The 115343-nt window shown below is 40.0% G+C and carries 94 protein-coding genes (1 of these 94 only partly in view); 48 read left to right on the top strand and 46 right to left on the bottom strand.

Annotation, left to right across the window (positions count from 1 at the left end; genetic code table 11):
* Both ABJD64_RS11000 and ABJD64_RS10995 read left to right on the top strand, forming a co-directional pair.
* A protein-coding gene (locus tag ABJD64_RS11000) for a hypothetical protein (RefSeq protein WP_348195102.1) crosses the window boundary here: on the top strand, nucleotides 1-1483 show its 3' portion. The gene continues 1556 nt to the left of window position 1, outside the view; only the last 1483 of its 3039 coding nucleotides appear in the window; its start codon lies beyond the left edge, outside the window; the stop codon is at nucleotides 1481-1483.
* A 128-nt stretch (nucleotides 1484-1611) separates the two neighbouring features.
* Nucleotides 1612-2139 (top strand): TlpA disulfide reductase family protein, encoded by a 528-nt coding sequence (locus tag ABJD64_RS10995; protein WP_348178661.1) that lies wholly within the window; start codon nucleotides 1612-1614, stop codon nucleotides 2137-2139.
* A 15-nt stretch (nucleotides 2140-2154) separates the two neighbouring features.
* Here ABJD64_RS10995 and ABJD64_RS10990 read toward each other — a convergent pair whose 3' ends face one another.
* Both ABJD64_RS10990 and ABJD64_RS10985 read right to left on the bottom strand, forming a co-directional pair.
* Nucleotides 2155-2454: a hypothetical protein gene (locus ABJD64_RS10990; protein WP_348178659.1), complete on the bottom strand. Its 300-nt coding sequence runs from the start codon at nucleotides 2452-2454 to the stop codon at nucleotides 2155-2157.
* Nucleotides 2455-2537: 83 nt separating this feature from the next.
* Nucleotides 2538-5684 (bottom strand): AsmA-like C-terminal region-containing protein, encoded by a 3147-nt coding sequence (locus ABJD64_RS10985; RefSeq protein ID WP_348178657.1) that lies wholly within the window; start codon nucleotides 5682-5684, stop codon nucleotides 2538-2540.
* A gap of 317 nt (nucleotides 5685-6001) precedes the next feature.
* Between ABJD64_RS10985 and ABJD64_RS10980 the strand changes: the two genes are divergently transcribed.
* A complete protein-coding gene (locus ABJD64_RS10980; RefSeq protein ID WP_348178655.1) occupies nucleotides 6002-6853 on the top strand; it encodes a peptidoglycan DD-metalloendopeptidase family protein in 852 nt (283 codons plus the stop codon).
* A gap of 8 nt (nucleotides 6854-6861) precedes the next feature.
* Here ABJD64_RS10980 and ABJD64_RS10975 read toward each other — a convergent pair whose 3' ends face one another.
* The 13 genes from ABJD64_RS10975 to ABJD64_RS10915 all read right to left on the bottom strand — a co-directional run bounded on the left by ABJD64_RS10975 (nucleotide 6862) and on the right by ABJD64_RS10915 (nucleotide 19340).
* Nucleotides 6862-7560 (bottom strand): sulfite exporter TauE/SafE family protein, encoded by a 699-nt coding sequence (locus ABJD64_RS10975; RefSeq protein WP_348178653.1) that lies wholly within the window; start codon nucleotides 7558-7560, stop codon nucleotides 6862-6864.
* The gene (locus ABJD64_RS10970) at nucleotides 7560-7994 is read right to left on the bottom strand and encodes a FixH family protein (protein WP_348178651.1); all 435 of its coding nucleotides are present in this window, start codon (nucleotides 7992-7994) and stop codon (nucleotides 7560-7562) included. The genes ABJD64_RS10975 and ABJD64_RS10970 overlap by 1 nt, the downstream gene beginning before the upstream one ends.
* Nucleotides 7991-9406 (bottom strand): cytochrome c oxidase accessory protein CcoG, encoded by a 1416-nt coding sequence (ccoG, locus tag ABJD64_RS10965; protein ID WP_348178649.1) that lies wholly within the window; start codon nucleotides 9404-9406, stop codon nucleotides 7991-7993. The genes ABJD64_RS10970 and ccoG overlap by 4 nt, the downstream gene beginning before the upstream one ends.
* 4 nt (nucleotides 9407-9410) lie before the next feature.
* The gene (locus tag ABJD64_RS10960) at nucleotides 9411-10304 is read right to left on the bottom strand and encodes a cbb3-type cytochrome c oxidase N-terminal domain-containing protein (protein ID WP_348178647.1); all 894 of its coding nucleotides are present in this window, start codon (nucleotides 10302-10304) and stop codon (nucleotides 9411-9413) included.
* A gap of 4 nt (nucleotides 10305-10308) precedes the next feature.
* Nucleotides 10309-10482: a cytochrome C oxidase Cbb3 gene (locus tag ABJD64_RS10955; protein ID WP_348178645.1), complete on the bottom strand. Its 174-nt coding sequence runs from the start codon at nucleotides 10480-10482 to the stop codon at nucleotides 10309-10311.
* Nucleotides 10483-10493: 11 nt separating this feature from the next.
* Nucleotides 10494-12611: a cytochrome-c oxidase, cbb3-type subunit I gene (ccoN, locus tag ABJD64_RS10950; RefSeq protein WP_348178643.1), complete on the bottom strand. Its 2118-nt coding sequence runs from the start codon at nucleotides 12609-12611 to the stop codon at nucleotides 10494-10496.
* Between the two features lie 173 nt (nucleotides 12612-12784).
* Entirely contained in the window at nucleotides 12785-12952 is a 168-nt protein-coding gene (locus ABJD64_RS10945) for a PLD nuclease N-terminal domain-containing protein (protein WP_348178641.1), read from the bottom strand.
* A 3-nt stretch (nucleotides 12953-12955) separates the two neighbouring features.
* Nucleotides 12956-13798: a universal stress protein gene (locus tag ABJD64_RS10940; protein ID WP_348178639.1), complete on the bottom strand. Its 843-nt coding sequence runs from the start codon at nucleotides 13796-13798 to the stop codon at nucleotides 12956-12958.
* 6 nt (nucleotides 13799-13804) lie between these two features.
* Nucleotides 13805-14647: a universal stress protein gene (locus tag ABJD64_RS10935; protein WP_348178637.1), complete on the bottom strand. Its 843-nt coding sequence runs from the start codon at nucleotides 14645-14647 to the stop codon at nucleotides 13805-13807.
* 102 nt (nucleotides 14648-14749) lie between these two features.
* On the bottom strand, nucleotides 14750-16108 hold the full coding sequence (gene hemN / locus ABJD64_RS10930; RefSeq protein ID WP_348178635.1) for an oxygen-independent coproporphyrinogen III oxidase: 1359 nt from the start codon (nucleotides 16106-16108) through the stop codon (nucleotides 14750-14752).
* A gap of 80 nt (nucleotides 16109-16188) precedes the next feature.
* Nucleotides 16189-16365 carry a cbb3-type cytochrome oxidase assembly protein CcoS gene (gene ccoS, locus ABJD64_RS10925; RefSeq protein WP_348178633.1) on the bottom strand — a complete coding sequence of 59 codons (177 nt, stop codon included), beginning with the start codon at nucleotides 16363-16365 and terminating at the stop codon, nucleotides 16189-16191.
* Nucleotides 16365-18752, bottom strand: coding sequence for a heavy metal translocating P-type ATPase metal-binding domain-containing protein (locus tag ABJD64_RS10920; RefSeq protein WP_348178631.1), 2388 nt, complete (start codon nucleotides 18750-18752; stop codon nucleotides 16365-16367). The genes ccoS and ABJD64_RS10920 overlap by 1 nt, the downstream gene beginning before the upstream one ends.
* A 33-nt stretch (nucleotides 18753-18785) precedes the next feature.
* Nucleotides 18786-19340 carry a universal stress protein gene (locus ABJD64_RS10915; RefSeq protein WP_348178629.1) on the bottom strand — a complete coding sequence of 185 codons (555 nt, stop codon included), beginning with the start codon at nucleotides 19338-19340 and terminating at the stop codon, nucleotides 18786-18788.
* A 137-nt stretch (nucleotides 19341-19477) separates the two neighbouring features.
* Here ABJD64_RS10915 and ABJD64_RS10910 point away from each other — a divergent pair, with 137 nt between their 5' ends.
* From ABJD64_RS10910 to ABJD64_RS10890, 5 genes are all read left to right on the top strand, one after another.
* Nucleotides 19478-20740 carry a PAS domain-containing sensor histidine kinase gene (locus tag ABJD64_RS10910; protein WP_348178627.1) on the top strand — a complete coding sequence of 421 codons (1263 nt, stop codon included), beginning with the start codon at nucleotides 19478-19480 and terminating at the stop codon, nucleotides 20738-20740.
* Nucleotides 20733-21791 carry a response regulator gene (locus ABJD64_RS10905; protein WP_348178625.1) on the top strand — a complete coding sequence of 353 codons (1059 nt, stop codon included), beginning with the start codon at nucleotides 20733-20735 and terminating at the stop codon, nucleotides 21789-21791. The genes ABJD64_RS10910 and ABJD64_RS10905 overlap by 8 nt, the downstream gene beginning before the upstream one ends.
* 13 nt (nucleotides 21792-21804) lie before the next feature.
* Nucleotides 21805-22131, top strand: a complete 327-nt coding sequence (locus ABJD64_RS10900; protein WP_348178623.1) for a TraR/DksA C4-type zinc finger protein — start codon at nucleotides 21805-21807, stop codon at nucleotides 22129-22131.
* 26 nt (nucleotides 22132-22157) lie between these two features.
* Nucleotides 22158-22607 (top strand): thioredoxin-dependent thiol peroxidase, encoded by a 450-nt coding sequence (bcp, locus tag ABJD64_RS10895; protein WP_348178621.1) that lies wholly within the window; start codon nucleotides 22158-22160, stop codon nucleotides 22605-22607.
* A gap of 231 nt (nucleotides 22608-22838) precedes the next feature.
* Nucleotides 22839-34100, top strand: a complete 11262-nt coding sequence (locus ABJD64_RS10890; RefSeq protein WP_348178620.1) for a T9SS type A sorting domain-containing protein — start codon at nucleotides 22839-22841, stop codon at nucleotides 34098-34100.
* A gap of 78 nt (nucleotides 34101-34178) precedes the next feature.
* Here ABJD64_RS10890 and ABJD64_RS10885 read toward each other — a convergent pair whose 3' ends face one another.
* A complete protein-coding gene (locus ABJD64_RS10885; RefSeq protein WP_348178618.1) occupies nucleotides 34179-34682 on the bottom strand; it encodes an FKBP-type peptidyl-prolyl cis-trans isomerase in 504 nt (167 codons plus the stop codon).
* A 74-nt stretch (nucleotides 34683-34756) separates the two neighbouring features.
* On the opposite strand from ABJD64_RS10885, the gene ABJD64_RS10880 reads away from it, so the two are divergent.
* The 3 genes from ABJD64_RS10880 to ABJD64_RS10870 all read left to right on the top strand — a co-directional run bounded on the left by ABJD64_RS10880 (nucleotide 34757) and on the right by ABJD64_RS10870 (nucleotide 38166).
* Nucleotides 34757-35332, top strand: a complete 576-nt coding sequence (locus ABJD64_RS10880; RefSeq protein WP_348178616.1) for a DUF4202 domain-containing protein — start codon at nucleotides 34757-34759, stop codon at nucleotides 35330-35332.
* A gap of 126 nt (nucleotides 35333-35458) precedes the next feature.
* The gene (locus tag ABJD64_RS10875; protein WP_348178614.1) at nucleotides 35459-36628 is read left to right on the top strand and encodes a mechanosensitive ion channel; all 1170 of its coding nucleotides are present in this window, start codon (nucleotides 35459-35461) and stop codon (nucleotides 36626-36628) included.
* A gap of 236 nt (nucleotides 36629-36864) precedes the next feature.
* A complete protein-coding gene (locus ABJD64_RS10870; protein WP_348178612.1) occupies nucleotides 36865-38166 on the top strand; it encodes a M20/M25/M40 family metallo-hydrolase in 1302 nt (433 codons plus the stop codon).
* Between the two features lie 14 nt (nucleotides 38167-38180).
* On the opposite strand, the gene ABJD64_RS10865 is transcribed toward ABJD64_RS10870, so the two are convergent.
* From ABJD64_RS10865 to ABJD64_RS10855, 3 genes are read right to left on the bottom strand one after another with little or no spacing between them, the layout of a single operon-like run.
* The gene (locus ABJD64_RS10865; RefSeq protein ID WP_348178610.1) at nucleotides 38181-39077 is read right to left on the bottom strand and encodes a 3-hydroxyacyl-CoA dehydrogenase; all 897 of its coding nucleotides are present in this window, start codon (nucleotides 39075-39077) and stop codon (nucleotides 38181-38183) included.
* Complete coding sequence (locus ABJD64_RS10860) at nucleotides 39074-40156, bottom strand: phosphotransferase family protein (RefSeq protein ID WP_348178608.1); 1083 nt, start codon at nucleotides 40154-40156, stop codon at nucleotides 39074-39076. The genes ABJD64_RS10865 and ABJD64_RS10860 overlap by 4 nt, the downstream gene beginning before the upstream one ends.
* Before the next feature lie 4 nt (nucleotides 40157-40160).
* Nucleotides 40161-41372: an acyl-CoA dehydrogenase family protein gene (locus ABJD64_RS10855; protein WP_348178606.1), complete on the bottom strand. Its 1212-nt coding sequence runs from the start codon at nucleotides 41370-41372 to the stop codon at nucleotides 40161-40163.
* Between the two features lie 338 nt (nucleotides 41373-41710).
* Here ABJD64_RS10855 and ABJD64_RS10850 point away from each other — a divergent pair, with 338 nt between their 5' ends.
* The 3 genes from ABJD64_RS10850 to ABJD64_RS10840 all read left to right on the top strand — a co-directional run bounded on the left by ABJD64_RS10850 (nucleotide 41711) and on the right by ABJD64_RS10840 (nucleotide 44882).
* The gene (locus tag ABJD64_RS10850; RefSeq protein WP_348179489.1) at nucleotides 41711-42526 is read left to right on the top strand and encodes a 2,3,4,5-tetrahydropyridine-2,6-dicarboxylate N-succinyltransferase; all 816 of its coding nucleotides are present in this window, start codon (nucleotides 41711-41713) and stop codon (nucleotides 42524-42526) included.
* A 43-nt stretch (nucleotides 42527-42569) separates the two neighbouring features.
* A complete protein-coding gene (locus tag ABJD64_RS10845) occupies nucleotides 42570-43439 on the top strand; it encodes an alpha/beta hydrolase (RefSeq protein WP_348178604.1) in 870 nt (289 codons plus the stop codon).
* Between the two features lie 390 nt (nucleotides 43440-43829).
* Nucleotides 43830-44882 carry an alpha/beta hydrolase-fold protein gene (locus tag ABJD64_RS10840; RefSeq protein ID WP_348178602.1) on the top strand — a complete coding sequence of 351 codons (1053 nt, stop codon included), beginning with the start codon at nucleotides 43830-43832 and terminating at the stop codon, nucleotides 44880-44882.
* Nucleotides 44883-44889: 7 nt separating this feature from the next.
* On the opposite strand, the gene xseB is transcribed toward ABJD64_RS10840, so the two are convergent.
* From xseB to ABJD64_RS10820, 4 genes are all read right to left on the bottom strand, one after another.
* Nucleotides 44890-45087 (bottom strand): exodeoxyribonuclease VII small subunit, encoded by a 198-nt coding sequence (gene xseB, locus ABJD64_RS10835; protein WP_348178600.1) that lies wholly within the window; start codon nucleotides 45085-45087, stop codon nucleotides 44890-44892.
* On the bottom strand, nucleotides 45084-46313 hold the full coding sequence (xseA, locus tag ABJD64_RS10830; protein ID WP_348178598.1) for an exodeoxyribonuclease VII large subunit: 1230 nt from the start codon (nucleotides 46311-46313) through the stop codon (nucleotides 45084-45086). Before xseA ends, xseB begins: the two co-directional genes overlap by 4 nt.
* A 122-nt stretch (nucleotides 46314-46435) precedes the next feature.
* Nucleotides 46436-47146, bottom strand: coding sequence for a LytTR family DNA-binding domain-containing protein (locus tag ABJD64_RS10825; RefSeq protein WP_348178596.1), 711 nt, complete (start codon nucleotides 47144-47146; stop codon nucleotides 46436-46438).
* Nucleotides 47136-48197 carry a histidine kinase gene (locus tag ABJD64_RS10820; RefSeq protein WP_348178594.1) on the bottom strand — a complete coding sequence of 354 codons (1062 nt, stop codon included), beginning with the start codon at nucleotides 48195-48197 and terminating at the stop codon, nucleotides 47136-47138. Before ABJD64_RS10820 ends, ABJD64_RS10825 begins: the two co-directional genes overlap by 11 nt.
* A gap of 303 nt (nucleotides 48198-48500) precedes the next feature.
* Here ABJD64_RS10820 and ABJD64_RS10815 point away from each other — a divergent pair, with 303 nt between their 5' ends.
* The 7 genes from ABJD64_RS10815 (at nucleotide 48501) to ABJD64_RS10785 (ending at nucleotide 61958) form a co-directional block, all read left to right on the top strand.
* The gene (locus ABJD64_RS10815; RefSeq protein WP_348178592.1) at nucleotides 48501-51614 is read left to right on the top strand and encodes a SusC/RagA family TonB-linked outer membrane protein; all 3114 of its coding nucleotides are present in this window, start codon (nucleotides 48501-48503) and stop codon (nucleotides 51612-51614) included.
* Nucleotides 51615-51633: 19 nt separating this feature from the next.
* Nucleotides 51634-53211 (top strand): SusD/RagB family nutrient-binding outer membrane lipoprotein, encoded by a 1578-nt coding sequence (locus ABJD64_RS10810; RefSeq protein ID WP_348178590.1) that lies wholly within the window; start codon nucleotides 51634-51636, stop codon nucleotides 53209-53211.
* Between the two features lie 78 nt (nucleotides 53212-53289).
* Entirely contained in the window at nucleotides 53290-56592 is a 3303-nt protein-coding gene (locus tag ABJD64_RS10805; RefSeq protein ID WP_348178588.1) for a VCBS repeat-containing protein, read from the top strand.
* A 310-nt stretch (nucleotides 56593-56902) separates the two neighbouring features.
* Nucleotides 56903-58867 (top strand): glucosamine-6-phosphate deaminase, encoded by a 1965-nt coding sequence (nagB, locus tag ABJD64_RS10800; protein WP_348178586.1) that lies wholly within the window; start codon nucleotides 56903-56905, stop codon nucleotides 58865-58867.
* A gap of 56 nt (nucleotides 58868-58923) precedes the next feature.
* Nucleotides 58924-60015, top strand: coding sequence for a DUF5009 domain-containing protein (locus ABJD64_RS10795; RefSeq protein WP_348178584.1), 1092 nt, complete (start codon nucleotides 58924-58926; stop codon nucleotides 60013-60015).
* Nucleotides 60016-60123: 108 nt separating this feature from the next.
* Nucleotides 60124-60981 (top strand): N-acetylglucosamine kinase, encoded by an 858-nt coding sequence (locus ABJD64_RS10790; protein WP_348178582.1) that lies wholly within the window; start codon nucleotides 60124-60126, stop codon nucleotides 60979-60981.
* On the top strand, nucleotides 60981-61958 hold the full coding sequence (locus tag ABJD64_RS10785; protein ID WP_348178580.1) for an ROK family protein: 978 nt from the start codon (nucleotides 60981-60983) through the stop codon (nucleotides 61956-61958). The genes ABJD64_RS10790 and ABJD64_RS10785 overlap by 1 nt, the downstream gene beginning before the upstream one ends.
* A 47-nt stretch (nucleotides 61959-62005) precedes the next feature.
* On the opposite strand, the gene ABJD64_RS10780 is transcribed toward ABJD64_RS10785, so the two are convergent.
* Genes ABJD64_RS10780 through ABJD64_RS10765 form a run of 4 tightly spaced genes read right to left on the bottom strand, consistent with a single transcriptional unit; the run spans nucleotide 62006 to nucleotide 64761 of the window.
* Entirely contained in the window at nucleotides 62006-63085 is a 1080-nt protein-coding gene (locus ABJD64_RS10780) for a hypothetical protein (RefSeq protein ID WP_348178578.1), read from the bottom strand.
* Nucleotides 63086-63095: 10 nt separating this feature from the next.
* A complete protein-coding gene (locus ABJD64_RS10775; RefSeq protein ID WP_348178576.1) occupies nucleotides 63096-63593 on the bottom strand; it encodes a hypothetical protein in 498 nt (165 codons plus the stop codon).
* Nucleotides 63594-63634: 41 nt separating this feature from the next.
* A complete protein-coding gene (locus ABJD64_RS10770; protein WP_348178574.1) occupies nucleotides 63635-64180 on the bottom strand; it encodes a hypothetical protein in 546 nt (181 codons plus the stop codon).
* A gap of 41 nt (nucleotides 64181-64221) precedes the next feature.
* The gene (locus tag ABJD64_RS10765) at nucleotides 64222-64761 is read right to left on the bottom strand and encodes a sigma-70 family RNA polymerase sigma factor (RefSeq protein ID WP_348178572.1); all 540 of its coding nucleotides are present in this window, start codon (nucleotides 64759-64761) and stop codon (nucleotides 64222-64224) included.
* 203 nt (nucleotides 64762-64964) lie between these two features.
* Here ABJD64_RS10765 and ABJD64_RS10760 point away from each other — a divergent pair, with 203 nt between their 5' ends.
* From ABJD64_RS10760 to lepB, 7 genes are all read left to right on the top strand, one after another.
* Nucleotides 64965-66599: a CTP synthase gene (locus ABJD64_RS10760; protein WP_348178570.1), complete on the top strand. Its 1635-nt coding sequence runs from the start codon at nucleotides 64965-64967 to the stop codon at nucleotides 66597-66599.
* Between the two features lie 4 nt (nucleotides 66600-66603).
* Complete coding sequence (gene yidC, locus ABJD64_RS10755; protein WP_348178568.1) at nucleotides 66604-68439, top strand: membrane protein insertase YidC; 1836 nt, start codon at nucleotides 66604-66606, stop codon at nucleotides 68437-68439.
* A gap of 188 nt (nucleotides 68440-68627) precedes the next feature.
* Entirely contained in the window at nucleotides 68628-69410 is a 783-nt protein-coding gene (locus ABJD64_RS10750; RefSeq protein ID WP_348178566.1) for an AAA family ATPase, read from the top strand.
* Nucleotides 69411-69433: 23 nt separating this feature from the next.
* Nucleotides 69434-70351, top strand: a complete 918-nt coding sequence (locus ABJD64_RS10745; protein ID WP_348178564.1) for a ParB/RepB/Spo0J family partition protein — start codon at nucleotides 69434-69436, stop codon at nucleotides 70349-70351.
* A 7-nt stretch (nucleotides 70352-70358) separates the two neighbouring features.
* A complete protein-coding gene (locus ABJD64_RS10740; protein WP_348178562.1) occupies nucleotides 70359-70955 on the top strand; it encodes a DUF5683 domain-containing protein in 597 nt (198 codons plus the stop codon).
* A gap of 57 nt (nucleotides 70956-71012) precedes the next feature.
* Complete coding sequence (gene dapB / locus ABJD64_RS10735) at nucleotides 71013-71726, top strand: 4-hydroxy-tetrahydrodipicolinate reductase (protein WP_348178560.1); 714 nt, start codon at nucleotides 71013-71015, stop codon at nucleotides 71724-71726.
* Between the two features lie 41 nt (nucleotides 71727-71767).
* Nucleotides 71768-72862 carry a signal peptidase I gene (lepB, locus tag ABJD64_RS10730; protein WP_348178558.1) on the top strand — a complete coding sequence of 365 codons (1095 nt, stop codon included), beginning with the start codon at nucleotides 71768-71770 and terminating at the stop codon, nucleotides 72860-72862.
* Between the two features lie 85 nt (nucleotides 72863-72947).
* Here lepB and ung read toward each other — a convergent pair whose 3' ends face one another.
* Nucleotides 72948-73610: a uracil-DNA glycosylase gene (gene ung / locus ABJD64_RS10725; RefSeq protein ID WP_348178556.1), complete on the bottom strand. Its 663-nt coding sequence runs from the start codon at nucleotides 73608-73610 to the stop codon at nucleotides 72948-72950.
* Nucleotides 73611-73690: 80 nt separating this feature from the next.
* On the opposite strand from ung, the gene apaG reads away from it, so the two are divergent.
* From apaG to ABJD64_RS10710, 3 genes are all read left to right on the top strand, one after another.
* Nucleotides 73691-74077, top strand: coding sequence for a Co2+/Mg2+ efflux protein ApaG (gene apaG, locus ABJD64_RS10720; protein ID WP_084370606.1), 387 nt, complete (start codon nucleotides 73691-73693; stop codon nucleotides 74075-74077).
* A 16-nt stretch (nucleotides 74078-74093) separates the two neighbouring features.
* Nucleotides 74094-74882 (top strand): class I SAM-dependent methyltransferase, encoded by a 789-nt coding sequence (locus tag ABJD64_RS10715; RefSeq protein WP_348178553.1) that lies wholly within the window; start codon nucleotides 74094-74096, stop codon nucleotides 74880-74882.
* A gap of 78 nt (nucleotides 74883-74960) precedes the next feature.
* Entirely contained in the window at nucleotides 74961-75890 is a 930-nt protein-coding gene (locus ABJD64_RS10710; protein ID WP_348178551.1) for a chromosome segregation protein SMC, read from the top strand.
* A gap of 1 nt (nucleotide 75891) precedes the next feature.
* On the opposite strand, the gene ABJD64_RS10705 is transcribed toward ABJD64_RS10710, so the two are convergent.
* Nucleotides 75892-76317: a DoxX family protein gene (locus ABJD64_RS10705; protein ID WP_348178549.1), complete on the bottom strand. Its 426-nt coding sequence runs from the start codon at nucleotides 76315-76317 to the stop codon at nucleotides 75892-75894.
* Nucleotides 76318-76443: 126 nt separating this feature from the next.
* Here ABJD64_RS10705 and ABJD64_RS10700 point away from each other — a divergent pair, with 126 nt between their 5' ends.
* Complete coding sequence (locus ABJD64_RS10700) at nucleotides 76444-76905, top strand: MarR family transcriptional regulator (RefSeq protein ID WP_348178547.1); 462 nt, start codon at nucleotides 76444-76446, stop codon at nucleotides 76903-76905.
* Nucleotides 76906-76918: 13 nt separating this feature from the next.
* Here ABJD64_RS10700 and ABJD64_RS10695 read toward each other — a convergent pair whose 3' ends face one another.
* The 3 genes from ABJD64_RS10695 to serA all read right to left on the bottom strand — a co-directional run bounded on the left by ABJD64_RS10695 (nucleotide 76919) and on the right by serA (nucleotide 81199).
* A complete protein-coding gene (locus ABJD64_RS10695; protein ID WP_348178545.1) occupies nucleotides 76919-77842 on the bottom strand; it encodes a universal stress protein in 924 nt (307 codons plus the stop codon).
* 71 nt (nucleotides 77843-77913) lie between these two features.
* On the bottom strand, nucleotides 77914-78996 hold the full coding sequence (locus ABJD64_RS10690) for an aminotransferase class V-fold PLP-dependent enzyme (protein WP_348178543.1): 1083 nt from the start codon (nucleotides 78994-78996) through the stop codon (nucleotides 77914-77916).
* 304 nt (nucleotides 78997-79300) lie between these two features.
* Entirely contained in the window at nucleotides 79301-81199 is a 1899-nt protein-coding gene (gene serA / locus ABJD64_RS10685; protein ID WP_348178541.1) for a phosphoglycerate dehydrogenase, read from the bottom strand.
* A gap of 463 nt (nucleotides 81200-81662) precedes the next feature.
* On the opposite strand from serA, the gene ABJD64_RS10680 reads away from it, so the two are divergent.
* Together ABJD64_RS10680 and ABJD64_RS10675 are read left to right on the top strand one after the other, a co-directional pair.
* Nucleotides 81663-82919 (top strand): sodium:proton antiporter, encoded by a 1257-nt coding sequence (locus tag ABJD64_RS10680; RefSeq protein WP_348178539.1) that lies wholly within the window; start codon nucleotides 81663-81665, stop codon nucleotides 82917-82919.
* Between the two features lie 39 nt (nucleotides 82920-82958).
* Nucleotides 82959-83594 (top strand): GPP34 family phosphoprotein, encoded by a 636-nt coding sequence (locus tag ABJD64_RS10675; protein ID WP_348178537.1) that lies wholly within the window; start codon nucleotides 82959-82961, stop codon nucleotides 83592-83594.
* 36 nt (nucleotides 83595-83630) lie between these two features.
* On the opposite strand, the gene ABJD64_RS10670 is transcribed toward ABJD64_RS10675, so the two are convergent.
* The 3 genes from ABJD64_RS10670 to ABJD64_RS10660 all read right to left on the bottom strand — a co-directional run bounded on the left by ABJD64_RS10670 (nucleotide 83631) and on the right by ABJD64_RS10660 (nucleotide 88380).
* Entirely contained in the window at nucleotides 83631-84053 is a 423-nt protein-coding gene (locus ABJD64_RS10670; protein WP_348178535.1) for a hypothetical protein, read from the bottom strand.
* Between the two features lies 1 nt (nucleotide 84054).
* Nucleotides 84055-85137 carry a potassium channel family protein gene (locus ABJD64_RS10665; protein WP_348178533.1) on the bottom strand — a complete coding sequence of 361 codons (1083 nt, stop codon included), beginning with the start codon at nucleotides 85135-85137 and terminating at the stop codon, nucleotides 84055-84057.
* A 288-nt stretch (nucleotides 85138-85425) separates the two neighbouring features.
* Nucleotides 85426-88380, bottom strand: a complete 2955-nt coding sequence (locus ABJD64_RS10660) for a response regulator (RefSeq protein WP_348178531.1) — start codon at nucleotides 88378-88380, stop codon at nucleotides 85426-85428.
* A 316-nt stretch (nucleotides 88381-88696) separates the two neighbouring features.
* Here ABJD64_RS10660 and ABJD64_RS10655 point away from each other — a divergent pair, with 316 nt between their 5' ends.
* The 3 genes from ABJD64_RS10655 to ABJD64_RS10645 all read left to right on the top strand — a co-directional run bounded on the left by ABJD64_RS10655 (nucleotide 88697) and on the right by ABJD64_RS10645 (nucleotide 91293).
* The gene (locus ABJD64_RS10655; protein WP_348178529.1) at nucleotides 88697-90109 is read left to right on the top strand and encodes a thioredoxin-like domain-containing protein; all 1413 of its coding nucleotides are present in this window, start codon (nucleotides 88697-88699) and stop codon (nucleotides 90107-90109) included.
* 103 nt (nucleotides 90110-90212) lie between these two features.
* Entirely contained in the window at nucleotides 90213-90680 is a 468-nt protein-coding gene (locus ABJD64_RS10650) for a hypothetical protein (RefSeq protein WP_348178527.1), read from the top strand.
* A 55-nt stretch (nucleotides 90681-90735) separates the two neighbouring features.
* Nucleotides 90736-91293 carry a rhomboid family intramembrane serine protease gene (locus ABJD64_RS10645; RefSeq protein ID WP_348178525.1) on the top strand — a complete coding sequence of 186 codons (558 nt, stop codon included), beginning with the start codon at nucleotides 90736-90738 and terminating at the stop codon, nucleotides 91291-91293.
* Nucleotides 91294-91301: 8 nt separating this feature from the next.
* Here the strand turns inward: ABJD64_RS10645 and ABJD64_RS10640 are convergent, their stop codons facing one another.
* The 6 genes from ABJD64_RS10640 to ABJD64_RS10615 are packed head-to-tail and all read right to left on the bottom strand — an operon-like array spanning nucleotide 91302 to nucleotide 96729.
* On the bottom strand, nucleotides 91302-92120 hold the full coding sequence (locus ABJD64_RS10640; protein ID WP_348178523.1) for an alpha/beta hydrolase: 819 nt from the start codon (nucleotides 92118-92120) through the stop codon (nucleotides 91302-91304).
* Nucleotides 92121-92172: 52 nt separating this feature from the next.
* Nucleotides 92173-93057, bottom strand: coding sequence for a metal ABC transporter permease (locus ABJD64_RS10635; protein ID WP_348178521.1), 885 nt, complete (start codon nucleotides 93055-93057; stop codon nucleotides 92173-92175).
* Complete coding sequence (locus tag ABJD64_RS10630; RefSeq protein WP_348178519.1) at nucleotides 93057-94361, bottom strand: iron chelate uptake ABC transporter family permease subunit; 1305 nt, start codon at nucleotides 94359-94361, stop codon at nucleotides 93057-93059. Before ABJD64_RS10630 ends, ABJD64_RS10635 begins: the two co-directional genes overlap by 1 nt.
* Before the next feature lie 6 nt (nucleotides 94362-94367).
* On the bottom strand, nucleotides 94368-95159 hold the full coding sequence (locus ABJD64_RS10625; protein WP_348178517.1) for a metal ABC transporter ATP-binding protein: 792 nt from the start codon (nucleotides 95157-95159) through the stop codon (nucleotides 94368-94370).
* Nucleotides 95156-96076, bottom strand: coding sequence for a zinc ABC transporter substrate-binding protein (locus ABJD64_RS10620; protein WP_348178515.1), 921 nt, complete (start codon nucleotides 96074-96076; stop codon nucleotides 95156-95158). The genes ABJD64_RS10625 and ABJD64_RS10620 overlap by 4 nt, the downstream gene beginning before the upstream one ends.
* Nucleotides 96073-96729, bottom strand: a complete 657-nt coding sequence (locus tag ABJD64_RS10615; protein WP_348178513.1) for a metal-dependent transcriptional regulator — start codon at nucleotides 96727-96729, stop codon at nucleotides 96073-96075. The genes ABJD64_RS10620 and ABJD64_RS10615 overlap by 4 nt, the downstream gene beginning before the upstream one ends.
* A 221-nt stretch (nucleotides 96730-96950) precedes the next feature.
* On the opposite strand from ABJD64_RS10615, the gene ABJD64_RS10610 reads away from it, so the two are divergent.
* The 4 genes from ABJD64_RS10610 to ABJD64_RS10595 all read left to right on the top strand — a co-directional run bounded on the left by ABJD64_RS10610 (nucleotide 96951) and on the right by ABJD64_RS10595 (nucleotide 103134).
* Nucleotides 96951-98150, top strand: a complete 1200-nt coding sequence (locus ABJD64_RS10610; protein WP_348178511.1) for a DUF4856 domain-containing protein — start codon at nucleotides 96951-96953, stop codon at nucleotides 98148-98150.
* Nucleotides 98151-98221: 71 nt separating this feature from the next.
* A complete protein-coding gene (locus tag ABJD64_RS10605; protein ID WP_348178509.1) occupies nucleotides 98222-99313 on the top strand; it encodes an imelysin family protein in 1092 nt (363 codons plus the stop codon).
* On the top strand, nucleotides 99297-100676 hold the full coding sequence (locus tag ABJD64_RS10600) for an HTTM domain-containing protein (RefSeq protein ID WP_348178507.1): 1380 nt from the start codon (nucleotides 99297-99299) through the stop codon (nucleotides 100674-100676). The genes ABJD64_RS10605 and ABJD64_RS10600 overlap by 17 nt, the downstream gene beginning before the upstream one ends.
* Entirely contained in the window at nucleotides 100657-103134 is a 2478-nt protein-coding gene (locus ABJD64_RS10595; RefSeq protein ID WP_348178505.1) for a TonB-dependent receptor, read from the top strand. The genes ABJD64_RS10600 and ABJD64_RS10595 overlap by 20 nt, the downstream gene beginning before the upstream one ends.
* A 24-nt stretch (nucleotides 103135-103158) precedes the next feature.
* Here ABJD64_RS10595 and ABJD64_RS10590 read toward each other — a convergent pair whose 3' ends face one another.
* The 4 genes from ABJD64_RS10590 to ABJD64_RS10575 are packed head-to-tail and all read right to left on the bottom strand — an operon-like array spanning nucleotide 103159 to nucleotide 105751.
* Nucleotides 103159-103623 (bottom strand): heme-binding domain-containing protein, encoded by a 465-nt coding sequence (locus ABJD64_RS10590; RefSeq protein WP_348178503.1) that lies wholly within the window; start codon nucleotides 103621-103623, stop codon nucleotides 103159-103161.
* Between the two features lie 35 nt (nucleotides 103624-103658).
* Nucleotides 103659-104411, bottom strand: coding sequence for a glucose 1-dehydrogenase (locus tag ABJD64_RS10585; RefSeq protein ID WP_348178501.1), 753 nt, complete (start codon nucleotides 104409-104411; stop codon nucleotides 103659-103661).
* Complete coding sequence (locus ABJD64_RS10580; RefSeq protein ID WP_348178499.1) at nucleotides 104408-105238, bottom strand: mechanosensitive ion channel domain-containing protein; 831 nt, start codon at nucleotides 105236-105238, stop codon at nucleotides 104408-104410. The genes ABJD64_RS10585 and ABJD64_RS10580 overlap by 4 nt, the downstream gene beginning before the upstream one ends.
* A 15-nt stretch (nucleotides 105239-105253) precedes the next feature.
* Nucleotides 105254-105751: a mechanosensitive ion channel family protein gene (locus ABJD64_RS10575; protein WP_348178497.1), complete on the bottom strand. Its 498-nt coding sequence runs from the start codon at nucleotides 105749-105751 to the stop codon at nucleotides 105254-105256.
* Nucleotides 105752-105931: 180 nt separating this feature from the next.
* On the opposite strand from ABJD64_RS10575, the gene ABJD64_RS10570 reads away from it, so the two are divergent.
* From ABJD64_RS10570 to ABJD64_RS10540, 7 genes are all read left to right on the top strand, one after another.
* Nucleotides 105932-106777, top strand: a complete 846-nt coding sequence (locus ABJD64_RS10570; RefSeq protein WP_348178495.1) for a DUF4197 domain-containing protein — start codon at nucleotides 105932-105934, stop codon at nucleotides 106775-106777.
* 55 nt (nucleotides 106778-106832) lie between these two features.
* The gene (locus ABJD64_RS10565) at nucleotides 106833-107297 is read left to right on the top strand and encodes a hypothetical protein (protein WP_348178493.1); all 465 of its coding nucleotides are present in this window, start codon (nucleotides 106833-106835) and stop codon (nucleotides 107295-107297) included.
* 196 nt (nucleotides 107298-107493) lie between these two features.
* Nucleotides 107494-109359 (top strand): DNA topoisomerase IV subunit B, encoded by a 1866-nt coding sequence (locus ABJD64_RS10560; RefSeq protein ID WP_348178491.1) that lies wholly within the window; start codon nucleotides 107494-107496, stop codon nucleotides 109357-109359.
* A 3-nt stretch (nucleotides 109360-109362) separates the two neighbouring features.
* Nucleotides 109363-112059 (top strand): DNA gyrase/topoisomerase IV subunit A, encoded by a 2697-nt coding sequence (locus tag ABJD64_RS10555; protein ID WP_348178489.1) that lies wholly within the window; start codon nucleotides 109363-109365, stop codon nucleotides 112057-112059.
* On the top strand, nucleotides 112052-112747 hold the full coding sequence (locus ABJD64_RS10550; RefSeq protein WP_348178487.1) for an RNA methyltransferase: 696 nt from the start codon (nucleotides 112052-112054) through the stop codon (nucleotides 112745-112747). Before ABJD64_RS10555 ends, ABJD64_RS10550 begins: the two co-directional genes overlap by 8 nt.
* A gap of 6 nt (nucleotides 112748-112753) precedes the next feature.
* Nucleotides 112754-113353: an ElyC/SanA/YdcF family protein gene (locus ABJD64_RS10545; protein WP_348178486.1), complete on the top strand. Its 600-nt coding sequence runs from the start codon at nucleotides 112754-112756 to the stop codon at nucleotides 113351-113353.
* Between the two features lie 121 nt (nucleotides 113354-113474).
* A complete protein-coding gene (locus ABJD64_RS10540; protein WP_348178484.1) occupies nucleotides 113475-114710 on the top strand; it encodes a hypothetical protein in 1236 nt (411 codons plus the stop codon).
* 24 nt (nucleotides 114711-114734) lie between these two features.
* On the opposite strand, the gene ABJD64_RS10535 is transcribed toward ABJD64_RS10540, so the two are convergent.
* Complete coding sequence (locus ABJD64_RS10535; protein WP_348178482.1) at nucleotides 114735-115094, bottom strand: DoxX family protein; 360 nt, start codon at nucleotides 115092-115094, stop codon at nucleotides 114735-114737.
* Nucleotides 115095-115343 lie beyond the last annotated feature (249 nt).

The following is a 115343-nucleotide window of genomic DNA, read 5'->3' as shown; positions in this document are numbered from 1 at the left end:
AAATTACACTACAATCCTGGCCATTTCTCCTTCTCCTCTCGATGAAAAAGTAATATGGGTAACTACAGACGATGGCAACGTGCAGCTGACGCGTGATGGAGGTGCTAATTGGACAAAACTGAATACTAGAATTAAGGGATTGAAAACTGGTGCCTGGATGCCACAGATCAAAACTTCGAAATATGATGCTGGCGAAGCAGTATTGGTAGTAAATGACTATCGCAGGGATGACTGGACACCGTGGTTATACCGAACCAAGGACTATGGAAAAACCTGGGAGCGATTGATCAATGAACAAGATGTCTCCGGATATGTTTTGAGTTTTGCTCAGGATCCTGTTGAGCCCAACTTGATGTTTGTAGGAACTGAATTTGGCCTATATGTTAGTTTTAATGCTGGCCAATCGTGGAATAAATGGAAGGAGGGATATCCCACCGTGTCGACCTATGACCTGAAGATACAGGAGCAATTTGGTGATTTGGTGATTGGTACCTTTGGTAGATCCATTTGGGTGTTGGACGACATTCGGCCGTTGAGGGCCCTAGCCAGAGAAGGTGTCTCGCTTTTACAAAAGAATATCCATGCCTATGAAGTTGCAGATGCTTATCTTTTTAGCCGAAAGGAAGCAGCTGGAACTCGATTTCAAGGCGATGCAATATACAAAGGAGACGACAGAGCCAATGGTGCTTTACTCACCTATTCCCTGAAAAAGACATCCAAACAAGACACTACAATAAAGTCTGATACGGTTTGGATTAAGGTGCTTAATTCTCAGGATGAAGAGGTTAGAAAGGCTTTTACTGTAGGTACGCAAGGCATGAACCGATATAATTGGGACATGTGCAAGAGAGGGTATCGGTCTCCCTCAACTGCAAAACCGAAAAAGGAAATACAAGACGTATCCGGAAGATGGGTACTTCCGGGCACGTACACAGTTCAATTCAAATATGGAAGTGATTCAGCAAGCACCGTGGTAAATATTAAAAAGGATCCAAGAATCAATATTACAGAAGAAACGATGGCTAAGAATGCGGGAACTTTGGATCGGGTTAATGAATATCGAGTTTTGGCCACTACGGCAGTAGATCAATTGAAAGATGCGAGAAAAACTATCACCCTTATACAAGCTAATATGAAAAGGCATGACATAAAAAGTGATAGCATAACAGCACGTGTAAAAGAATTGAAAAAGAAAATTAATGAATTGCTCGAATTGATTAATGAGAAGGAGGACCTCCAGGGGTTCAATGACGACGGGCAGCTCATTTCCAACCGATTGTCGGCAGCTGGTTATTACTCCCAGCTTTATAGTAGAAACAATACTAGCCAGGAGCTAGTTGCAGAACAGTTGAGGACGCAACTTGAAGAAGTACTGGGTGAAACCAACACATTCTTTGAAAAAGAGTGGGGCAATTTCAAATCTGAAGTAGATAAACTGAAGATTAGTCATTTCAAGGTGTATCAGAAGCTGGAAGTGAAATAGCAGATTTTAACCAAAACGATATCTGATCTGTTTCGATTTTTGAGTCCGTATTCCTAATGGAAACATTATATTTATGGCTGCATTTGGGTCTCTAAGAGAGTTGGCCCAGTTTTAGCTAAAGAACAACTATGAAATACATACTTACTTTTTTTGTTGCCCTGGTTTTGAATTCTTCTGAGCAGGGTTTTAAGGTAGGGGATACATTACCAGAAATAGAGATGCAAGACCTTAATGGTGAGGTTCTTAAGTTGTCATCGCTAAGAGGAAAGATGGTATTTGTTGATTTTTGGGCCTCATGGTGCAAACCCTGTAGGAAAGAGAATCCTGAAATTGTCCGTATGTACCTCAAGTACAAAGACGAAGAATTTGAAAACGGAAATGGTTTTACGGTATTTGGCGTTTCTCTGGATAAAAAACAGGAAGCTTGGAAAAAGGCGATAGTTAAGGACAGCTTGATCTGGGAAAACCACGTGAGTGATTTAAGAGGTTGGGGGAATGCTGTTGCCCAGGATTTTGGCATATCAAGCTTGCCTATGAGCTATTTGATTGACGGTGAGGGAAATGTAGTGGCAGTCAATCCAAGGGGTGATAAACTAGAAAAGGAACTTAAAAGAAATAGAAAATCTACTTCATTTTTTAAGTCCCTTTTTAAATAGTCAACTCTTAATACTTTAAATATTTGCTTTGGCCTGAACCGTGAGCGCTTTTAAGCCTTCAACTACACTGCCTTTTTGATCACCTGGAGCTTTACTGGCTGTACATTCCGTACTTTGATTAGCTTCTTCTAGTGTGGCATATTCTGTGTCGCCAACCAAGTAAGTACATTCTGTTTCTGAAGTACAACAAACAGTCACTTCAACCGTGCAAATATCTTTGTCGTTTGCACAGGTGGCTTCGTCGTCATCGCTACATGAACCTAGGGAAAATGCAGCAAAAGTAAGTGTGGCGTATAATGCGATATTATATTTCATGTTTTTTGATTTAATCTTTCATTAAAATTAATGTGGTATTGATTGTTATATTGCCTAATCTGGTAAAAAAATAATTACAAAAGCTATAATTCCTCTGCGCCGGTGTCAAAATTGAATCTTTGAGGTTGGAATCTGAACTCTAGGATTTTCTCCCTGGTTTTTACTTTCGTGAGCATGGCATCTCGCTCTTTTTCTTTATCGAACCCACTTTTATATTCCCCTTGGTGACCAGTAGCTTTGAGGCGAACCATTTTCTTTCTTTCAACTTCGACGTTTTCATCCATACTCGATTTTTTCTTCTTTCCCAGGATTTGGAATAGGTTCACTCCAATGTGGTACTGATAATCTTCGCCAAAACTTTGCATACCTATGGCCTCGACATCAAATGCACTGGTGATCACGTAGGTTCTTGGTACATAAACTGCGTCTTTGAATAGGAAGAAATGGGTGTTGATGGTTTTAAAGCTCATGGTGTCAAGGTTATCAATTTTCTTGAGGTATTGGGCCATATCTTGAACTGGTGGATATTGGAAAATACCTCCATTTTCAAATTTCAGATCACCGGTCATACGTAAGTCATTATACACTAGAGAATCTCCAATCATCGTCATTCTCAAAAACAGGTTGTCTGATGTCAATTCACCGCTGAAATTTTCATGGGTTAGTTCACTCTGGCCGAAATCTTTCATTTCTTGCATCAATCTGCGCATGTTGATATGGTCTATGTCATTCTTCATTTCAATCTCCATCTCTTCATTTTTATGAAGTGTTACTTTTGCTGATGTATTGATCTTACCTCCAAATGCGTTGAATTTCAATTGATCTATTGTGTAGACAGAATCTCGCACATTGTAAAGCGCTGAAATCTTATTCAAAATTGCATCTTCATAATAGATATCTTTTATTGCGAGCTTTCCTTTGACCTCATTGGTTGAAGTGTTCATTAAGTAATTAGAAGAAAGACCATTTACCAACGTATTTTCATAAGAAATACTACTTACAGTGAGGTCACCTGATAGTTGGTCATTGGTGTCTTGAATGTCAAAAGAGGTTTCTATGTCCCTTACCATGGCATTGTCATACTTGAAGCTTTTCGCAATGAGCCTTCCCTTGATATCATAGTTCCAGGCAGTAGGAGGACTGGTTGATTCGTTTTTATTACCTGTATCATCGCTGCTTGCAAATGCTCCTAGGACAGCGTAGTCCAAATCGCCTAAGCGGTAAGTACCGTCTACTTTCAAGATACCGGGTTGGTTTCGCACCACCGTGTTAAATACATTTTCTATGATTGTAGTTTCAATATTAAAATCAATTCCCTGATAAACTCCGCTAAAATCGTTGAACCCAATTTGATGGTTCTTTTTCAGTATGCGCCCATTTAAATTCTGAACATTCAGCAAGGTGTCTTTCATGTCCAGGTATACGTTTTTCAGAGTGACGTTGAAGTTGGTTTGATCATAAAGAATAGGTTCGATCTGCGAATCTATTTCATCGAGATCGAGCTTGCCAGACGACTGAATAGAGGCAACGACTTTTCCTTTCATATCTGTGACCTGTGTGTCTGTCGCAAACCTTTTGAGGTCCGTAAGATCAAGGTCGAGATTACTCTTGATTAAAAACTCCACGTACTTCAGGCCATCAATAGAAGCTGACCCATTAATCGATCCTTCTTTGGTACGGATGTGAAAAGATGGAATGTTGAGCATAGTAGACTCAGGTTCCAAAAGGTCTCCATTGAGTTCTAATTCAAGTTTATTATCAATCAATGTAAGTTGATATTCAGGTAAATAAACATTTAGATTTTCAAGACTGATTTTATGATCGATGTAGTTCAATTGAGCAGAAAGGTCATCCAAATGGATGGCATCATCTTTGGCTAAAGTCAATTGATCAATACTGATTTGTGCTTGTGTATTTTTTAGTGCAGCTTCTACGAACTCACTATTTATAGAATCTGGTGCGATCCCATTTGTGGCCAATTGGATGTTGACTTTACCACCTACTTCTTTTGCCAGACTGTCTGGAATGAGTGCTCTGGAAGCATCCAAATCAATGTCGATTTCAGAGGACAGATTATATTTCAATTCGTCCAGATTGCTAAAATGGCCATTCATGTTGATATGATTCCCACTGAAATCAGCATCTATACCCGAGATCTTGACCGAAGTGGTTTTGTTACTATTTGCAGAGCCATTGGTGGCGGTGGCGCGTACTCCAATGTTGTATACCAATGGATAATCCAGCCACTTTAAACTACCATTAGATAAGTTTACAGCCACGTCATAATGGGGTAGTTGGTCTTCAGCGATCAAACCCGATAGTGCTGCGTTTAGTTCGATAGCTCCTGAGACCTGACTGATTTCATATGAGCTGAGTAAGTCATCTGGTGCGTATTTGGATAAGGCCGCCAAACTCGATGCCTTGACATCGGTTTGAACATCAACGTACATTTGATTACCAAAGATCAACTTCCCCTGGGAAGCAAGAGACAAGTCATCTGTCTGCATGCTAAGGGAGGCAATATTGAGTGTGTCTGTTCTGAATGTAATATCTACCGTCAAATCAGTGGATTGCATACGGTCCAACTGCGTGTCTGCTACGTAAAGGTTAGAAAGTTGCAAATCTCCGGTTATATGGGCAAAAGTTTTAGGGTTTTTGAGAACGGTAGAGCCTTCTATTTGTGAGATTAACAATTTAGCTCTTGTCTTTTGTTGAGCATCACTATAGATCAAAGTTAGGTCGCTGAGCATGATATCTTCTGCAGTCAGCTCTAAAGGCTCGCCCGGATCTTCCGAGACTGTACTATCGCTTCCAATCAAAAAATCATAATTAGAAACTCCATTTTCGTCTATGGCATATTTTACGTATCCATCTTGAAGTTCTACTTTTCTGATCGTAAAGATGTTGTCTAACAAGTCCATGGTCTCAACACTTGCAAATAGATTGTTGACTTTTGCCAACGTGTCAATGGATTGAATTTCACCATTCTCACCCCATTGATACGATCCAATCCAGAGCCCTTCAAATCTGATGCTTGCCTTTGGAAAATCTTTGACCAAAGAAAATGTTATTTTTTTGGTCCCTAAAGGAGAGTCAAAAGTCTTGCTCAACTCTTCCAAAGCATATTTGGCGATACGATCTTGCATGGCCCAGCCAGCAACTATCAATATCAATAAAGTACCTGCGATTACCAGCGTGGTTAATTTTAGAACTTTTAAAAAAATCTTCATGGTTAGCTTAAAGTGAAAATGGAATTTTCAAGTGCTCAATTTAACTGGATTTCAAGACTTGATTAAATTTTTTCAGAGAGAAAATCAAACCCTATGCCAGAATGTTCTTTCGAACTCCAATATCTGTAATGTTATAGGAATTTGGATAAGAAGTTGATTCGATGTCAATGAAGTATAAGTTTCAGAAAAAAGTCAGAATAATTCGATGAAATGTTTTATTTCCGAATGATAGATTACAGATCTAAACTGAAGGTATTACTCAGCGTATGAATACACACGTCTTTAACTTTTTAATAAATCAGACATCTCTAATGTTTATGGTTATCCTATTAGTGAGCTGTGGCGAATCTGAGAACAACCCGGTCATTTCTTTCCTGGGAGAACCACCATCATCTATCGATCATAACCGTGAATATTTTCATCAATTCAGAGCAGAGGCAGACGAACAAAATAGTGAATTGATCATTCAGCCCATTCAAATTCCCAGTTGGCTAACATTCGATTCCGAAAAACAAACCTTGTCTGGTACAGCTGGCTGGAATCATGTGAATAAATCATTTTTAATTAAGCTTCAAGTCACACAGGGCGAAAATATGGTTGATTTATCATATAACCTTTTGGTTAACCTAGGAGAAATTGTTTGTGATCAGGACTTTGGAGATCCTGGTAGTTCAGCGTATGTCTTGCCATACAAATCAGGGAAGACTTATAAATTCAGTCAAGTCTATTGTTCGGAAAATCCTGCCTGGGGCCATCACAATTGGTTCGCTTATGACATCGACATGGATACTGGCGAAATGGTGGTCGCGTCGAGGGCTGGAGAGGTGATTGCCATAAAAGAGGATAATCCGGATATCGGTGGAGACTGTAGTGGTGGTAAAGAGAACTTTGTTTTTATTTTACACGATGACGGTACCGTCATGTCCTATGTACACTTTACTACAGATGGAGTGCTGGTGGAAGTCGGTGATAGGGTAGAACAAGGACAGGAAATCGCGTTGAGTGGTAATAGCGGATGTTCGGCAGGCCCTCATACTCACGTGGCCTTATTTAAGGACAGGACTAACTATGATCGTCAATCAACGATACCTTTTAACTACTCTAATGCCGTTGGTGTTTTAGATGATAACAGGGGCCTAGTGCTAGGAGAGGAGTACACGGCTGAATGACTATTGTTTTATTCGCAAACTGTAATATCGGCCGTCGGGTAAAGAAAGGAGATTGCTGGACTTAAGTAGGGAATGTTCAAGTCCATTCCTCTTATAATCAATAGACAACCTAGAGTAAAAACAAATATGGTTGACAGCTTGTTAAGCGATATAAATGAGATGCCGTTCAGCGAGCGCCCTGATAGTGCCATAAACAGCATGGCAGGAAAGGTTCCAAGTCCAAAAACGATCATGTATATGACACCACTTTGAAGATTGGCTGTAGCCAATGCCCCTGCAACGGCGGCATAAACTAGGCCACAAGGCAAAAAACCATTGAGCAATCCCAATAAAAAGGAGCCTTGCAAACTGGTGTTTTTTAGCCATTTGCTCAGGCGTGCTTTAAGACTCTGAGTCAGTTGGTACATGGGCTTATAAAGTTTTCCTTTGGCTGAACTACCGAGAGCAAAAGCCAGTACTATCATAAATAGCCCAACACCAATTGAGAATGCCTGTTGGTAGCTACCCAGAAATATTAATTCACCTAAAATCCCAAATAATAGACCGACTGCTGCGTAAGTACAAATTCGACCCAAATTGTAGAGCACTCGACTAACTAAGAATTTGGAAAGTGTCTGCTGACCCGACATGGCAAGGACTATAGGCCCGCACATGACTACACAATGCAGGCTCCCTACAAACCCAAGAAAGAGAGCCGTCCAGTACATTACAATACAATTCTTTGTTCTGAGAAGTATTCTTTGTTTGCTGCAGTCCAACTTAGTTTGGTTCGCCAAAGACCTTTGCCAAATACTGACATTGGAAAGGACTGCTTGAATTCATCGTCAAGTTTGAGTTCTATTTTTTTATCAATGGCATGATCTGAAGGTCTGAAAAAGTGGATTTCGCCCGTTTCGATCTGACCTGCTAACTCAGCAGGAAATGACAAAACGATGAGGTTACCTGATTTTACAATCATGGGTTTGTCCTTGAGGTCTTTAAAGTTTTGCATCCGATCGATTTGGTCCTGGTAGGCCAATTCTTCCTCATAGTAATTCTGCGCTACGAGGTTGACGTCATGTTTCATTGATATAACCACCATGGTGATTATCAGTGCCGCAAACAGCACGAAAGCCAGTATAATACTTTTACCCCAATTCATTTTTTTAATTTTACAGGCCCTAAAAATTTGGTGTCAATTTCGTCAATTAACTTGCCATCGGTGAATACACCAATGTCTACGTTTGTTTTAGTCTTTGTGATTTCGGTTGAAGTCATTTTTATAAAAAACACACCTTCATATTTATCATTGGCAGGTATTATAATTCTTTGAGTCCCTACACGGCTTATGATGGCCTTAGGATTATTCAATACCTTCAATTCAATTTCTAACTCCTCAAAGGTTTTGTTTACAAACTGGATATTGTAAAGGTTTGAGATTTGTCCATCATCTGTTTTCTGATAAAGCGTACCGGGTACCTTTAGCACAGTGATTTCCACATCTGATCTGGAAATCAGCATGAAAGAGAGAAAACCAACCAGGGCTAGAAGTATCACGGAATAGCCAGCGACTCTCGGTGTAAAGAGCTTTTTTTGGCCGGATTCGATAGCGGTGTGCGACGAGAGTCGAATCAATCCTTCTGGCTTATTGATCTTGGTCATTACCTCATCACAGGCATCCATGCATGCCGTACAGTTTACGCACTCCAGCTGTGTGCCATTTCGGATATCGATGCCGGTAGGACAAGCGTGTACACAAAGCTTGCAGTCTATGCAGTCTCCGGTATCACTTGACTGTTCATTCTTTTTGAGCTTTGAGCGCGGTTCACCCCGAAGCCAATCGTACATGACCGCCATAGTTTCTTTTACGATCAGTACACTTTGTAGTCTGCCATAGGGGCAAACTGCTGTGCAGGCTTGTTCTCTAAAATAAGCAAACACCCAATAGAAAATGCCGGTGAAAACTACCAATCCTATAAAGCCATTCATATGTGCGGCAGGTGGCTGAGAAACAACTTCAATAACCTGATCTATGCCAATGAGATAGGCCATGACTGTATGAGATATCAGAATGGCGATGGCCAGATAAATAAAGTGTTTTAGAGACTTCTTCCAAATCTTGAGTGCATTCCAGGGGGAGGCGTTAAGCTTTCTTTGCTGATTGGCGTCACCTTCTATCCAGTATTCGATTTTTCGAAAAACCATTTCCATGAACAAGGTCTGTGGGCATGCCCAGCCACACCAAACTCTACCAAATGCAACGGTAAACAGAATAATAAAAACAAAGAAAGTGACTGCTAATAGAGCCAATAAAAAGAAATCCTGTGGCCAGAATGCCTGACCCAGGATTACAAATTTCCTTTCGAAAATATTGAGAAGTAGGAGAGGGTGACCATCGATTTCTATGAAAGGTCCGGCAAAGAGCAATCCCAAAAGAACGATGGTGACCAGAATTCGATAGTTATGAAATCTGCCTTTGGGTTTTTTGGGATATATCCAAATCCGTTTGCCAGACTCATCAACTGTAGCTATCGTGTCTCTATATTCCTCTTCAAACTCGTAATGGTTTTCCATCTTTTTATTCCGCGACCGCTTCCTCTATTGCTTTTTCTTTGTACAACTCACCTTGTGGTGCCTTAGCATTTGGAGGATTGGTGCCTTTCAACGTTTCTATATAGGAAGATACGTCATTCATTTTAGTTGGGGACAGGACATCTCCCCAGGCAATCATACCCTTGTCAGGAACGCCATTTTTTATCGTATTATAGATGTCTTGTATACTGCCGCCGTGCAACCAGTATTCGTCTGTGAGGTTAGGCCCTATTCCACCTTCACCGCCAGCTTTATGGCAGGCCACACAATTTCGTTCATAAACCGTTTTTCCGCTGGCCAAAACGGCCGGGTCATTTGAGAAAACGATGTTTGACTCATCAATTGAGCTCCCTTCGTCAGCAACCGCTCTATTGGCTTGGGCTTCGGCCATTGCTATTTCATACTCTTCGGTTTGCAATGGAAGACTTCCACTCACGTGATACATAAACATATAGATGACAGCAAATACAATGGAGGCATAAAACATGTATGTCCACCAGGGAGGAAGGTGATTGTCCAGTTCTCTGATACCATCGTAATTATGATCCAGTTCGACGGTAGCTTCTTCCTCGATCGGTACTGCATCCGTCAATCCGGCATAAAACTTGGACCACATGCTTGGTTCTTCAACATATTCGATGCCCTTTTCTTTCGCTCTGCGAATACCGTCTTCTCTTACCATCACACGCAGTATAGTGAGCAAATAAAAAGCGACTAGCAATACCAAAACCATCACAACCAAAACCAATGATATCACAATCATTGATGTCTCCTCGTTGGATAGATTCAACGTTTCAGATTGGGCCGACGAGACATGACCCGTAAGCAATAGTGTTAAACATAGCCCAAGTCCCTTTATATATTTCTTTATATTATGCATGTCTTTATGATTTAGGTGTTTTGGTAATGGGTAAGTTTTTCATTTCATCTATGTAGGACTTGTCTACGCCTCTGTACACCCACCAAAGCAAACCCACAAAAAAGATGAAAAAGATGGACAAGGAAATAATCGGCCATATTTCCACACCATTTACCTGTTCGAAATAGTATTTAAACATAATTTTTTCCTTTAGTCTTTTACTGTTATATCCTTACCTAGTCTTTGGAGATAGGCAATTAGCGCTATAATTTCCGTGTCCCCTGAAATTTCCACATCTTCCGCCGCCAGGTTATCCGTTATACCTTTTGCCTGCATTTCAAGATCGTTGTTTGCAGTTTCTTCATAGCCGTCAGGATATGGCACGCCTACCGTTCTAAGCGCGCTGATTTTACCCGCCGTAAGATCTTTATCTATACTTTGCTCAAATAGCCATGGATAAGGAGGCATGATCGATCCCTCGGACACCTGAGCCGGGTCAAGCATATGATAAAAATGCCAGGAGTCAGATTTCTTAAGTTTACCTACTCCTTCACGCGCTAGATCAGGCCCGGTTCGTTTAGATCCCCAAAGGAATGGATGATCATAAACAAATTCGCCAGCCTTGGAATACTCTCCATAACGTTCCGTTTCTGACCTGAAGGGTCGAATCATTTGCGAGTGACAATTATTGCAACCTTCTCGGATATAAATATCACGACCATGTAGTTCAAGTGGAGTATAAGGCTTGACCGATGCTATTGTTGGTACATTGGATTTTATCAGAAAAGTTGGGACCATTTCGATGATACCTCCAATCAATATAGCCACCAGAGATAGTACGGTAAATAGGATTGGTTTTCTTTCTAATACGCTATGCCAGTGTCCGCCGGTAGTTACCTTCTTTTCTAGTGCAGGTGCCTCAGCTTCTTCATTGGGAATGAATGCACCTACACCAGCGGTCTTGATCAGATTATAAATCATAATGATTACGCCGGTGAGGTATAAACTTCCACCTACTGCTCTCAACATGTACATCGGAAGAATCTGAACAACCGTTTCCAGGAAGTTTTTATAAACAAGGAAACCTTCGGCATCAAATTGTTTCCACATAGAAGCTTGTGTGATACCGGCTATGTATAAGGGCAGGGCGTAAAAGATGATTCCTAAAGTCCCTAGCCAGAAGTGAACATTTGCTAAATTCCTTGAAAACAATTGGGTATTCCACATTTTGGGTACAAGCCAATAGAACATACCAAAAATCAAGAATCCGTTCCAACCCAATCCTCCTACGTGCACGTGTGCTACGATCCAGTCGGTATAGTGAGCTATGGCACTTACATTTTTTAGTGAAAGCATTGGTCCTTCGAAAGTAGCCATACCATAGGCTGTCACTGCTACCACCATAAATTTCAAAACGGGGTCTTCGCGAACGCGATCCCAGGCTCCCCTCAAGGTCATCAGCCCGTTTAGCATACCACCCCAGGATGGTGCGATGAGCATAATAGAGAATACCACACCAAGAGATTGGGCCCAATCAGGTAAAGAAGTATATAGTAAATGGTGAGGGCCTGCCCAGATATAAATGAAGATCAGTGACCAAAAGTGAATGATTGAAAGTCTATAAGAATATACCGGCCTGTTTGCCGCTTTAGGTAAATAGTAATACATGATACCAAGGAATGGTGTGGTCAGAAAGAAGGCGACCGCATTATGTCCATACCACCATTGCACCAACGCATCTTGGACTCCGGCGTACCATGAATAACTTTTCCAGAATGTCACCGGAATCTCCACTGAATTCACAATATGAAGCACCGCGACAGTAACGAAAGTGGCTATATAAAACCAAATGGCCACATACATGTGTCGCTCACGACGCTTTATTATAGTACCAATCATGTTGATGCCAAATACAACCCAGATCAAGGTGATGGCTATATCTATTGGCCATTCGAGTTCTGCATATTCTTTACTGGTTGTATAACCCAGGGGCAATGTGATAGCAGCTGCAAGAATGATCAACTGCCAACCCCAGAAATGAATCCAGGATAAAGTATCGTTGAACATCCTTGTTTTTAGCAAGCGCTGCAAGGAGTAATACACCCCGGCGAACATGGCATTGCCCACAAAGGCGAAGATGACCGCATTGGTATGCAAAGGTCTCACACGACCAAATGTGGTGTACTGTAGATCAAAGTTGAAAGCCGGATAAAACAACTGTATGGCTGCGGTCAGACCTGCCAGCATCGCAACTACTCCGAAGACAATCGAGGCAATTGTAAAGTACTTGACAATTTTATTGTCGTAGCTAAATTTTTCGAGTTCCATATGAGGCGTTTGATTTTATAATTTGGGCACTAATTTAGGATAGAATTGAGCATGAAATTACTTTTCGAAATCATTCATAAATATGATTAATATCATGTTTTAGATGAGGTTATTTAATAATCCACTTCGAGTATTGAAATCATGAATTTTGACTGTTTATTAAGAATAAAGCTCTACTTTTTGAATTTGAACCAGTAGACAATCGGTCCCAAAAGTGGCAGTAGGATGACAATTGCAAACCAAATCACTTTTTGATTTGTATTCATTTTACTTTGGGCAATCGATACAAGTGCCCAAATGGCAAACGCTGCGGCCACCAGAGCTATTAATGTGGATGTCATAGTTTAGGTCTTTTTTTCGTGAATAGTCATTAATGGTTTATCCATTTGTAATGCCATAGATTTAGTCTGACTTGGTTTGATGAGCCTTTGAAGTGTCGTGTGATTTTTTGGCAACATAAATAGCATATCCAAATCCAAATCTTTAATGGCTTCTAACAGAATTTCCGGAAGCGGTCTGCTATCGGTATAGGTATGAAAAGACTGCTTCAGATCATTAAAATAGGCAGAAATGCCCACTTTTATATCATCATAGACAAAAAGCTTATGATGTTTGGTGGTTACATTCAGGAAGCAAAGGGCAGACTCAAACAATTCCGCAAAAGCACGCAGTGGTTCAAGCATGGAAGGATCGTCGAAATCTGCGTAGTCAATAGCTACTCCGATTTTCTTGTAGTTGTTGTTTTCGAGACCTTCAGGAATGACCATGACAGGAATTTTTGAACGCTCGATCATATCAGTACTATTACTTCCAAGTAGATTTACCAACCAATCATGTTGTGATTTAGTACCCGTCACAATTAGGTCTGATTCGTTCTGAAGTGTACAACTATAGATGGCATCGTGCAGTGGAGCGTTGTACTTGCTGATAGATATTTTGACTCCTTCTGATTCTGTTGTTTTGATCAATTCATCAAATTGCTCGTCAATTAAGTTGTGATAATCATTAAGTATGGGGTTAACAATTGAGGCCGCACCAACCATTTCCGCATGGAGGTGAGGAATGTGAGTAACACTCACAAGGTCAATAGAGGCACCGGTTCTTTTGGCTAATGTTAACGCCATTTTGAATGCGCTTTTTGCACATTTGGAGAAGTCCATAGGGACTAATATGTTTTTGAAATTCATGATTTGCTATTTTATGCTGCAAGTCCAGACTGGGATGCTAGAGTGATTTACTACGTCTTCAGCAACACTTCCCACAAACAGATGAAGTAGTCCTTTGTGGCTATGTGTGCTCATCGCAATCATGTCGGCATTGATATGCCAGCTGAAAGAAAGTATACCCTCTTCGGGTTTAAAAGCTTTTGCAATGTGAACTTCATAGTTATCAAGATTGTGCTTCTGAGCAATCTTTTCCAACTGCTCTTTGCCGAGATCTTCATTGATAGCATTGTATGGGGTTTCCACCCAAACCAGATGAAGTCTGGCATTGAATAAGGTCTGATACTCCTTAAAATCATCTAGAACTTTGCCGTGGGTGTCATCGAGATCTGAAGCAAAAACAATATCGTTTATATCATCAATATTGCATGGGCTATGAATGGCAACTACCGGGCATTGCGCGTTCCTTACTATTTTTTCAGTGTTGGATCCTACAAATAATTCTTTCAGTCCGGTGGCTCCTTTGGTGCCCATGATGATCAAATCGGCCTCTATTTCCTCAATCTGACTGGTAATTCCATCGTAAGGATTTCCCATGAGTACGACCTGATCAATTCTTGCCTTATTGCTGAATTGTGAGGTGGCTGCGTTCAATTTTTCTTTGGCCTTGCTGATAAGTTCTAAGGTGAAAATCTTATCCATGGGGTCGTATTCTGAGATTTCACCAGTCACATTAAATGTTGCAGCCAGTGGATATTCAATCACATGTATGAGCTTGATTTTTGCTGCTGTCTTTTCTCCAATTTGAACAGCGAAGTTTAGGGCGGCTTCCGCATATTCACTGAAATCGAATGGTACTGCTATCGTTTGCATGGTTCTATTGATTCTTTGTTTATCTGATAGTACTAAAGTAGAATAGCCCCTTGAGCTTCCGAGTGAGGAATCTCAAACGAAATAATGATAATGATCATTTTACTAAACAGTAAGGCTGAATTTTTGCTCACTATTTACTTCTTCCCATAGATGTATATCAATAGCCATGCAAACGTTGCGGACAAATGCTCGCCCTTTCTCTGTGACCAATAATTGCCCTGTTGAATGAATCACTAAACCATCCTTAATCATCTCATCCAGACGCTGGACTCCCTCATCCATAATTTTAGAATTAGGATCATTGATGTCCCAGGTGGTTTGAAATTGGCACATGAGATCTGTAATGTGTCTTCTTACAAAGGATTCTTTTGGTGTTAGAATATGCGTTTTGAAAATTGGGAACTGACCTTGCTCTAATGCTTTTTTGTAATCTTCTACTTTTTTCAGGTTTTGACCATAGGCATTCCAGGCATCTCCAATGGCCGAAACTCCTAATCCAACAGAAAGCTGACTGTGGTTAGTTGTATAACCCATAAAGTTCCTATGCATTTTTCCTTCCAGCACGGATTGATAGAGTGCATCTTGCTGAAGTGAAAAGTGATCCATGCCTATTTCGCAATAGCCAAAATCGGTAAGCAATTGTTTGCCTAACTCATATAGGTTTCGCTTTTCTTCATTGCTAGGGAGGTCACTTTCTGTAAACATCCGTTGGCCTGGTTTTACCCAAGGTACGTGAGCATAGCTATAAAATGCAATTCTGTCGGGCCTGAGTTTTTGTACTTTATTGAAGGTGTCGGCTATACTCTTATCAGTTTGTAAAGGAAGTCCGTAGATCAGATCAAAATTGATCGAGTCATATCCAATGTCTCGAGCCTGTTCGACCACTAATTTTACCTGCGAGTAAGTTTGAACTCGATTGATGATTTTTTGAACAACAGGATCAAAGTCCTGAATGCCAAAACTGACTCTACGAAACCCTAATTCATATAGGGTCCTAAGGTGTGCTTCTGTTGTATTGTTAGGATGCGCTTCAAAGCCAAATTCAGCATCAGTTCTCACTACCGAGGTCTGCCTGATCCCCTCTATGAGCCGTCTTAAGTTTTCGGGACTGAAAAAAGTAGGTGTACCACCGCCCAGGTGTATTTCCGTTATCTCCGGTACGTCTTCGAATAAGGAGAGATACAATTTCCACTCTTTGAGCACCGAGTCAATATACGGTTTTTCGACAGCGTGATTGATTGTGATTCTGGTAGTACAACCACAGTAGGTACACAGACTTTCACAGTATGGTAAATGGATGTAAAGGCTAATGCCCTTGGCTTTGTTTGTTATATTGAAGGTGTGTTTTATCCGTTCCTTCCAGGATACCAGCTCAGTTTCATTTTTCCAAAACGGAACGGTTGGGTAACTGGTATATCTTGGGCCTGGAACATTGTATTTTCTAACAAGTGAGGTTGACATAAGTGTTGTGTTTGATGGCAAATCAAACCAATTGCATCTCTTTTACTAAGGCCACTAATCACTTGAAAACATGATTTCTATCATTTTTCTTTTTTTGATTTCTCACTCTTGGTCTTCGGCTTATCGTCATATAGTATTCTGATTGATGGCGATTCGGTATCTGAGTACTGATCAGATTTGACAGACCAGATAAAAAGCCCTAAGAATAATAAGGCGATGAAAAGACTCACGACAATTAGGATGACCAGGATTTTCATTATTTCAAACTAAGCGTCCTACTTATAAATTTTACGCCGAGGGTAGACAGCAAAACCACGGAAATGCTGCTCAAAGGCATAAGAATAGCTGCAATTACAGGTGTAATAAGTCCTGCTACTGCGAGAGACAATCCTAATATGTTATAGATAAATGAAACAATAAAACCTATCAAGATTACTTCCCTGGACTTATTAGCAAGTGATATAAACTTTGGTAGGTTGGTCAGTTGATCTCCGTACAAAATGATTTCACTGGCAGGAGTGAACCTCGACATGTTCTCAGCAACAGAAACACCCACATAACTGGTCTTCAGAGCACCTGCGTCATTTAGTCCGTCACCTATCATCATTGTTCTTTCGTGCTTTTCATATTTCTGAATAGCTGCTAATTTATCTTGTGGACTTTGATTAAAAAGTAATGGGGTGTTTTGAGGGAAGAATTTGCTCAAATTCTCTTTCTCGAGATCATTATCACCTGAAAGAATGGCAAAACCAAATGGTTCGCTCAGCCCATCAATCATTTTCTTAAGTCCTTTCCGGAATTGGCTTTTGATCTCAAAATACCCCTTTACTTCATCATTAATTTTGACAGCAATAAAAGATCCTTCGGATTGAGTCTGTGCGATACCTACGAACGACGCAGACCCAATTTTTATCTGATTACCTTCGATTTCTCCTTCAACTCCTTTGCCTTTTTCTTCTACGAATTTTGAAACTTTCAATTGGGTATTACTATTAATGTGCGTCACCAACTGTTGACTTAGTGGATGAACAGATTGACTGGCCAAAGCGTGTATATATTCTCGTTCCAGATTGCTGAGCTCACTACCATGCCATTCTACCTTTTGATTGGCACCTGTTGTTATCGTTCCGGTTTTGTCAAATACGATTTTTTTAATTCGCCATATTTTTTCAATCACGTGGCTGCCTTTGAGATACATTTTATGCGAGCCTAGCACATTCATAGTAGCACCAAGCGCAAACGGCGTCGCTAGTGCCAGGGCGCATGGACAGGCTACTATCAACACGGATGAAACTACGAATAATACTTTGGACTCATCAGCCACCCACCAATATCCACCAGCAGCAACGGCGATGAAAAGCACAATAGGGGTGAAATATTGACTGATTTTATCAATCAAAGATGGAGCGTTTGTAGTTGTCGATTCTTCGAAAGAAGCATGGTTCCAAAGTTGCGTCAGGTAACTCTGCGAAACCTGTTTGATAACCGTCATTCGAGTAGCTGGTCCTTTTATTTTGCCACCTGCGAATATTTTGGACCCCTCTTGGATGCGGTTTGGAATAGATTCCCCCGTCACAAAACTATAGTCGATTAGTGCTTCCTTGCTCATGAGTATTGAATCACAAGGAATGATTTCCTCATTTCTGATTTCTATCTGATCATTGACTTCGAGATTCGTGACCAGCGTATTTTTTTTGATTCCTTTTGTAATTCGCTGGACGGCCAAAGGAAAATAGGACTTGAAATTTCTGTCAAATGTCAGACCTTCATAAGTCTTGTTCTGGACCCATCTTCCAATAAGCAAAAAGAACACCAAGGCGGCCAAAGAATCTAGATAACCTGGCCCGGTACGGCTGAGAATTTCGTAAAGACTTCGTGTGAATAATGCCAGTATGCCAATTGCAATCGGTAAATCAATATTTAGCAACCGTTTTCGAAGACCGCCAACTGCTGAAAGAAAAAACTCACTTGAGCAATAAAGTAATACTGGTAAAGACAAAGCAAGACTGATGTACGTAAAATAGGCTACAAATTCAGAATCTACTTCAATGCCTAAATAGTCCGGGAAGGCCAAGAGCATGATATTTCCGAAGCAGAATCCTGCAATGCCAATTTTCAGGAATGTGGTCTTGTCAGTTGATTTGTTCGGGGTACTTCTCTGATCAAGTGAAATGTCAGGCTCATAACTTAGCTGGTAGAGCAATTCGACAATTTTCCTCAAACTTGTTTTAGAAGGGTTAAAATCGACTAATAGTTTCTTGTTTGAAAAATTAATTCTTGAACTTATGATACCATCATCGAATCGATGAATATTTTCTAATAGCCAAATACAACTACTACAATGAATAGAAGGGATACTAAACGTAATCTTTGATAATTGTTCAGACTGAAAGTCCAATAGGAGAGAGACTATTTCGTCTTCATCCAAAAAGAGATATTTGTCTTTGATGAAATGACTGAGCCGGTTGCCTGGACTGCTTTCAAAAGAATAATAGTCACATAGGTCTTTTTCATTCAAAAGTTCAAATACAGTCTGACATCCAAAGCAGCAAAATGATCTCTGCTCATGCCAAATAGGCTGTCCCTTACAATCTTCACCACAGTGGTAGCAGGTGGTTTTCTCTTTGATGGATAAGCTGCTCAAACCTTTTTTTATTTAAATCTAGATATTTAGCCCTTAATATGGCATCACAGTGTAAGATAGATTAGAATTAGATTCAAGCTCACTTATATATTGATCCCGGTTATTGCTAAAAACGTGTTTTGAAATTTCTTTTGTCGTTAGAGGTTCGTTGGGCTGTATGCTAAGATTTTCCGGTATTAACATAATAGGGGCACAGTCTAGGGTTAAAAGCTCCGTCAGGATTTGATTTTGTTTGTCACGTTTAAGAGCATAAAGAATAAGGTCGATCGTTGATTCTTTACATATCGTGTGAATACAATTGACAATAAAGCCAACTTCCATTCTGAATTCAAATTGGGACTCTTTCTCAGACAAGGCCAAATCCTTATTGAAAGTGTTGAAAGTATCCAGGAGTTGGGCTTCGAGATTTTTTTTTAGCACTCTGGGTGAATCATGATAGCTTGAGAAACCCTCAGCTATAAGTCGGTAAGAATGCAGCAAAACAATTGAATCTTCCTTATGTCGCTCATCATTTAATGCGTACTGCACTACTGCTTTTGAGGCATCGGAAAAATCTATAGGAACAAGTAGCCGTCGAGCTGTATTCATTAATCTAGTTTCAGTTTTTTCAAAATTACCTATTGAAAGAGGTGGGTGGGATGTCAACGATCAGTGAATAATATGATAGAAATCAGTTTTTCAATTTATCATTACAATTACATTTGACAACCGAATAAGAAGGCGTAATGACGGACCCACACAATAATACTTTTCAGAGCATATTTTATTCATGTGTAGAAGGTATTCTTTTGGTAAGCAAAGGGAAAATTGAGCTAGCAAATCCAGCGTGTGAGTGGCTCTTTGGATATAGCACAAATGAACTGGTTGGAATGAGAATCGAAGAACTAATGCCAACCGAATTACGAGCCAGACATGAGGTTGACAGGAGCAAGTACGACAAAAAACCAGAGCCAAGACAAATGGGCGTGGGCCGAGATTTGGTTGCACTGAAAAAGGATGGAAACACCTTTCCGGTTGAGATAAGTCTGAATGTGGCCAGGGTGAATGACGAGGATGTGACTATTGCCTACATTATAGATATTTCGAAGCGAAAGGAGGCTGAAAATGAGCTAAAGCGAAGTGAGGAGCAACTTTTGAAATACGCCACTGAACTCGAGCAGCGTGTGCATGACCGGACAAAAAAACTAAACTCTGCCATAGAAGATTTACAACGATCTAATCAGGAGCTGGAAGAACAAATAAAAGAAAGAATTAAAGCAGAAAATGAGGCTCGAATAGCTTTGGAAAGAGAAAAGGAGCTTAATGAACTCAAAACACGGTTTGTTTCCATGGCCTCACACGAATTCAGAACACCCCTAAGTGCGGTTCTATCTTCAGCCTCCTTGATTGGAAAATACATCACTGATGAGAACAAGGACAAGAAATTGAAACACATCAACAGGATTAAGTCAAGCGTAGGAGAATTGACAAGTATTCTAAACGACTTTTTATCTCTGGACCGTTTGGATGGGGGTAAACTACAAGTGTATCCGCAGCTAATCATAATTTGTGACTTTTTACACGAGTTAGCAGATGAAATGCGTCAATTGATGAAAGCGGATCAGAAACTTGACCTTAATTGTGCTAGACCTGACTCGAATTTCACCACCGACCCTCAAATTCTTAAACAAGTACTGGCCAATTTGTTGTCTAATGCTATTAAGTATTCTCCCGAGGGTTCGACTGTAACACTGGATGTAGTAGTGAATGTCGATTGCCTACTGATTGAAGTGGCTGATCAGGGAATTGGTATTCCAAAAGCAGATCAGAAGCATCTTTTTGATAAGTTTTTCAGAGCACATAACGCTTCCCATATTCAAGGTACCGGTTTGGGACTAAATATTGTACAAAAATATTTAGAACTGATTCATGGTGAAATTACCTTTGAGAGTACAGAAGGTCTGGGCTCAACATTCCAGCTAAAAATTAATGCAATTGAACATGAGTAAGATATTATTGATTGAAGATAATGCCGAAGTGCGCGAGAACACTGCTGAAATTCTTGAACTATCCGGCTATGAAGTAGCGACCGCAGGTAATGGAAAAGAGGGCTTAGAACAGTTGAAAAATGAACATCCGGATTTGATTATATGTGATATCATGATGCCCGAATTGGATGGTTACGGTGTGCTGCATATCATTTCTAAGAACCCTGCTACTGCCCATATCCCGTTTATTTTCCTCACAGCAAAAGTAGAAAAATCTGACATGAGAAGGGGTATGAATTTAGGAGCTGACGACTATCTGACGAAGCCATTTGATGACATTGAATTGTTGGATGCCGTAGAGGCTCGTCTAAAAAGAACCAAACAGATTCAGAATGAATATGAGGCCAATATCTCAGGATTGGATAATTTCTTTAATGATGCGAAGGAAATAGAAAGCCTTAGGGAAATGTCAAAGGAGAAACGGATTCGGCATCATAAGAAGAAAACCAATTTGTACTTTCAGGGGGATTACCCTAATTATCTGATCTTTATTAACAAAGGCAAAATAAAGACCTACAAAACCAATAAAGATGGTAAAGAACTAATTACAGGACTGTATGGGCCAGGTGATTTTATTGGTTTCAATGATTTGATCACACAATCGGATCACTCTGATTCGGCAATGGCCATTGAGGATAGCGAATCTTATTACATACCAAAAGACGATTTTTTAAAATTAATTTATAAGGATAGATCAGTGGCCTCGAGATTCATCAAAATTTTGTCTGGCAATCTCAAAGACCAGGAGGAAAAGATGCTTCACATAGCTTACAATTCTGTGAGACAAAGAGTAGCCGAAGCCCTGTTGACAGTTCAGAAGAACTATGGATCTGAGCAAAAAAGATTTCAGTTTTCAAGAGAAGACCTATCCAATATTGTAGGGACCTCACCTGAATCGGTTATTCGCACCTTGTCTGATTTCAAAAAAGAACAATTAATAGAAATTAAATCGAATCAGATTACATTAATTGATACTGATGAACTGAGTACGATTATTTCCCGAGGATATTAAATATCTTTCAGTTATGGAATTGGATCGCAAGGAGATTAAAAAACTGATTAGATCAGAGCTGAGAAAAACCAGACAGGCAGTAGCGGACTTAAAAGATCTAACTCAACCAATATCACCTGAGAATGCCATAGGACGGGTAAGTCGAATGGATGCTATTAATAATAAGAGTATCAATGAAGCCTCATTAAAGCAATCCGAAGATAAACAAAAGAAGCTTGAAATAGCATTGTCAAAAGTAGATGACAAAGATTTTGGCATATGTGTGCGATGCAAAAAACCAATTCCATTGGGTAGAATAATGTTGATGCCCCAATCAAATAAGTGCGTAAATTGCGCTTGATTAATTCACCAAAATGTTGACAAGTAATGACTCTAAAAGTAGGAGATAAGGCACCTTTGTTCGAAGCAAAAATTCAGGATGGTTCTACCATTAAACTATCAGACTTCATAGGAAAAAAAGTAGTACTGTATTTTTATCCTAAAGACAATACACCAGGCTGTACCACACAGTCTTGTAATTTGCGAGATAACCATGAATTGTTGCAAAAAGAAGGCTACGTAGTATTAGGTGTAAGCTCAGACTCTGAAAAATCTCATGTCAAGTTTATAGATAAGTTCGACCTGCCCTTTGATTTGATATCTGATCCTGATAAAACCGTCCATGATTTGTACGGAACCTGGGCAGAAAAGCAGATGTATGGGCGCAAGTTTATGGGTACGGTTCGTACGACCTTTGTGATAGACGAAAAAGGACTTATATCAGAGATTATCGGCCGCGTAATTACCAAAGATCATACCGCTCAGATTCTTGAGTAAGCTGAAGATATGAATTGTACTTTTCTATAGAAAAGTTGTAATTTATTGAACTTTATTTGTATTTTCGCAATATTTTATTTTGATCAATATATTGAATATTGATACTTTTCAACCAGTAATTCTTCCATTTCTCTGTTTTCGTAGAAAATATTAGGGCATTCGTCCAATTATCGCGAATTAGATGGAATGGAGTAAGTAATATTGGTTTGATAAATTACTAGTCAGCGCGTAATGAGAAAGATAGTTGCAATAGCAATCTTGGCCATTTGGTCAGAGTATGCCTTTTCTGAGGGTTCCAAGAACCTCACCCCATCTAATACGGGTACCGCAACAGGTACCAATACTTTCGTAGGGTATTTAGAACATGACGTAAATGCAGGAGGGATTGATACCAGGAATTTCTTTGATCCTCAGGCACCGGTAGATGAACGGGTTTATGTGTATATAAAAAATGGAGAGACGCTTTACTGGGGGCTTGGTCGGCTAAATTTTGCTGCATTTGGAGCGACTAATGAAGATCTAACTGTAGCTCTCTTTGAATTTGGCGATACCCCGGGTACTGATACACCAGTTTCTACCTGGTTGTTGAGTGCTGACGGAGGAACTGACGACAACTCAATTTTTGTAGATGGTCCAGGCGTTATTCATAGCTATGCAGAGGCCGCTGCAGGTCCGTCAATTTTAGTAGCGGGTGGTTATGATGCTAATTCCTACACAAATAACACTGGAATTGATCAAGATTTTTTTATTGTTTTTCTGCAAAATAATGCTGGACCAAATGCAGGTTATACCAATGATATTGATGAGAGAAGTCAATACAACTATTGGGATTTTTCGGTGTATAATGGATCTGAGGAAAAAACAGGAAGATTACATGGAAAAAAGCTGAGTTTTAGTGCAGATGGCGGTGCAAATTTACTCTCGACCGAATTTCAGTTGTTTTCACTGATTCCTTCTACTGTAGGAGGAGTGAATGCAGGATACTATGTAAAAGAGTTAGACTTATCTGGTATTGCTCCTTATTCATTGTCAATATATTCTAACTCAACCGGTGCAGATGCAGCTCAAGCCAATACTACAGATTTTACAGAGCTAAGACAATCTCAGGGTACTGAAATTGCGCTCATAGAATATGACTTGTTTATAAACAATCCGGATTTAGAAGTTTATCCTACGAGTACGCTACCGACTGTTACCATCACTGATGCGAATTTCAATTGTAACCCTCTTGGAACAGGTGGAGAAGCTGCCATAACTTTCGAATCCAATCAAACAGGGCAAATTGCTGTGATTGTTGATTTGAACGGAATTAATGGCTATCAAAATGGAACTGAAGACGTAATTATTGAGGCTGAAGTTGCTGCCGAGGGGTATTCTGTCGTAAAGTGGGATGGTCTGAATGGCTTGGGGGCAACAGTAGCATCAGGTACACCTATTACGATTACGGGCAGGTTCACATCGGGACCTTTACATGTGCCTTTGTATGATGTTGAAGATAATACGGCCGGTATTCGAATGTTGGATGTTCGACCTGCCACAAGTTTTGACTTGATTTTCTGGGATGATTCTAATGTTACCACGAACCAAACACCGACGATTGAATTAGATGGATCTAATACTAACAATCACAATTGGACTGGCACAGATTCAGATCTACACAATACTTGGTCTTTTGGTTATTATCAGGTTAATACCCAAAGTGTCAATTTTGATTATGTATGTGATGACGATGGCGACGGGGTTTCCGGTACAAGTGATGGAGATAGTGACAATGACGGACTCACCGATGTACAAGAAGGTGATTGGGATTTTGATTCAGATGGAGACGGTATTCTTGATTATGTAGATACCGATTTCGCTGGATTTGTCGACTCAAATGCTGATGGTGTCAATGACAATTTTGATTTTGACCAAGATGGAATACCTAATGCCCTAGACCTTGATAGTGATAATGATGGAATTACAGATGCAATAGAATCCGGCCAATCAGACGCTGATAATAATGGAACCGTTGATGGTTTTACAGATATAGGTGGAGGACAAGGAGCCTTCGTGAGTTATACCTTATCTTCTGGTTGTACAACGGGCATGCAGGCTATTACCGATGAAACAATTGTGACGTTAGCGGATGACGAAACTATAGCAATTCAAATTCCTTTTGAATTTTATTTTTTCAATACTAAATATGCTTCAGGTTCAAGCATGTACCTAAACTCAAATGGCTGGGTAAGTTTTGACGATATCGATCAGGGAGGGCTAAATGACTATACTGCAGTAACATTTCCAAACGCGACGTTTACCAATACCATAGCTTTTAATCACAACGATCATAACCCTAACAATGGAGCAGGAGGTACTATTTCATATGGAGTTAGCGGCACAAGCCCAAACCGTACCTTCATTATCTACTATAACACCGTTTTATTCTTTGGTGGAGGTGGGTCTTCGACCACTCAAGTACAAATCTATGAGTCAAACGATGAAATAAGAATCGTTACAGATAATTATAATCCCGGTTCTGGAAATACAAAAACAATGGGTTTGAACGTTGACGGGACAACCTCATCTACAGTTGCCGGAAGAAATTTAGCAAATTACACCATCACTACAGCAGAATGCCAGTCTTGGGTACCTTCATATGGAACTGGGCCTAACGGCATTGACGACACTATTGACGGTGCAGCAATCTCACCGACTAGTACTAATGACGGAGACGCGCAGGCCGACTATCTTGACTTTGATAGTGATAACGACGGTATTGTCGATGCAATAGAAGCCGGCGGTTCCGCGGGCACGAATGGACAAATAGCAAGTTTTACAGACTCCAATGGTAACGGCTGGAACGATGCCCAGGAAGTAGGGGCACTTCCACTTACTGACACAGATGCAGATGGTACGCTACCGAATTATTTGGATTTTGATAGCGACAATGATGGAATTGACGATAACGTTGAGGCCCAGGCCAGTAATTCATATATAGCGATTGTGGCCGGGGATACAGACAGCAATGGTTTGCTTGATGTCTATGACCCTAACAATGGAGGAACTTTAATTACTCCAGTAAATACCGATTCAAATGGTGGTGCGGATTATATCGATACGGATTCCGACGGAGATGGGATAATAGATCTAATAGAAGGTCATGACGCCGATTTTGATGGCTTTGGTGATTGGGATACAAATACAGATCATGTGCTTGATGCGACTGATTTTGCAGGTTTCAATAGTGATGGCGATGGCGATGGGATATGGAATGTCTTCGATGCGGATAATAGCGGTACGGCCGCAACAGTTCCTAATTCAGATGGCGCTGGACTGAGCAACTGGCAAGATACAGACGATGACAATGATGGTAAGCTAAGTGCCGGAGAAGACGTCGGTGGAAATGGTGTATGGAGTGATGATTTTACTGAGGGTCAGGGAAGTGGTACGCCTGATTATTTGTATCGGGGAGACTTTGACGGAGATGCCATTGCTGATGCAACAGATGCTGATTCTGACAATGACGGTATTACAGATGCTACTGAAGATAATGGCGAGGCTATAGACCCAAGTGGGGATGAGGATGGAGATTCGGTACCTAACTACAGGGATGCAAGTGATGCAACTGTAACGGGCGGTTTGACATCCACGGCCGACATCAATAGTGACGGCGTGTATGATGTATTTGATTCTGATCTCGACGGCACGCCAGATTTTCTAGATCTGGATTCAGATAACGATGGAGTTTTAGACGCTATAGAGGCCAATAATGGTTCAGTACCGTTTGGATTGGATGTAACCACAGGAATGTTTGGACTGCAAGACCCGGATAACGACGGTTTAATGAATTATGTTGACAGTGATGCCGTTTCTGCCGGAGGTACTTCGACATTGGCTAATGCAGATTCTGATGCCGATGGTGTAAATGACTATAGAGATATAGATAGTGATAGGGATGGTATAGTAGATATCATTGAGTTCCAAACTACAGCCGGATATATTGCCGCTAGTGGAATCGATAGTGATGGAGACGGAATAGATGATAGTTTTGATCCTAACGCTGGCGGAACGCTACTAAGTGCGGTCAATTCTGATGGAGCTGATTTGCCAGATTATCTTGATACTGATTCAGATAACGATGGCGTACTGGATATTATCGAAGGAGACGATACCAACTTTGATGGATTTGGAGATTGGGATGCTACAGGATCAAACAATGACATCACTGACGAAGGCGGTTCCGGATATGGAACTGATACAGATGATGACGGCCTGGATGATATTTTTGATACCGTAGTATTAGGATCCGGGGATAATGCTTTAGGCTCTAATGTGGACCTTCAAAACACAGATGGTACGGATTTTAGAGATTGGAGAGATAGCAATGATGACAACGATACAGCAATTACTACAGCTGAAGACTTTAATACCAATGGCGATTGGACGGATGACAAGACCAATGGTCAGGGAGTAGGATCTCCAATACCAGACTATTTGTTCAATGGAGATACAGACAATGATGGCGTATTTGACTTTAGCGATCTGGATTCTGACAATGACGGCATTTTAGATACAGATGAAGATAAAGGTGAGACCATAAATCCAAGCGGCGATGAAGATGGAGATGGTATTCCAAATTTCAGGGATTTTACCGATGGCACAGTCACCGCCGGGCTTTCTTCTACAGCGGATACCAATGCTGACGGCGTGTATGATGTATTTGATTCCGATTTGGATGGGCTGGCAGATTTTAAAGATTTAGATTCTGACAATGATGGAATCCCGGATATTATTGAGGCCGGGGGTGTCGATGCCGATGGTAATGGCGAAGTAGATAATATTACAGATACGGATGGCGATGGCCTTTCAGATGTTTTTGATACGGACAATGGTGGTACCTTGTTAGTTATAGAAGATGTAGATGGTGATGGTTTGATAGACGCAGCTGATTTGGACGCCGATAACGATGGCCTTCCAGACATAATCGAAGCAGGTGGAACTGATTCGGATAACGATGGAAAAGTAGATAATACTACAGATACTGATGCCGATGGATTGGTAGATTTGATTGATTCTGATCACGGTGGAACAGCGTATACCATTCCTGATAGTGATAATGATGGCAGGGAAGATTACAAAGATCTTGACTCCGATAATGATGGGGTGACTGATGCAGTAGAAAATCGATTGGGTGATACCGACGGTGATGGCTTCGTGGATATTGCCACTGATACCGATGGTGATGGTTGGTCTGATGCAGCTGATCCAGACAATGGCGGAACACCTGCCGGATCGGTTGACGATGACAATGATGGTATCCTGAATCATCAGGATTTGGATGCAGATAACGATGGTTTGCCTGATATTATAGAGGCCGGAGGAACAGATGCTGACGGCGATGGAGTGGTCGATAATACTCTAGATGCCGATGATGACGGTATTCCTGACAATGTCGACGTTAATTTCTTTGCAACTAACGGTGGTTCTGGAACGGACAGTGATGGTGACGGCATTGACAATACCTTTGATGTAGACCAAACTGGTGGTAATGATACTGATGGAGATAGTATTGATAACACATTTGACTCCGATGCTGATGGCGATGGTTTTGACGACTTTGTTGAGGCCAACCCTTATTTGAATGCCGATACTGATGGTGATGGCAACCCTGATTCACATGATTTAGATTCAGATAACGATGGTATAACCAACCCCTATGAATATGGACAAACGGTAGATGGCGCTACCGGTCAATTGAGTGGGTTCACAGATGCCAACGGCAATGGATGGAATGATACGCAAGAATCTACACCTATTACTCCACCGAATTCAGACAGTGACCCTTTCAGTTTAGCAGACTACAAGGATCTGGATTCTGATGATGACGGGATACCCGACAATTTAGAGGCTCAAACGAAAGCTACATATATTGCACTCTCTGGAGTGGATACAGATGGCGATGGCCTTGATGACGCCTATGATCCTAACAACGGAGGTACATTAATTACGCCCGTAAATACTGATGCCACTGGTAATGACGACTTTTTAGACGCGGATTCAGACGGCGACGGGATCAATGACAATGTGGAAGGAGCTAACAGTGATCGTAATCAGTTTGGAGATTGGGACAGTAACACAAATAATTTGGCAACAGATGAGACCGGATGGGATGCCGACGTAGATGAAGATGGTATTTTCGACCTTTTTGACAGCTCTAATGGCTCCGGCTCAGCCAATATCACTGGAAGTTCTTCTGCTGTACAAGACACTGATATTGACAATACCTGGGATTTTCAAGATACTGATGATGACGGTGATGGCACGCTAACTTCTGCGGAAGCTACCACTCCAATTCTTGACCCGGGAGGGATTATACCAGATTACTTGTTTGGTAATCAAGACACCGATGGTGACACCGTTAATGATTCCGCAGATGCTGATTCTGACAACGATGGCCTGGCAGATGCAAGAGAAGATGGAGGAACTGGAATAGATCCCAGCGGAGATATTGATGCAGACGGTATTATGAATTTCCAAGATCCTGATATAGATGGAGATGGAACACTCAATGGTGCTGACACTGATGGAGATGGTAGCGGAACCAATACAACAGCATTTATGGATACCAATGGCGATTCTGTAATAGATCAATTTGATAAAGATTTAGATGGAATTGCAGACTTTAGGGACCTGGACGCTGACAATGATGGAATTGCTGATGTCCTGGAGTACGGATTGACAGATAGTAATGAAGATGGTACACTTAATGAAGGTGCCGGCATTACTGATACTAATGGCAACGGGATGGACGATTCCTCAGAGAGTATCGCAACCTCTCCCGACGAAACCCTAACAACAACAGGACCGACACATATTCTGACATTTACCGTGTCTACAACAGACCTAACCTCAAGCGCGTCATTATCATTTACGTTGCAAGGTGATTACGGACCTCAAGCCAACGAGGATTATACCGTTACCTTTGAGAATGGGGCGGGTTTTGGTACATTCAACAACACCGCCGGAGCTGATTGTGATGTATTGACTAATAACTTTGTTGTTAGCGCTTCGGATTGGAATGCGTCTAATGATGATGGAACCATTACAGTGACTATAAATGCTGGAGCTGGTGTTAATTCGATTACCTGTACCGGTGCAGTTTCTTCTACAGTTTCTAATGCTAGTGTGGCATATAGTACCTCAGTAATTCCTGATACCGATTCTGACGGTATATATGATCTTCATGATCTGGATTCTGATAATGATGGGATTACTGATAACAGAGAGGCACAATCGACAGCAGCATACGTAGCACCGACTGCAGGAGATGCAGACGCTGATGGTATTTTAGATGTTTATGACGAGGATATTTTAGTGGGTAACGCCTTGTTGCCAATCAATTTTGATGTGACAGGATCTGCTGACTACCTGGATACCGACTCTGATGATGATGGTGTTCTGGACAATATAGAAGGATGGGATGCCAACGGTAATGGATTTGCTGACTGGGATACAGATGCAGATAACGATATTACGGATGAAACAGGATACAATGTAGATTCTGACAGTGATGGTATTTGGGATGTTTTTGATAACAGTTCAGGCTTAGGTACAATAGCCAATATTGATGGTTCGAATCAAGCCCTTCAGAATACTGATGGAGATTCTGAAACTGATGTACGAGACCTCGATGATGATGGTGATGGATCCAACACCAGTACCACTGGTGCTAGCGGTGAAGATGCCAACAGCAATGGTAACTGGACTGATGACTTCACACAAGGTGGAGGAAGCGTCCCTAATTATTTGTATAACCCTGATGTAGATAATGACGGTGTTACGGATGCAACTGATGCAGATTCGGACAACGATGGTATACTTAATACGGATGAGTATGCTGGAGCAGTCTACTTTGCTTCAGGAACTCCTTTTGATGATGCTGACGGAGATGGAATCTACAATTATTTGGATACTAACGACGTAAACAATGGTTCTTTCGCTGATGCCAATGGTGATGGAGTCGACGATCAGGTGGATCAGGATAGAGATGGGATACCCAATTTCTTTGATCTGGATTCGGACAATGATGGTTTATTAGATGCCATTGAGGCAAACAATGGAGCCGTTCCTGCGATAGGAGGGTTTGCAATCAATACAGGACGATTTAGTGGTACGGATACGACACCAAATGATGGATTGGTGGATGCGGTGGCTGCAGCACCGCTCGCAAAAGGGAATCTAGATGTAGATGGCCTCGACGATTATTTAGATTTGGATAGTGACAATGACGGATTGACCGATAATATTGAAGCTCAAACAACGGCGGCATTGAGCACTCCTTCAGGAACAGATACTGACGGTGATGGTGTGGATGACAATTACGATAATGACAACGGAGGAACACCGCTTACTCCAATTAACACTGATGGGACGGATGAACCTGATTATCGAGATACCAATTCTGACAATGACCTGAGCAATTCTTTGTTTATTGCTGACTTCATTGAGGGATTTGACGCAAATAGAAATGGTTTCAGTGATCTGGATTTGGATCAGGATGGATTGCTTTCAGACCAAGTGGGCTATAATACAGACACGGATGGAGACGGTCTTTGGGATTTGTATGACAACTTCTCTGGAAGAGGGTTAAATAATATACTAGGAAGTAATGCCGATCTTCAGGACACTGACGGTGATGGCACCTTAGATTTTAGAGATGTAGATGATGATGAAGATAATATTACCACAACTCTGGAAGACGTAGATGGAGATGGGATCTGGACCAATGACAAAGTTCAAGGTGGAGGAGCAACTCCTGATTATTTGTTCTTCAATGATTCCGATAAGGATTTGATAGCTGATGGGTTGGATCAGGACGGTGATCAGGATGGTGTGTTAAATAACGATGAATATACTGCTACAGCCATTGATCCGTTTGCGGATGCCGATTTGGACGGTCTTTATAACTACAATGACCCAGACAATCCAGGTGCCTTGACTGACTCTAATGCTGATGGTATTTGGGATGAATATGACACGGATTTGGACGGTGTACCTAACTTCTTTGATCTAGATAGTGATAATGATGGTATTCCTGATTTGATTGAGAATGGAGGTACGGATGCAGATGGTGATGGTAAATTGGATGGTTTGGCTGATGCAGACAACGATGGTTTATTAGATACTTATGATGTGGATGCGACTATGGGTGTCGATTCGGATGGTGATGGCATTGATGACGCGTTTGATAGAAGCGTAGTGGGAAGTGGTGTTGATTTTGATGGCGACGATGTGCTTGATACCGTAGATAGAGATGATAATGGAGATGGCATAATTGATACTGTTGATAGTAGTACCGACGAAAGTAGCCCTGGTACACCTTTGACAATAGGAGATTTTGATGGAGATGGGGTTGCCAATATGTTTGATAGGGATTCGGACAACGACGGAATAGTTGATTTAATAGAAGGAGGTGGGTCAGATTTTGATGGAGATGGAAAGCTGGATGCATTTGGTGATACAGATGGAGATGGTTTTGGCAATGCAGTAGACGCTGATAATGGCGGTACAGCACTGACCATGCCAAATACAGACAGTGCTGATGAATCAGATTATCTGGATTTCGATGCAGATGGAGATGGAACCTTCGATTATCTGGAAGGATTTGATGACGATGAAGATGATGCATCTCAAGATGATTATGAAGCCAGAGCTATCGCGTACGGAAATGCAACGCATTATAATCAACTCGATATGGTTTGGTTTACCAATGATGCCGATGCAGATAATTGGCCTGATTTCCTTGATCCTGATGTTACTACCAGATATGTTGATAGTGATGGAGATGGTATCGTCAATCTCTTCGATGTGGATCAAGGTGGTAATTTCTATGGTAATGTGAGCGGAAAACCAGACAATGATACTGATGGTAAAGAAAATTACGTTGACAAAAACGGTGACTTTACTGTCTCTCGATCATTTCTCACCACAGGTGAGGATGGATCATTTGATACTTTTGATGTAGCTCTTACACTAATGCCTGTCACGGATGTTGTGATTGATATTGCTATAACAAATGCCGCTGATGAAGTTTCATTGGATTTGACTAGCCTAACTTTTAATTCTGGAAATTGGAACGTTCCCCGGACGGTAACAGTGACTGGACAAAATGATGCGCTTTTTGATGGAGATGAAAGCTTCGAAATTACCGTTTCTGTAAACGACGCAAGTAGTGACGATGATTATGATGATGCTCTGAATCAAACAATTGATGGTACTAATGAAGATAATGAAGGATCCATCAGGGTTTCTACAAATACGGTGACTTCTGCCGAAGGAGGATCTAATGTGACATTCTCCGTTGAATTAAGTGTTGCACCGGCAACTAATGTGGTTATAAATGTAGATGATGGGTCTAGTGATGAAGGAAATGTTAGTCCAGCGACCCTGACCTTCACTTCCGGAGATTGGGATACACCACAAGATGTAACCATAAGTCCTCAGGACGATGCTTTATTGGATGGTGATCAAGGATATACCATTACCCTTTCTGTAGATGATCCATCGAGCGATGATGCGTTTGACCCAGCTGGTGATGAGCTGATTGCTGTGACTAATCAAGATGATGAACAGGGTGTGGTGTTGAGTACGACTAGTGTGACTACAGCCGAGATAGGAACTACTGGCAATTTTACAATTGTTCTGGATGTAACCCCTGCTAGTGATGTAAATCTTACAATTGCCGAAAGTAGTGATGAAGGTTCGGTGAGCCCGACAAACATAACTTTTAACTCAGGAAATTGGAATGTCGCACGAGTCATAACTGTGACGCCTGCGGACGATGTCGATTCGGATGGTGATCAAATTTATGCGGTGACCGTGTCAGTTGATGGAGGTAGTGATCCTTCATTTACCTCTTTGGCAGCACAAACTGTCAATGTCACTAATGTAGACGATGAGACAGGCCCTCTTCCGCTGGATTTCTTGTCATTTAGTGGGCAATTTGACAATGAGGATGTTTTGTTGAATTGGGTAACTACCAATGAGATCAATGTAAGTCATTTTGAAATAGAGCATAGTTTGGATGGAAGTTCATTTTTAGCAATTGGTAATGTAGAAGCAGTAAACGTTGTGGCCTCAGTGAATGACTACTCATATACTCATGATTCTCCTACGGCTGCCGTCAATTATTATCGAATTAAGGAGGTTGACTTAGATGGGCTATTTGAATATTCAAACATCATTATGATGGAATCTCCATATTATCGACTCGAGTTTAATCATTACCCAAATCCTGTTGAAGATATTCTCAGAATAGGCACTAGCAAAAGGTTGAGTAGGGCATTTATACGTGTAGTTTCTGTAACTGGAAGTATAGTTTATCAAAATATGTTACCAAGTCTTAACGACGATCATTTTGAAATAGACCTAAGCAACGTTCAATTAGGAGTCTATCAGGTATTAATTGAAACTGATTTAGGAACTAAGCAATTTAGAATACTGAAAAAGTAATAGATAAATGGTGTCCCATAAAAAAGAGCCTGGCTTTGGATTAAGCCAGGCTCTTTTTTTGATTAATTCCAATTAACATTAATGGTGATGGCCACCAGGTCCATGGGCATGACCATGCTCTAGTTCTTCTGCAGTTGCTTCCCTAACATCCAATACTTCCCCTGAAAAAAACAGATCCTTTCCAGCCATAGGATGATTGAAATCCATGCGAACATGCTCATCTGCAATTTCAAGCACTAAGCCCTGCAGTGGATTTCCTTCCTGGTCTTTCATCGGTAGAAAGTTGCCAACCTTTACAATCTCACCCAATTTACCATCTGCTTCAAACATGGTTCTAGGTAGGTTCACGATTGCGTTTTCATCCACCGGACCATAGGCGCTATCACTTTGAACGCCAAATTCGAACAAATCACCAACTGCTTTGTCTTTAAGATTCATTTCAAAGTCAGGTAATACCTGCTGTGCACCAAACAAAAAAACAAATGGTTCTTTGTTGTCCACTTCCTGAACGACCTCACCACTTTTGTTTCCTTCTTGGAGCTTATAGGTGATGGATACTACTTTTTGATTTCCTATATTCATGTTGCGAATTTAAGGTTATCATATGATGATTGCCAATTGGGGACGTTCTTATATCTTTACTCATCAATCGCAAAATGATGATAGATAAAATAATTCAAAAAATTGATGCTATTAATGCCCAAGATCCTAACGTAGAAACATTTGAGGGCAAGGAATACCCCAAGGAACTCATATATGGTCAGCGAATGACCGAAATGCTAAATGAGTATGACCACTCTCCATCAGTTTCTTTGCAAATTGCCGCTCGTGGTCAACATATCAAAAGATGGACAATCCCACGGTCAGAATATCCAATGGACAGAAAGGGATATCTGCGGTGGAGGACAGATTTGAAATTATTTCATGGAAAGCTTTTGTCTGAAATCCTTGAGGAGGAGGTAACAGATGCAAATCTAATTGAGAATGTAAACGATCTGGTAACCAAAAAAAGGCTCAAGAACGATTTAGAAACACAGCAACTGGAAGACGTAGTATGTTTGGTTTTCTTGAAGTACTATTTTTCAGATTTTGCTGAAACGCATGAGGAAAAAAAGGTAATTTCTATTGTTACTAAAACCTGGGCAAAAATGACCGAGAAAGGACATAAAATGGCATTGGCACTCGACTATTCAAAAAAAGATTTAAGTCTAATCGAAAAAGCGCTAAAATAATTAGATAAATATCAGATGGTATTGAATTATTCTAATATTTCTATTACGCCATTGTTAGGATAATTCACAGGCATGGATTAACTTATTCGCTGTATAATATTAATAATTACCTAAACTGAGAGAAAAATGGTACTACCAGATTACATACAAAACCTTATTGATGCTATAAATAATTTCCTACCGGGAGTGTCTGGCCCAGTGGTAGTCTTCGTTCTGGGCTGGCTTTTTGCCATACTGATTCGAAAATTTGTTTATTTTCTAATGAAAAGAACAGATTGGGACGAACGCTTACTAGGAAATACAATTGTAGATACAAATAAATTCCTGGCCAATTTGGCCTATTATATCATACTCATCATTGTACTACTAGCCGTTCTGAATTTGCTTGGATTTGGCTATGAATACGATCTGATCAAAAATACTATTTACGAGTTCATTGGATTCATACCTAAGATTGTTGCTGCGGGTGCCCTTATCTTTGTGGGCTATATTTTAGCCAAAATTGTTTCTAATTTGGTGAAAATGGCGGGAAGTTTTCTCGATCGGGTCTCGGACCAGGTTGGATTTAAGGAGACCGATAAATTCATTCATTTTGTTCAGCAAATTGTATTTATCGTCATTTTCGTTCCCTTGTTTATTCAAGGTTTGAATGCCTTGGAGCTGGAAGCAATCACAACACCGGCGAACAACATATTACATACCTTGATGGACGCCGTACCCAATATCATTGGCGCTGGTTTAATCATCACTATATTTTTTATTGGAGGAAGATTTGTAACCTCTTTTGTCAATGATCTACTCGTCAATATTGGAACAGACAAACTAACAAAGCAGCTACATCTGTTTATAATTCATGAGGACCAATCTTTGTCTAAAGTGATCTCCAGTGTATTGCTCTTCTTTATTGTCTTCTTTGGTATCATTTCAGGCATCGAATTGTTAGGCCTGGACAGACTGACTGAAGTACTTCATAGTATTTTGAGCTTATCAGGGAATATCTTGTTTGGGCTGGTAGTAATGGTCCTTGGAAATTTTGTAGCTTCAATGGTCTACGGATCGTTATCCAAAACGAAAGAAAATGAATTTGCTGCGGGTATCGCGCGGATGGCCATCATTGGTTTGTTTTTGGCCATAGCCTTACGCACAATGGGTATTGCCAATAGCATCATTGATTTGGCATTTGGTTTAACATTGGGTTCTTTGGCTGTGACAGTGGCCTTAGCTTATGGTTTGGGAGGACGAGAAGCGGCAGGAAAGCATATGGAACAAATCCTTAAGAGATTTAGAAAGGAATGATTTTCAGTTCTTGAAAAGAAGCAAAGTCCCCATTTGAGCAATGGGGACTTTTTTTATCAAAAGATTATTTGGCTGGACCGAAGGGCATTTCTTGAATGGCTATGGGTTTTAAAATGAGTTGAGAAAATAAATTCCTATCATTCAATAATAATACCTTTTACCTGGTAGAAACCATGAACCAAATTGCATTAATTGTAAAGAATCATAAATTGCCACTTTATTAGAATCCAAATTGAATGAAACGAATAATCGCCATTGTTTTCCTCTTGACATCAGTTTCCACTGCCTACTGCCAAAATTCTAAAATTGAGAAAAGTATTATCAAATCTGTGGATAAAAACAATCAGACCTATGTCCAGTTGTTAAAGGACATTGTGAATACAAACAGTGGTACAATGAATTTTGATGGCGTCAGGGAAGTGGGTGTGAAGCTTAAGCCTGAATTCGAAACGTTGGGTTTGGAGGTTCGGTGGGAGAGTGGTGAGGCCTTTAATCGCGCCGGGCACCTTGTTGCGGTTAACCATGGTTCCGTAGGGCCGAAAATGCTGCTGATTGGTCATTTGGATACGGTTTTTGAACCGGACAGCCCGTTTCAGTCCTATGAAATGTTGAACGATTCTCTCATACGCGGACCTGGAGTTATCGACATGAAAGGTGGCGATGTGATCATCTTGGCTGCGCTCAGAGCGCTAAAAGAAGCCGGAGTACTAGATCAGATGCAAATCGAAGTAGTCCTTACCGGTGATGAAGAAAAAAGTGGAAGCCCACTCAACCTTTCAAAACAGGCCATAATTGAAGCATCCGCACGTGCAGATATAGCACTGGCTTTTGAAAATGCAGATGGAGATCCAGCCACCATCGTAGTCACTCGTAGAGGTTCGGCAGGATGGAAATTGGATGTAAAAGGAAATGCAGCTCATAGTTCTCAAATATTCACCGAAAAAGTAGGTGTCGGTGCGGTTTACGAAACGTCGCGCATCTTAACAGAATTTTACAAACAGCTCTCTAATGAAGAAAACCTGACCTTCAATCCGGGCGTAATACTCGGAGGTACGGCCGTTTCTTATGACAAAAATAAGAATGGAGGTACAGCCTCAGGCAAGAGCAATGTGGTGGCACAGCAGACCATTGTGAACGGTGATATCAGAGCAGTTTCTCTTGAACAGCTTGCCAAAGCAAAGCAAATAATGACTCAAATTGCCAATGAAAATATGCCAGGGACGAGTGCTGAATTGACTTTTAAACCAGGAGGATATCCACCTTTGACCGAAACAGCAGGCAATCACAAACTCTTGGGTTATTATTCACAAGTCAGCAAAGATCTGGGATATGGACCAGTAGTACCAGTTCATCCAAGAAAGGCCGGTGCGGCAGACGTTTCATTTACTAATGGTCTTGTCGATATGGCCATCGATGGATTAGGGCTTTCAGGAACAGACGACCACACCATCAAGGAAACCGGTAATCTCAATTACTTGCCTATTCAGACGAAACGTGCTGCTGTTCTAATGTATAGGATAGCTTACGGTAAACTCTAATGTCTTTTTTCTCTTTAGAGAAAATCAGGTTGTTGGTATCTCGGGTTAGGATACGCATAAAACCCTTTCCCGCTCTTTACACCTAATTCTTGTTTGTCCATATAAGTTTGAAGTAATGAAGCAAATTGATTAGACTCATCAGTTTGCTGATTCTTTATTATCCGCCATGCTGTATCAAGGCCTATCTGGTCCAGCATGCCGAAAGGGCCAACCGCCATGTTGAAATTGCCCATCCAGGACCTGTCAATATCTTCTACTGTACTTACGCCATTGGCTAATAGATGCACGGCAGCCTTTAGAGCACTCATGAGTATATGATTAAAAACATACCCTGAAGATTCCTTTGTCACCCTGATAGGCGTTTGATTTAATTTTTTACCAAAATCGAACAAGACTTCAATTACCCATTCTTCAGTGGCTGTATTAGGCATGATATCTACCACGTTTGCAACAAAAACATCATGGAAATGAAAAGCGCAGAACCGCTCTGGTCTACCGGACGCCTCTGAAAACATAGACGGTAAAAGAAAGGAGGTATTGGTCGTGAAAATGGTACTTGATGGGCACAACCGCCCAAACTGTTGCCAAACCTCTCTTTTTATGGTGATATCTTCGGTGACCGATTCATTGACTATATCGGCATTTTTTGCCGCTAATGCGGCATCAGTTGTGAATGTGATGCCATCGATAATACTAGAGAAGTCAATATTCCTAAACTGACCTGTCTTAGAAAAACTGGCAGCTAGCTTATGCTGAATCTTAATTGCTTCGTCTAGCTGTTTTTGATTTGTATCGTAGATATTGACCTTATAACCAGATATAGCGGCCTGAAGGCCAACTCGAAGTCCAAGCGTGCCTGCACCCAGAATGAGAATATTTTGAATATCTTCTATTTTCAGAATCTTTTTCAATAGTTTGAAATTTTCCCTGTATTTAATGCTTTTTGTCCTTGTTGTGCACAAGCATTTACCACGCCTATCAACCCTGCAAATCGCGGATCTTTGGTTAGACCTTTCTTGTACCGTGCATAGATTTGTTGACAGATGACACCTAACTTGAAAGAGGCAAAAACATAATAGAAATTTATGTCAGATGTATCAATACCTGTTTTTTCAGTGTACTTGTTGAGCACCTCATTTCTATTGAGGTTGCCTGGCATCCAAGTGAGATTAAAAGCTTTAAGGGCGGGTGGATCGAGGAGTTCTACCCAGTAGGCTAGAGCGGTGCCCAGGTCCATCAATGGGTCACCAATCGTGGCCATTTCCCAATCTAAAACGGCAAGTACATCGGAGTAGTTATCAAGTGAAAGTACCAGATTATCGTATTTGTAATCATTATGAATGAGTGCAACCGTTTTGCTTTCCGGAATATTTTGACCCAGCCAGACACCTAATTCTTCCATTCCAGGCAACTGATCGGTTTTAGATTTTTTGTACCTTTCTGTCCAGCCATCCACCTGGCGTTGTACGTACCCTTCTGGCTTGCCCAGCTCCCAAAGATTGTTTTTGTCCAGATCCAACTGATGTAAGTCGCATAAGATATCTACCGAATTTTGACTAATTTTTTGCATCAGATCTCCTGTCATGGGCATGTTTTTAGGAGGAGCATTTCTTAGGATAATTCCTCGAACCCGTTCCATGATAAAGAATTCGTCTCCAATGACTTCCTTATCATCGCAGTGGAGTATAGGTCTGGGTGAGTAGGGGCAAACAGGATTAATTTTGGTAAGCAAATCATATTCCCGTTTCATGTCATGTCCGCCTTTTACTTCGGCTCCAATGGGAGGTCGTCTAAGTACAAACTCTTGCTGTCCACATTTGACTAGGTAAGTCAAGTTAGAAAACCCACTTGGGAATTGTTCTATGCTTACTCCTTCTTCAAATTCAGGCCATTCTTTGAGATATTCGCCCAACTTATTAAAGTCGATGTTTTCACCAGGTCGGACCATCACTGATCGATCCATTAGCATATTTCTTTCTCTTAGACTCATTGTACTATAATGGGTTGGCTTGGTAATTTTTTAAAACGGATTTAGCGACAACCGTTTTATGCACCTCATCTGGTCCATCGTATATTCGTGCGCCACGTTCATGTCTGTACCACCAGGATAGAATAGTGTCATCAGTAATGCCGAGTGCACCATGCACCTGAATGGTCCTGTCTAATACTTGTTGAAGGATGTTAGCAACATAATACTTTATGGAAGATATTTCTTTTCTAGCTGCTTTACTTCCTTCCTTTTCAATTTTATGTGCTGTATGTAATACAAGTAACCTGGCAGCATCGATTTCAGTTCGGGATTCAGCTATCCAATTCTGAATAGTCTGTTTATCTCCAAGTACTTCTTCATCAGAAATTTTCCTTTCGGAGGCTCGCCTGCACATAAGGTCAAGTGACCTTTCACAGATGCCAATCCACCTCATGCAGTGATGAATTCTTCCAGGCCCCAGTCTCTGTTGGGCTAGCATAAAACCCTCACCTTGTTTATGAATAAGATTGTGTACGGGTACTCGACAATTATTATATCGAATTTCCGCGTGGCTAATATATCCACTGCCTTTTTCTCCCATTATCGGGATGTTCCGAACCAACTCGAATCCCGGGGTGTCGGTAGGAACTACAATCATACTAGCCCTTTCATAGGCATTTGCCGATTCAGGATTGGTCACAGCCATAACAACCGCAAAGCTCGCTCCGTCGGCAGATGAGGTAAACCATTTATGTCCATTTATGATGTAGATGTTACCGTCTTGTATAGCTGTTGTACTTAGGTGTTTTGGGTTAGATCCTGCATGTTCCGGCTCTGTCATTGAAAAGCAACTTCGGATTTCTCCCCGTTGTAAGGGTTCTAAAAACTGTAATTTTATTTCCTCAGAGGCATAGGCTGAAAGCAGTTCCATATTACCGATGTCAGGAGCCTGGCAGTTGAAGACATAGTGACCAAGTGGAGTCGTTCCCATCACCTCGCTGATCTGAGCAAACTCTACTAAGTTAAGCCCAAGACCTCCTTCTGATTCGGGTAGGTGAGGTGCCCAAAGTCCTGCAGATTTAGCTTTAATTCTAAGCTGAGAAAGTAAATTTTCATGACTGACCAGATTGGAAGTATCCAACAATTGCAGTTCCGTTGGCAAAAGGTGAGTCTGGATGAAATCCTTGTATTTGGGGTAAAGGTGTTGAACCTTTTCGGTGGCAAATAAATCGATCATAAGGGATTAACTATGAGAGGTTAAGATAGCTAAATCGATGCATTAATATCTGATTTAGCATAAAATTGCTTGCCAAATAATATTTGGTTGAAAAACTTAAATATTAATGAATCAAGGATATAAATAGTTATGATTAAAGTTATTTGTAGGGTTCTCATCTTCTTCTTAGTTGGATTGTTTGGAAATTGGTCTCAGATTAATCTTTGTTAATTAATTAACAAACTGTGTAGGGTTCGTGAAAATCAAAGCAGACGAAACGTTTTCGATCCTTGGAAATGTGGCTAGTTTTGCTGCATCAAAATTTTGACATAAAAGGAATTAAAATAATCGCTACTGAAATGCAAGACATCAAAAAAATCATAGAAGAAACCTGGGAAGATAGATCGAAACTTCAGTCGCCTGAAGTTGTGAAAACGATAGAATTCGTTCTCGAAGAATTAGACAAAGGAAGATTAAGATGTGCACAACCAACTATAGATGGATGGGAGGTAAATGACTGGGTTAAGAAAGCTGTGATTTTATATTTTCCTATCAGAAAAATGGAAAAAATTGAGGTTGGTCCTTTCGAGTTTCATGATAAGATGGCTTTGAAATCTGACTATGACAAGCTGGGCGTTCGTGTGGTTCCTCATGCAGTAGCTCGTTACGGTGCATATATTTCAAGCGGAGTAATTTTGATGCCATCCTATGTAAATATCGGAGCCTATGTTGATGAAGGTTCGATGGTCGATACTTGGGCAACTGTAGGTAGTTGTGCCCAGATTGGTAAAGGAGTCCATTTAAGTGGTGGAGTTGGTATTGGGGGAGTACTTGAACCTGTACAGGCTGCACCAGTTATTATTGAGGACAACGCTTTTATTGGTTCGAGATGTATAATTGTAGAAGGGGTAAGGATAGGAAAAGAGGCTGTCCTGGGGGCCAACGTTACGTTAACAGCGAGTTCTAAAATAATTGACGTGACAGGTCAAGAGCCAATTGAATACAAAGGATATGTACCAGAGCGTTCAGTGGTCATTCCAGGCTCTTATGCAAAGCAGTTTCCTGCAGGAGAGTATAATGTACCTTGTGCTTTAATTATTGGTAAGAGAAAAGAGAGCACAAACAAGAAAACGTCATTAAACGACGCACTTAGAGATAATAGTGTTGCGGTATAGATTAGATTAATTAGATTTAGTTTTTGAATTGAAATTGAATCTGATGAAACGAACATCTAAATTCAATCATCTCAATTTTCATAAAGGGATTATTGAATTTCTTGAGAGTTCCATTGCTCCGGCGAATTGGCGGGACGCGCAGTCTGACCAAAAAACAACAACTATAAACACAGTGAAACGAATACTACTTCTTTTTTCCATACTCATAGGCTTTAATGCTTCTGCTTTAGAAACGATTAAGATTAAGGCTGCTGACGGCGTAGAGGTCACGGTGGATCTGCACATCACTCATCCGGATACAGTGCCCTTTATCATATTGTATCACCAGGCCGGATGGAGTAGAGGAGAGTATCAGGAAATAGCACCTACCCTCAACCAACTTGGATTCAACTGTATGGCTGTGGATCAAAGGTCAGGTAAAGCTGTCAATAACGTTGAAAATCGAACTTTCATTAGTGCTCGTCAATTGATGAAGGAAACAAAGTATATAGATGCCTTGCCAGACATGAATGCTGCAGTTAATCATGCAAGGGAGTTTCTAGCAAAAGGTGACTTGATTATTTGGGGTAGTTCCTACTCCGCGGCATTAGTTTTAAAGATTGCCGGTGATCGTCCCAATGATATCGCTGGAGTGTTGGCATTTTCTCCGGGAGAGTATTTTCAATCCATGGGAAAGCCGAAGGATTTCATCACGATAAGCGCAAGTAAAATTCAATGCCCATCTTTTATTACATCAGCCAAAAGTGAACGAAACAGCTGGTGGAACATTAATGAGGTAATTCCTACAGAAACAAAAACTTATTATCTACCGGAAACCTCAGGAAACCATGGTTCCAGAGCACTTTGGTCCAAATTCTCAGATAATTTAAACTACTGGGACGCTGTCAAAACCTTCTTGAGCCAGTACCTTTAGGAGGATTTATTCTGGATCTGTAAGAATCGTATATACCCTTTTTAGTTTATTTATACTTGCAAAGTGCTTAGCTGAAATGGCACCTGATCACCTTCATTCATTAGGAATATTGCTTAAATACGCGGTATTCAATGTTTTGACAGGATTTATTCTTGTACTTTCTAGAAAAAAGTAAGTACTTTTGTCATAACCAAGCTATATTAATTATGAAATTTCTGCGCAAATTCTTTGGCCAGATCAGAAAAAAACTGGGATGGTCTACCCCGAAGTCAAGTCCTGTAGATGTAGAGTATTTTCTCGCTCGAAAGAAACCTAACCATTGTTAAACCATTCTTGACATTAATGGATTAAGTAGAGTCAGGTGTTTTAATGGACATGTTGACTAAACTTATGACCAGATTAATCAGCCTTATATTTTTACATTTATCCGTATGTACATACGGCCAGGGAAAGCTAGATTTTGTAAAAGTTGACGATGCGTCAATTGATATATACACTCCACCAAATTACTCTTCGAAAAAGGAATACCCTGTAGTTTACTTTAACGATGGCCAGATGCTCTTTGGTCACAGATCAGTTTGTATGGCGCTTCAGCTTACGCTGGATAGCCTGATAGAGAATAATGTAATAAATGAACTGATTGTTGTAGGAATTGCTGCTGATCGCTTACGTTCTGAGAAGTATGTCCCATATCAGGGTGCCAGTTTCGAGCAAATGGCAGATGGTAGTTCTTACGCCAGTTACTATTCAAATTTTCTAATAAACCGGCTGATACCTCACATAGATCAAAATTACGGTACTATTAGAGAAGCCAGTGGTAGGGCCATATTTGGATTCTCGTTTGGTGGATTGAATGCGATTTGGATGATGCTGAATAACCCTGAGGTATTTTCCACGGCTGGCGGATTCTCGCCCTCATTTTGGGTTGACGACTTTGCGATATTTGATGAGGCCATTAAATACCAGGCTGGCCAAAAGATTTGGTTTGATATTGGAACGGCAGAATGGAATTATTATGTACCCTTTCAGAAGTTGCTGAAAGAGCAAGGTGCCAAAATAAATGAAGAGGTCTTCTATTCTGAAGTACCGGGAGGTTTGCATACCATGATGGATTGGAATCAGCGTATTGAAATGCCTTTTCTGATATTTGCAGGGAAAGAATCACATACAATTTCTAAGATGGAAGTTGAAATTGAAATTATTCCAAGTCAATCAATTCCTGGTAAGAAGTTTACACGACTGAATCCTATCGTTACCTGCAAATCGGGTTTGATCTATTCACTGGCATATGAAGCTGACTATGAAGTTCTCAATCCATCTGCTGGAAAGGTGAGTGGGGAAGGCAGTTTCAAGCTCTTTGGGGATGAAAACCTAGATGTGATAGTCACCTACAAACAATTTACCAAGAAAGTGAAAGTTCGCTCGAAATTATTAGTTGATTAGTGGGTTTTTAGGATTGGTCATTATTTACGGAACTCAAGTCCTTTTCTATTCCTCTCAGTCGATCCTGGCAATATTTTACCAAGTGATTGGCTCTTTTGACCAGATCGGTTATCTGATCTACATCAACTTCTTCAGATTCAAGCTGTTGACAGATTCCTTGTAATTCGTCGTAGGCCGACTGATATGAAAGTTTATTCTTGCTCATTTAATTTTGTTTATAGTGCTTGTGATTTTATTCTTCGAAGTTTCGGTTACCATTTTATCCCCGGGCTTAATCTTTTGATTTTTTAGTAGTTTCCCGTTTAGTCTTGTGATTGAATATCCTTTTTTCAATAGGTATTTAGGATCATAGGCGCTCACCAGTTTTTCCTGATGGTCCAAATGGCTGAGATGCCTGCTTAACAGGTTTGCGGGCTGAGTTTTTATAAGTTGAACTACCTGTTGAAGTTCTAGTGAATGACGCTGTAATATTTTTCTGGCGCTCAATCGGTATCCGAAGTTTATTTCATTTATGAGTTCACTCTGACTGTAAATCAATTGCTGTGCCTGTTGGTTGATCTTTTCATGAAAAGAATTGATGTCAGACTCAAAAGAAAGCATTTTGGAGATGAGGAATTCAGCGACTGAGGTTGGAGTTTTTAAGTACGTATGTGCGACTAAATCTGCAATCGACTGATCCCTTTCATGTCCAATACCGGTAATGATTGGTAGTGGGAATTGTGCAAGATGGGCACACAAATCGTAATCATCGAAGCAATCAAGATCCATTTTAGAGCCGCCGCCTCTTATAATCACAACTGCATCATAACTCAATTCAGCTTCATGAATCGTATGTAGACTTTCAATTATTGATTGTGGAGCAGCATCTCCTTGCATGACTGAAGGGTAAAGCTTAAGGGTTGCTTTATACCCGTACGGATTGTTCTCAAACTGATTAATAAAGTCTTCATAGCCGGCCGCAGAGGAGCTACTTATTATGGCCAGTCGCTGTGTCACCAAAGGTAATTCCAAAGACTTATTCATATCTATGATGCCTTCAGTATCTAGTCTTTTTAACGTTTCTTGTTTCTTTCTTTCTCTTTCACCAATAGTAAAATTGACATCAATATCCCGGATATTGAGACTGAGTCCATACACCTCATGAAATTCCAATGAGGCATTCATCAGGATTTTCATACCCTGTTTTAAATCGGTACCTGTTTGTGACACGAACCAAGGATGGATTTCCCTGAAAACATTTGCCCAGATGGTGCCTCGGGCTTTGGCTCTTACATAATTATTATCCTTCTCCACAAGTTCCAGATAGCAATGTCCATTTGAATGCAGGTTGATTTGTCCAATCTCCGCGACGATCCAGTACGAGCGCTCAAGTTGATCAGAAAGTACTTCTTTGACCAGGGAATTAAATTCGAATAGGGTGTATTGATTCACAAATCAAAATTCAAGGAATAAACTTCAAATCACAAATTGTGAGACACCATTCTACTTTTCGGGTGTTAGCTACACGAATTTCATGTGACGTTTCAACTTAGATTAGATGTTAAGCTTTTAGGCTAATCTGTGCCAAGTAAAAGGCTCTTAATGTCCTTCTGATAATTTCTGCCAATAGGCAGAAGCTTATCGGCAATTTCCACCTGGTTGCCATCTATAGCTTTTACTTTGTTTATCGCGATGATGTAAGAACGGTGAATTCTTACGAACTCCTCTGCGGGAAGTATTTCTGCTATACCGACGAGATTATTATGATTGATGAGACTTTCATCGTAAGTTTTGATCCTTACATAGTCTTTAAGACTTTCTATGTACAAGATGTCATCAAGGTAGACCTTGATCATTTTTTTGTCGATCTTGAAAAATACATGAGCTTTTTCATTTTCCTCATGAGAAGCGTCATTCGATTCTTTTTCGGCACTGCGTTGTTCGATGCGATTAATGGTCTTCATAAATCGCTGAAGAGAAAACGGCTTTACTAAATAGTCTATCACGTCCAGCTCAAAACTTTCGACGGCATATTCACGATAGGCAGTAGTGATTACCACAGCAGGAGGGTTTTGAAGACTTCTAAGAAAATCCAGTCCCGAAATTGTAGGCATATTGATGTCTAGGAAAATTACATCTACTTCCTGATTTGATAAAAAGTTGAATCCCTCTACGGCATCCTTGCATGTACCAACCACTTCGAAGTTCTTAAAATTGACCAGAAAATTTTTGATCACATTAATGGCCAGGGGTTCGTCGTCTATTATCAAACAATTAATTTTCATTCAGCGGTATATTTAAAACAGTTCTGTATTTATCCTCGCCCTCGATCAAATCCAGCGAATAATCATTATTAAAAATCAATTTAAGCCTTCTTTTTGTATTTTTTAAACCTACCCCGTGATTATATGTCTGAAGGCCATTGTCGGCAATTGGTCCAGGGGATTTGTTGTTTTCAGTGATGAACGTTAGCCTGTCGTCTGTCACGCTGAGTGATATTAGAATCGGAATATCTTGTCCAATCAAGCGAGTACCATGTTTGAAGCTATTTTCAATAAAAGGCAAAAGTAGGACCGGCGGGATGACTTTCCCTTCTATGTCTCCGGAGATTTCAAGATCCACATTGAGTCGTTCACCGTACCTCAGCATTTCCAGATCCAGGTAGTTTTGAATGTGTTTGATCTCATTGACCAATGGTACTCTCTTCTGCTTCGCATCATAAATTACATAGCTCATAAGCTCTGAAAGTTTCAGTACCGTATAAGGAGCCTTATTCGATTTGTCCAACGTCAGTGAATAGAGGTTATTAAGGGTATTAAAAAAGAAGTGGGGTTGAATCTGTGATTTTAGAAAAGCCAGTTCAGTTTCCAGATTTACTTTCTGCAATTCCGTGGTCTTGTTTTTGAAGGAGATCCAATCTACTGTCATTTTGATGGCTGTGCCAATGGCAACTACATAAATCTCCCCTATGAAAGCGGAAGTGACATAGTTAAAGTTGAATAGGGAGGTTTGTTCTATGCTCGATTCCTTGTAGATCTCTGTGGTTACAAACAAATAGGTCAAGATTATTCGAATCAGTATAATAACCAAGGTAGCTGCAAACAACAAGACAATATACCACCCAACTCTTTTCGGAATGAGTCTGGGCATCAAATAGTATATGTTGAAGTATACTATGATGATGTGCAGAGGAAACTCTACCAAATTAGATTGAAAAGAATAGGAATAATCATCAAAATATGCTCCCCATCTCACCCAGTTAAAAGTAAAGTACACAATCCAAAAAATTGAATGGTGTACAACAGGTCGTTTGGCAAAGTCAATGGCTCCTTGCATCGGCGCAGCTTCGGGTTTAAAAAATAGTTGATCGGAAGTTAGCAATATTTTATCTCAGTTGTAAAATGAAAAAAGTCAGAAATTATAGTGAAATAAATTTCATCCTACTCAACAATTCGCTCGGCGGTAGCTAACCACAGCTTAACGACAGAAACATACACTTAACAGGTAGAAGTTGCTCAACGGCTTCATTCGAAGGTGAAATCATGCCATTCAGCTATTTATTTTTAATAAGGGCGAAATATTAATCAAAATTATGGCTGCTAAAATCTATTAATAATGACTAAATCTAAAATTAAGTCTATGAAGAAGAGAATACTTTTGTTAAGTTTTGTCATGGGTATGGTGCTATTTGCGCAGGCCCAAACCCGGACTTTGAACGGCAAGGTCACAGGAGCAGACGATGGCGCTGCTTTGCCGGGTGTGAACGTGTCGGTGAAAGGTACCAGCACAGGTACAATCACCGATATCGATGGTAACTATAAGCTGGATGTATCAGACGATAACGTACTGGTATTTTCATATATAGGATATAGTACTCAGGAATTTACTGTAGGAACTAGAACTGTAGCTGATATTGTATTGGAGATAGATGCTGAGCAGTTGGAAGAAGTAGTAGTAACTGCCCTAGGTATTGAAAGAGAGAAGAAGTCTCTTGGTTACGCTGTCACCGAATTAGGTGGAAAAGAAGTTAGTGAAGCTAAAGAAAACAATTTCATCAACTCTTTGTCTGGTAAAGTTGCCGGATTACAAGTATCTCAAAATGCCGGTGGAGTAGCAGGATCTGCTCGAGTGGTGCTTCGAGGTAATTCTTCATTAACCGGAGACAATAATGCGCTTTACGTAGTTGATGGTATTCCTTTTGACAATACTTCCAATGGAACCCAAGTGGATGAATGGGGTAACAATATGGATTTGGGTAACGGTATCGCGGATATCAACCCGGAAGACATAGAATCAGTATCTGTTCTAAAAGGGGCAACTGCGGCAGCTCTGTATGGTTCAAGAGCCACCAACGGGGTTATTCTTATTACCACTAAGAAAGGCCAATCTGGAAGCGGTATTGGAGTAAGCTATACTTCTAATTTTGTTATTGAAGAGGCTGCTTACCTGCCAGAATTGCAAAACACGTATGGACAAGGGTTAAACGGAGCAATTCCTACTGATGGAACCTTAACTAATAATGGTTCGTGGGGGCCTGCGATGGATGGGTCTAATCAACTGCTATGGACTGGGGATAATGGAGCTTATTCGGCAAATCCTGACAACATCAAAGATTTCTTCGATACTGGAAAGACCTGGACGAACTCAATTACATTGGATGGTGGTAGCGACAAGGCTACTTACCGAATCGGATATACGAATGTATCGAACAATGGGATTGTCCCTAACAGTGGGTTGGATAGAAACTCCCTTACCTTTAGAGGTACAGCCAAGTTATCAGAAAAACTTTCTGCTGATACAAAAATCACTTATGTGACTCAAGAGGTTAGAAATAGACCAAGCATGTCTGGTTGGGGTGATAACGTGATGCAAAACCTCATCTATCAACCACGAAATACAGACCTTTCAGAGCTTAAAAACTATCTGGATGCAGACAATACAGTGAGAAGACCACTTAGCACCTATGGCGATAACCCTTATTATGTTGTAAATGAGAACTACAACAAGGATACGCGAAACAGGGTTTTTGGTGTGGCTTCATTAAACTATAATGTTACAGATTGGTTAAAAGTGATGCTAAGAGGAGGAACAGATTATACCGCTCAGAAAGTTTTCGGATTTACCAAAACAAACCATCCATTTTTAGGCGGAACGTTGAATGATGTGATATACACTTCAAACGAAACTAATCTTGATTTCTTGGTTTCTGCCAACAAGGACATTACTTCAAACTTTTCTGTAGGGATTAACCTGGGAGGAAACTTAAGAAAGAATGAAAACACGACAACCGGATACGGTGGAAGTGGCTTTACCTTTCAAAGCGTTTACAACATCTTGAATGCCAATACGAAGACCGTAAATGCAGGAGCTGGTGTTTACAAGAAAGAAATTCAATCTGTTTATGCTAGTGGCCAATTTGCCTTTATGAATGCAATCTATTTAGATTGGACAGCTAGAAATGATTGGTCTTCGACACTTCCTTCCGGAGACAACTCATACTTTTATCCGTCTGTTTCAACAAGTGTTGTGATTTCAGACTTGGTAGACGGACTGGATGCAGGTGCCTTGTCTTTCTTGAAAGTGAGAGCTTCTTTTGCTCAAACAGGTAACGATACACAGCCATATGTATTGAGTGATGTATTTGCCATCGACTCAGATCCATACTTAGGTTCCAATACTGCTAGCCTTACTGCTTCCAAAGCCAATCCAAATTTGGTACCGGAAAGAACGAATTCTGTAGAAGCTGGTATTGATGCAAGATTCTTTGATGGAAGGTTAGGCGTAGATTTCGCTTGGTACAAATCAACTACTACTGATCAAATTATGCCAATTCCAACGGCTCGAGAATCTGGTTACAGTAGTAAATGGATCAATGCAGGTGAAGTTGAAAACAAAGGAATCGAATTAGCCTTGAATGCATCTGTAATCAGGTCTACAGATTTCAATTGGGATATTAATTTCAATATGGCCAAAAACGAAACAAAAGTGATAGAACTTGATCCTGCTAATGGTATCGAGACTTTAGACCTTACACAAGGTGGCGGTGGCGGAGTATTCTTCGTTTCAGCGCTTGCTGGTGGAGAATATGGTTCGATCCGTGGATTTGGTTATCAGAGAAATGATGCAGGCCAAATTGTGGTTGATGCGGAAGGATTGCCTTTGGCTTCAACTGACAGAATGGAGTTTGGATCATTCAACCCTGACATGCTTGGCGGTGTTACTAATACATTGAAATACAAAAACTTCTCTTTGAGTTTCTTGATCAACTTCAGAAAAGGAGGAAAGATCATGTCAATCTCAAGTGCAGTACTTGATCAACAAGGCAACAGTCAGAGATCACTTGAAGGAAGAGTAGACGGCGTATTAGTGCCTAACAGTGTACAAGTAGCTACTACTGATGCAGATGGCAATCCTACCTCATATGATGCGAACACAACAGTTGCCACCGCTCAGAGATATTACTCTCAGCTCTACGGCAGAAACATCATTGAAGACTATGTGAAGGATGGTAGTTTTGTGAAATTCAAGGAATTGACCTTTTCATATAATTTACCAAACAGCTTGCTAGCTAATACTCCATTCACCAGAGTTTCAGTGGGACTTACCGGAAGAAACTTATTCTTTTTATCCAGAACGATCAAGGATTTCGATCCTGAGGTATCTGGATATAATAGCGGAAATGGGCAGGGAATTGAAGCTTATGCTTTGCCGGCCACAAGAAGCTACGGGTTCAACTTAAATGTTAGTTTCTAAAACTTAAAGAATAACAACGATGAAAAAGATATTATCAATTTTATTGGTATTTGTAATAGTTGCTTCATGCACAAACGAATTTGAAGATCTCAATACAAATCCAAATCAACCATCAACGGCGAGTGAGAACTTAGCACCGGTGTTTAGATATGTTCAGCGTCATGCTTTTGCTGAGACTAGGTTTAATACCTGGAGAGGAAACCTGATTTTCGGATCCAGATTTGCTGATCAGTGGTCATTTAGTTTTGGAGGTACCTGGTTTGGCAATGCAGCCGGATTCACCTACGATTCCGGATGGACTGATGCAGCCTGGGATGATCCATATTCAAAGGTTTCAGGTAATCTTGTAGCTTTAATCGAAGGAACCGCCACTGGAGGAGCTGCTGAAGATGTAGCCGTTAATGCAATTACCAGAGTGATGAAAGGATTTTTCTATCAGAGGATGACAGATCAGTTCGGTGCCATTCCTTATTCTGAGGCTGGTACAGCTGAACCAACTCCGATATTTGAGTCTCAGCAAGATGTTTACAACGACATCATGGCTGACCTGGGAACAGCGATCGCTGATTTGAAAACAGTAAGTGGAACACATGGTTATTCGTCAGATGATTTGGTTTATGCTGGAGATATATCGAAGTGGATCAAAGCGGCCAATACACTGAGACTAAGAATGGCACTTCGAGCTAAAGACGCTCCAGGTAGTAATTCTGCATCAGTAATCACTGCGGCAATGGCTGAAGGAGAGTTTTTGAGTTCAAACGACGACACTTTTGCCGTTGATAGAGATCTTAGCAACGCACAAAACCTTTTCAACGGTTATAGCGATATTTGGTATACCTGGGGACCTCCAGCGGCCAGATGGGTGTTGAGTAACACTTTGGTAGATGCTTTAAAAGCTAATAATGACCCTAGGTTATTTGCTTATGCACAGCCCGCGCAAGGGGGAACTGTAGGCAATGCAGCTGATTATTTAGGTTCAGTAGTTGGAGGAAACGCCACTTACATTGGTGCAGCTGATTTCACTACTTTTTCAAGACCAAATCATGCGATATACACCGATGGAAATATTGACACTTCTGTAGATGAAAGTATCAGAGCTACATCTGTGATGCCTTCTTTGATCATGACTTATGCAGAAGCTGAGCTTTTACAAGCTGAAGTGGCAAATGATGCAGGTGATTTGGCTACTGCTCAAACTCACTTTACTAATGCCATTAGAGGTTCTATGGAATATTGGGGAGTAGATGCAGCTGATATTGCTACGTATCTGACAGATCCATCTGCTACTTTGGTTGCAGGGACAGCTTTTGATCAAATCGCTTTGCAAAGATGGTTGGCAGCTTATACTTACGGGTATGAAGCATGGGCTGTATCCAGAAGAATGAACGTGGCTGAGCAGCTTGGTTTTGACACCAAACCATTTGGAGGAACTAGCAATTACGCTAATACTGCCGGTGGTGCTGCCAACGTGTTGCCAAAAAGATTGCAGTATGGCACCAATGCCGTGCTTTTGAACGCTGACGGCGTAGCTCAAGGAATTCAAATGAATGGTGGAGCTGACGTAATGACTACCAAGCTTTGGTGGGATGTGAACTAAAAATTAATTGAACCAACCTTAGAAAAGGCCGTGTCATCAGACATGGTCTTTTTTCTTTTTTGGTTTTATTTGAGTAATATGAAAAGACAAGGCCTGATTTTTTTAAGCTGTTTAATATTTGGTTGTAGCTCCAGGGATCAGTCGGTTGAACTTCCATTGTTCGAAGACCTAAGCGCTATTATGACCAAGGTTGATTTTAGAAATGACATTCCTGAATCTGCCACAATGAACTCTTTTGTGTATGAGTATTATTATAATGGTGGTGGCGTTGCCATAGGAGATTTAAATGGGGACGGATTATCAGATATTTTCTTTACAGCTAACCTTGATAAAAATGCCTTATACCTCAATACCGGGGATTTTCAATTTATCAATGTCACTGAAAAATCAGGTGTTGCGGGAAAAGAAGGGTGGTCAACAGGGGTGAGTCTTGTGGACATAAATGCCGACGAGAAACTGGACATCCATGTTTGCTATTCAGGCCCTTTTCAGGATGAAAGGCTGCGCGCCAATGAGCTATTTATTAATCAGGGAAATAATTCATCGGGATACCCAAGCTTCAAAGAATCGGCCAAAGAATATGGCTTGGCAGACACCTCCTTTTCTACTCAAGCGGCCTACCTGGATTACGATCAGGACGGGGACCTGGATATGTTTTTATTGAATCATAATCCCTCAAGAGTACCAGAGGACGAGCTCACTACTGGTCGTGAGAGTTTTACGGCTATTGGAGATAAATTTTACGAAAATGTTCAAGGCAAGTTTATTGATAAAACCAGGGAAGTCGGCATCTATTCTAATTCGATTTCCTATGGATTAGGCGTGGGCGTTGGTGATGTCAATCATGATGGATGGCCAGATATTTACGTCTCTAATGACTACGAAGAAATGGACTATTTGTATCTCAATCAGCAGAACAAAACATTCAAAGAATCTATTCAGGCTGCTACCCGACATATTCCCAATTTTTCAATGGGAAATGATATTGCTGATTATGACAACGATGGTTTATTGGACTTTGTCGTATTGGATATGGTATCTGAAGATAACTACGGCATAAAAACGAGCATGCCATCGATGAACCCACAGCTTTTTAATAAACGAGTATCACAGGGATTTCACCATCAGTATATGTACAATGCTTTGCAAAGGAACACTTCCTATATGGATGAAAATCAAATTCCTCACTTTACTGATGCAGGCAGGATTGCGGGAATCACCAATACTGGATGGAGTTGGGCACCTTTGCTCGTAGATCTCGACAATGATGGATGGAAGGATATTTTTATTTCCAACGGAATAAAGAGAGACTTCAGAAACAACGACTTCAATATTTACTTAAAAAATCTACTCAACAGTGATCCGTCCTATCTTAATCGACCCAATCAAATGCAAGAGGTCTTAAGCAAGATTCCTCAAAAACCGCTCAAAAACTATCTTTATAAAAACAATGGTGACCTAACATACGAAAAGGTGACCGATACCTGGTGGCCAGACAACAAGCCTACTTTTTCTAACGGAGCAGCTTATGGAGATTTGGACAATGATGGAGATTTGGATTTGGTCATTAACAACATAGATTCGAAGGCTTCAATTCTTCGTAATCACTCAAACAAGAACTACCTCAATGTTAAATTCAAGGGATCGAAAAATAATCCTGAAGGAATTGGTGCCAAGCTGTACGTCTGGGTAGCAGGTAGAAGCCAATATTTTGAACATTATCGGGTGCGCGGCTTTCAATCTAGTGTATCCTCTGGCCTTATTGTTGGGTTAGGATCTCATGTGATGATAGATTCTATCAAAGCTGAATGGCCTGGAGGGAAAGTTCAATTAATAAAAAATGTAAAGGCAAATCAAACCCTAACTATTGACCAGAGCAAGGCAGGGCCAATGATACTTCTGAATCCGTACTCAGAAAAGTTATTTTCCAAAACCCATGTTCAAGAAGAACTCATGCATTCAGAAAATGATTTCGACGACTATCAAAAGCAGATACTATTACCTCACAAATTATCTCAATTTGGGCCAGCCCTGGCGGTAGCAGATGTCAATGCTGATGGTTTGGAAGATATCTATTTGGGACAATCAGCCGGCACGGCGTCCGGTATTTGGATACAACAGGAGGGGGGAAGATTCAACATTTCTCAGTCATTTGATGCCCACAAAGCCAGCGAAGATGTAGATGCCTTGTTTTTTGATTATGACAAGGATGGCGATCAGGATTTGTACGTCGTAACCGGAGGCAACGAATACTTGAAAAGCGATCCAAACTATGCGGATCATTTCTATCTCAACGAAGAAGGGGTTTTCATGGATGCATCTCATTTATTACCAGCCTTATTTGAAAGTGGGTCTATAGTCAGAGCTTCCGATTTCAACTCAGATGGTCGGGTAGACCTGTTCGTTGGAACCAGACATGTTCCCGGAGCATATCCAAGCCCTGCCAGTAGTTACCTATTACTAAATACGGCCACCGGTTTTGAAGATATCTCTACAGAAATTGCCCCCGAGCTTGAAAAACTTGGGCTGGTTACTGATATGGCCTGGTCTGATTATGACTCAGATGGTGATACAGATCTTTTGATCGTAGGAGAATGGATGAAACCAACCATTTTATCAAATAGTGAAGGGCATTTTAAGATAGAACCTCTTGACGAACTGGATAGCCTGGTAGGTTGGTACAACGCGATACAGGCAGTAGACATTGATAATGATGGTGATCAGGATTATCTACTCGGAAATCTTGGCAATAACTATAAATACAAGGCCACAGCCAATGAACCATTTGAAGTGTATTATGCCGACTTTGATGGTAATGGCATTGAAGACATAGTACTTGGCTATTACAATTTTGGAGAACTGTTTCCCGTAAGGGGCAGGCAATGTTCGAGTCAACAAGTACCTGATCTTAAATCCCAGTTCACCAACTACCACAGCTTCGGAAGTTCTTCATTACCGGATATATATAAGATTGACGGTCGGTCTGATTTGCTCGAATACAAGTCGCGAAACTTTTCAAGCGGTGTACTCTTAAATACCGCGTCTGGATTTGACTTCAAGCCATTCCCAAATCTGGCGCAGCTCTCCAGCATAAATGATTTTCTAGTCGATGATTTTAATGAGGACGGCCACGAGGATCTCCTTATTGGAGGAAATCTATATCAGTCAGAAATAGAGACACCAAGAAATGATGCAGGTTATGGTCTTCTTTTGTTGGGTGATGGTCTCGGAAATTTTAAACCTGTAGATGCCACGATCTCCGGGTTTTATTTGGCCGGAGAGAGTAGAAAACTGGATGAACTAAGCATTGAGGGCAAAAGACACGTGCTGGCTGGTATTAACTCATCCAGAATACAACTGCGCAGAGTTAATCAACAATAGTTATAATACCGTTCAGCGAATAGATTCTGCCGAACAGCTAAATTGTTTTCCCCCTCAAAGCATCGAATTTAAATTAGTAATCTATCGGGCAGAAGCCTTGATCACGAAATTAAATTAGAGTTTTGGGTTAGAAAGGGTCACGTTTTTCGTGATCTTTTCTTTTTTAAGTCAATTGTGAACTTCCAACCCATTTAGCTTCAAAAAAGGCCACTTTAGCTAATATATTTCATCCACCATCCGGCATTTTCTAGTTTTATTTCAGAATAAACCAGATAAAAGTGTCAAACCCACTTTTTAAAGAAGATTGAATATGAGCATAACAATGGTAAAAGATACCGCAGTAGCATCGAAGAGGACCAGCCGGAAGGAGTGGAGTGCGATGGAATCTACCAAATTTGAAAAAATACATACTGAGATATTTGATGATGCTGAAGAAGCATCTAAAATCATTGCACAAGAAATAGCTGCATTGATTAGATATAAGACCGAAAGAAATGAAAAGTGCATTTTGGGGCTGGCTACAGGTTCTTCACCCATTCAGGTATATGCCGAATTGGTACGGATGCATAAAAAAGAAGGCCTGAGTTTTCATAATGTAGTTTCCTTCAACCTGGATGAGTACTACGGGCTAGATAAGACTGATACGCAAAGCTACATTCACTTCATGCATCATCATTTATTTGATCATGTAGATATTTTGCCCGAAAACATCAACGTGCCAAGTGGAAAGATCGCCTTTGAGCACATCGCAGAATACTGTACTCAGTATGAAGAAAAAATAGAAAGTTACGGCGGCCTGGATTTTCAGCTACTGGGTATAGGCCGTACCGGACACATTGGCTTCAACGAACCAGGTTCCAAGATCAATTCAACCACACGAATGATAACGCTTGACTACCTGACACGCCAGGATAATGCCTTTGCTTTCAATAGCATGGTAGATGTACCGCGAAAGGCAGTCACCATGGGAGTAGGTACCATACTTAAAGCCAAGCGGATAGTAATCATGGCCTACGGTATGAAAAAAGCCGAAATAGTCAGAAAGACTGTTGAAGGAGAAATGTCTACAGACGTGCCGGCAAGTTTCTTGCAGGACCATGAGGATGTCACTTTCGTTTTAGACGAAAATGCCTCTTTGAGTCTGACCAGATTTGAGACACCTTGGATTGTCGGAGACTGCGAATGGACCAAAGAACTAAAAAGAAAGGCGGTCGTTTGGTTAAGCCAAAAACTAAATAAGCCCATACTCAAACTCACTGATCGCGACTATAACGACAATGGTATGTCAGAATTATTGGGTGAGAATGGGGCCTATGAAGTGAACATCAAGATGTTCAATCACTTTCAACATACCATTACAGGATGGCCCGGCGGCAAACCAAACGCAGACGATAGCAATCGTCCCGAGCGTGCAAATCCGGGTAAGAAAAGAATCATCATATTCAGTCCTCATCCTGATGATGATGTGATATCCATGGGAGGTACCTTCCTCCGGTTAGTAGATCAGGGGCATGAGGTCCATGTAGCTTATCAGACTTCCGGCAATATTGCCGTCGCAGACCATGAGGCTCAGCGTTTTGCAGAATTTGCTAAAGAATTGTACGAATATGCGGCCGGCGACAAAGCCGATAAAAAGATATTTGATAAAGTATTTAAAGATGTCAGTAGTAAATCTAAAAAAGAGGTTGCTTCTATCGACGTAAGAAAAGTAAAAGGCTTGATCAGAAGAGGAGAGGCCATTAGTGCTTGTAGATATTATGGAATACCAGATAAGCAAGTGCATTATCTTGATTTGCCTTTCTACGAAACCGGAAAGGTTGAGAAGAACCCACTAGGCGCTGCCGATGTCAAAATCATAAAAGATTTGATCGAAGAAGTAAAACCTCATCAGATTTATGCAGCCGGAGATTTAGCTGACCCGCATGGAACACATGAGGTATGTCTTAAGGCCATATTCGGTGCCCTGGATGATCTGAAAAAGCAGAAATACATGAAAGATTGCTGGGTATGGCTTTACAGAGGCGCATGGCACGAGTATCCGATAGATGAAATCGAAATGGCAGTTCCTATTAGCCCGGAAGAGCTAATGAAAAAAAGAATGGCTATTTTCAGACATCAGTCACAAAAAGATGGAGTTGTATTTCAAGGCGACGACAGCCGTGAGTTTTGGCAAAGGTCTGAAGATCGAAATCGTGAGACTGCCGAAATGTATGATGCCCTTGGACTAGCTGAGTATGAAGCAGTAGAAGGCTTCAGACGATATCACTTTCTATAATTAACTTAATCAAACAGCTCATTACTATCTTGCCAACTGAAATTTAATTAGACAATTTGAAAAAAGACAGACTACTCAGTCTCGATGTATTTCGAGGCATCACCATTGCTGCTATGATACTGGTGAATGACCCGGGCTCATGGTCCTACGTCTATTCACCTTTGTTGCATGCCAAGTGGCATGGATGTACACCCACTGACCTGGTCTTTCCTTTTTTCTTGTTTATGGTAGGCGTAGCTGTATCTCTGGGATCGCCAAAAGAAGGGGAAGATCGAAAGAAAATCACTTACAAGATTATCAAAAGAAGTTTGTACTTGTTTCTCATTGGATTATTCCTCAATGCCTTCCCGTATTTTGAATTGTCTACCCTGAGAATACCGGGGGTGCTTCAGAGAATTGGATTGGTGTTTTTGGTGATTGGCCTCATGCATCATTATATCAGCACCCAAACTCAAATAATAACCAGTGCCGGTTTACTCGTGCTCTACTGGTTACTAATGACCTTTATGCCTGTACCGGACTTTGGCGTAGCCAATTTAGAGCCTGAGACGAATTTCGCAGCATGGTTTGATCGCTTGTTTTTATCAGGACATATGTGGAAATATAGCAAAACCTGGGATCCTGAAGGCCTATTAAGCACATTGCCATCCATTGTCACAGGACTTCTGGGCATGTTTACAGGGAAGCTGTTGTTTGGAACTGATGACAAACTAAGTGGGATTGTCCGTCTGTTTGTATTAGCCAATGTAATAATTGCTCTTGGGCTGGCATGGGATATGACATTTCCTATCAATAAGAGTTTATGGACAAGTTCCTTTGTGTTATATACTGCAGGCATAGCCATGCACTTTTTTGCCGTACTCTATTGGGTGCTCGACATTAAAAAATATAGAACCGACTTTACCTTTCCCTTCCAGGTTTTTGGGTCTAATGCCATTACCGCCTATGCACTATCAGGAGTCCTGGCAACTACGTTTGGAGTGATAAAGATCGGCGATGAATCGATTCAAGGGATTCTTTTCAACAGTTTGTTTAACCTATTCGGAGATCATCACTTTGCTTCATTAGTGTATGCATTAGCTTTTGTAGCGGTATGTTATGTACCCGTGTGGGTACTCTATAGAAGGAATATTTTTATTAAGGTGTAGGTAAAATTGAAAATGTCATAATAATTTTAAGCTTTATTGTATTTTCTCCTAAGAAAATCGGACAATGAATATAATACGTTTAATTTCGAAATTTAAGTAATAGATATTATGATACTCATCGGGACGAGTGGATCATCAAAGTGCGACTGGGAACTCATTCAGGACAATAGGAAAGTGCTGACATTGAGCTCAAGTGGGATCAACCCATATTTTCATACCGAAGATATTATCGAAATTTCCATACGTTCACTTGGGGACCTACTGAAATATATAGAAGAGATAGAAGTTGTCTTTTTCTATGGAAGTGGTTGTTCAAGTAAAAAACTACAAAATATTGTACAAAGGGCTCTGGCTCAGGTATTTATAAAGTCCCATATTTATGTCAACCATGATATCGTAGCGGCTGCCTTTGCGACCTATGAAGGTACGCCTAATTTTACTTGTCTCATGGGAACCGGTGCCAATTCCTGTTTTTTTGACGGTGACATCGTAAGGCAGGAAGTGCCTGGTATAGACTATGTACTGGGTGATGAAGGAAGTGGGGCATATTTTGGAAAAATTCTCTTGCAGTCCTTTTTGCGAAAGCAGCTTCCGGATGAAATCGCAGCAGACTTTGAAGAGACCTACAGTCTGGATATCCACGATATCTTGCAAAATGTTTACATGAAACCTTTTGCAAATGTTTATCTGGCCTTATTTGCTCAGTTTATTCACAAACACAAAGACCATCCTTTCTTTCGGGTCATGCTGAAAGATGGAATTAGAAAATATGTGGAAATATATTTAGAATGTTTTCCGGATCATAAGAATCATGCGGTTCATTTCGTTGGCTCTATACCCTATTTTTTTGAAGATATTTTGAAAGAAATTCTGGTAGAGAAAGAGATTGAACTTGGCAAAATCATCAAAGAACCAATCGAACAATTGGTGCAATATCATATTAACAAACACTTCACCACGAAATAATGCTTGAATTAATAGTTGGAATAGATATAGGAGGTACAAGTACAAAATTCGGCTTGGTAGATACCAGCGGTAAGGTACTCATGCATAGCAGTATAGCAACAGACAATCCCGATATTGAGGGATATATTGGCGAGTTGACGACGGCTGTCAAGCGTGCAGTGGATGATATAGGCGAGAGTGTAGAATTGCTTGGAGTTGGTATTGGTGCTCCCAATGGTAATTATAGAAAAGGTACCATAGAAGATGCTCCTAATTTGCCCTGGTCCGGAACCATTCCGTTGGCAGATATGCTTGAAAAGCAATTTAATATTCCAACAAAATTGACCAACGATGCCAATGCCGCTGCCATGGGTGAAATGATGTTTGGTGGAGCCAAAGGAATGCGTGATTTTATTGCCATCACGCTAGGTACTGGTCTTGGGTCTGGCTTTGTAGCCAATGGAGAACTGATTCAGGGACATGACGGTCATGCTGGCGAACTTGGTCATATTGCTTACAAAATTGGCGGTGGCCGATTGTGTAAATGCGGAAAGAAAGGTTGTCTGGAAACCTATGTATCGGCTACAGGCTTGAAAAGGACAGTATACAAACTGCTGGCTGACCACCATATGGATAGTGAATTGAAACGATATAGTTTCGATGAACTAAATACCAAAATGGTAGCAGATGCCGCGCTCAACGGCGATAAGGTAGCCAAGGAAGCATTCGACTATACCGGAAAGGTGCTAGGCGCCAAATTGGCTGATGCCGTAGGGCACACCAGCCCTGAGGCCATTTTTATTATGGGCGGATTAGCAAAAGCTGGAGATTTGATCTTCAAACCAACCATTAAGCATTTTGAAAAGAACCTTCTTCACATATTTCAAGGGAAAATCAAAATTTTGCCATCCGAACTTGATAGCACGCACACGCCAATCATAGGAGCTGCCAGCTTAATTCTGGAGGATATTAAAAATCAGAAAGTAGTGCCTGCCTAATGAGATGAGCTGAAGGCAAATTGTAATAAGGTTAAACTTATATTAATCTATCTTCTTTTTATAGGCAAGCTATAAGTAGCCGTGAAGCCAAAATAGCCATTGGACTCGAATTCATATTCAGCACCCGCTATATTTCTAGGGATATTGTAGTTATAGCTGACATAAACATTCAAATGTTTGGTCTCAAACAATATCGGTAGGGTAAGATAGTAGTTCATTAGGCTAAATTTGTCTTCACCTGATTCCGACAAGAACAGGTAGTCATAAGCAGCAGTCTGAAAGTCGTTGAGTTCTTCTCCGGCATTTACAGTATCTCTCAGTCCAATCAGAAAAGCAGCTGTTGTATTTTCAAACCCTGCATTACGCAACCTACTGGCAAATACACGTAGTTCGAGGTCATCAGAACTTTGAAACCTGGTGAGATGACTGGTTCGGGTGTATTGTGTGGTGATGTTTTGATTACCGAACAGCACGGCTACGGACGGAAGGAATGTGATTCGTTTAATAGGACCAAAGCCTTTGGTACTCAAATTTCCCGTTACATTCCAGATCAAGCGATGTGCCGTCTCAGAACCAAAGGAGTAAGAATAGTCCAAACCGGTGTAGAGGTATTTAAAATCTTGCGTAATTGATCCACTAAGTGAATTGGTGAGCGTTTGGCTTTCATCTTTTTCGGTGTAGAATGAGTGATCGTATGCAAAGCTATAGGTGGTTTTTCTCTTTATTTTCCCGATGTAACCGAGTGTCAGCACGGTCAGGTTGTACCTAGGATCTAACTCACTATTCCAGAAGCCTGTAGCATCTGCATAAATACCTGAATGGTGATAAAATGTCATACCTGGAGTAAGTCCCTGCTGATCTATTCCAAAATCCCGCCCTGCGGACGTTACTCTGCTGGAGTAGCCAAAGCGAAACTGTATTTCAGATTGTCTGGGTTGTGGCTTTAAGAGCTCATCGATTAGAGAGAATAAAGAACTTGAATCTGCCTGATTGGCAAATATGGAATCCAATTCTGCGTTCAAAGCGTCCAGTTCTTCTTGTAAGTTAGTTTGAGCAATAGATTTTATGGGCATGGCCAAAAGCCATACCAAAACGGTACTAAATATGGTTAAAGTAAATAGGTGCAAATACTGGTGTTTAGTTGTTTCGTTTGTTTCTCATCCGTTCATTATTTTGTCTTCTGAGCTGTTCATTTGAATTTTGCTGCTGCGCTCTTCGCTGGTCCAGCCTATTGAGCAGCATCTTCTTAAAATCCCGTTCCGCATTTTGTAAGGACATCAACTGTTTCGAATCGAGCACTTTCAGCATTCTATCCGAATATTCCCTTTCAAGGTTGAGCTGCTTTTCTTTCACCTCTCGCCCGAGCTTTAGCATATTCTGAGTTTCCTGCTCAGTCGCAGTTTCAGGATTAAAATTCTTTCGTGCTTTGGCAAACTCCAGGTGGTTATCACGACGTTTTTTGCTGTACTCGTTATATATAGGCCAAAACTGCTGCGCATCTGCAGGGCTCAATCCCAGCCGTTCGCTGATGAGCGCTATCTTGGCCGACTCAATCTTTTGCCTGGCCTTATCATTTTGAGCCAGGAGCGTATGGCTGAGTCCAACCAGCAGTATCGCAAATAGTATTCTTTTCATTATTACAAATATATTCATGGCTTTTACTTTAAGTAAGCGCTTTACATTATTTCCGTTGAATAATCCATTTCTAAATAGATGGATTCCAGTTCCTCATCCGATAATTCATCATCAATCATTTCCGATTCCAAAGCACCCATTTCATCTAAAAGGAAGCCCTCGTCTATCGAAGCTAAGATGTCTTCTGTACTGATATTTTCTTCATACAGGTACTCGATCAAGTCCTCGGACTGTATGCTGGCTAATATTTGATCAGGCGTTAATTCGTCGGTTCCGGTGGGGTAGAACAACCATCCGATAATAAATATTGACATCGCAGCGGTCATTATCCAGGCCAGTTGCATTCTACCAACAAAGACAGGAGCAGTATCTTTTTGTTCGTTGATTTTTGTCTGAATTTTTAGCGGTAATTCTTCGAAATACTGTTCTGGAACCTGATGAATGCTTTCTTTCTTAATGGCTTCAATCGAAATGCGTTCATCAATTCTGGATTGAATTTTCAGAGGCAATTCATCAAAATACCCGTCGGGAATCTGGTGAACGTTTCCTTTCTTTAATGATTCTATATCGATTTTTCGCTTACTCATTTTTCACGTCTACATCTTAGATGTTTTTAAGGGTCAATGGTTTAATCAGGGTTTATGTTTTGTTCGATCTTTTTTACCGCCAGGTGATAGCTTGCCTTTAGCGCACCGACACTGGTCTTGGTAATTTTTGATATTTCTTCAAATTTCATTTCGTCAAAGTACTTCATGTTGAATACCAGACGCTGTTTATCAGGCAGCTTTAATAAGGCCTTTTGCAGCTTCATCTGTATCTCTTCACCACTGATATGAGAACTGTTGTCTAATTTATCAGACAGCTCATTGGCTACATCGTTGATAGGGAGAAAGAACTTATTTCTTTTCTTTCTGAGAAAGTTCAAACACTCGTTGGTGGCAATTCTATATATCCAAGTATACAGACTAGAGTCCTTTCTGAACTTGTCTAAATTCTTCCAAACCTTCACAAAAACATCCTGAACGATATCATCCGAGTCATCGTGATCAATGACCATTTTTCGAATGTGCCAATAAATCCGTTCCTGATACTCTCGCACCAACAAATTGAAGCCGTGGTTGCGACTTTCCTCATTACTGAGTTTTTCTATTAATTCCTGATCAGTCAAAGTAGTGCAATTTGCATCTTAGATGCGCTGAGCTTACAAAGGTTTAAATCCAATTTATTAAATTTGGTTTGGCTAACAACCTGATTTAATCAAACTTCCTGTTTTTCCTTCACTTCTCAAAATAATATCCAGACTGTCCAGAGATTATTGAGTCGAATGACATAACTTTGAGCCCCGTAACAAAAGTTTCGAATACACATCAAATGACATCTACAAAATACATTTTCGTTACGGGCGGGGTTACCTCTTCTCTTGGTAAAGGAATCATTTCAGCATCTTTAGGTAAGTTATTGCAAGCCAGAGGGTTTTCAGTGACTATTCAAAAATTGGACCCCTACATCAACGTAGATCCGGGAACACTTAATCCCTACGAACATGGAGAATGCTATGTCACAGATGATGGTGCTGAAACTGACCTTGACCTGGGTCACTACGAAAGATTTTTGAATGAACCCACTTCTCAGGCCAACAACGTAACGACGGGACGGATTTATTACAATGTTATCAAAAAGGAGCGTGAGGGTGAATTTCTTGGAAAAACAGTTCAGGTGGTTCCTCACATTACTGATGAAATTAAGGAAAGTATTTACCGATTAGGTAAAACTGAAAAATACGACTTTGTAATCACTGAAGTAGGTGGTTGTGTGGGTGATATTGAATCTTTGCCATTTATCGAGGCGATGAGACAAGCCCGCTTCGAACTGGGACCCAATCACGCGATTAATATTCATCTCACTCTTGTGCCATATCTAAAGGCAGCTGGTGAGTTAAAAACCAAACCTACTCAGCATTCGGTCAAGCAACTGCTTGAGGCAGGAGTTCAACCTGATATTTTGGTTTGCAGAAGTGAGCACAAACTGAGTGTAGATCTTAGAAAGAAAATTGCATTGTTTTGTAACGTACCTGTGAATTGTGTGATTGAAGCGCAGGATGCGGACACCATATACGATGTGCCTTTGCTGATGAGAAAGGAAAAGCTTGATGAAAGGGTGCTCTCACGTATGCGCTTTTCTTACAAAAAGGAGCCAGGCCTTGAGCATTGGAAAACTTTTTTAGGAAAACTCAAAAACCCAATTGCGGAAATTAAAATCATCGTGGTTGGCAAGTATGTAGAGCTACAGGACGCGTATAAATCAATTTCTGAAGCCTTTGTTCATGCAGGCGCAGAAAATGAATGCAAAGTCAAGGTGAAGTGGTTGTCATCCGAAGATGTAACAGTAGATAACGCTGCTAAACAATTGGAGGGAGCAGACGGTTTGCTAGTTGCTCCCGGATTTGGTGAGCGCGGCATAGAAGGTAAAATCGAATCTATCAGAATTGCAAGAGAGCAAGACATTCCGTTTTTCGGAATTTGTCTAGGTATGCAATGTGCCAGTATCGAATTCGCCAGAAACGTCCTGAAGCTCAAAGATGCCAATTCAAAAGAAATGGTAGAAAAGCTGAAACATCCAGTGATTGATATCATGGAAGATCAGAAGAATATTACTGAAATGGGTGGTACCATGCGATTAGGAGCCTATGAATGTCAAGTGCAAAAAGGAACTAAGGCATACAATGTTTACGGCCAGGCAAAGATTCAGGAACGTCACAGACACAGATATGAGTTCAACAATGCCTATCTCAAAGACTTTGAAGAACATGGTATGATTGCCTCAGGAAGAAACCCAAAAACAGATTTGGTGGAAATCATAGAGCTCAAAGACCATCGTTGGTTTTTGGGTGTGCAATTTCACCCTGAGTTGAAAAGTACCGTACTTAACCCTCATCCTTTATTTGTCAAGTTCGTAAAAGCAGCTTTGACATACAAAAAAGATAATTTATCAGAAAACAATAATTAATTAGATGGATAAAAACCAAATCACAGGTTTGGTCTTGATGCTTGCATTGATGACCATTTATTTTCAATTTTTTGCTCCCGAAGTACCGGAGCAACCTGTGGAACAAGAGACCATTGAAACTACAGCACCTGCTGAATCAACGCAGCAGACCAGTCTAGCTTCGGATGTTGTGGTAGCAGCAGACGATTCGCTGACCTCAGCTATTCACAAAGAGCGTTATGGAGTATTTGCACCGTTCGCTATAGGGGAAGCTGAGGAGATCAATATCGAAAACGAGTCTGTAAAAATCACACTATCAAGCCTGGGAGGAATAGTTAAGCGGGTAGAGCTGAAGGATTATTTGACTTACTCTAAAGAACCACTGGTTCTAATAGATAGAAATAGCAGTAAGTCGGACTTAATGCTTATCAGCAATTACAAACCGATTAATGTTTCTGAACTTTACTATAGGGCTGACTATAGAAAGCTTGAGGTTACAGGCACAGACTCTTTGCAAGTCAGTTTTCAAATAGCCGTCGATGGCGGAAGATATTTGGAACACAAGTACACATTGGGAGGGACTGGCTTTCAACTGAGGTATGAGATCAACCTTGTGGGTATGGATGGCATCATTGACAATCAGGATGCCCAACTGACTTGGGTGGACAACATGAAAAATGTCGAGCACACACTCAAGGAATCAAGAGCTAAAACAACAATTAACTATCAACCGATAGGTGGCGACTTTGATGACCTTGGAGTAGGGGAAGGCGCAGAATCGGAGACTATTGAGCAGGGACTCAAGTGGTTTGCATTCAAGCAGCGATTTTTTGCCAGTGCGCTAATAGCTGAAAATAAGATTTCAAAAGCTACGCTCAGCACCTTTGTAGATACATCAGATAGCAGTACGGTAAAATCAGGTACAGCAGTATTAACTCTGCCAATTGGTGATTTAAAAACGGGTATGGGCAAGTTTGAGTACTATTTTGGCCCAAATGATTATACAGTTCAGAAAAAGGTAGTTGATGGTTTTGAACAGAACGTAGATCTGGGTTGGTTTATCTTCAGAGCTGTAAATAAGTTCTTGATTATCCCAATATTCAATCTGTTAGAAAATGTAATCTCCAACTATGGGGTCATTATTATCATCTTGGTATTTGTGATAAGATTGATCCTGGCACCGTTGACCTACAAGTCTCATATGTCCATGGCAAAAATGAAGGTATTAAAACCTGAAATGGATGCTATAAAAGAAAAACATGATGGAGATATGCAAAAGTCTCAGCAGGAGACCATGGAGCTCTATCGTAAGGCGGGCATCAATCCATTAAGTGGGTGTATCCCCGTATTATTGCAGTTTCCATTCTTACTTGCTATGTTCAATTTCTTTCCAAATTCCATAGAATTGAGGCAACAAGCCTTTCTCTGGGCAGAGGATTTGTCGACCTATGACAATGTATTGAACTTGCCTTTTACGATACCCTTTTATGGCGACCATGTCAGTATGTTCTGTCTGTTGATGACGGCTTCTACCTTATTGTATACTTGGTCCAATAGCCAGATGAACTCACAGATGCAAGGGCCAATGAAGTCCATGCAATATATGATGCCGTTCATGTTCCTTTTCTTTCTAAATAGTTTTTCCGCCGGATTGACGTTCTACTACTTTGTGTCGAATATCGTTTCTTTTGGACAAATGGCAGTGTTTAGAAAGTTTGTAGACGAGGACAAGATTCTAAAGGTGATGGAAGAAAACCGAAAAAAGAACGCCAACAAGAAGAAATCCAAATTTCAGCTCAAGCTGGAAGAAGCAATGAAAGCAGGTGAAGAACAGCGGAAGAAAGGCAAGAAAAAGAAGTAAATTTAAAGTCTCGCAAATAGCGGGACTTTTTTGTTTTCAGGCGTTTAGCTATTTATCAACATTTCGATGTGGAGAAGTTTCCATAGACAAATGGAATAAATGTGGAAACGAAATTTATATTTGCCATAGTCGATCATGTGTTATTATCGACCCATTGACAATTTTCATTTAATCTGACAACGAGCTTTATGGGTAAGATCATCTCAATTGCAAATCAAAAAGGTGGCGTGGGCAAGACCACTACATCTATCAATCTGGCAGCAAGTTTGGCAGCACTGGAGTACAAAACACTTCTCGTAGATGCTGATCCACAGGCTAACTCTACGTCAGGTATTGGGGAAGATCCCAAACAAATAAAGGCTGGTATATATGAGTGCATGGTGGACGCCATTGATCCTTACGATTGCATTATTAAGTCTGATATAGATTATTTGGATTTATTACCATCTCATATTGATTTGGTGGGTGCTGAAGTAGAATTAGTAAATTATGAAGAACGCGAGATGAAGATGCGAACTGCATTGGAGGGAATCAGAAATGACTATGATTTTATCATCATCGATTGTTCACCTTCCTTAGGTTTGATCACGGTTAATGCTTTGACTGCTTCAGATTCAGTGATTATTCCAGTTCAGTGTGAATATTTTGCGTTAGAGGGACTAGGCAAATTGTTGAATACCATTAAGATCATCCAGTCCAGATTAAACCCTGATCTGGAAATAGAAGGTATTCTTTTGACCATGTATGACATGAGATTGAGGTTGTCGAATCAAGTGGTGGAAGAAGTTACCACGCATTTTAAGTCCATGGTTTTTGATACCCTGATTCCGAGAAATATTAAGCTAAGTGAATCCCCAAGTTTTGGTTTACCAGCTATATCACATGATGCAGAAAGCAAAGGAGCTATCAGCTATTTGAACTTAGCTAATGAAATTGTAGCCAACAATGAGCAATTGGCTGAAATGGCCTAACAGAAAAATTAACTAATTACTAGATGAGCCAAAAGAAAGTGAATAGGAGGAATGCATTGGGAAGAGGGCTAGGGGCTCTTTTGAATGATGATAGTTCGGGAGGGGGAGATAGCGTATTGGCAAAAAAACCGCTGCGTGAAAGAAGTGCATCTGCCGGTAGTATATCTGAAATAAGTTTAGATCAAATCGAGGTCAATCCCTTTCAGCCGAGAACAGATTTCGATCAGGAGGCATTGCAAGAGCTTTCTGATTCAATAAAAGTACAGGGTATCATTCAACCTATTACAGTAAGAAAGCTTAATAACAATTCTTTCCAGCTCATATCTGGAGAAAGAAGGTTTCAAGCGAGTAAATTGGCTGGGCTAAGTAAGGTGCCTGCCTATGTTAGAACGGCTGACGATCAGCAGATGCTTGAAATGGCGCTCATTGAAAACATTCAGCGTCAGGATCTTAACGCCATGGAAGTAGCTTTGAGCTATCAAAGACTACTCTCCGAATGCGATCTTAAGCAGGAACAGTTGGGAGACAGAGTGGGGAAGAAAAGATCTACAGTCAACAATTATCTGCGTTTGTTGAAGTTACCACCCGATGTTCAAGCTGCCGTAAGGGACGGACGAATTTCTATGGGGCACGCAAGGGCTTTGATCAATGTAGAAGAGACCTCTTATCAGCTCGATTTGCTAAAGAAGATACTGAACGAAGACCTTTCTGTAAGAAAAGTAGAAGCGTTGGTGAAACAGGCATCCTTTCCCGATGAACCACAAGTAGTCGAAAACCAAAAAGAAGAGAACAAAGAGATATTAAGTGTTCAAGACAAGTTATCTTCGCACTTCGGGACAAAAATCAAGATTGCCTCGAAAGATAACAACAAAGGAGAAATCAAAATACCCTTCACTTCTGTCACGGAACTGAATCGTATTTTGGAAATCATTGACGCTTAAATAAAGAGTGAAATCATCGTTAATTGTACTGATCGGATGCTTGATAGCCTCGAATTTGGCTTTAGCTCAGAATGAAACTATTATTCGTGCTGACAACGATTCAACGACTGTTATTTCAGATCTGTCAGGCATAGAGACTTTTCAAAGTAAGTCTACACTTGATCCGGACAAGGCAGCGCTCTTTGCCGCCGTACTCCCGGGATTGGGACAGATGTACAACAAGCAGTATTGGAAGTTACCTATACTGTATGGAGGGGCGATAGTAATAGGTCATTTCATTAAGTATAACAATGATTTTTATAACGCTTTCCGCAATGCTTATATAGCTGAAACGGATGGAGATAATGATACCGACAATCCATTTCCACAGTTCTCACAACAGGCACTTCAGTTGAACGCAGAGCGATTCAAGCGTAATAGAGACTTTATGATCATCATGGGTGTTGTCTATTATTTGGTGCAAATAGTTGATGCTCACGTTTCTGCTCATTTGATAGAGTTTAATATTAATGATGATCTGGCTATTCAGCCGTCGTATCATCCTAGAGAACAATATTTTACCCAAAATGTTGGTATGTCTTTGGTTTTTAGACTGAATAAATAGTAATAAAAGCGGAAAGGCTGAGACTAATCAATCGTTAAAAAATTAAAATTATAATCAATGAAAGTAGGATTGGTAGGGTACGGAAAAATGGGTCAAGCCATTGAAAAGATACTTTTGGATAGTGGACACACCATTTCAAAAATTGTCAACATCGACAATACGGAGGAGATCGGTGAGATTACTCCTGAAAATACAGACGTTGTGATTGAATTTACAGCGCCCGAATCTGCCTTAGATAATATTAAAAGCTGCCTGACCAATAAAGTACCTGTCGTGTCGGGAAGTACAGGCTGGTTAGAACACTACAGTGAAGTAGTTGATTTGTGTAATCAACAGGGAACTGGATTCTTCTACGCTTCAAACTACAGCTTAGGGGTTAATATATTCTTCAAGTTAAATGAGCAGCTTGCTAAAATGATGAATGGCCTGGGATATGACAGCTCTATGTTAGAAATTCACCACACTCAGAAATTGGACGCGCCTAGCGGAACAGCGATCACGCTTGCGGAAGGGTTGATTGCAAACAATGAAGCCAAATCCAATTGGGTTAATAAACCTTCAGATAACCCAAAAGAACTGGAGATTATTTCCGAAAGAGTAGACAGTGTTCCTGGAACTCATGATGTCACTTATAGTTCTGAAGTAGATACTATCAAAATCAGCCATGTCGCACATAGCCGTGAGGGATTTGCACAAGGCGCGGTTCGAGCTGCTGAGTTTATGGTAGGTAAAGTAGGAGTCTACTCAATGGACGATTTACTAAATTTTTAGGATTCATATTAAATCATATCTTTGCCGAAATTAAATCAACTATGAACTGGAATTTTTTTAAGACAAAAAAGAAAGAGGAAGTAAAGAAAGGACCTGTAAAAGAGTGGGTTGACGCAATTGTCTTTGCAGTAGTCGCTGCCACATTGATTCGATGGGCATTTATGGAAGCGTTTACAATTCCTACTCCGTCAATGGAGAATTCGTTGTTGGTGGGTGATTTTTTATTTGTAAGCAAGATCAATTATGGACCTAGAACGCCCAAGACTCCATTACAATTTCCATTGACCCATGCCAAAATTTGGGGCACAAATATACCGTCCTATACCGACGCGATTCAATTGCCTCAGTTCAGGTTCCCTGGTTTTGGAGATGTGGAAAGAAACGATGTAGTTGTATTCAATTATCCGCCAGAATTTCAGCATCCTACTGATTTGAAAACTCATTACATAAAAAGGTGTGTAGCAATTGGAGGTGATACTTTAGAAGTAAGAGATTCACAAGTTTACGTGAATGGTGAAAAAGGTAAGAACCCTGAAGACATGCAGTTTGCATATATCTTAGTAACCGATGTCACTATCAATGATCGTGTTTTTAAAAAGAATGGGGTTTGGGATTACACTCGTAGTGCAAAAAATGACTATTATGAAATTCATGCTCGTCCGCAAGATGCGGAGAAGTTTGAAAATTTGGATTTTATTCGTGAAGTTATTCGAGCTAAACATCCTGAAGGCTATGTAATGCCTGGAATATTCCCAAATGCACAACGGTTTGAATGGAACAAAGATTTTTTTGGACCATTGATAATACCTGAAGAAGGTATGACCATTGAGCTAACGGAAGACAATGTAGCTATGTATGGTACTACTATCCGAAACTACGAAGGTATTGAGAACATTGACCTGAAGGAAACAGAGCTTTTGATTGATGGACAGAAGGCTACAAGCTATACTTTTAAACAAGACTATTATTTCATGATGGGTGATAACCGTGACAACTCGGCTGACTCAAGGTTTTGGGGCTTTGTTCCCGGAGATCATGTAGTAGGAGAAGCTTCTTTTATCTGGATGTCGATTGATCCGAATGAGAGCTTCTTTAGCAAAATTAGATGGTCGAGACTATTCAATGGGATTGACTAGTATATTCAAGAATTAGAATTTAAAACTCAAAATTATCAATTGACTTAAAGTGATTGAGCCTTGAATTCTAAATCTTGAATTCGTTTCACCACTCAATTTCTTTCAATCCTTTTTCACGCAAATAGGCGTTGGCTTTGCTGAAGTGCTTATTACCGAAAAAACCTCTATGAGCAGCAAATGGAGATGGATGGGCCGAAGACAATACAAAATGCTTAGATTGATCTATTAGCTCACCTTTGCGTTGCGCATAGGCACCCCAAAGTAGAAAAACTAGGTTTTCCTTTTCCTTAGACAACACCTGTATCACCGCATCTGTAAACTGCTCCCAACCTTTGTTTTGATGAGAACCAGCTTCATGAGCTCTAACAGTAAGCGTGGCATTGAGCAAGAGCACGCCCTGTTCAGCCCATCTGTTTAGGCAGCCATGCTCTGGCAAGCCAATACCCAAATCATCCTTTATTTCCTTGAAAATATTTTGCAAAGAAGGAGGCATTCGAGTGCCTTCCTGTACCGAAAAGCAGAGGCCATGTGCCTGGCCATCTCCATGATAAGGATCTTGCCCTAATATGACCACTCGCGTATTTTCGAAAGGGCTCAAGTCGAAAGCACTGAATATATTTTTTGGTGGTGGAAATACTTTGCCACCTTGATATTCTGACTTCACAAAGACAGTCAGGTTTTTAAAATACTCTGCTTCAAATTCTACTTGAAGTTTAGATTTCCAGCTTTTTTCAATTTTTACATCCATTATTTTCGAAAATAAAATAAATTGATTTACTTGTACACTCAATCCTAATCATATTTAGCATTTGAAAGCGTTTTTATTTAATGGTAACAGAAATTACAAAAGGCATTAAAGTAAGTGTGGAGACGGAATACCAACCGAAGTATTCCAGCCCCAGACAATTTCATTATGTCTTTACCTACAAGGTTACCATAGAAAACCAGAGTGAGCATACCGTACAGCTCAAATCTCGCCATTGGTACATTAAAGATGCAGCTTATAGCGACCGCGAGATCGAAGGAGAGGGGGTAGTAGGGCAGCAGCCAATAATCGAACCGGGCCAGGAACATGTTTATGTTTCAGGTTGTAACCTAAAGAGCGGTTTAGGTAAAATGATTGGGACCTATCTAATCGAAAGGATTATCGATGGAAAGAAGATAGAGGTTCGAATACCTGAATTTGTAATGGTCGTTCCGGATCGTTTCAACTAGAGCAACTCCAAATTTATTGAACTTCAATATTATTATTTTTCGAATATTTCGATACTTAAGGTATTGGCTACTAGCCGTCGATGAGCATAGTCTGCAATCACCCTTCGTATATGAGGTTTACTCCAAGGCACTTTGCCCCTCGAAGAGAAAAGAAATAGCTGACCCGTCAATTGAAGAAATTAGAAAGAAGTTGCAAAGAGAAAGGAGAAGCATAGAGGCGAATACCCTTGGATCAGGATCAAGTATGACCGCTTCAAATGCCAAAAAAATGAGTAAAATAGCAAGGTCTGGAATATCCAATCGTAGACAATCAGAAATTCTAGTCAATCTTGTAGAGACAATGAAGTATAAAACTGTATTAGAGCTTGGAACCTCGCTTGGTTTGAATGCTATTTACCTGAGTCAATCGAAAGGGGTACAGAAGGTAGTTACCGTTGAGGGTAATGATAAACTGGCTGCAGAGGCAAATAAATATATCATAGAGCTAAAAGCACCGCATGTAAAACTGGTAAAATCTGACATCGACAAGTATTTAGAGGATAACAAAGAAAAATTTGATTTGATCTACATCGATGCGAATCATACCTATGAGGCAACACTTAGATACTTTGCGCTGTCATCAAAAATACTTTCCCATCAAGGGACAATTGTAATTGATGATATCAACTGGTCTAAAGAGATGTGTAAGGCTTGGATGAATATTGTCGCTAATTCCACTGACCAATTGACTATTGAAAATCACAATATTGGAATAGTATTTGCGAATAGAACTACTCCAAATAAACATTACGTATTAAGGTTTTAGCGTTCAAGATCATTGCGATTGAATTGGAATTGCTAATCACTATTTATCTTATATTTTTGCAGCAACTACTATTCACCTATGGAAAATAAATCTTCAATACCTGAATCACAAAATACACCTGAGAAAGGTCAGAACAAAAGGATTGTAACCGTTGTCCTGGTATTACTCTTGGTTGCAGTCGGAGGGGCTTTAATTTATAAGTTTATCGAGTCGTCGGAGTTGGCCGAACAAAATAGAATGACGCAGGCCCAATTAGATCAGGCTTACAATGATCTTGACTCTATGAGCAATGAACTCGATACCAGAATATTGAAGATCGCTCAACTTGGAGGAGAAATTGATACACTGTTGCAAATCAAAATGCAATTAGAGGAAGAGAAGAAAGCTTTCAGAAAAAATGCGAATAAACGGATAACCGAATTACGGGGTAAGGTAGAGGGATATAAAGAGCTATTGGTGGCTCAAGATGTGGAAATTGCAAGGCTGAAGGTACTTAACGACTCTTTGATGAGTGAAAACACAGAGTTGAAAGTAGAAGCTAATACGCTAAATGAATCAATTAAAGACCTTAACCAAAGTAAGGCTCAGTTAGAAGAGAAGGTGGCTACGGCCTCTAAGTTGAAAGTTGAGAATGTTCAAATTTTGGCGATCAGTTCTAGTGGAAAGGAAAGGCAGTCTCCGTTCAAGAATAGACACATCGATCACCTCAATATTCGATTTCAAATATTAGAGAATCGTGTGGCGCCCATTGAAGGAAAGGGAATTTTAGTTAAAATTACGGGGCCTGATGGCAATGTTATATTTGATGTAGCTTCCGGCTCAGGTACCTTTGTATTTGAAGGCAGAGAAAGTTTTTATACCATTAAAAAGGACATTCTATTCGATAGAAATAGCCAGACGTTGACTTTTTTTTACAACAAGGGTAGCGACTATGATTTAGGAAGTTACAAACTGGAAATTTTCACAGATGATTACAAAATGGGTACGGCTTCATTCGTAGTGAAATAGGTCATCTATTGATGTAGGCAAGCAATTGTTGCTTTTCATCGAAAATTACTTTGGTGCAGCACATGAGTACAATTAGCGCCATCACCATCAATTGACCGCCATCGTTGCCTACAATAATGCCGATAAAGAAAATATGGGATATGATGGCTCCCATCATCAGCCCAACGCCAAGTAAGGCACCAAGTCCAGCATGTTTTGGCCATAGGAGCAATATAGATGCGATCAGTTCAAATATGCCTGTACCAATTCTAAAAGTAGCCTCATAATCTGCATGACCAAATATTGCCATTGTAAGACTGGTAAAGAGAGACTTAGACTCATTTAAAAATGCCTCGCCTCCTATTCCGAACTTAAATAACAAGGTTTCTAGCAGAATAATTGCTGCAATGACTCTAGGTAAGTATTTGATTACATTTTTTAACGTCATTTTCAAGTAGAATTGTTTCAAACAATAAGTTAATACAATCAATGATAATGATGAACTGTTTTGCAGTTCAAAATTTAAGTAGTTATTATTAATGTATGTACATTAGCTACAAGTGACTGAATCGATATGGGATTAAATAAGGATATAAAGCAAAAAAAGTTCAAATCGGAATTTGAAAAGACAGTGGTTAACTTGATTTACACCAGAAACTGGTTGGATGAGCAGCAGCAAAAAATTTGGAAGCCTTATGGTTTAACGACTGCTCAATATAATGTACTTCGCATTTTGAGGGGACAACATCCCGAAGTTTGCACGGTAAATTTGATTATTGAGAGAATGTTGGACCGTATGTCCAATGTTTCCAGAATTGTTGACAAATTAGTATCAAAGGGATATGTATCTCGAATACCAAATAAGAAGGATAGGAGAGCGGTTGACGTTCTCATAACCAAGGAAGGGCTTAATATCTTGGACGAATTAGACTCAAGTTTACAAAAACTTTTTGACCAGATAAATTCATTTTCTGACGAGGAGTGTTGTCAAGTCAATAGTTTTATGGACAGATTCAGAGGAACTACTCCCGACTGACTTTGCCTTGCACTTATATTCCCCTTAGAATATCGATCAAACCCTTTTTCTTATCTTTGGATCGAACTACTAAAATTGGTATTTCGGTATGAAGTTGCACCAATTTTTCAGCGCTACTGCCAATAAATAGCGAGGCTGCCGCAGTAATTCCCTTGGCACCAATAACGATAGCCCCTGCTTTAATTTTTTTAGCCGTTTTGTATATTGCAGAGATTACATCTTCATGGCGATCCAAAGTGTAAATAGGCTCAATCGCAAGTTCAGAGGGATCGGCCTTTTTCATAAATGCTCCGTAATCTTTCTTAGCGTGTTCTTCCATGATTCCCGCAAATTCTTCAAACGACTTACCAGTATAGTGATATCCACTCGGGACCTGGTAAACATGCTGGATGTAAAATTTTGGCTTTGGAAAATGATCTATATTGAGTAGGTCGATGGTCTGGTTAACCGCGTCCAAAGCATTTTCTGAAAAATCAACAGGAACTAAAATTTTACTTATTGTTTTTTTGAAACCTTTTGGAATAATTAGCAGAGAGCAAGCTGCTCGCCTGGCTAATCGATGAATTATCACGCCGCCACCTTGCTTTTCATTCTTACGACCTACTATTATTAAATCTACATCTTTGCTAGCACTGTACTTGAGAATGGCTTTAGTTGGTTGACCTGATTTAATTTCAACCTGCACCTTGGATTTATCGTGCGTATAATATCTATCAATCTCTCTCTCAATCTCCTTCTTTCGCTCTGCTAACGCATCATCAATAATATTTGGAAATTCTTTTTTGATCGCAGCAGGAACATTCAAATCTTTAATTACATTTATAAACTTAACTATCTTTGTGTCAGCCAGTTTAGCAATCGTTGAGGTGGCGTAAATCAATTCTTTATCGATGTCAGAATGGTCTAGCGCTACAAGTATTTTATCAAATTTATACATTGGATTCGTCGTGTTCGAGTATTAGTATTAGTTGCTTACCTTCAATTTAATGCAAAAAGATAAATGAAAAATTAGAAATCCAACTGATTTACCTCATCTACAAGCATTTCTATTTGTTCTTTAGAATGCGTTGGGAACGAGGCTATTCTAATATGTTTGTTTTTGAATTCACCGTAACCGTTACCGATATTCAAACCTTTATCTGCTAGTGCTCTGATCAGTTTTTCAGATCCACCTTCCACTTCCGCTACGCCTACGGTGATTGATCTATATTTTTTTTCAGTAACAAATGGATTGAGTCTGGGGTGCGACTCAAATAGATTATACAATAATGCACTTTTATATTTGGCTTCCTGTCTGATTTGCTTAATACCTTTATTCAACATATCCTGTACTACTTTTCCAAGTAGATAAATATTGAGTACGTTAGGTGTACATGTCGTTTGATGCTTCTTAGACATTTTAACAATTTTCAAAATGCTGTTGTATGAATCATGATATTTTCCTTCTGCCCTTAGTGATTCAGCTCTTTCAATGCATCGTTCGTTAAAAGTCCACACACCAAGTCCAGCAGGGAGCCCAAACGATTTTTGAACAGAAAAATAGAGACTATCCAGTTGATTAAAATCGAATTTAGGTACAGGCAAAGAGCTGACAGCATCTATAGCCAACAACGGATCTTGATATTTTTGGCGTAGTGTTATTATATCTTCAACCGGCAATGCAGCACCCGTGCTTGTCTCATTCTGTGTCAGGCTGACTAATTCAACATTTTTATCAATTTCCACCTGAGACAAATCATGGTTGGTTCCCGGAGTAGCCACTATTGCCTTGGCCATTTTACCTTGACTCAGTGCAGCTTTATGGAATTTTTCAGAAAAGGCACCATTGACGAAATGAAGTGATTGATTGGATATTAAATTTTCAGACATTCTGTCCCAAACTTCTGTAGCCGATGAGGTGAAACCAATCGTGAAACTGTCAGGCAATTTTAGTAATTCCCTAAGTGCCTCGGTGGTTTCTTGTTGCATTTTGACATATGCTTTTTCTCTATGACTAATTGATGGAATATTAGCTTTCAAGGCTGCCTTAATATGCTGCTCGACTGTGAAATAAAGAGCAGAAGGGCCAGGGGTGAAGAAGATGTTTTTCATATTTATTTTAATCTGTCAAATCAGGTGATAAAGGCAAAATTGGGTGCAATTATTTACCGCAAAATGAATACATTTGTAGGACAAATCTCTGGGTTTTTGAATGTTTATTAAACTAACGTTATAAAAATGACCGAGTGATTTCTGTGGCTAAATCGGGCCTCATTCTGCTTGTCGGAACTCTTAGGAGATAACAGAGGAAGATTGAATCATTTGAATAGCTCAAATCCTTACATTTATAGGTTTAATTAAACCTTAAATTCAGAGATTATTTAAAAGTCTCCCGCTTTGGCAGGAGACTTTTTTATTAATAAAGTACTCTGAATCGGATAGTGCCGTCGATTTTTTTCAAGTCCGCTATGGCCTCCTTGTTGTAATCTTTGTTGATATCCGTAATCACGTAACCTACGGTGTCAGTAGTTTTGAGATATTGTCCCATCACATTGATGTCATGTTTGGCCAGTGTATTAGTGATCTGTGCCAACACGCCTGGCTGATTGTGATGCACATGAATAAACCTGTGTGCATCATTCAGAATTGGTAGAGTCAAATTTGGGAAATTGACACTATTGGTCGTTGTACCCGTATTGATATAGTCAATGATTTTAGTAGGAACAAATTCTGCAATATTCTCTTGAGCTTCCAGCGTACTTCCTCCAATGTGAGGTGTCAGTATTACATTGGGTAATCCTCGCAATTCTGATACGAATTCATGCGCATTGCTAAGTGGTTCTTCCGGAAATACATCGACTGCGGTACCTATAATTTTTCCGCTGATAATGTTCTTTTTGAGCTCTTGAATATCGACGACATGACCTCTGGCAAGGTTCATGAATACTACACCTTGTTTCATGTATCCAAATTCCCTTTTACCAATGACATTGGTGTTACTTTTCCGGCCGTCTACATGGAGAGAAACCACATCTGCCTTTGAAAGTAATTCCTTAAGTGATTTGCACTTGGTTGCATTTCCAAGGGCTAACCTTTCATCGAGATCGTAATAGTAAACATTCATTCCCAGCGCTTCAGCTAAAACTGAAAGCTGCTTGCCAATGTTACCATACCCAATGATACCTAGTTTTTTTCCTCTGATCTCGAAACTCCCGTTAGCCGATTTGTCCCATTTGCCCTGATGCATGGAGAAAATTTTATCCGGTAAGTTTCGGATGAGAAGAATCATTTCACTAATAGCCAATTCCACCACCGACCGGGTATTACTGAATGGCGCGTTGAAGACCGCTATTCCTCTCTTTGTACATTCTGCCAGGTCAATCTGATTGGTGCCTATGCAAAAAGCACCAACAGCCATTAATCGATTGGCATGTTCAAGTACTTTTTTGGTAACCATGGTTTTGGAGCGGATTCCCAAAATTGAAACATCTTTAATCTTTTCGCAAAGATCGTCTTCGTCAATACCCGCCGGATAGATTTCAATTTGATAGCCTTCTTCTTTTACAATTTTAACGCCTTTATCGTGGATGTTTTCCAGAAGTAAGACTTTGATTCTGTTTTTAGGATATGATAATGCTCCTTCCATTTTATTATGATATAATATTTCGTCTAAAGATGGGGCAATGTGATCAGCATTTTTCACAACGTCTTCACGTGCAACATTCTCCGTGAAAGCATAGAAGCGATTTGCCTTACCTTCTTTCCTGATTTCATAATCATTGTAACCATCTCCGATTACATGGATTTCTCCGTCTATCTTGAGATCTTCAATTTTTGCAGGTTTGCCCTTGCTTTGAGAAAGTATATTATCTTCATCAAATCCGATAATGTTGCCTTCTTCATCAAATACGAAAGTATTAGCGTGCACATTTTCTTCCTTGATGCCGTACTTCTCAACAATTGGAAAGATGAATTCTTTAAAACCGTTAGACAGAATGTATACATGATCTGCATGATTCTTTAGAAAGGTCTTATTCCTCTTGAATGATTTGGAAACAAGTTTCTTAAGCATTGTGACAAGAATTGGGATATGTTCTGCTTTTGCATCCAAAATTTGCAAGCGCTGATTTAGTGATTCTCTAAATGAGAGTTTACCACTCATGGCCAAATCTGTAACGTCTGCGATTTTCTTTAATCGAGCAATCTTTTCCGGGTGATTCTTTAGTGATATTGACCCCAATACATCCAGTGCTTCTACACTGGTAAATGTGCTATCAAAGTCAATCACAAAATTTTTTGTAACTGTTTCTATCATTCTAACTCTGTCCTAATAATATGAATGAGTATTAACCTTTTTATATCACCTTGGGTTGTGAAGTGCAAAATTATTTTTAATATTCCGATAAAGCTGCAATAATGGAGGAATTTATAATGTTTAGATTCATTTTTTGAGAAATATTTAAAAAAGACAAACCTCATTAGTAAATTTCAAAAAAAATGACGTTTCACCAAATCATATTCTTTTTTAGCGCTTCTTGAAATTGTATGTTGCTTTGGTTAGGACTTTATGAATTAAAATAGCAGCGGAAAAATACTCGAAAGTCTCAACATGGCCATTTTGCCGCTTTATCCAATATCTATAAATTGAGGGATAATGATCAATCAGATAGTTTATTTGTTGTATATTGGTGATGTTCTTAACAAATAGTATAATTGCACTATTAGAAGAAAACTGAAAGTAAATTTCTCATAGCTACTTAAACTAAAACTTTCCTCCAATGGGCATTTTAGACCTTATTACTTTACTTATCTTTTTAGCCGCCGCTTTTACACTTATTAATATTACCTTTCTAAAATTACCTTCTACGATTGGTTTGATGGCAATAGCACTGGCATCTTCGGTGGGAATTGTGTTGCTAGGTTTTGCTTTTCCATCGGTAATGAATGGTGCTAGCCATATTGTTGAAGAATTTGATTTCAAAGAAGTATTGCTCAATGTCATGTTGAACTTCTTGCTTTTCGCGGGTGCACTGTCGGTGGATTTGAGTAAGCTGCTTCAAGAGAGATTACCAATCATTGTATTAGCAACCTTGGGTACCTTAATGTCTACATTTATTGTTGGAGGATTGATGTGGTACGGGTTTCCTTTAGTAGGTGTAGAGGTGCCGTTTATTTACTGTCTGCTATTCGGTGCACTTATTTCACCTACTGATCCAATTGCTGTATTGGCCTTGACTAAAGAATTTGGCTTAGATAAAAATCTTGAAATTAAAATAGCGGGGGAATCATTGTTCAATGATGGTGTCGGTGTTGTTATCTTCTTGACCATATCTGGTATAGCTATGGGCGGAGGAGAACACGGAGGAGGAGAGATTACTGCTATGAGTGTTGCTGGCGTGTTTCTTACAGAAGTGGCTGGAGGTTTGTTATTGGGAGCAGGGTTCGGCTATTTAGGCTTTAAGTTACTGAATTACATTGATAATGATCACGTTGAATTAGAAGTTCTTGTTACACTGACCTTAGTTATGGTAGGTGGACGTATAGCAGAACTGATTCATGTATCTGGTCCTTTGGGAATGGTTGTGATGGGACTCTTCATTGGTAATGAAGGCAGGAGTGAACACCTGGCTCAAGCCACTGGAGAATATGTATTCAAATTTTGGCATTTGCTCGATGAAGCCTTAAATGCTATACTCTTTATCCTGATAGGACTGGAAGTAATTATTATCGCCCAGGACTTTAAGATGGAGTTTTTAATGATTGCACCGATCGCTATTGCTGTTGTGCTATTTGCGAGATTTCTGGGTGTGTCCATTCCAATTAAGATTATGGAAATGATGGGAAAGAAATTTGAAGATAAAAGTATCATTATACTAACGTGGGGAGGATTAAGAGGAGGAATTTCTGTAGCTTTGGCGCTTTCATTGTCAGATGAGATTCCTTACAAAGATATAATATTGGCGGCGACCTATGCGGTTGTTGTATTTTCTATTCTTGTACAGGGTATGACAATGGAGAAGATATTGAAGAGTTAAAAATTGAAATCAAATTAGTAGGAAATAAATTACGGTTAGATGAAACTAAGTTTAGCAGAAGGATTGATGTTGATTGCATTGGATGACGAGGAGGGGAGATTGTTGTCGGCAGCGGAGCATTCTATTGATCACGGGCTATTGTCCATCTTGATTTTGGAACTTTCGTTAATTAAGAGGGTTGGATTTGAAGGAAACAAGATTGTTGTAAAGGATACCACGGGTACTGGGAATAAAGTACTTGACAATGTGTTAAAAGCTGTTGGCGGAGGTGGCGACTCAGTTTCAAAGACTGTGAAGAGAATCGCTCCAAGTTTTGAGTCTATCCAGGATGATATGATCGAGCTATTGGTTCAAAGGGGAATCTTGAAAGTAGAATCTACTAAATTGCTGTGGATTCCGGTTTCAGAAAGAATGGATAATGCCAACTACGCATTTGAGCAAGAGATTAGAGATACACTTAAGGCCGTAGTGCAAAAAGGGCAGAAACCAACACCTGCGATCGTCATTTTAATGTCAATGATCTCAAATTGCAAAATTTTGGAGGAAGTATTCAGAGAAAAAGATGAACTTATTGATGCGGTTAAGGTCGCAAAAGATATTACGACCTCTGGAGCTATTGACACTGAAACACAAACAGTGTTAGCTGACCTTAAAGATCATTTCTTGGCGCTTTAGACCAAGGTAAATATTGAAAAATAAAGGAGCTGGGGATTAATCTTCAGCTTTTTCTTTTTGTGGCTTTATCGTTTTGCTGTTGCTCAGGTGAAATTCAAATAATTCATTTACCTCATCTTTAGTTTGATTAATAGATGTCTTGTTCTGAGCAGCTAACAGCTGGATTTGTACATCGAGCAGTGTCTTGAGATAGGCCTTTATTGAGTCCTGATTATCTATAGACGTATTAGCCTTCATTGCCATAAAACCAAATCCCTCATGAGGATTATTTCTGTCCCTCTCCAATATGAAATACTCATGACCATCAATTTCAACTTGATCAAAATGATATTGTATGTCCTCATGAATTTCACTAAAGTTAGGACCGTCATCATGATTGACATCCCTGTTTTCGCACGACGAAAAGCACAACATCAACAGAACTAATGACGAATAATTAAAATAATTGCCTTTGAACATATTAGTTTTCCTTAAAGTACCCTTCTTGCACATTAAATGCTTTCTGTATCATCTGAAAGGAGCTGCCGTTAACAATGATGATTAAATAATCCCCAAGGCTAATAGAAAACTTCTGTTCAGGATTTTTAAGGAGTTGTCTCTTGCCGGTTTTATCCTTTTTACTCATTCCAATTAGAATACCATTGTATGTTTTCTTTATGTTATCAAAAGATTCATGATAATCCTTGTTAAGGTACGGGTTGTCATAAGTAACCAAAAACTGCTTAATGTCATAATCAGTGGGCGTATGAGCAAATGACATGATATCTTCAGTGTAGGAGGCCACATCAGGTTCAAACATATAACTGGCGAGAATCTTAGACGAAATGTCGTGAGGAGAAATGGCATTGGTAACTCCAGCACTAATAAAAGTATTCTTGAGATTTGCATTCTCTAGTGTTACTACGAATTCGAGGTTCTCAAATACCTTTTTCATGTTAAGTATAAAAACCAATTTTTCAGTATCATCCTCCAAATTGACAAAGACCACAGTAGATTGTTCAATATTCGCCTTTTTTAGCATGTCTGTGTTCTCAAAATCTGAGTACAATGTAAATACCTTGGCTGTGTCATACTTTTCATGTATGTGTTCGATATGACTTTTGACATTGGTAACAATCGCCACCTTTTTGTTGGCTCCGATAAGCTGTTCTACCACGAGCTGCCCAAAGTCACTCCAACCAATCATGACAACGTGTTGCTCAAAAACGGTACCGTTGTAACCTAACATTTTATTTTGTTTTAAAGTTGATATTAAGTTTGTGATTTGTCCAATGAGTAAACCGTAGATACCTACACTCATCAGTACGAAAATGAACCCAATGGCTCTGCCATATAATGTTACAGGATAAATATCTCCATACCCTACAGTAGTTAGCGTGGCTATGGTATACCAGAGTGCCTGATGGTAATTCGTAATACTTGATTGATTACTATCCTGTTCAAAATTTATTAATAAGGTAATAAGGGCGAAGTAAATTATTACTCCAACGACTGCACCGCCAATAAAGCGATTTATTCGTCTCCTTTCGCTTGCGTTTAGCATTAATTAAGAATAAAATATAAACGAATTTATAAAAAATGAAGATATCCAAAATTGCTATCCTAAAGAAATTTTGTGAGGATTATTCTTCACACTGATCAGCGAGTTAATCGGAAGTAGAGAGGTGAATTGTAATTCTAATAAGGAAATGAAAAAAGCTCCAGAAGATCTTCTGGAGCCAGCAGCATTTTGAGAAAAATTAATTATGATACTAATGTAGATGTCATCCATTTCAAAATACTGCCAACCTTCTTAATAATCTTGCCAAAGGGCCAATCGTGGTCGAGGAAGCTATTTTTGTTCGACTGGTGCCTTACCAAATCTCTTCTTAAACTGCGTGTTGAAATGGCTGACATTATTCATTCCGATGGCTTTGGCAACTTCCGAAGCATTGCTGACAGTTTTTTCTTTCAACATTCTATTGGCGAATTGCATACGAACCTCTTTGATGAATTCATAAGGTGTACCATCTGTCATCTTTTTGATCATTCGGTAGAACTTTCGTTCGCTTACCGCTATTTGATCAGCCAGATAGTTGATGGAAAGATTTGGGTCATCGATTTTTTCCAGGATAAGGTGTTCTACTTTTTTTAATAAAGATTGCTCTATTTCATCCAGAGTTTGCTGATTATTGATGAACAGCGCTCCTTCGTTATTGTTGTTCCAGATTTCTTTACGATTCAATAGGTTTTCAATCCTGATCAATAGTTCATCTGGATTGAAGGGTTTGCATAGAAAATCATTAACACCTTGTGAAAGGACTTTGGTCTTATCTTCTTCAGATGTTCTGGCTGAAAGCACAAGCGCGGGAATCTTTCTTAGTTTTTCGCTTTCCTTAAGTTTTTCTAAAAGTTCGAAACCATCAAACCATGGCATCATCAAATCAGTGATAATCAAATTAACAGTCTCCTTGTCCAAGACTTTTAGTGCTCTTTGCCCATTTGGTGCAGTCAACACGTGATATTTGGTTTCAACGATGTTTTGAATAAATTCTCTGACCTCAGGATGGTCTTCTACGATAAGTACCGTTGGCTTGTCAGAGGTGTCCTCAATCGCGTGAGAAATATTGACCACTGGACTTTTGTCTTCAATTGGTTCGTCAAGCTCTTTGAAGAGGCCCATGGTCTCATCGCTATAGCTGAGATCAGGAAGCTGAGTGATTTCTTCAGCAGGTACTCTCTCTCTTCGAATGCAAATGACAAATTCTGAACCTTGGCCAAGCTTGCTTTTAACTTCAATAGTCGCATTGTGCTTACTGATGATCTCTTTTACGAGCGCTAAGCCTATACCGAAACCTTCTTGAGTTTTGAAGGTGGTATCAGGTGCCTGATAGTACCTCTCAAAAATATACGGAAGGTTTTGTTCAGGAATACCTTCTCCTGAGTCTATTACAGAAATAACAAGGTTTTCATATTCTCTGTTCAGTGCTACCGTGACAGAGTCACCTGATTTGGTATGCTTCAGTGCATTAGTAATCAGATTGAATAGAACCTTCTCAAACTGAAAAGGATCTATGTGAATGACAGATTCGCCATCGAAAATAGATTTGGAATAGGAGAGGTGTATGCCCTTAAGTTCTGCCATAGAGTCGAACATCTTGACGAACAACTTCAACATCTTGTCAATATCGATATATTTCTTGTGCGTGACGAGCTTGCCATCTTCGAGCTTTATGAGCTCATTGATTTCATTGGTCAAATGAATGATCCTTTGTCCATTCAATATGGCTGTTTTGAGTTGCCTTTCAGCCTTTTCGGTGAGTAGCAAATCTTCACTTTTGAGTACTTGATCTATGCCACCCATGATCAGGGTAAGCGGAGTCCTCAGATCATGAGATATGTTGGCGAAAAACCTGGACTTGGCTTCATCCAATTGTCGGAGTCGGTCTGATTGCTGTTGTATCTTAGCGGAAAGCCTTTTGTTTATTAAATAAGCACGATAGACCAATAGAGCAATGACGACTACCAGAAACATACCTACTCCGATACTGTAGAGCAAGATGTTTTGTGCCCTGATAGTTTCTTCATTTGCTATCTTTTGCTGTTTTAATAATTCATTTTCATTGGCACGCTTTTCGGCTTCCAGTCGCATCTGGACCTTGTATTTGTTGCTTTCTTTTTGACTTAAGTCAATTGAGTCTTGTGCTTGTTTGAAGTTCTGCTGAACAAAGATAGCCTCTTTGTATTTTCCCGTGGCGACCAGTGCGAGATACATTTTATCTGCGAGTGCTACCACTTGTTTTAAGTTACCACTAGAGTACGCTATCGGTAAATTGGACTCACATATCTCGATGGCTTTATTGTATTTCTTTAGATTGATGTAAATTAAAGCTAACTGCTGGACACATTCGAGTGCATCGTCTTTGGCATTTATAGATTGATATCCTTCTAAAGCAGATTTGTAAAACGGTAGCGCATTTTCAAACTGATCTTGAATATAAAAGTTATAACCCATTGATCGGGAGGCATAATTTGCTTCCAAGTATTTCTTTTGTTCCAATGCAAATTTCTTAGCACTATCAAGATATAGAGGTGCTTCTTCAAAATTGCCAATTCTTGTTTGCAGTCTTGCAATTTGGTTGTAATTATAAGGATCTGGGGGTAAGTTGCTTTTTTTGAGTAAGTCAATAGATTTCTTATAATGTCTTAGGGCCTCAGGGTAATTTTGCAGATTATCATAGATAAGTCCAATATTGCTTATAAGAACAGCGACCTCATAATAATGCTTATCATTCTCATGAATTTCTAATGCCTTAAAGTAACAGTCCAGGGCTATGTCATAATCTTCAAATTTATAGAATGCATTTCCTAAATAAGTGTAGGTATATGCTAGTAGAGTATCTGGCTTATCATATTTTGAAATAAAATCTCTGGCTGAAGTGATGGATTCCAAATAGTTGCCCCTTTTGTACTCATTTCTTACCCTCATGTATAAGAGTGGATAGTAGTAATTACTATACATCTCTTCACCGAGGAGATTTTCTGATTCCTCGGTCAAAAGGTTGTAAGCCATATCCGTTTGATTCGAATTTATGAGAGAATCATAGGTATGTACAAATTGTTCAAAGGTTTTTGCGTCACTTTCGCTTGTTTGCCGTGCTATGCTTTCAGAGGCAATTGCCGTACAGAGCAAAGCAAAAAAGGCAGGTCGGTATATAAGATATCTTAACAATGAACTTAATAATAGTTTTTCCCAAAATGCTGTTTCTCGATTATCTGCGGCCTCCGCCTCCTCCTCCTGGATCATGTGGAGGATCATTATCATCTTCCTCGTCCGGCTTTCGACTCAGGTAGAGTTCTTGCTTGATTAACTTCATAATTCTACGTTTTTAGTGTTAAAAATAAATGAGATTCAAATTAGCGAAATATATTTTATATAGCCTCGGATAATTATGGTTTTATTGCCACAATGACAATATTGTATCAAGAATACTTTGATGGCTACAATTTCTTAACATTTTTTAAGATTCCTAAAAGTTAAAAGTTAGTTAATTGTATAAATGGTAGTACCATTTTTGTTTGTTTTACGTTCTGTTAGAATTAATTCAATTTTCATGATTCATATGAAGCCCATATTTACTTTCTTTTTTGTTTTCATTATCGGTTTTCAAGTTTGTCAGGCGCAAGAAGTCACAAAGAAACACTATCGTATCGCTATCACAGTTGATGGCTTGGAAGATAGCGTAGCCTACCTCGGATATTATCGAGGAGATAAGAGATATGTGCTTGATACGACTGCTATAGAGAATGGAAAATTAGTTTTTGAAGATGACAAGGACATAAAGGCGGGGGTTTATTTTTTATATTCAAAATCCTATACCATGGATTTTTTGGTGGACCGGTCGCTGGACTTTTCTTTGAAAACAAAAAAGGAAACCACGTATCCCGATCTAACAGTAGAAAACTCGCAAGACAACGAGCAATTCAGAGATTTTCAGCTTGTTATGATCGCTCATCAACAAAAAATGCAGGCCTTAACTTCAGCTCTCGATTCCACGAGTACTGCTACTGATACTCTACGGGTCAGGGAAGAAATGGCTACTTTGAATAAGACTAATACTGAGAAAAGAGACAGCCTGTTGAATACTTTTGGGGATACCTACATGAGTCAGATTTTAATTATGATGGGTAAGTCACCGGAGCTGAAAATAGATTCAGATTCACCAACTTTGGAGCAGAAGAAAGCGCAGTACAATTATTACAAACAGCATTTCTTTGATGGGCTTGATTTTAGCTCAGAAGGCCTGATAAGGGCACCTAATTTTTATGGAAAAGTAAAAGAATACATTGATCGTGTGACCTTCCAAAATCCGGATTCAATTATTGCCTCTGTTGATTTTGTTCTGAACAAGTGCAAGGATAATCCTGAACTTTTTCGGTTTTGGATGGGTACTTTTTTTCAAGAATATCAAAATGCTAAGATCATGGGTATGGACAAGGTTTTTGTTCATTTGTCGGACAACTATTACCTGAACGGAAAGATAGAATGGGCCGATAGTACCTTACTAGCCGAATTGAGTAAGGAAATGACGTTCCTCCGTGACAATCAGATTGGCCTTAAGGCACCTCAGATGTACTTATCTGACACTTTAGGGAGAGCCACAAGCCTGTATGATATCAAATCGGATTACCTGGTCCTTTTCTTTTATGATCCTGACTGTGGTCATTGCAAGAAAAAGACTCCGGTATTGTATGATCTCTACAAGAAGATGGATGGAGACTTTGATGTGGCGGCTATTACCGTGAATACGGAGATACAGAAGTGGAAGGATTTCATTAAGAAGTTTGATTTGAATTGGATTAACCTGGGAGATCCGAACTATCGAAGCAACTTTCGGGTGCAGTACAATGTGAGAAGTACGCCGCAAGTTTATATCTTGAATAAGGACAAAGAGATAATCGCAAAAAAATTAGATGTGGAACAAATTGAGACATTTATCAACGATAGAAAAAGAATGGATAAATTGACTCAGTAGGGACTTTTCAAAGAAGGCCTTTTTAATTGTGTAGAAAATTTTCTGATTTAGTTGAATTAGTTTATTTTCGATTTTTTTAAAACAAAATAAAAATTTCAATCAGATGATTAAGGAATTCAACACGTTGCGTGATGATGAAATAGAGGTGTTGCTTAGGGCTCCTGTCTTAGTCTCCATTCTTATAGCTGGAGCTGATGATAAGATAGATAAGTCTGAAATTCATCAAGCTGTGGAAATAGCGAATAGCAAACAGTCAAGAGCACGAGAGCAACTTATTGATTATTACAAGGAGGTAGGAAAGGACTTTGGAGACAAATTTATCAAGTTGGTGAATGAAATGCCGGATACGTCTGAAGGAAGGTCTGAAATTATCACTAAAGAACTTAGAAAGCTTAATTTCATTTTACCTAAGATTGAGCAAAAATTTGCGATTAAGCTACACGCCAGTTTGAAAGATATGGCTAAGAAGGTAGCCGAGGCTTCTGGTGGGATTTTAGGATACATGTCCGTTAGCTATGAAGAAGCAAAATTGATGGAACTAAAAATGATCGACGACCCGTCAGATTACTAAAAAGTAAATATCAACCCCGCTAGTCGGGGTTTTTTTTTCTCTATACCTGATCATCATGTATACCAGATACCGTGCCGACATCATTTATCCGTTGCGATTGACATTTGTCATTTGGTTAGTGTTTACGATTCAATTCTATTCGCATGTTGATTTGGGCTTTTTGGGAATTTATCCGCGCACGTTTGAAGGTCTCATTGGGATCCTTACGGGCCCCTTGGTCCATGGCAACGTCCAGCATATCCTGTCTAATACATTGCCTCTTCTGTTTCTCGGTATTACTGTCTTTGTATTCTACAATCGTATTGCGCTCTGGGTATTTGCAAATTGCTATGTGCTTACGGGAATCTTGGTTTGGATGTTCGGGAGATCATTTTATCATATTGGAGCCAGTGGACTAATCTATGGTCTGGCTTTTTTTCTGATATCTTTTGGTTTGTTTAGAAAAGATTTTCGATCGCTGGCTATCTCAATTGTGGTCGTTATTCTATATGGAGGTCTGATCTATGGCATGCTACCCACAGTTTCCAATATATCTTGGGAGTCGCATGCTTTTGGAGCTTTTGTAGGTATCGGACTTGCATTTATGTATCGCAATACCCGAAGACTGGATTAGTAACCAAGTCAAAGGTTTAGCACAAATGCATATATCTGGCGAGCATATTCCGATTCATTCACGGTGAAATTGTCCATTCTGGATGCTACATCAAATTGATATAATTCTGTGAACTCAAGGGTAGTAGAAGCAAGCAGCAATTCCATATCATCAGTACTATAGAGGAAATTTTTGCTTCCATGTAAATAGAGTATGCCTCGCAGTTTTTCTCCAGGCTGATTTTTGACCATATTCAGTGCATTGTAGCTGCTGTTTTCAATACCTGCAGGAAGTCTCATTATAGCATTTATTTTCGAAAATTGAGTCTTCAGTTTAGTGAAGTCGACGAAGGGCTCATCTGCAATGATTCCGGCTATATCATCCTTTTGATAACCTCTGACTAGAGATATTCCTGCGCCAATGCCCCAGCCATAAGCAATCAATTCGTGGTGAAATCTGGCCTCACAATAATTATATACGGCATCAAAGTCATCATAAAATTCCTTGTATATATATTGATACTTATCAATATTGAAGTCACTGCTTTGGCCGAAGCCTCGATAATCATAGATGACCACACTAAATCCGTAGTTTACCAAAATTCTCACGCGCTCCAGGTAATCTCCCATATTACCCACGCCGTCATGACTGATGATCATCAATTGATCTCCCAAATCTGAAGGAAAATACCAGGCATGAAGTTGCATATTATTTGTTGATGGAATGCTGAGCTTCTCATAAGTCATATGCAGATCGTGCGGAGTACGAGAATAGTTACGCTTAGGTGAAAGCGCAAAAAGTGCAGAGGGAATAAGAAAAAGTAAGAACAGCAGACTTGTCAATCGCATAAGAAACATTCAATTTAGGTTAAAGAAAACATTTTTAGACTGGAGAAAAAAATCAACCGTTTGTTTTAATCTCTTTGTGCTGCGCTTTAGAGAATACAATACCTTCAGATGGTGAAAACAGAAATGCTAATACGAAGAGCAATCCAGCCACTGAGGACATAGCACCAGCAATTGAGCCATCCAGATAGGCCGCTAGAAAATAGCCTGCAACAGAAATGATCACTCCCAAAATTGCAGTAATCAACAGCATCTTAGGAAAACTTTCTGTGAGTAGATAGGCGGTAGCCGGTGGAGCTATCATCAACGCAACGACAAGGATAGCGCCTACAGACTCGAATGAGGCCACTGTGGTGAGTGAAACGGCCGCCATTAATAGATAATGCCATAAGACAGTAGATATGCCTATTGCTGTGGCAAATGCAGGATCGAAAGTAGTCAAATAGAGCTCTTTGTATCCCAGCGTTATGAATAAGATAATGAGGATAAAAACAAATCCAGAAACATAAAGTACTCTGGGGCCTAAGATAAGTCCTGAGTCTGTAATCCATAAATCCAGCGGGATATAGGCAATTTCACCGTGTAACACACAATCTTGATCCAAATCCACTTCGTTGGCAAATACAGATATGAGAATTACGCCCAAAGCAAACAACCAGGTGAATGTGACCCCAATTGAGGCATCAGTTTGTAGGTTGCCCTTTTTATGAAAAAATTCTATGAGGACTGTGGTTAGTATTCCAATCACCCCCGCTCCCAAAAGCATAATTATTGAATCTCTACTACCACTAATTAAAAATGCAATGACTATGCCCGGAAGAACGGCATGGGATATGGCATCTCCTACCATAGCCATTTTCCTCAACACGAGAAAGCAGCCGAGTAGGCCACAAGAGATAGCGACCAATGTACCTGCAGAAATGATGTATATAGCGTCCATTAGTTCTTTAAACTTTTATTGTAAGGAATATTTGACTCATGCGGGTCACTGGTTGGGTATTGTAGTAGTGCTTCTAACTTGACTTCCAATTCTGGAGTAAGGATGTGTTCGATATTATCAGCATCCTCATGGACGTGGTCTGGCGCAATTCTCAAATACTTAGTCAAATACACTTCCCAAAGTCTGTGAAGTTTTACGATCCGTTGACCTTTTAAACGGCCCTGGTCGGTTAGGTACCAACTTCCTTTTTGGGTTTTTAGAAAGCCCTGATGTGTCAACCTCTTCAATCCTAAGGTAAGGGTAGGCGTTTTTATTGGTCGTTTGGCTTGTATTTGCGAGAGGTTCCTATGTTCATTGAAATTGTTGTCTATTTCTCCTAGCTGATAAAACAGTTTTAGAATGTTTTCCGTGAGAATACGTTTTTTTATTTTCGACTGCCTAATCAACTTGTACAGAATGCCCTTCTCTGGAGCAACAAAAAATGAGACTATGGCTATCATAGAAATGACCATCACTATCCATGGACCTGTTGGCATGGAAGGAGCCACGTACGAAATATAGGCTCCGCTAATGCCAGAAAATGCCCCAAAAATAGCAGCTAATAGTAGCATGATGCTCAATTGATTGGTCCAAAATCTTGCAGCTGCTGCCGGAGTAATCAACATAGCAGCCATGAGTACTACGCCGACAGCTTGAATTCCTGTGACCACTGCAAGAACTGTTAAAGTGGTTAAAGCCAACTCTAATCTTTTGACGGGAAATCCAATTGATTTTGCAAAGTCTTCGTCGAAGGAAATAAGAGCAAATTCTTTGTAAAACAGTATGACTCCAAGCAAGAGACAGATGCTGATGACACTAAATACCATCAAATCCTGACCTACGAGCGCAGCAGCTTTGCCAAAGAGAAAAGAGTCCAGTCCTGTTTGAGCAGCATTTCCTGAGTGCTGAATCATGGTTAACAATAAAATACCTATACCAAAAAAGACAGACAGAATGAGTCCTATGGCTGTATCTTCTTTGATTTTGGATTTTCTTGTGATTACATCTATCAGGATCAATGATAGCCAACCCGTAATGAAAGCGCCAATGATTAAGTACACCGGATTCTTGGTGCCCGAAATTAAAAATGCGAGACAAATACCTGGAAGTACCGCGTGTGCTACGGCGTCTCCGACCAGCGCCTTCTTTTTGAGGAATGTAAAGCAACCTACAAGCGCAGAGCTTATAGCAAGTAGCACAGAACCTCCTGCGACATATCGAATGTTTGGATTTTCAAATGAAAAGAATGTGATAAAATCTTCCATATTGACTTAGGTCAAATCTCTCGTTGGAAATTGCTGTTTCTTCAACAAGTTGCCCACTTCTGACAGAATGCTGAGCTTGCCTCCATAAGTTTCCTGAAGGAGCTCTTGTGTAAATGCCTGCTCTATTGGTCCGGAGGCCACCAAGCGCGTGTTGAGCTGAACTACCCAATCGAAATATTGAGTCACTGTTTGTAAGTCATGATGGACAACAATTACTGTTTTGCCTTCTTCAGACATGGTCTTGAGAATGCCAATAATTGCTTTTTCAGTGGCAGCGTCGACGCCAGCAAATGGTTCGTCCATGAAATAGATTTCTGCGTTTTGCGCTAAAGCCCTAGCCAAGAATACGCGTTGTTGTTGCCCGCCAGAAAGCTGGCTGATCTGACGACTGGAGTAGGGGAGCATATTCACTTGTTCAAGTGCATAGTCGGCCGCTTGGTAATCAGCTTTTCTTGGCCGTTTGAATAGGCCGAGTTCAGCATACCTGCCCATCACGACTACGTCACGAACCGAAGCAGGAAAGTCCCAATCCACTGATTCCTTTTGGGGAACATAGCTTACCCGACTTCTGACCTCAGCTATGGGTTTTTGAAGAATTTCAACCCACCCACTGCTCAACGGTACTATTTCCATGATTGCCTTGATCAAGGTAGATTTACCTGCACCATTTGGTCCAATAACACCTACGAGCGCCCCCTTTGGTAACGTCAGGTCTATACCCCATAGCACAGGTTTCTTACTATAAGTAACGGTGAGATCATGGATTTCTAATACCGGGTCGTCTACATTTACAATCATTTGAGTGCGTTTACAATGGTTTGAACATTGGCATGAACCATACCTATATAAGTACCTTCGGGTTTTTCAAATGGGCCCATGGCATCCGAGTACAAACTGCCACCAATTTTCACGTCATGTCCTTTTTTACGACAACCTTCAACCACAGCATTGATAGCCTTTTCGGACACAGAAGTTTCAATAAATACAGCCTTTATTTTATTGGTAGTGATCAGACCAACCAAATCTGCAACGTCTTTTAGGCCAGGTTCAGAAAGCGTAGAGATTCCCTGTAATCCTGTAACTTCAATTCGATAGGCATCTCCGAAGTAACCAAAAGCATCATGTGCCGTGATTAACATTCTTTGATTCTCAGGAATACTTGAAATGGAGCGTATTACTTCCAGATGCAACGAATCTAGAGACTGTAGAAATCGCTGAGCATTTTTGTCGTAAATCAATTTATTGGCTTCATCCGATAATACAAGATTGCGATGTACATTTCGAACGGCTTCCTTCCAAAGTGAAACATCGAACCAAATGTGAGGATCAAAAGTGCCTGGATACAACTCACTGGTTCTAAATAATGAATCGGGAATATCTGAAGAGATGGCTTTTACTGGTTTGATTCTACCTAGCTTTTCAAAAACTTCGCCCATTTTGCCTTCCAGGTGTAGACCATTGTAAAAGATCAGATCGGCATTTTGTAATTTTTTTAAGTCGCCTTGCGTGGCCTTATAAAGATGGGGGTCAACACCAGGACCCATAAGTGCTTTTGCCTCTACTTGTTTACCGGCGATGTTGATTACCGCATCGTAAATCATTCCCGTAGTTGTCACTACTTTTAATTTACCATCTCTTACCTTTTCTTTTGGTTGACAAGAGGTACTGGCGATCAATGTAATGACCGCGAATATGTATATGATATTAATTTTCATTCTGTGACTAATAGATTATCTGCTACTTGTTTTGAAATAAATATGAGCTTTTGACTGGGAAGCTCTATTTGCATTGAGCCATCGAAGGAGTTTTTTTCTTTAACTACTATTTTGGTTCCCAATGCAATATTGATTTTATCGAGGTGGGTGAGAAACTCTGAATCTGAATCGTCAACCCCAGTTACCAGTACTTTTTTGCCTTCAAATATTTCGGAAAGAGGGGACTTTTTTCCAAGCACAATTTCTCCACGTTCATCCGGTATTGGGTCGCCATGAGGATCGATTCTAGGGTAACCGAGGAATTTATCCAATTTCTGAGTCAAAATTGATGACTTGATGTGTTCCAGCTGCTCAGCAATTTCATGCACTTCATCCCACTTGAATTGTAGTTTATCCACTAAAAAAACTTCCCATAACCGATGCTTTCTTATGATCTGCAAAGCTTCTTTTCGTCCTTTTTGGGATACGTTTACACCTTTGTATTTCTGATAATGAATAAAGCCCTTGTCAGAAAGCTTCTTGATCATATCACTTACAGAAGCTGGTTTGGTCTGTAATACTTCAGCAATTGCATTTGTGGATACGTCTGACTTATCAGCCTGGGATAAGTGGTAGATAGCTTTTAAATAGTTTTCTTCAGCGTGACTTAGCATAAAGTGAATTAATGTTTAGCAAAAGAAAGCAATTTTTAGATTAATCTAAAAAAATATTTTGATTACTATTAATTTATTTACTGTGGCTTGATCACTAATAGTAGTGATTTTTATCAGTTATTTGGAATTTGTCTAAATAAAGATTGCATCAAAAGGGCAGGGAGTTATTTTTGCTTCATTATTTATAATTAGTCTTAATAAACAAAATATATTTGCGACCTATGAAATTTAACAGACTATATATCGGTCTTCTTTTCGGAGCTGCTGCGTTATCTTCTTGCAGCGACGATGATGCAACTCCATCAATTGATACCCCAACTACTTATTCTTTTACCAGAGATGGAGCTACCTCTGTTTCTTTTAGTGGCCAAACTACCAGAATAGCTATGGCTGAAGAATTGATCTCAGCTCTTAAGGACGAAACAAAGTCAAAGGAAGCTTTGCTTGCCATGTTTGCGCATGAAGAGGGTGCAGAAGATTTTTCTGATGCAGACCTAAACGCTTCAAGCAAAAGTATTAGGAGTAAAACTGCAGCGTCAAATGACTTTTTCTCAAGCAATGTTACGGATGCAACAGCTATTAAGTCACTGTTCGATACCTGGATTGGCGATCAGCATGATGAAGTATTTTCACGTTGGAATGAGCAGGCATCTGCAGGCGTCGCAGGACAACTTGCTGATGGTACTTCTACCAGATATGTGAGTGCAAATGGATTGGAATACAATCAAATGGTTGCGAAATCTCTAATTGGGGCATTAATGACTGATCAGGCGCTAAACAACTATTTGAGCCCTGCTGTACTCGATGCCGCCACAAATAGAGAAGACAACGATGCCGATGTTGTGGCCGAAGGTGAATCGTACACAACAATGGAACATAAATGGGACGAAGCTTATGGCTACTTATATGGTGCTTCACAAGATCCTACCAACCCAAATGCCACGCTTGGCGATGATAGTTTCTTAAATAAATATATTGCGAAAGTAGATGGTAACACCAACTACACGGGCATAGCTGATGATATATTCAACGCCTTTAAATTAGGTAGGGCTGCAATAGCGGCTAAGGACTACACAGTAAGAGATGAGCAGGCAGAGATCATCAAAGAAAATGTTTCCAAAGTAATCGCTGTTAGAGCTGTACACTATTTGCAAGCTGGTAAAGCAGCTCTTGCCAATCAGGAATTTGGCAGTGCCTTTCATGATTTATCAGAAGGCTTCGGATTTGTTTACAGTTTACAGTTCACCAGAAAACCTAACACCGATGCATCTTATTTCACAAAAGCTGAAGTGGATGCATTTATCGATAGTATTCTGGCTAACGACAACGGTCTTTGGAATGCCTCATCAACTACTCTTGATGAAGTGTCTAGTAAGATTTCAGATGCTTTTGGTTTGGTTTTGACTGAGGCGGCTGAATAAAATTTTGTATTAAAAAAATCTAATGTGAGACCGTTTAGAAAAGCGATCTCACATTTTCTATTTAAATATTAATGAAACAAGTTCTGTTTTTTCTTTTAGGTGTTGCCCTAATTTCCTGTGACTCGGGAAGCAATGAGTCTACTGACGATAATTTTGACAGACAAGCCATGTTGGTGAATTGGGCAGATAATATCATCGTTCCGGCATACAAAAACTATGAAGGAGAAGTGGATGCACTTGAGGCTCAGGCGGTTGTTTTCACAAACGCGCCCACTGAAGAGAGCTTGGCAACGCTAAGAGCAAAATGGAGATCTGCTTATTTGGCCTGGCAATGGGTGGCCATATTCGAAATTGGTGTGGCAGAGACCAACGGGCTACAAGGGTACACCAATATGTACCCAGCCAATATTGAAGAAATTGAATCAAGCATGCTTTCAGGTAGCTATAACCTTGAACTTCCATCACGTAGAGATCAGCAAGGGTTTCCTGCCTTGGACTATTTAATATATGGACTAGCTAGTAGTGATGCTGAAATATTGGCCAAATATGAAAATAATGCTTACAAAACATATTTGACAGATCTTGCAAAAAGGCTCCAGACCCTAACTTCTGAAGTGGTGAACGACTGGGAATCTGGATATAGAGACACCTTTGTCAATAATGATGGCTCCAGTGCAACAGGGGCAGTTAACAAACTGACCAATGATTATATATTTTATTTTGAAAAACATTTAAGAGCAAGTAAGGTTGGAATACCGGCAGGTGTATTCTCAGGCACCCCGGACCCAACCGATGTTGAAGCCTATTATGCATCAGATTTTTCAAAAGAGTTGTTCAACGAGGCACTAGCCTGCAGCAAAGCATTTTTCAATGGGCAGCATTTTGGTTCGACCCAAACCGGAGAAGGTTTTAAGACCTACCTCGACTATTTAAATTCGATCAGTGGTGGAACCGATTTGGCTCAACAAATTATTGATCAGTTCGCGGCAATTGAAAGTACAAGCAGTTCATTGACCTCAAGTTTCTCGCAGCAGGTTGAAAGCAATAATGAATTGATGCTGAATACCTATGATGAACTTCAAAAAAATGTAATCAATTTCAAAATTGATATGCTGCAGCTTATGAATGTCAAAGTAGATTATGTAGATGCTGATGGCGACTGATTCAATATCACGATATTGGAATAAAACAACTCAGGCCGCTCCCTTAGCGGTCTTTCGTATTTTATTCGGTTCATTGATTTTTATGAGTATGATTCGGTTTTGGTGGAATGGCTGGATCGAAAAACTTTACATCGAACCACAATTCTTCTTTTCATATTATGGCTTTGAATGGGTCAAGCCCTGGGGTCCATATACTTATATTATATTTTTTGTTTGCGGTGTTTCAGCTTTGTTTGTCGCGCTTGGATATAGGTATCGATTGTCCATAGTTCTCTTGTTTTTGAGCTTTACCTACATCGAATTGATGGATAAGACCACTTACCTCAATCATTATTACTTTGTAAGTCTGATAAGCTTCTTAATGATCTTTTTGCCTGCTCATAACTTTACCTCGGTAGATGCTAGGAAGAACCCTAAAATCAGCTATGACCGCATCCCTCAATGGACAATAGACAGCATAAAGCTGATGCTTGGCATTGTTTATTTCTATGCTGGTTTGGCGAAACTCAATTCTGATTGGCTGATTCATGCCATGCCACTTAAAATCTGGTTACCAGGAGGTTATGACCTTCCTGTTTTGGGCTATTGGTTACAGCAAGTGTGGGTTCATTATGCACTAAGTTGGATAGGTGCATTATATGACTTATCGGTGCCCTTTTTGTTGCTATACTCTGCAACGAGGTGGTTGGGTTATTCACTGGTTATCATTTTCCATTTGTTGACGAGTATGTTGTTTCCTATCGGAATGTTTCCTTATATCATGATTGCCAGCACACTTATTTTCTTTCCTCCGAAATTACATTTGAACTTGCTCAACCATCTCTCAAGATGGGTGGAATGGATACGGCCAGGTAGTCAACCAGGACGGGTATTGATTTATGACGGTAAATCTTTGAGGCAGAAGGTGAAAGTCAGTCTCTTTATCGCTTTCTTTGCGCTTCAATTGACCTTGCCCTTCAGATATGTCTTATATCCGGGCGAACTTTTTTGGACGGAAGAAGGCTTCAGGTTTTCGTGGCGTGTAATGCTCATGGAGAAGGCAGGTTCGACTAATTTCAAAATTGTGGACAAACAAACTGGTAAATGGTTTTATGTCGACAATAGTGATTTTCTGACCTCTTTTCAGGAAAAGCAAATGTCATTTCAACCTGATTTTATTTTGGAATATGCGCATTATTTAAAGAAGCATTTCGAAGACCAGGGGCATCAGGATATTGAAATTTATGTGGATAGTTATGTGGCATTGAACGGAAGACCAAGTCGACCATATATCAACCCAAATATTGATCTGACGAAGAAAAGTGAAACTTTAAAACATAAAGATTGGATTTTACCATTCAACGATGAAATTACGGGTTTATAAAATTATTGGCTTGCTGTTATTGATGTCCCAGGCAGTTTGGGCGCAGCTGGAATTGACTGGAAAGGTAACTGATGAAGTTACACAAAAAGGAATAGCTGGCGCACAGGTTTACATACAAGAAACCAGGACGTTGATCGAAACTGATCAAGCCGGAAATTTCAGTTTTAAAAACCTGTCTAAAGGTAATTATACGCTAGTCATCTTTTCTTATCAATACGAATCACGAACCAAATTAATAAATCTCGAATCCAGTCAGAATCTTAATTTCGAATTATCTGAATTGATGACTGAGTTGTCTGAGGTAGTCATTAGCCAGAAGAAGGAAGAAATTTTTGGATTAAAAAGATTGCAACCTGTTGAAGGCACAGCTATTTACGCGGGAAAGAAGAGCGAAGTCATTTTGTTAGATCAATTGGTGGGCAACAGGGCCAGTAACAATGCTCGTCAAGTCTATTCTCAGGTAGTTGGTCTCAACATTTATGAAAGCAACGACGGAGGATTACAATTGAGCATAGGAGGTCGAGGGTTAGATCCGAATCGGACTTCTAACTTCAATACCCGGCAAAATGGTTATGACATTAGTGCAGATGTGCTGGGCTATCCGGAAAGCTACTATACGCCTCCCGTAGAGGGACTGCAAGAAATAGAAGTGATTCGAGGTGCTGCATCTCTACAGTATGGGACTCAGTTTGGAGGGTTGATTAATTTCAAAATGAAACAACCTGTTCAAAATAAAAAGATTGAGTTAGAATCACGACAAACCGTAGGTTCATTTGGCCTCTTTACCAACTTCACCAGTCTGAGTGGAACAGTAGGTGACTTTAGTTATTACACCTATTTCAACTACAAAAAAGGAGATGGCTATCGACCTAATTCGGAATTCGACTCCAAGAATCTTTTTACCAATTTACAATATGCCTTCAGCGACGAAACCAGCATTTCATTGGACTTTACTTACCTCAAGTATCTGGCTCAGCAAGCTGGAGGCCTGACTGACTCTCAATTTGCGATGGATGCCAAATTCAGCAATCGGGAACGAAACTGGTTCGAAGTTGATTGGAAACTGTATTCTGTAAGACTGGATCATAAATTTTCTAATCGAACAGATTTTAGCCTAAATGTTTTTGGTCTGAATGCTGAACGAAATGCTTTAGGATTTAGAGGTATTCCAGGATCCGATGGACTGAATAGGAACCCAGTGAGCGAGCCCGATTGGAAAGATGAAAACGGAGAATATGTTTATTCAAGAGATTTGATCAAAGGTAATTTCAACAATTGGGGTGCAGAAGCGAGGTTATTAACGAGGTACAGTCTCTTCGACAGAGATGCCGTATTCTTGATTGGAGCAAAGTATTATAAGGCTGAAAATACCTCGGAGCAGGGTGCAGGTTCATTCGGGTCTGATGCTGATTTTAGTTTTGACCACAGCAATAATACGTATCCAAACGTATCTGATTACACCTTTCCAAATCAAAATTTGGCCATCTTCGGTGAAAATATTTTTTATCTGAACGAGCAGTTATCTGTCACACCGGGTTTCAGGTTTGAACATATCAAAACTGAAAGTAGGGGAGACTACAGATACTTTCCTGATCCTTCCAATCATCTGATTTTTACTGACTCTTCAGATGTTCAATCCCTGCCCAGGACTTTTGTGCTTTTGGGGATTGGGGTGAGCAATGAATTTAGCTCAAATCTGGAATTGTACTGGAATTTTTCTCAGAACTATCGATCTGTGACCTTTAGTGATATTCGAACAGTAAACCCTTCATTTATTATCGATGAGAATATCAAGGATGAAAATGGATATACTTCCGATGTTGGATTTAGGGGCAAATGGGAGAAATATGTATCCTATGATATTGGTGCTTATATGATGATGTACAGGGATCGCATCGGGATCATTTTCGACAATCGGGCCAATCGTGTCAGAACCAATATAGGCGATGCTATGATCTATGGTTTTGAACTCTTTGCAGAATGGAATCTACTTGAAACCATGCAGGGAAATAATAAGGAGTTGAAACTAAGATGGTTTGTCAATACTGCCTTTACGGGCTCAAAATACTTAAATGCCGTAGAGGGAAATAGTAACGTGGATGGTAATAGGGTAGAGTTTATTCCTGAAGTGAATATTAAGACTGGCCTGAATATGGGCTATAAGAACTTGTTGGCCAGTGTTCAGTTAACAAAGATGTCGAAACAGTTTACAGATGCAGAGAACTCTTCGATTGCTGAATCAGGTAGTGCGCGAGAAGGCGTGATTGGTGAAATTCCCGCCTATCATATACTCGACCTTTCGCTCTCTTATGCTTACAAACTATTTAAATTGGAAGCAGGAGTCAATAACCTGACGAACAATAACTATTTCACCAGACGAGCCACGGGCTATCCCGGTCCGGGAATCATCCCGTCTGATGGCCGAAGTTTCTATCTAACGTTAGGCATTAAGCTTTAATTTCGATCCTAAGTTATCGATGATTTAGTGGTCACCCTGTTCTACACCAGGCAAACTCTTTACCCAGGTCACTAACTTTTTTACTTGCTCATCTGATAAGCCAGCCTCGCCATGCATCAATGTGTAAGAAGTCAATGGCATTTCTCCTTCCTCTACTTCTTCGTAAAACTCCTCTAGTTTATGCAGTGCTTTTTTCTCAGAGTATTTGCCCCATTCAGACAGGTTGAAGTGTTCGCGACCCTCTTCAATGTGATCACCTATCCACCAGGATACAGGAGCTATACTTGTATACCAGGGATACTCGGTCTGATAAGAATGACAATCGTAGCATGAAGTTTTAATAATTTGGGCGATATCCTCAGGCGGATTCGTAATGGTAATAAAGTCATTTTCAGCTTGATAAATAGGGTTTTCCTTGTTAATACCAAAAAATTGGATAATAACTAACAGGGCCATAACACCTGCAATGATCTTGGTTTTTAACGTCATTTTATTCTAAGTATTTTGGCTCGAATATAGCAGTTTTAAATAGTAAATCCACCGTCTGCAGTATAAACACTACCGGTACAATATGAAGAAGCTTCGGAGGCTAAAAATAAGGCCAATCCTGAGATTTCATATGACTCTCCAATGCGACCCAAAGGAAGGTGCTTTACAAATTTTTTGGTCAAATCATCATTGGTCCATAGTGCCTCACTGAATTTGGTTTTAATCAAACCCGGACAAATTACATTGGCTCGAATACCCTGTGCACCAAGTTCTTTTGCCATCACCTTTGTCAAAGAAATAAGCGCAGCCTTACTTACACTGTAAATACCCAAATGGGCCTCTGGTGAAATACCGCCTACACTGCTAATATTAATTATTGAACCACCTGATTCCATGTGTGGAACACTGAGTTTGGCCAATTCGAACGGACCTTTTACATTCACATCCATGATCTTGTCAAAAGCGGTTAATTCGGTATTGAGCACTGGACCAAATACAGGATTAGTCGCAGCATTGTTGACGATGATGTCAATCTTCCCGAAGGCTTCAAGTGTATTGTCAACAAGATTGCCGATCTCTTGCATGTCCCCGGTATTGCATGCGACTCCAATAGCCTCGAATCCTGCTGCATTTATTTTCTCGGCAACCTGGTCGACTGCTTCTTGCTTTCTACTAGAGACTACCACTTTGGCTCCTGCCGCGGCGTAAATAGATGCGATGGCTTCACCTATGCCTTTGCTGGCTCCGGTAACAACGGCTACTTTATCTTTTAATGAAAACTTGCTCATAGAGTATTATTGGTTTTTATGTGAATGTCTTGTTGTGGAAATGGAATTTCAATGCCTTGTTTATTGAACTGGTCGTAAATTTCAAATCTGATGTCGCTCTTTATATTTTCAATTTGCCACATGTTTTTACTCCAAAAATGTACTTCAAGATCGAGAGAAGAATTGCCAAAATCGATAAATCGAGCAAAGGGTTGGGGCTTTTTGGCAACCTCGGTATGATCAGCTGTCGCTTTTTCTATAATAGTAGTTGCCTTCTTGAGATCGGTACCATAGGCGACGCCTACAGAAACCTTAAATCTGGTGGATTGCCGATTATGTGTCCAGTTGATGACCTTGTCACTAACTAGCTTTGAGTTGGGTACGATGATAATGATACCGTCTCGTGTCACTACTTCTGATGTTCTAATGTTTATTTCGGTGATTTTTCCTACCAATCCTTCCAATTCTACAATGTCGCCTATGGAAACCGTGCCTTCAAAAAGCAAAACCAGGCCGGATACGAGGTCATTGAACTGTTGCTGTACACCAAGTCCGAAGCCAACCAACAGTGCGGCAGATCCGGCCAGTAGAAGCGTGAGCTTCACGCCAACTAACTCCAGCCCAATGGCTATGGCGACTACCATCACCACATATTTGATGATTTGATAAAAGGCCCAGGCTCTGCCTTCATCGAACTGACCAACCTTAATTTGTCTGTTAAAGAAGCGCCTAAGAATAACCAAAACCAGCTTGGTTGCCACGACTACACCAATAATGGCCAGTATATGGTATACTCTTATATTGATGTCGCCTAAATGTAATAATTGAAATTGTAGAAACTCTTTCATATTAAAGCTTATTGCTTAATCCATAATTTCCATAATTGGCTTTTGCAAAGCAAGGTTGTTGGGGTAAAAAACTATTTTTTTCTTCTCTACTTCTAATTTTAGTGAAAATAATGACATGTCTACAATAGTGCCTTCTACAGAATTGTCACCATCAAGAATTCTAATGCGCGAACCTATTCTGTGTGGAAAGCTGAAGAAGAGAACGGCGCTGGCTGTTATATTACTTAGAATAGACCAACTAGCGAAAAGGGCAATTCCTGCAACGGTGAAGAAGGAAGCAAAATATATGGCAATCCCTTGAAAGCTTATTTCCCAAATAAATGCCAACATGATTATACTAACAATGAAGAATACTGTATTGATCAATTTCGCCGCATCGGTAGCCCTTCCTTTTTTAAAATCTTTCCTGGAAGCAAATTTTAATGTATTTCGTCTTGTCAGATACTTTGCAATCGTATAGACGACCACTATTCCAACAGTTAGGCTAATTTGGATAATGAGTTTTTCTTGCATTGATTCTGATCCTCAAATTTCAAAATTTCATCAAACCCTGATTTCGTGATCTAAGTTAAGATTTATTCATTTAGCTTAGGAGGGCATATCCAACAAAATCGAACTATTTTTGATATTCGCTAATTATCAATTCAATGATCTAATGAATCAATTATTTATTAATCAAATGTTCAATATCACATGAAATTTATAAACACTACCTTTCTATTTTCCGCTGTCATCTTTACGATTATTGGCTGTGCTGAACTAAAAAGCATCATAGATCAAAATCTGGGCCTGTCTAATCAAGAGATAGTGGATGGTTTAAAGAAAGCTTTGGATGTTGGCCTTGATAAATCAGTAACTTCCGCTTCTGCGGTAAATGGATACTTAAAGAACGAAGCTATTAAACTCATTTTGCCTAAGGAAGTTAAGTCTCTCCAGGAAGAAATAAAGTCGGGTTCCGTTTCTCTATTGAATGGGGCTGTTAAGGTGCCATATTCCAAAATACTCAATACCTATGTTTCTCTGGACCCCAATTTAGAGGAAGACCCATTCGACGAGCTAGTAGTAGCTATGAACAGAGGAGCTGAGCAAGCAGCGAAAAAGGCAATACCTATTTTTGGGTCAGCCATTAGAAATATGAGTTTCACTGATGCCTTGGGAATTCTTCAGGGAGGTGAAAAAGCTGCCACCGACTATTTCTATACCAAAACAAAAAGCAGTTTGCAGAGCGCCTTCCAACCCGAAATCAAAAACGCACTTGGTGATACAAAAGCCACAGCCATTTATGGTTCAGTAGCCAAGTTTGTCAATTACGAATACGAGGTTAATTATTTAATTAATACCTATACGGTTGATGTGAGCGATTATCTCAAGACCAAGGAGCTACCTGCAACTCTTGACGGTTATGCTACTAATAAGGCGATTGAAGGTCTATTTTACCTGATTGGCAATGAAGAAAAGAAAATCAGGGCCAACCCGATGGATTATGCCAGCACGATTATTCGCAAGGTTTTTTCGAGCGATGAGGCTCAAAGCAATTAATCTCAAAATTCACATGCGCATTATATACATTTGTAATTTGAATTGATACAAAAACATGATCAAGATTACTAAACTGCTCTACACCTTATCAATACCTATTTTTCTTGCCATCTTATTGTATGTCTATGCTTTTCTGCCGGAGCAAGTCGGTCTTTTTTTTGACAAGAATGGAGAAACTACCTTACTGATGAATAAGGCAGATTTCTTTTATGCTTGTCTTGGTTTATTTGTGTTCACTAACGGAATAATTCTGCTTTATAGAAAAATGAACCGTGGTAATCTCAACCTGGGAAAAGCAGATTTTGAAGACATGACTTCAGCAGAGTTGGTTTATCACTGGCTAAATGGCCTCTCTTTTGTTATTAATGTCATTTATATTTTCTCCATCATGTTTGTCGGCATGTATTACAATTCTGAACATTTTGACATTGTCAATTATGTTGCGCTTATATATTTGGGCCCTGTCATGTTAGCTGGCTGGGTTTTTTGGTTTATTTATTTACAATTTTCTAAGAAATAAAAAACCAACTGTAAGTCAATTACTTAGATAGATATATTTAAATAATTGATCAAAGAAAAAGGCTGATTTTCAATAGATTACAGAATATTTTGGTTTTAATTTTTTGTTCCAAATGTTCTATATTCACCACCAATTTTGGAAAGTGTGAAACCCCCATTTTTTGTTTTTGAATGTATAATATAGGAATAGGAGACTTATGGCTGCTAGTGTAGAATATAATGAGGATAGTATAAAGTCGCTGGATTGGCGTGAGCACATTCGACTAAGACCTGGTATGTATATAGGTAAACTTGGAGATGGTTCAGCCGTAGACGATGGAATTTATGTACTTGTAAAAGAAGTCATTGACAACTGCATCGATGAACATGTCATGGGCTTTGGTAAAACTATTTACGTGAAGGTTGGAGATCATCGTGTAGAAGTTCGTGATTATGGTAGAGGCATTCCTTTAGGCAAAGTAGTCGACTGTGTTTCTAAGATTAATACAGGCGGTAAGTATGACTCTTCTGCTTTTCAAAAATCAGTAGGATTGAATGGTGTGGGTACAAAGGCGGTGAATGCGTTGTCTTCCTATTTTAAAGTACAGTCCTTTAGAGAAGGGGAGACTAAGGTGGCTGAATTTGAAACTGGCCAGTTAACGAACGATGCTAAAATTGCCAAATCGAACGATCGCAATGGTACATTGATCTCGTTTGAGCCCGACAATACTGTATTCAAAAATTACCATTTCATTCCGGAATATCTTGATAATCAGATCTGGAATTATGCTTTTTTGAATGCCGGACTGACCATCAATTTCAATGGTCAAAAATATCACAGTGAAAATGGTCTGCTAGACTTGCTCACAAGAAAATCAAACGTCGACAATATTAGATACCCAATCATCCATTTGAAAGGAGACGATATTGAAATAGCGCTAACCCACTCAAATCAGTATGGAGAGGAATATTATTCATTTGTCAACGGGCAATACACTACTCAAGGAGGTACACATCTAGCTGCATTTAGAGAGGCGATCGTAAAGACAGTTAGAGACTTTTATAAGAAAGATTACGATGCGGCAGATATTAGAGCCAGTATCGTTGGCGCAATTGCGGTAAGGGTTCAAGAACCCGTTTTTGAATCTCAGACCAAGACCAAGTTGGGGTCAATTAATGTGGCACACGAAGGACCCACAATGAGGAGCTTCGTGTTAGATTTCATTCGAAAAGCACTCGACGATCATTTGCATAAGAATGCTACAGTCGCTGATGCCTTGCTCAAACGAATTTTGCAATCGGAACGAGAGCGAAAAGAAATCGCAGGTATTAAAAAATTAGCAAATGATAGGGCTAAAAAGGCTAATCTCCATAACAAGAAATTAAGGGACTGTCGCCTGCATTTTGATGACAAAAAGGGGGATGAGGACAAGCGATCTGAAACCATGCTTTTTATTACTGAGGGAGATTCTGCCAGTGGATCGATTACCAAGTCCAGAGATGTGCAGACTCAGGCCGTATTTAGCCTTCGTGGTAAACCATTTAATTGCTATGGGCACACCAAAAAAGTTGTTTATGAAAATGAAGAGTTCAATCTACTTCAACACGCATTAAACATTGAGGATGGAATCGAGGGCTTGCGCTATCGTAAAATTGTAATTGCAACTGATGCCGATGTAGATGGCATGCATATTCGTTTACTTCTGCTGACTTATTTTCTCCAGTTTTTCCCAGAATTGGTCAAAAGTGGTCATGTATTTATTTTAGAAACCCCGCTTTTTAGAGTACGAAATAAAAAGGAAACAATTTACTGCTACAGTGACGAAGAGAGGCAAAGGGCTATTGCCAAATTGGGAAGTAAGCCGGAGATTACTCGATTTAAAGGACTTGGAGAGATTTCTCCAGAAGAATTTGGAGAATTCATTGGTGAGGACATTCGCCTGGAACCTGTCATTCTACAGAAGGACACCAAAATCGAGGATTTACTAAAGTTTTTTATGGGTAAAAATACACCAGACAGACAAAATTTTATCATAGACAAGCTGAGAATAGAAAAGGATTTAGTGGAGGAAGAATTAGTTTAATCAATGGAAGAAAATAATAACATCAACGGTCAGCACTCATCTGATGAGCCACTTCATGACGTGGTTCCTGTTTCGGGAATGTACGAAAATTGGTTTTTGGACTATGCTTCTTATGTAATACTTGAAAGAGCGGTTCCTGCTATCAATGATGGGCTAAAACCTGTACAGCGCCGTATCCTTCATGCCATGAAGGAAATGGATGATGGTCGATATAACAAAGTAGCCAATATAATCGGTAGTACGATGCAGTATCATCCTCATGGAGATATGTCTATCGGAGATGCTATGGTGAACTTGGGCCAAAAAGACCTGCTGATTGATATGCAGGGTAACTGGGGAGATGTCAGAACAGGAGATAGAGCGGCTGCTTCAAGATATATTGAAGCTCGTCCTTCGAAATTGGCTTTGGACATACTTTACAACCCTCAAACTACTGAATGGCAGCTTTCTTATGATGGGCGAAAAAAAGAACCCGTAACGCTCCCAGTCAAATTTCCATTGTTATTGGCTCAGGGAGTTGAAGGTATTGCTGTTGGACTGTCAACAAAAATTTTGCCTCATAACTTTTGTGAGCTCATTGATGCATCTATCAGACATTTAAAGGGTAAAAGCTTTAAGCTTTATCCAGACTTTCTGACTGGTGGAACGATTGATATTGAAGAATATAATAAAGGTCATCGGGGTGGTAAGGTAAAAGTGAGGGCCAAGATTGAAGAGTACGACAAGAAACAACTGGTGATCAAAGACATTCCGTTTGGGACTACGACGACTAGTTTGATTGAATCGATCATTAAGGCCAACGATAAAGGAAAGATCAAGATCAAAAAAGTGGTTGATAACACGGCCAAGGACATTGAAATATTGGTTCAACTGGCACCTGGTGTATCACCTGATATTACCATTGATGCATTGTATGCCTTCACAGATTGCCAGGTATCGATATCGCCTAATGCTTGTGTGATTGTCGAAGACAAACCATTGTTCACCAATGTCCATGAAATCCTGAAGATCAATACCGATCAAACCGTGGATTTGCTCCGACAGGAGCTGGAAATTAGGAAAGGGGAGTTGCTAGAGAAAATACTCTTTTCTTCGCTAGAGAAAATATTTATTGAGAATCGCATTTATAGAGACATCGAAGAATGTGAGACCTGGGAATCCGTTTTGGAAACTATAGATCAAGGGCTAGAACCATTTAAAGCACAGTTCTATAGAGAAATTACCCAAGATGATATTGTAAGGTTAACAGAGATCAAAATCAAGCGTATATCGCGATTTGATGCGTTCAAGGCTGATGAATTGATGCGTAAGCTTCAGGAAGAATTGGCACAAGTGGAGCATCATTTGGCTAACATCATCGATTATGCAGTTGATTACTACCAAAATCTTCTAACCAAGTATGGCAAAGGGAGAGAGAGAAGAACAGAAATTTCATCAATCGAGACTATAGCTGCTACAGCAGTTGCTGCAAACAACGCTAAACTATATGCGAACTTCAAGGATGGATTTATTGGCTATGGCCTGAAGAAGGACGAATTCATATCTGATTGCTCTGATTTGGATGATATCATCGTTTTCCGAAAAGACGGAAGATGTGTAGTTACTAAGATTCAGGACAAAGTCTTTGTTGGCAAGGATATAATCTATGCTGGCGTCTTTAAAAAGAACGATGAACGTATGGTATATAACCTGGCTTATCTTGATGGCAAGTCAGGCCGTACCATGGTAAAGAGGTTTAATGTGACCTCTGTAACTCGTGATAAAGAGTATAACCTCACAAAAAGTGAAAAAGGATCGAAGGTTCATTATTTCACAGCCAATCCTAATGGAGAGGCAGAAGTTGTTACAGTGTATTTAACGGCAGGTGCTAAAGCGAGAAAGAAAATATTTGATTTCGACTTCGCAGAAATTGACATTAAAGGCCGAGGTGCTGGAGGGAATATTCTGACCAAATATCCGGTGAGAAAGGTAGACCTAAAGTCTGAAGGAAAGTCAACACTGGCTGGTACTAACATTTGGTATGATGAATCGATCGGCAGACTCAATCGTGATGAACGAGGCATTCATTTAGGTAATTTCAATGCTGATGACAAAGTTATTTGTTTCTATAAAGATGGTAGCTACGAGCTAACTTCATTTGAACTTTCTAACCACTACAACGACGGCCAAATATTCAGTATTCATAAATTTGATCCTGAACAAATACTTTCAGTGATTCATCAAGATGGAGAGTCTAAAGTGGTGTATGTCAAGCGTTTCGTTATAGAAACTATGACTGTTGGTAAGGCCTTTTCGTTTATCAATGAGTCTGCAAATTCAAAAATGTTACATATCTCAGTGGCATCTGAGCCTAAAGTAAAGGTTACCTATCGTAAGAAGGGTGAACGATCGAAAAGCCAAAAGGAATTGTCTTTAGCTGATCTGATCGAAAAGAAGGGCTGGAAATCAATCGGTAATAAATTTCCAATTCAAAATATAAGTGGAGTTGAAGAAATCGCAGTAGCTTCAGAGGATGCTGTAGGTGCCACTGAAGAGGCTTCTACAGTGGATCCCCATGTGCTTGAGGGCCTGAAGGCCGAAGTGCAAAAAGAGGTGGAGGAAGAAGATTTAAGTAAACCTGGCTTTGATGTAGGTAGTTCTATAGATCTGGATACTGATAAGAGTGATGATGAAAAGGATCAGCTTGGACTCTTTGAATAGCATATCATATCAAAAAGAACTGTTGGACTATTTGTCCGACTATGTCACAGAAAATAAAAAAACCCGGTTTGAAGATATCTTAAGTCAACGAACTCGCCATTTGACGATTGTGCTTGAGGATCTGTTTAAAGCCCATAACGCAAGCGCGGTCATGCGAACAGCAGAAGCTATAGGAATTCAAGATATTCATGTGGTAGAGCAACGCAATGCCTATGATTACAATCCTTATGTGCTTAGAGGGGCTGGTAAGTGGCTAACACTGCATCGATATAATGAAACGGATCAGAATATGAAGATGTGTTTTTCTCATCTGAAAAAACAAGGCTACCAGATACTGGCCACTTCGCCTCATGAATATGCCAAAGACTATAAAGATTTTAAAATCACTAAAAAAACGGCTTTAGTTTTTGGTGCTGAAGAGACCGGTATTAGCGATTATGTCAAAGAACATGCGGATGCGTTTGTCAAAATTCCGATGAGAGGGTTTACCGAGAGTTTTAATATATCAGTAAGTGCAGCTATCATTCTTGAAGAATACAACCAGCAATTAAGAAACAAGTGCAAAGATTACCACTTAACGCAGGAAGAGACTTTTGCGTTGAAGTTGGAATGGTATCAGAAAATGGTACCAAATGTTGACTCTCATTTAAGAGCGTTTGAAAAATCATATAGAAGTAGGAAAGGATAAGTAAGTATGTTGAAGACGATTAAGTGGCTGGTTGTAAGTGTCCTTTCATTCATTGTGATTTGCAACGTCTGGATTGTTGGTACTACGTATCATGGGGTTATTGAAGACAGCAGGGAGTTACGAGGAGCTGAAGTTGGGCTTGTTTTTGGCACAAGTCAGCATCAGGTTAAAGGTGGATCCAACCCATTTTTCCTGCACCGTGTAGAGTCAGCCAAGCAGCTGCTTCAAACTGGGAAAGTAGAAAAACTCATACTAAGTGGATCCAAGGATTCTATATACTATGATGAAGCTGAAGCCATGAAGGCAGCGCTTATCCAACAGGGAATAAATGCGGAAGTTTTACTACTTGATAAACATGGAAATCGTACTATTGAGTCATTGACAAGATTCAGAGACGTATACGGATACAATCAGTGTATTCTGATAACACAAGAGTATCATGCCTATAGAAGTCTTTTTATTGCAAATAGACTAGGCTTGGATGCCCAGTGCTATATTGCTGAGACTCCTGATAGAAGGGCACATGTTTGGGCACTCCTTAGAGAATTACTGGCAAGAACAAAGGCGGTCATAGATTTGTATATTTTACCTGAAAAGAGTACTTAACTACTGATAAATTCAAACATTATTTTTTTTCTTCAACCCTTATAATAACTTCGCTTCAAACTTGGTGAATTACGCAGTTTACGCTTAATTTATTGAATTGACTTAAATGAAGCCTGTTCTTATGGATACGTACCTTGAAGATATAAATACTTACGAGTTCTCCGAAGAACCATTAATCCTGCAAAGCGAATATTTCAATATTAAAATCCTTAAAGCAGTTGAAGAATTAGGAGGAAAGATTGACTTGAAGCCAATATTGACTGGCTCAGCCCAGTCTCTGGCTTACACTCAATTTTCAAAATATTTCAAGAGCCGTCAAACGCTGACTGTCGAAGAAAAGAAAAAATTCGTAGAACATTACCTCGCTCATTGTGGGTTTGGTAAAATATCGCTACGTTCGATATCTAACAAAGGCGGGCATGCCGAAATGCTCTCAGATCACTATGCCTCTGCATGGGTCAAATATTTTGGGAAGCGGTCGACTGACCAACCCGGAGTTGGATATTTTACCTGTGGTTTCCTCTGCGGTGTAATTGAAGCCATATTCGATGTGCCACCCGGTACGTTCGATAGCAAGCAAACTAAGTGCATCTCGAAAGGAGATGATAAAAGTAGATTTGAAGCTTTTCGAGGTCTGAAAAGAAAATTAAATCCATCTCCAGGATTCGGCAAGCAACAGGAAGAAGACGAGCCTCTTACAGATACCAGTGGCATCAATGACCAAAAAGTAATTGGTTCAATTGTAAACTTGGAGATGAGCGGTTTGGGAAGCGATTCTTGTTTTATCGAGGACTTTGATACAACCTGGACAAAGCACTATGCGAACTATCATCCGTTAGTAATGATTAGACTGTTGATGCAGGCTGAAAAGAAACTAGGCAAAGGAGGTATTGCACATATAAGAAAAATATTTACAGAGGCGGCCGAAGGTAACGCCTATTTTACGCTTGGGAAAATACTCAATTCACCTTTTTGGGTAGAAAATGTAGCCGCAAATCTTGACTCAGACTTTAATAGCATGTGGCACGCTTGTTTGGACATTATGACTGGGTTCGGTCATGGCAAATGGGAGCTCGCAGAGGGCAGTTCTACAGAGTACAAGGTCAATGTGATTAATAATCCCGAAACAAATGCTTTTCTTAAATTAGTGGGTAATACAAAGGCCCCACTTGGTTATTGTACCGGCGGCTTTCTGACAGGAGTGGCTAATTACGTAAGACAGAACCCCAAGCCAACAGCGGTAGATCAAGATTTTGTAGAGCAGATGAGGTCATCCAAAGGAGATATATCCTACAAGGAGGAACAATCCAGAATGATTGGATCAGAAAAGGATATGCTTATGATCCTTGTTCATTAAAGGACCACAAGCGTATCTAAAATCTTAGTCTGATAAATGTCCAGACATGTACCAGGCTCCTCCAGCTAATGCCATATCTTTTAGCAGGCTAGACATTCCCATTTGCATATCACCATTCATAACAGCAACTAAATGAATCAAGAGTGCAAAAAGCAATAGCATGAGACCCAATAGTTGAGTTGCTAATTTGGCTTTTTTGCCAATAATGATGGCTATCGCCGCCGCAACAAGTGCCAGTCCCGTAAGGTAAACCCAGAAAACGCCGCCTGGGATAAATGAAGGGACCATTCCGGCCATTTCATTTCCGCTCATAAAGTGAAACAGGCCAAAAATGGCCATGGGCACAGCATACATATACTTACCGGCAATTGGTAAATTGTTCATATTGAATTTGGTTTAGTTGAATAAAAGGTTATCTGTATCAACAGATAAATTACTTAAATTTTGGGAGATAAGCAATTGCATATAACTGTTCGATCTGTACATCTTAATGGCTCAACTAAAAACTATAATTCAGAAAATGCTTATTATGAGATATAGAAAATGGGTAGTTTACCGTCATACCCGGGACTGAATCTAGGCGCCGTTACAACAATGCGCCGTTCTTGGAATTAAGTAACGTGTCATGATTAT

This window comes from Reichenbachiella sp. (assembly GCF_039944555.1).
In the GTDB taxonomy this organism is placed as follows: Bacteria; Bacteroidota; Bacteroidia; order Cytophagales; family Cyclobacteriaceae; genus Reichenbachiella.
Note: the sequence above shows the minus strand (reverse complement) of the source record. Positions and strands in the feature narration are given on the sequence as shown.

What these genes read in the sequence shown, in the direction of transcription:
- ABJD64_RS10625 (WP_348178517.1), bottom strand. Translation starts at nt 95,159, where the DNA reads ATGATTGTAAATGTAGACGACCCGGTATTAGAAATCCATGATCTCACC.
- ABJD64_RS10640 (WP_348178523.1), bottom strand. Translation starts at nt 92,120, where the DNA reads ATGCGATTGACAAGTCTGCTGTTCTTACTTTTTCTTATTCCCTCTGCA.
- ABJD64_RS10630 (WP_348178519.1), bottom strand. Translation starts at nt 94,361, where the DNA reads ATGGAAGATTTTATCACATTCTTTTCATTTGAAAATCCAAACATTCGA.
- ABJD64_RS10820 (WP_348178594.1), bottom strand. Translation starts at nt 48,197, where the DNA reads ATGCAAGGAGCCATTGACTTTGCCAAACGACCTGTTGTACACCATTCA.
- ABJD64_RS10900 (WP_348178623.1), top strand. Translation starts at nt 21,805, where the DNA reads ATGGAATTGGATCGCAAGGAGATTAAAAAACTGATTAGATCAGAGCTG.
- ABJD64_RS10585 (WP_348178501.1), bottom strand. Translation starts at nt 104,411, where the DNA reads ATGAGCAAGTTTTCATTAAAAGATAAAGTAGCCGTTGTTACCGGAGCC.
- ABJD64_RS10905 (WP_348178625.1), top strand. Translation starts at nt 20,733, where the DNA reads ATGAGTAAGATATTATTGATTGAAGATAATGCCGAAGTGCGCGAGAAC.
- ABJD64_RS10565 (WP_348178493.1), top strand. Translation starts at nt 106,833, where the DNA reads ATGATCAAGATTACTAAACTGCTCTACACCTTATCAATACCTATTTTT.
- ABJD64_RS10945 (WP_348178641.1), bottom strand. Translation starts at nt 12,952, where the DNA reads ATGACATCCACATTAATAGCTCTGGTGGCCGCAGCGTTTGCCATTTGG.
- ABJD64_RS10995 (WP_348178661.1), top strand. Translation starts at nt 1,612, where the DNA reads ATGAAATACATACTTACTTTTTTTGTTGCCCTGGTTTTGAATTCTTCT.
- ABJD64_RS10960 (WP_348178647.1), bottom strand. Translation starts at nt 10,304, where the DNA reads ATGCATAATATAAAGAAATATATAAAGGGACTTGGGCTATGTTTAACA.
- ABJD64_RS10885 (WP_348178618.1), bottom strand. Translation starts at nt 34,682, where the DNA reads ATGAATATAGGAAATCAAAAAGTAGTATCCATCACCTATAAGCTCCAA.
- ABJD64_RS10675 (WP_348178537.1), top strand. Translation starts at nt 82,959, where the DNA reads ATGAAACTAAGTTTAGCAGAAGGATTGATGTTGATTGCATTGGATGAC.
- ABJD64_RS10710 (WP_348178551.1), top strand. Translation starts at nt 74,961, where the DNA reads ATGGAAAATAAATCTTCAATACCTGAATCACAAAATACACCTGAGAAA.
- ABJD64_RS10775 (WP_348178576.1), bottom strand. Translation starts at nt 63,593, where the DNA reads ATGAAAAGAATACTATTTGCGATACTGCTGGTTGGACTCAGCCATACG.
- ABJD64_RS10870 (WP_348178612.1), top strand. Translation starts at nt 36,865, where the DNA reads ATGAAACGAATAATCGCCATTGTTTTCCTCTTGACATCAGTTTCCACT.
- yidC (WP_348178568.1), top strand. Translation starts at nt 66,604, where the DNA reads ATGGATAAAAACCAAATCACAGGTTTGGTCTTGATGCTTGCATTGATG.
- nagB (WP_348178586.1), top strand. Translation starts at nt 56,903, where the DNA reads ATGAGCATAACAATGGTAAAAGATACCGCAGTAGCATCGAAGAGGACC.
- ABJD64_RS10535 (WP_348178482.1), bottom strand. Translation starts at nt 115,094, where the DNA reads ATGAACAATTTACCAATTGCCGGTAAGTATATGTATGCTGTGCCCATG.
- ABJD64_RS10985 (WP_348178657.1), bottom strand. Translation starts at nt 5,684, where the DNA reads ATGAAGATTTTTTTAAAAGTTCTAAAATTAACCACGCTGGTAATCGCA.
- ABJD64_RS10540 (WP_348178484.1), top strand. Translation starts at nt 113,475, where the DNA reads ATGGATACGTACCTTGAAGATATAAATACTTACGAGTTCTCCGAAGAA.
- ABJD64_RS10660 (WP_348178531.1), bottom strand. Translation starts at nt 88,380, where the DNA reads ATGATCCAGGAGGAGGAGGCGGAGGCCGCAGATAATCGAGAAACAGCA.
- ABJD64_RS10935 (WP_348178637.1), bottom strand. Translation starts at nt 14,647, where the DNA reads ATGCAAACGATAGCAGTACCATTCGATTTCAGTGAATATGCGGAAGCC.
- ABJD64_RS10655 (WP_348178529.1), top strand. Translation starts at nt 88,697, where the DNA reads ATGAAGCCCATATTTACTTTCTTTTTTGTTTTCATTATCGGTTTTCAA.
- ABJD64_RS10605 (WP_348178509.1), top strand. Translation starts at nt 98,222, where the DNA reads ATGAAACAAGTTCTGTTTTTTCTTTTAGGTGTTGCCCTAATTTCCTGT.
- ABJD64_RS10770 (WP_348178574.1), bottom strand. Translation starts at nt 64,180, where the DNA reads ATGAGTAAGCGAAAAATCGATATAGAATCATTAAAGAAAGGAAACGTT.
- ABJD64_RS10555 (WP_348178489.1), top strand. Translation starts at nt 109,363, where the DNA reads ATGGAAGAAAATAATAACATCAACGGTCAGCACTCATCTGATGAGCCA.
- lepB (WP_348178558.1), top strand. Translation starts at nt 71,768, where the DNA reads ATGAACTGGAATTTTTTTAAGACAAAAAAGAAAGAGGAAGTAAAGAAA.
- ABJD64_RS10815 (WP_348178592.1), top strand. Translation starts at nt 48,501, where the DNA reads ATGAAGAAGAGAATACTTTTGTTAAGTTTTGTCATGGGTATGGTGCTA.
- ccoN (WP_348178643.1), bottom strand. Translation starts at nt 12,611, where the DNA reads ATGGAACTCGAAAAATTTAGCTACGACAATAAAATTGTCAAGTACTTT.
- ABJD64_RS10750 (WP_348178566.1), top strand. Translation starts at nt 68,628, where the DNA reads ATGGGTAAGATCATCTCAATTGCAAATCAAAAAGGTGGCGTGGGCAAG.
- ABJD64_RS10825 (WP_348178596.1), bottom strand. Translation starts at nt 47,146, where the DNA reads ATGAAAATTAATTGTTTGATAATAGACGACGAACCCCTGGCCATTAAT.
- ABJD64_RS10590 (WP_348178503.1), bottom strand. Translation starts at nt 103,623, where the DNA reads ATGACGTTAAAAACCAAGATCATTGCAGGTGTTATGGCCCTGTTAGTT.
- ABJD64_RS10990 (WP_348178659.1), bottom strand. Translation starts at nt 2,454, where the DNA reads ATGAAATATAATATCGCATTATACGCCACACTTACTTTTGCTGCATTT.
- ABJD64_RS10645 (WP_348178525.1), top strand. Translation starts at nt 90,736, where the DNA reads ATGTATACCAGATACCGTGCCGACATCATTTATCCGTTGCGATTGACA.
- ABJD64_RS10680 (WP_348178539.1), top strand. Translation starts at nt 81,663, where the DNA reads ATGGGCATTTTAGACCTTATTACTTTACTTATCTTTTTAGCCGCCGCT.
- ung (WP_348178556.1), bottom strand. Translation starts at nt 73,610, where the DNA reads ATGGATGTAAAAATTGAAAAAAGCTGGAAATCTAAACTTCAAGTAGAA.
- ABJD64_RS10615 (WP_348178513.1), bottom strand. Translation starts at nt 96,729, where the DNA reads ATGCTAAGTCACGCTGAAGAAAACTATTTAAAAGCTATCTACCACTTA.
- ABJD64_RS10690 (WP_348178543.1), bottom strand. Translation starts at nt 78,996, where the DNA reads ATGAAAAACATCTTCTTCACCCCTGGCCCTTCTGCTCTTTATTTCACA.
- ABJD64_RS10575 (WP_348178497.1), bottom strand. Translation starts at nt 105,751, where the DNA reads ATGCAAGAAAAACTCATTATCCAAATTAGCCTAACTGTTGGAATAGTG.
- ABJD64_RS10695 (WP_348178545.1), bottom strand. Translation starts at nt 77,842, where the DNA reads ATGTATAAATTTGATAAAATACTTGTAGCGCTAGACCATTCTGACATC.
- dapB (WP_348178560.1), top strand. Translation starts at nt 71,013, where the DNA reads ATGAAAGTAGGATTGGTAGGGTACGGAAAAATGGGTCAAGCCATTGAA.
- ABJD64_RS10875 (WP_348178614.1), top strand. Translation starts at nt 35,459, where the DNA reads ATGGTACTACCAGATTACATACAAAACCTTATTGATGCTATAAATAAT.
- ABJD64_RS10580 (WP_348178499.1), bottom strand. Translation starts at nt 105,238, where the DNA reads ATGAAAGAGTTTCTACAATTTCAATTATTACATTTAGGCGACATCAAT.
- ABJD64_RS10970 (WP_348178651.1), bottom strand. Translation starts at nt 7,994, where the DNA reads ATGAATTGGGGTAAAAGTATTATACTGGCTTTCGTGCTGTTTGCGGCA.
- ABJD64_RS10955 (WP_348178645.1), bottom strand. Translation starts at nt 10,482, where the DNA reads ATGTTTAAATACTATTTCGAACAGGTAAATGGTGTGGAAATATGGCCG.
- ABJD64_RS10760 (WP_348178570.1), top strand. Translation starts at nt 64,965, where the DNA reads ATGACATCTACAAAATACATTTTCGTTACGGGCGGGGTTACCTCTTCT.
- ABJD64_RS10975 (WP_348178653.1), bottom strand. Translation starts at nt 7,560, where the DNA reads ATGTACTGGACGGCTCTCTTTCTTGGGTTTGTAGGGAGCCTGCATTGT.
- ABJD64_RS10560 (WP_348178491.1), top strand. Translation starts at nt 107,494, where the DNA reads ATGGCTGCTAGTGTAGAATATAATGAGGATAGTATAAAGTCGCTGGAT.
- ABJD64_RS10880 (WP_348178616.1), top strand. Translation starts at nt 34,757, where the DNA reads ATGATGATAGATAAAATAATTCAAAAAATTGATGCTATTAATGCCCAA.
- ABJD64_RS10810 (WP_348178590.1), top strand. Translation starts at nt 51,634, where the DNA reads ATGAAAAAGATATTATCAATTTTATTGGTATTTGTAATAGTTGCTTCA.
- ABJD64_RS10805 (WP_348178588.1), top strand. Translation starts at nt 53,290, where the DNA reads ATGAAAAGACAAGGCCTGATTTTTTTAAGCTGTTTAATATTTGGTTGT.
- ABJD64_RS10785 (WP_348178580.1), top strand. Translation starts at nt 60,981, where the DNA reads ATGCTTGAATTAATAGTTGGAATAGATATAGGAGGTACAAGTACAAAA.
- ABJD64_RS10670 (WP_348178535.1), bottom strand. Translation starts at nt 84,053, where the DNA reads ATGTTCAAAGGCAATTATTTTAATTATTCGTCATTAGTTCTGTTGATG.
- hemN (WP_348178635.1), bottom strand. Translation starts at nt 16,108, where the DNA reads ATGTCAACCTCACTTGTTAGAAAATACAATGTTCCAGGCCCAAGATAT.
- ABJD64_RS10610 (WP_348178511.1), top strand. Translation starts at nt 96,951, where the DNA reads ATGAAATTTAACAGACTATATATCGGTCTTCTTTTCGGAGCTGCTGCG.
- ABJD64_RS10600 (WP_348178507.1), top strand. Translation starts at nt 99,297, where the DNA reads ATGCTGATGGCGACTGATTCAATATCACGATATTGGAATAAAACAACT.
- ABJD64_RS10860 (WP_348178608.1), bottom strand. Translation starts at nt 40,156, where the DNA reads ATGAGTCTAAGAGAAAGAAATATGCTAATGGATCGATCAGTGATGGTC.
- bcp (WP_348178621.1), top strand. Translation starts at nt 22,158, where the DNA reads ATGACTCTAAAAGTAGGAGATAAGGCACCTTTGTTCGAAGCAAAAATT.
- ABJD64_RS10790 (WP_348178582.1), top strand. Translation starts at nt 60,124, where the DNA reads ATGATACTCATCGGGACGAGTGGATCATCAAAGTGCGACTGGGAACTC.
- ABJD64_RS10595 (WP_348178505.1), top strand. Translation starts at nt 100,657, where the DNA reads ATGAAATTACGGGTTTATAAAATTATTGGCTTGCTGTTATTGATGTCC.
- ABJD64_RS10665 (WP_348178533.1), bottom strand. Translation starts at nt 85,137, where the DNA reads ATGCTAAACGCAAGCGAAAGGAGACGAATAAATCGCTTTATTGGCGGT.
- ABJD64_RS10545 (WP_348178486.1), top strand. Translation starts at nt 112,754, where the DNA reads ATGTTGAAGACGATTAAGTGGCTGGTTGTAAGTGTCCTTTCATTCATT.
- xseB (WP_348178600.1), bottom strand. Translation starts at nt 45,087, where the DNA reads ATGAGCAAGAATAAACTTTCATATCAGTCGGCCTACGACGAATTACAA.
- ABJD64_RS10745 (WP_348178564.1), top strand. Translation starts at nt 69,434, where the DNA reads ATGAGCCAAAAGAAAGTGAATAGGAGGAATGCATTGGGAAGAGGGCTA.
- ABJD64_RS10705 (WP_348178549.1), bottom strand. Translation starts at nt 76,317, where the DNA reads ATGACGTTAAAAAATGTAATCAAATACTTACCTAGAGTCATTGCAGCA.
- ABJD64_RS10635 (WP_348178521.1), bottom strand. Translation starts at nt 93,057, where the DNA reads ATGGACGCTATATACATCATTTCTGCAGGTACATTGGTCGCTATCTCT.
- ABJD64_RS10700 (WP_348178547.1), top strand. Translation starts at nt 76,444, where the DNA reads ATGGGATTAAATAAGGATATAAAGCAAAAAAAGTTCAAATCGGAATTT.
- ccoS (WP_348178633.1), bottom strand. Translation starts at nt 16,365, where the DNA reads ATGAAAATCCTGGTCATCCTAATTGTCGTGAGTCTTTTCATCGCCTTA.
- apaG (WP_084370606.1), top strand. Translation starts at nt 73,691, where the DNA reads ATGGTAACAGAAATTACAAAAGGCATTAAAGTAAGTGTGGAGACGGAA.
- ABJD64_RS10620 (WP_348178515.1), bottom strand. Translation starts at nt 96,076, where the DNA reads ATGAAAATTAATATCATATACATATTCGCGGTCATTACATTGATCGCC.
- ABJD64_RS10940 (WP_348178639.1), bottom strand. Translation starts at nt 13,798, where the DNA reads ATGAATTTCAAAAACATATTAGTCCCTATGGACTTCTCCAAATGTGCA.
- ABJD64_RS10915 (WP_348178629.1), bottom strand. Translation starts at nt 19,340, where the DNA reads ATGAATACAGCTCGACGGCTACTTGTTCCTATAGATTTTTCCGATGCC.
- serA (WP_348178541.1), bottom strand. Translation starts at nt 81,199, where the DNA reads ATGATAGAAACAGTTACAAAAAATTTTGTGATTGACTTTGATAGCACA.
- ABJD64_RS10840 (WP_348178602.1), top strand. Translation starts at nt 43,830, where the DNA reads ATGACCAGATTAATCAGCCTTATATTTTTACATTTATCCGTATGTACA.
- ABJD64_RS10890 (WP_348178620.1), top strand. Translation starts at nt 22,839, where the DNA reads ATGAGAAAGATAGTTGCAATAGCAATCTTGGCCATTTGGTCAGAGTAT.
- ABJD64_RS10910 (WP_348178627.1), top strand. Translation starts at nt 19,478, where the DNA reads ATGACGGACCCACACAATAATACTTTTCAGAGCATATTTTATTCATGT.
- ABJD64_RS10850 (WP_348179489.1), top strand. Translation starts at nt 41,711, where the DNA reads ATGCAAGACATCAAAAAAATCATAGAAGAAACCTGGGAAGATAGATCG.
- ABJD64_RS10980 (WP_348178655.1), top strand. Translation starts at nt 6,002, where the DNA reads ATGGTTATCCTATTAGTGAGCTGTGGCGAATCTGAGAACAACCCGGTC.
- ABJD64_RS10845 (WP_348178604.1), top strand. Translation starts at nt 42,570, where the DNA reads ATGAAACGAACATCTAAATTCAATCATCTCAATTTTCATAAAGGGATT.
- ABJD64_RS10855 (WP_348178606.1), bottom strand. Translation starts at nt 41,372, where the DNA reads ATGATCGATTTATTTGCCACCGAAAAGGTTCAACACCTTTACCCCAAA.
- ccoG (WP_348178649.1), bottom strand. Translation starts at nt 9,406, where the DNA reads ATGGAAAACCATTACGAGTTTGAAGAGGAATATAGAGACACGATAGCT.
- ABJD64_RS10570 (WP_348178495.1), top strand. Translation starts at nt 105,932, where the DNA reads ATGAAATTTATAAACACTACCTTTCTATTTTCCGCTGTCATCTTTACG.
- ABJD64_RS10650 (WP_348178527.1), top strand. Translation starts at nt 90,213, where the DNA reads ATGATTAAGGAATTCAACACGTTGCGTGATGATGAAATAGAGGTGTTG.